Annotated in this window: 78 protein-coding genes; 41 read left to right on the top strand and 37 right to left on the bottom strand. The window is 67.7% G+C overall.

Annotation, left to right across the window (positions count from 1 at the left end; translation table 11 throughout):
- Window positions 1-501 precede the first annotated feature (501 nt).
- The 6 genes from ACFV88_RS28770 to ACFV88_RS28745 all read right to left on the bottom strand — a co-directional run bounded on the left by ACFV88_RS28770 (window position 502) and on the right by ACFV88_RS28745 (window position 6,697).
- The gene (locus ACFV88_RS28770) at window positions 502-753 is read right to left on the bottom strand and encodes a hypothetical protein (protein ID WP_385494872.1); all 252 of its coding nucleotides are present in this window, start codon (window positions 751-753) and stop codon (window positions 502-504) included.
- A gap of 732 nt (window positions 754-1,485) precedes the next feature.
- Complete coding sequence (locus tag ACFV88_RS28765; RefSeq protein ID WP_385494871.1) at window positions 1,486-2,571, bottom strand: DUF932 domain-containing protein; 1,086 nt, start codon at window positions 2,569-2,571, stop codon at window positions 1,486-1,488.
- A 465-nt stretch (window positions 2,572-3,036) separates the two neighbouring features.
- The gene (locus tag ACFV88_RS28760; RefSeq protein WP_385494869.1) at window positions 3,037-3,663 is read right to left on the bottom strand and encodes a hypothetical protein; all 627 of its coding nucleotides are present in this window, start codon (window positions 3,661-3,663) and stop codon (window positions 3,037-3,039) included.
- A gap of 979 nt (window positions 3,664-4,642) precedes the next feature.
- Window positions 4,643-4,867 (bottom strand): hypothetical protein, encoded by a 225-nt coding sequence (locus tag ACFV88_RS28755; protein ID WP_385494868.1) that lies wholly within the window; start codon window positions 4,865-4,867, stop codon window positions 4,643-4,645.
- Between the two features lie 78 nt (window positions 4,868-4,945).
- Entirely contained in the window at window positions 4,946-5,626 is a 681-nt protein-coding gene (locus ACFV88_RS28750) for a hypothetical protein (protein ID WP_385494867.1), read from the bottom strand.
- A gap of 21 nt (window positions 5,627-5,647) precedes the next feature.
- A complete protein-coding gene (locus tag ACFV88_RS28745) occupies window positions 5,648-6,697 on the bottom strand; it encodes a M23 family metallopeptidase (protein ID WP_385494866.1) in 1,050 nt (349 codons plus the stop codon).
- Between the two features lie 340 nt (window positions 6,698-7,037).
- Here ACFV88_RS28745 and ACFV88_RS28740 point away from each other — a divergent pair, with 340 nt between their 5' ends.
- The 8 genes from ACFV88_RS28740 to ACFV88_RS28705 all read left to right on the top strand — a co-directional run bounded on the left by ACFV88_RS28740 (window position 7,038) and on the right by ACFV88_RS28705 (window position 15,381).
- Window positions 7,038-7,358 (top strand): hypothetical protein, encoded by a 321-nt coding sequence (locus tag ACFV88_RS28740; RefSeq protein WP_385494865.1) that lies wholly within the window; start codon window positions 7,038-7,040, stop codon window positions 7,356-7,358.
- Window positions 7,358-8,161: a hypothetical protein gene (locus tag ACFV88_RS28735; RefSeq protein WP_385494864.1), complete on the top strand. Its 804-nt coding sequence runs from the start codon at window positions 7,358-7,360 to the stop codon at window positions 8,159-8,161. Before ACFV88_RS28740 ends, ACFV88_RS28735 begins: the two co-directional genes overlap by 1 nt.
- An 88-nt stretch (window positions 8,162-8,249) precedes the next feature.
- Entirely contained in the window at window positions 8,250-8,582 is a 333-nt protein-coding gene (locus tag ACFV88_RS28730) for a hypothetical protein (protein ID WP_385494862.1), read from the top strand.
- A 4-nt stretch (window positions 8,583-8,586) separates the two neighbouring features.
- Entirely contained in the window at window positions 8,587-10,008 is a 1,422-nt protein-coding gene (locus tag ACFV88_RS28725; RefSeq protein WP_385494861.1) for a hypothetical protein, read from the top strand.
- Between the two features lie 33 nt (window positions 10,009-10,041).
- Complete coding sequence (locus ACFV88_RS28720; protein ID WP_365696970.1) at window positions 10,042-11,541, top strand: SCO6880 family protein; 1,500 nt, start codon at window positions 10,042-10,044, stop codon at window positions 11,539-11,541.
- Between the two features lie 3 nt (window positions 11,542-11,544).
- Window positions 11,545-12,906 carry an ATP/GTP-binding protein gene (locus tag ACFV88_RS28715; RefSeq protein ID WP_385494860.1) on the top strand — a complete coding sequence of 454 codons (1,362 nt, stop codon included), beginning with the start codon at window positions 11,545-11,547 and terminating at the stop codon, window positions 12,904-12,906.
- A complete protein-coding gene (locus tag ACFV88_RS28710; protein ID WP_385494859.1) occupies window positions 12,903-14,771 on the top strand; it encodes a type IV secretory system conjugative DNA transfer family protein in 1,869 nt (622 codons plus the stop codon). The genes ACFV88_RS28715 and ACFV88_RS28710 overlap by 4 nt, the downstream gene beginning before the upstream one ends.
- The gene (locus ACFV88_RS28705; protein WP_385494858.1) at window positions 14,764-15,381 is read left to right on the top strand and encodes a hypothetical protein; all 618 of its coding nucleotides are present in this window, start codon (window positions 14,764-14,766) and stop codon (window positions 15,379-15,381) included. The genes ACFV88_RS28710 and ACFV88_RS28705 overlap by 8 nt, the downstream gene beginning before the upstream one ends.
- 75 nt (window positions 15,382-15,456) lie before the next feature.
- Here ACFV88_RS28705 and ACFV88_RS28700 read toward each other — a convergent pair whose 3' ends face one another.
- From ACFV88_RS28700 to ACFV88_RS28685, 4 genes are all read right to left on the bottom strand, one after another.
- Window positions 15,457-15,672 (bottom strand): hypothetical protein, encoded by a 216-nt coding sequence (locus tag ACFV88_RS28700; protein WP_385494857.1) that lies wholly within the window; start codon window positions 15,670-15,672, stop codon window positions 15,457-15,459.
- Between the two features lie 43 nt (window positions 15,673-15,715).
- Window positions 15,716-47,845, bottom strand: a complete 32,130-nt coding sequence (locus ACFV88_RS28695; RefSeq protein ID WP_385494856.1) for a hypothetical protein — start codon at window positions 47,843-47,845, stop codon at window positions 15,716-15,718.
- 24 nt (window positions 47,846-47,869) lie between these two features.
- Window positions 47,870-48,367, bottom strand: a complete 498-nt coding sequence (locus tag ACFV88_RS28690) for a hypothetical protein (protein WP_385494855.1) — start codon at window positions 48,365-48,367, stop codon at window positions 47,870-47,872.
- A gap of 150 nt (window positions 48,368-48,517) precedes the next feature.
- Window positions 48,518-49,792, bottom strand: a complete 1,275-nt coding sequence (locus ACFV88_RS28685) for an MFS transporter (RefSeq protein WP_385494854.1) — start codon at window positions 49,790-49,792, stop codon at window positions 48,518-48,520.
- Window positions 49,793-50,678: 886 nt separating this feature from the next.
- On the opposite strand from ACFV88_RS28685, the gene ACFV88_RS28680 reads away from it, so the two are divergent.
- Both ACFV88_RS28680 and ACFV88_RS28675 read left to right on the top strand, forming a co-directional pair.
- Complete coding sequence (locus ACFV88_RS28680; RefSeq protein ID WP_385494853.1) at window positions 50,679-51,467, top strand: helix-turn-helix domain-containing protein; 789 nt, start codon at window positions 50,679-50,681, stop codon at window positions 51,465-51,467.
- Window positions 51,468-51,517: 50 nt separating this feature from the next.
- A complete protein-coding gene (locus ACFV88_RS28675; RefSeq protein ID WP_385494851.1) occupies window positions 51,518-51,760 on the top strand; it encodes a hypothetical protein in 243 nt (80 codons plus the stop codon).
- Between the two features lie 58 nt (window positions 51,761-51,818).
- Here ACFV88_RS28675 and ACFV88_RS28670 read toward each other — a convergent pair whose 3' ends face one another.
- Window positions 51,819-52,736, bottom strand: coding sequence for a helix-turn-helix domain-containing protein (locus ACFV88_RS28670; RefSeq protein ID WP_385494850.1), 918 nt, complete (start codon window positions 52,734-52,736; stop codon window positions 51,819-51,821).
- A 709-nt stretch (window positions 52,737-53,445) separates the two neighbouring features.
- Here ACFV88_RS28670 and ACFV88_RS28665 point away from each other — a divergent pair.
- The 4 genes from ACFV88_RS28665 to ACFV88_RS28650 all read left to right on the top strand — a co-directional run bounded on the left by ACFV88_RS28665 (window position 53,446) and on the right by ACFV88_RS28650 (window position 57,447).
- On the top strand, window positions 53,446-54,213 hold the full coding sequence (locus tag ACFV88_RS28665; protein ID WP_385494849.1) for a hypothetical protein: 768 nt from the start codon (window positions 53,446-53,448) through the stop codon (window positions 54,211-54,213).
- A 187-nt stretch (window positions 54,214-54,400) separates the two neighbouring features.
- Window positions 54,401-54,940 carry a toxin gene (locus ACFV88_RS28660; protein WP_385494848.1) on the top strand — a complete coding sequence of 180 codons (540 nt, stop codon included), beginning with the start codon at window positions 54,401-54,403 and terminating at the stop codon, window positions 54,938-54,940.
- The gene (locus ACFV88_RS28655; protein ID WP_385494847.1) at window positions 54,941-56,269 is read left to right on the top strand and encodes an MAB_1171c family putative transporter; all 1,329 of its coding nucleotides are present in this window, start codon (window positions 54,941-54,943) and stop codon (window positions 56,267-56,269) included. It abuts the gene before it with no gap.
- The gene (locus tag ACFV88_RS28650; RefSeq protein ID WP_385494846.1) at window positions 56,266-57,447 is read left to right on the top strand and encodes a cytochrome P450; all 1,182 of its coding nucleotides are present in this window, start codon (window positions 56,266-56,268) and stop codon (window positions 57,445-57,447) included. Before ACFV88_RS28655 ends, ACFV88_RS28650 begins: the two co-directional genes overlap by 4 nt.
- Before the next feature lie 624 nt (window positions 57,448-58,071).
- On the opposite strand, the gene ACFV88_RS28645 is transcribed toward ACFV88_RS28650, so the two are convergent.
- Together ACFV88_RS28645 and ACFV88_RS28640 are read right to left on the bottom strand one after the other, a co-directional pair.
- The gene (locus ACFV88_RS28645; protein WP_385494845.1) at window positions 58,072-58,284 is read right to left on the bottom strand and encodes a helix-turn-helix domain-containing protein; all 213 of its coding nucleotides are present in this window, start codon (window positions 58,282-58,284) and stop codon (window positions 58,072-58,074) included.
- A 166-nt stretch (window positions 58,285-58,450) separates the two neighbouring features.
- Window positions 58,451-59,539 (bottom strand): hypothetical protein, encoded by a 1,089-nt coding sequence (locus ACFV88_RS28640; RefSeq protein WP_385494843.1) that lies wholly within the window; start codon window positions 59,537-59,539, stop codon window positions 58,451-58,453.
- 1,160 nt (window positions 59,540-60,699) lie between these two features.
- Between ACFV88_RS28640 and ACFV88_RS28635 the strand changes: the two genes are divergently transcribed.
- The 6 genes from ACFV88_RS28635 (at window position 60,700) to istA (ending at window position 71,981) form a co-directional block, all read left to right on the top strand.
- On the top strand, window positions 60,700-61,479 hold the full coding sequence (locus ACFV88_RS28635) for a hypothetical protein (RefSeq protein ID WP_385494842.1): 780 nt from the start codon (window positions 60,700-60,702) through the stop codon (window positions 61,477-61,479).
- Window positions 61,480-63,152: 1,673 nt separating this feature from the next.
- Window positions 63,153-63,992 carry a DciA family protein gene (locus ACFV88_RS28630; RefSeq protein ID WP_385494841.1) on the top strand — a complete coding sequence of 280 codons (840 nt, stop codon included), beginning with the start codon at window positions 63,153-63,155 and terminating at the stop codon, window positions 63,990-63,992.
- Window positions 63,993-65,693: 1,701 nt separating this feature from the next.
- A complete protein-coding gene (locus tag ACFV88_RS28625; protein WP_385494840.1) occupies window positions 65,694-67,025 on the top strand; it encodes a transposase in 1,332 nt (443 codons plus the stop codon).
- 115 nt (window positions 67,026-67,140) lie between these two features.
- A complete protein-coding gene (locus ACFV88_RS28620; RefSeq protein WP_385494839.1) occupies window positions 67,141-68,724 on the top strand; it encodes a ParB/RepB/Spo0J family partition protein in 1,584 nt (527 codons plus the stop codon).
- 98 nt (window positions 68,725-68,822) lie between these two features.
- Window positions 68,823-69,755, top strand: a complete 933-nt coding sequence (locus ACFV88_RS28615; protein WP_385494838.1) for a ParA family protein — start codon at window positions 68,823-68,825, stop codon at window positions 69,753-69,755.
- A 717-nt stretch (window positions 69,756-70,472) separates the two neighbouring features.
- Window positions 70,473-71,981 carry an IS21 family transposase gene (istA, locus tag ACFV88_RS28610; protein WP_385494837.1) on the top strand — a complete coding sequence of 503 codons (1,509 nt, stop codon included), beginning with the start codon at window positions 70,473-70,475 and terminating at the stop codon, window positions 71,979-71,981.
- 6 nt (window positions 71,982-71,987) lie between these two features.
- Here the strand turns inward: istA and ACFV88_RS28605 are convergent, their stop codons facing one another.
- Window positions 71,988-72,278, bottom strand: coding sequence for a hypothetical protein (locus ACFV88_RS28605; RefSeq protein WP_385494835.1), 291 nt, complete (start codon window positions 72,276-72,278; stop codon window positions 71,988-71,990).
- A gap of 97 nt (window positions 72,279-72,375) precedes the next feature.
- Between ACFV88_RS28605 and istB the strand changes: the two genes are divergently transcribed.
- Window positions 72,376-73,101, top strand: coding sequence for an IS21-like element helper ATPase IstB (gene istB, locus ACFV88_RS28600; RefSeq protein WP_385494887.1), 726 nt, complete (start codon window positions 72,376-72,378; stop codon window positions 73,099-73,101).
- Between the two features lie 89 nt (window positions 73,102-73,190).
- Here istB and ACFV88_RS28595 read toward each other — a convergent pair whose 3' ends face one another.
- Window positions 73,191-74,054 carry a DUF2637 domain-containing protein gene (locus tag ACFV88_RS28595; protein WP_385494834.1) on the bottom strand — a complete coding sequence of 288 codons (864 nt, stop codon included), beginning with the start codon at window positions 74,052-74,054 and terminating at the stop codon, window positions 73,191-73,193.
- Between the two features lie 467 nt (window positions 74,055-74,521).
- On the opposite strand from ACFV88_RS28595, the gene ACFV88_RS28590 reads away from it, so the two are divergent.
- The 5 genes from ACFV88_RS28590 to ACFV88_RS28570 all read left to right on the top strand — a co-directional run bounded on the left by ACFV88_RS28590 (window position 74,522) and on the right by ACFV88_RS28570 (window position 79,535).
- Window positions 74,522-74,998, top strand: coding sequence for a hypothetical protein (locus ACFV88_RS28590; RefSeq protein ID WP_385494833.1), 477 nt, complete (start codon window positions 74,522-74,524; stop codon window positions 74,996-74,998).
- Between the two features lie 244 nt (window positions 74,999-75,242).
- Window positions 75,243-76,322 (top strand): bifunctional DNA primase/polymerase, encoded by a 1,080-nt coding sequence (locus ACFV88_RS28585; protein WP_385494832.1) that lies wholly within the window; start codon window positions 75,243-75,245, stop codon window positions 76,320-76,322.
- Between the two features lie 149 nt (window positions 76,323-76,471).
- Window positions 76,472-77,854: a phage/plasmid primase, P4 family gene (locus ACFV88_RS28580; RefSeq protein WP_385494831.1), complete on the top strand. Its 1,383-nt coding sequence runs from the start codon at window positions 76,472-76,474 to the stop codon at window positions 77,852-77,854.
- Window positions 77,855-78,175: 321 nt separating this feature from the next.
- On the top strand, window positions 78,176-78,640 hold the full coding sequence (locus ACFV88_RS28575; RefSeq protein WP_385494830.1) for a DUF6009 family protein: 465 nt from the start codon (window positions 78,176-78,178) through the stop codon (window positions 78,638-78,640).
- Window positions 78,641-79,094: 454 nt separating this feature from the next.
- Entirely contained in the window at window positions 79,095-79,535 is a 441-nt protein-coding gene (locus ACFV88_RS28570; protein WP_385494829.1) for a hypothetical protein, read from the top strand.
- A gap of 190 nt (window positions 79,536-79,725) precedes the next feature.
- Here ACFV88_RS28570 and ACFV88_RS28565 read toward each other — a convergent pair whose 3' ends face one another.
- The 5 genes from ACFV88_RS28565 to ACFV88_RS28545 form a co-directional block, all read right to left on the bottom strand.
- Window positions 79,726-80,991 (bottom strand): GNAT family N-acetyltransferase, encoded by a 1,266-nt coding sequence (locus tag ACFV88_RS28565; RefSeq protein WP_385494828.1) that lies wholly within the window; start codon window positions 80,989-80,991, stop codon window positions 79,726-79,728.
- Window positions 80,992-81,011: 20 nt separating this feature from the next.
- Complete coding sequence (locus tag ACFV88_RS28560; protein ID WP_385494826.1) at window positions 81,012-81,422, bottom strand: hypothetical protein; 411 nt, start codon at window positions 81,420-81,422, stop codon at window positions 81,012-81,014.
- Window positions 81,423-81,946: 524 nt separating this feature from the next.
- On the bottom strand, window positions 81,947-82,936 hold the full coding sequence (locus tag ACFV88_RS28555; RefSeq protein WP_385494825.1) for an AMP-binding protein: 990 nt from the start codon (window positions 82,934-82,936) through the stop codon (window positions 81,947-81,949).
- Entirely contained in the window at window positions 82,888-83,487 is a 600-nt protein-coding gene (locus ACFV88_RS28550) for a hypothetical protein (RefSeq protein ID WP_385494824.1), read from the bottom strand. Before ACFV88_RS28550 ends, ACFV88_RS28555 begins: the two co-directional genes overlap by 49 nt.
- A gap of 188 nt (window positions 83,488-83,675) precedes the next feature.
- Complete coding sequence (locus ACFV88_RS28545) at window positions 83,676-84,242, bottom strand: hypothetical protein (protein ID WP_385494822.1); 567 nt, start codon at window positions 84,240-84,242, stop codon at window positions 83,676-83,678.
- A 56-nt stretch (window positions 84,243-84,298) separates the two neighbouring features.
- Between ACFV88_RS28545 and ACFV88_RS28540 the strand changes: the two genes are divergently transcribed.
- The 3 genes from ACFV88_RS28540 (at window position 84,299) to ACFV88_RS28530 (ending at window position 87,065) form a co-directional block, all read left to right on the top strand.
- Window positions 84,299-84,634 carry a hypothetical protein gene (locus ACFV88_RS28540; RefSeq protein WP_385494821.1) on the top strand — a complete coding sequence of 112 codons (336 nt, stop codon included), beginning with the start codon at window positions 84,299-84,301 and terminating at the stop codon, window positions 84,632-84,634.
- A 521-nt stretch (window positions 84,635-85,155) separates the two neighbouring features.
- Window positions 85,156-85,638 carry a hypothetical protein gene (locus ACFV88_RS28535; protein ID WP_385494820.1) on the top strand — a complete coding sequence of 161 codons (483 nt, stop codon included), beginning with the start codon at window positions 85,156-85,158 and terminating at the stop codon, window positions 85,636-85,638.
- Between the two features lie 314 nt (window positions 85,639-85,952).
- On the top strand, window positions 85,953-87,065 hold the full coding sequence (locus tag ACFV88_RS28530) for an NUDIX domain-containing protein (protein ID WP_385494819.1): 1,113 nt from the start codon (window positions 85,953-85,955) through the stop codon (window positions 87,063-87,065).
- A gap of 39 nt (window positions 87,066-87,104) precedes the next feature.
- Here ACFV88_RS28530 and ACFV88_RS28525 read toward each other — a convergent pair whose 3' ends face one another.
- The 5 genes from ACFV88_RS28525 to ACFV88_RS28505 all read right to left on the bottom strand — a co-directional run bounded on the left by ACFV88_RS28525 (window position 87,105) and on the right by ACFV88_RS28505 (window position 91,505).
- A complete protein-coding gene (locus ACFV88_RS28525; protein ID WP_385494818.1) occupies window positions 87,105-87,686 on the bottom strand; it encodes a L,D-transpeptidase in 582 nt (193 codons plus the stop codon).
- Window positions 87,687-87,835: 149 nt separating this feature from the next.
- Entirely contained in the window at window positions 87,836-88,186 is a 351-nt protein-coding gene (locus ACFV88_RS28520; RefSeq protein ID WP_385494817.1) for a hypothetical protein, read from the bottom strand.
- 276 nt (window positions 88,187-88,462) lie between these two features.
- On the bottom strand, window positions 88,463-89,419 hold the full coding sequence (locus ACFV88_RS28515; protein WP_385494815.1) for a peptidoglycan-binding protein: 957 nt from the start codon (window positions 89,417-89,419) through the stop codon (window positions 88,463-88,465).
- 559 nt (window positions 89,420-89,978) lie between these two features.
- Complete coding sequence (locus ACFV88_RS28510) at window positions 89,979-90,938, bottom strand: hypothetical protein (RefSeq protein WP_385494814.1); 960 nt, start codon at window positions 90,936-90,938, stop codon at window positions 89,979-89,981.
- Between the two features lie 27 nt (window positions 90,939-90,965).
- A complete protein-coding gene (locus ACFV88_RS28505) occupies window positions 90,966-91,505 on the bottom strand; it encodes a hypothetical protein (RefSeq protein WP_385494813.1) in 540 nt (179 codons plus the stop codon).
- 210 nt (window positions 91,506-91,715) lie between these two features.
- Between ACFV88_RS28505 and ACFV88_RS28500 the strand changes: the two genes are divergently transcribed.
- The 3 genes from ACFV88_RS28500 (at window position 91,716) to ACFV88_RS28490 (ending at window position 93,593) form a co-directional block, all read left to right on the top strand.
- Window positions 91,716-92,123 (top strand): formylglycine-generating enzyme family protein, encoded by a 408-nt coding sequence (locus ACFV88_RS28500; RefSeq protein WP_385494812.1) that lies wholly within the window; start codon window positions 91,716-91,718, stop codon window positions 92,121-92,123.
- Window positions 92,116-92,586: a hypothetical protein gene (locus tag ACFV88_RS28495; protein WP_385494811.1), complete on the top strand. Its 471-nt coding sequence runs from the start codon at window positions 92,116-92,118 to the stop codon at window positions 92,584-92,586. The genes ACFV88_RS28500 and ACFV88_RS28495 overlap by 8 nt, the downstream gene beginning before the upstream one ends.
- 281 nt (window positions 92,587-92,867) lie before the next feature.
- Complete coding sequence (locus ACFV88_RS28490) at window positions 92,868-93,593, top strand: hypothetical protein (RefSeq protein ID WP_385494810.1); 726 nt, start codon at window positions 92,868-92,870, stop codon at window positions 93,591-93,593.
- A gap of 363 nt (window positions 93,594-93,956) precedes the next feature.
- On the opposite strand, the gene ACFV88_RS28485 is transcribed toward ACFV88_RS28490, so the two are convergent.
- Window positions 93,957-94,142, bottom strand: a complete 186-nt coding sequence (locus ACFV88_RS28485; protein ID WP_385494808.1) for a hypothetical protein — start codon at window positions 94,140-94,142, stop codon at window positions 93,957-93,959.
- Window positions 94,143-94,192: 50 nt separating this feature from the next.
- On the opposite strand from ACFV88_RS28485, the gene ACFV88_RS28480 reads away from it, so the two are divergent.
- The 3 genes from ACFV88_RS28480 (at window position 94,193) to ACFV88_RS28470 (ending at window position 96,202) form a co-directional block, all read left to right on the top strand.
- Window positions 94,193-94,516 carry a hypothetical protein gene (locus ACFV88_RS28480; RefSeq protein WP_385494807.1) on the top strand — a complete coding sequence of 108 codons (324 nt, stop codon included), beginning with the start codon at window positions 94,193-94,195 and terminating at the stop codon, window positions 94,514-94,516.
- A gap of 106 nt (window positions 94,517-94,622) precedes the next feature.
- Entirely contained in the window at window positions 94,623-95,540 is a 918-nt protein-coding gene (locus ACFV88_RS28475) for a hypothetical protein (protein ID WP_385494806.1), read from the top strand.
- A gap of 104 nt (window positions 95,541-95,644) precedes the next feature.
- Complete coding sequence (locus ACFV88_RS28470; protein WP_385494805.1) at window positions 95,645-96,202, top strand: LysR family transcriptional regulator; 558 nt, start codon at window positions 95,645-95,647, stop codon at window positions 96,200-96,202.
- Between the two features lie 13 nt (window positions 96,203-96,215).
- On the opposite strand, the gene ACFV88_RS28465 is transcribed toward ACFV88_RS28470, so the two are convergent.
- Entirely contained in the window at window positions 96,216-96,815 is a 600-nt protein-coding gene (locus ACFV88_RS28465) for a TetR/AcrR family transcriptional regulator (protein ID WP_385494804.1), read from the bottom strand.
- A 61-nt stretch (window positions 96,816-96,876) separates the two neighbouring features.
- Here ACFV88_RS28465 and ACFV88_RS28460 point away from each other — a divergent pair, with 61 nt between their 5' ends.
- The 3 genes from ACFV88_RS28460 (at window position 96,877) to ACFV88_RS28450 (ending at window position 99,937) form a co-directional block, all read left to right on the top strand.
- Window positions 96,877-97,707, top strand: a complete 831-nt coding sequence (locus ACFV88_RS28460; protein WP_385494802.1) for a class I SAM-dependent methyltransferase — start codon at window positions 96,877-96,879, stop codon at window positions 97,705-97,707.
- Between the two features lie 1,020 nt (window positions 97,708-98,727).
- Complete coding sequence (locus ACFV88_RS28455; RefSeq protein ID WP_385494801.1) at window positions 98,728-99,207, top strand: DUF6166 domain-containing protein; 480 nt, start codon at window positions 98,728-98,730, stop codon at window positions 99,205-99,207.
- Window position 99,208: 1 nt separating this feature from the next.
- Complete coding sequence (locus ACFV88_RS28450; RefSeq protein ID WP_385494800.1) at window positions 99,209-99,937, top strand: GNAT family N-acetyltransferase; 729 nt, start codon at window positions 99,209-99,211, stop codon at window positions 99,935-99,937.
- Between the two features lie 316 nt (window positions 99,938-100,253).
- On the opposite strand, the gene ACFV88_RS28445 is transcribed toward ACFV88_RS28450, so the two are convergent.
- Window positions 100,254-100,706: an HAD-IA family hydrolase gene (locus ACFV88_RS28445; RefSeq protein ID WP_385494799.1), complete on the bottom strand. Its 453-nt coding sequence runs from the start codon at window positions 100,704-100,706 to the stop codon at window positions 100,254-100,256.
- 453 nt (window positions 100,707-101,159) lie between these two features.
- On the bottom strand, window positions 101,160-102,260 hold the full coding sequence (locus ACFV88_RS28440) for a phosphotransferase enzyme family protein (protein ID WP_385494798.1): 1,101 nt from the start codon (window positions 102,258-102,260) through the stop codon (window positions 101,160-101,162).
- A 497-nt stretch (window positions 102,261-102,757) separates the two neighbouring features.
- Here ACFV88_RS28440 and ACFV88_RS28435 point away from each other — a divergent pair, with 497 nt between their 5' ends.
- Entirely contained in the window at window positions 102,758-103,147 is a 390-nt protein-coding gene (locus tag ACFV88_RS28435) for a hypothetical protein (protein ID WP_385494886.1), read from the top strand.
- Between the two features lie 75 nt (window positions 103,148-103,222).
- Here the strand turns inward: ACFV88_RS28435 and ACFV88_RS28430 are convergent, their stop codons facing one another.
- From ACFV88_RS28430 to ACFV88_RS28400, 7 genes are all read right to left on the bottom strand, one after another.
- A complete protein-coding gene (locus ACFV88_RS28430; protein WP_385494797.1) occupies window positions 103,223-104,224 on the bottom strand; it encodes an alpha/beta fold hydrolase in 1,002 nt (333 codons plus the stop codon).
- Window positions 104,221-105,234, bottom strand: a complete 1,014-nt coding sequence (locus tag ACFV88_RS28425) for a beta-ketoacyl synthase N-terminal-like domain-containing protein (RefSeq protein ID WP_385494796.1) — start codon at window positions 105,232-105,234, stop codon at window positions 104,221-104,223. Before ACFV88_RS28425 ends, ACFV88_RS28430 begins: the two co-directional genes overlap by 4 nt.
- Window positions 105,231-106,367: a beta-ketoacyl synthase N-terminal-like domain-containing protein gene (locus tag ACFV88_RS28420; protein ID WP_385494794.1), complete on the bottom strand. Its 1,137-nt coding sequence runs from the start codon at window positions 106,365-106,367 to the stop codon at window positions 105,231-105,233. Before ACFV88_RS28420 ends, ACFV88_RS28425 begins: the two co-directional genes overlap by 4 nt.
- Window positions 106,364-108,151 carry an AMP-binding protein gene (locus tag ACFV88_RS28415; RefSeq protein WP_385494793.1) on the bottom strand — a complete coding sequence of 596 codons (1,788 nt, stop codon included), beginning with the start codon at window positions 108,149-108,151 and terminating at the stop codon, window positions 106,364-106,366. Before ACFV88_RS28415 ends, ACFV88_RS28420 begins: the two co-directional genes overlap by 4 nt.
- 168 nt (window positions 108,152-108,319) lie before the next feature.
- Window positions 108,320-109,099 carry a nucleoside 2-deoxyribosyltransferase gene (locus ACFV88_RS28410; protein WP_385494792.1) on the bottom strand — a complete coding sequence of 260 codons (780 nt, stop codon included), beginning with the start codon at window positions 109,097-109,099 and terminating at the stop codon, window positions 108,320-108,322.
- 87 nt (window positions 109,100-109,186) lie between these two features.
- Entirely contained in the window at window positions 109,187-109,903 is a 717-nt protein-coding gene (locus ACFV88_RS28405) for a uracil-DNA glycosylase family protein (protein WP_385494791.1), read from the bottom strand.
- A 127-nt stretch (window positions 109,904-110,030) separates the two neighbouring features.
- Window positions 110,031-111,278 carry a methyltransferase domain-containing protein gene (locus ACFV88_RS28400; protein WP_385494790.1) on the bottom strand — a complete coding sequence of 416 codons (1,248 nt, stop codon included), beginning with the start codon at window positions 111,276-111,278 and terminating at the stop codon, window positions 110,031-110,033.
- A gap of 374 nt (window positions 111,279-111,652) precedes the next feature.
- On the opposite strand from ACFV88_RS28400, the gene ACFV88_RS28395 reads away from it, so the two are divergent.
- Complete coding sequence (locus ACFV88_RS28395; protein ID WP_385494789.1) at window positions 111,653-112,957, top strand: XRE family transcriptional regulator; 1,305 nt, start codon at window positions 111,653-111,655, stop codon at window positions 112,955-112,957.
- 270 nt (window positions 112,958-113,227) lie between these two features.
- A complete protein-coding gene (locus ACFV88_RS28390) occupies window positions 113,228-114,598 on the top strand; it encodes a sporulation protein (RefSeq protein ID WP_385494788.1) in 1,371 nt (456 codons plus the stop codon).
- Window positions 114,599-114,737: 139 nt separating this feature from the next.
- Here the strand turns inward: ACFV88_RS28390 and ACFV88_RS28385 are convergent, their stop codons facing one another.
- Complete coding sequence (locus tag ACFV88_RS28385; protein ID WP_385494786.1) at window positions 114,738-115,079, bottom strand: DEAD/DEAH box helicase family protein; 342 nt, start codon at window positions 115,077-115,079, stop codon at window positions 114,738-114,740.
- Between the last annotated feature and the right edge of the window lie 264 nt (window positions 115,080-115,343).

The raw sequence follows: 115,343 nt of genomic DNA, 5'->3' as shown, positions 1-115,343 counted from the left end.
GTTCCTTTCACTGGGGTGAAGTCGTGGGCAGGAAGACCGAGGGGTGCGCACGGGCTAGGGCGAACACCCCACTATTATCTACAAACTATGAACTTGAGTCCCTACATTCAATGACTTGCTGCTGCCTCCGTAGGAAGGAAGCCCAGCAACTCGGTTCCCGATCTGGGCCGGGAGTCTGCCGACACCAAACGTGCGGGCCAAGCGACCTGATGCGTTGACCGAACGGGCGCTGGGGCCGGGATGCGGAAGGTGGCGGACACGGGCGAGACACTGCACCACGGGTCGCTCTTCGGGGGGTCACGGACCCGTCTCACGGGCCGGCGGACGCCGGACGGCCCGCCCGCCGGTCGAACCGACCCTGCCTGTTCCCGCGGGGCGGAATCCGGGGCAGCCAGCGGGCAGCTGCGTCAGCGACGCACGCACTGCAACTGGAGCCAGGTGCAGCCCCATTGGCGCATGGGCGGGTCCGTTCAGTTCTTCAGCGCAGGCACTCGGCCGTCGCTAGGGGGCGTACTCCACCTCGGCGGGCTGTACGGGCTCTCCCCGACTGCCCTCCCAGGCCAAGGAGAACCCGTAGGTGTGTTCCAGGAACGCGCGGTCGTCGGAGGACGCGCAGAGGTCGCCGTACTGGTCATAGACCGACCATCCATGGATCGTACGTACCAGCGCGAGGCCTTCGGCGTTGCCTGGCGCCCAGTAGCGGATCTCGGCCCCCAGTTCGTCATGATGCTGCTGGCACAGCCGAAGGCCCAACGCCTTCGGTTGGCCGCAGAACTCCGCCTAGTCTTGCCCGTGCTTGCGAGGATCTCGGGCTCGCACATCCAGTCCTGGATCGAACAGTTACGGACAGGGTTTGTAGGTGTCCGTTGTCCGGCCCGAGCCTGGATCTGAAGAACTTTCTACTGGTTCCGATCCGTTCTGAATCGGCTCAGGTGCGTGACCCCGGTGGCACTCTCAAGTTCCCCTGCCAGGCGGGCGTTTTCCGTGGTCAGCCAGCGGATGTAGTCCTCATAGAGATGAAGGTGACGAGTGAGTTCGCCCTTCTCTCGACGGAGGTGGGCGATCGTGTTTCGGTCGCTGGTGGTGTCCCTGGGCGGCCGTGGCTGGCGAGTGCGTCGCTCGGCGTCCCGGGCCAGGAAATCCTGGACGGCGGTGTCGAAGTCCCGGTAGAGAGTCTGTCGCCGGACGGCGCGGCTGCCTCCGAACTCATCGCGGGCCAGCCACGACGGCTCGTGGGTCCCCAAGTAGGTGTTCCGGTCTGTCTCTTCGTACTCGATTCACTCCCGCCACTTCGGATCTGCGACCGGGTCCGCCTGAGCGACGGTCCGAGGACGATGGGGTGCTGCGCTGGGGACGGTAGGCATCACGGCTGACTCCATGGTTGTGCGGTGGGTCCCCCGGCGCGCCGCCGTTCGGATGACACTGGGGGTGAGTGAGGGGCGGGGCCCCGCCGGTGCGGGGCCCCGCTCGCAGGGGTGCTGCGGCTCAGCGCGCCGCGAGGGCGAGGGCGTCGAGGGCCTTGGCTTCCAGGGTGTGCGCTGCGTCTGCGTCCTTGACCGTCTGCGCGACGGAAGTGAAGGCCTGCATGACCCCGCCGGCCGTGGTCTGGCCGCCCTTGATGAAGTGGCGCAGGATTGCGTCCGCGGTCTCGTCCGGAATGTTGAGCTGCTTGGTCACTTCCTTGACGGTGCTGCCCGGGTCGTTGAGCTCGGTCGCGGCCTGCTCCGTCACGCTCTCGATGATCCGCTCCACGTAGTCGTGGGAGAGGAAGTGGGCGACAGCGTCGGCGGTCTTCGAGGTGATGAGTTCGAGTTCCTTGGTCTGTGTTGCCACCGACCAGTCGATCGTGCCCTCCTCCATGCGGGCGCCGACGTGGACGGCCTGCATGGTGTCCTTCTCGATCGTCATGCCGTTACGGCAGACACGGAACACTGCCCGGGGAACGATCCTCACGGCTCCGCAGCCGACCTCGGAGTTGGTGATGACCAGTCCGGCGTGTACTTCGGGAAGTTCCGACCCGGTCTGCCCGGAGAACGGGGACCGATAGTCCTTGAGCAGCTCGCGTGCGGCGACTACCACCTGGGGAGCCTCGATGCGGACATACATCCTGCGGTCGCTCAGGTCGCAACTGGTGACCTCAGCCGGGTGTCCGGCCTGGTGAACACCGTTGAGCGCGGCTATGAGGACGTCGAGGTTGTCCATCACCTTGTACTTGTCGCTCATCAGGGCACGCGCCACACCGGTGCCCCGGCTGCGGTCCTGGAGGGTCCGGACCATGAACTTGCGCTTCGGCTCGCTGGCAAGCCAGCCGTTGATGTTCGCGTCGTACAGGCCGATCTGCTCGCGCCGGGTCTTCTTGAGGTAGCCGACCGGGATTCCCAGTTTGGCTCCCGCCTGCTCGTCGAGGACCTCCGTGGGGAGCAGGAGTGCCTCCGCGCGGCCCACGCCGTTCGCAGTGATAGCCGTCGGGTCCCCCGCGATCCGGAGCATTCCTCCCACCATGCGCAGGTTGGCGGCGGAGGTGATGATGTCCACCTTCGAGCCCCGCTGAGCACGCAGGAGGGACACCATGTCGTCAAGGGTGGCGTTTCTCGCCCCGGTGATGCCTTCGACTGTGGGTGCTACGCGGGCAACGGTACCAACCGCCGCGCTGCTCTGCGGCTCCGAAGAGAAGAACGTGTTGAGGTCGAGTTCCATATCCTGTGCCTCCGTCTCGGTGTGCCCGGACTTCCCGGCCACACCTGCAAACTATGCAATTAACGCACTACATTCAATGAAAGTGGGGCTCGAAGACATCTAGAGGGCGGGTGGCGACCTGGGAACGGCTCCGGTTTACGTGTAGGTCGCTCTGCTCAGAATGCAGCGCGAGCCGCGGAGTCCGGCCGCGCGGCCTGGCGGCCCCTTCTCGTCCGCTGCGCAGTTCTCATGTCAGGCGCAGAGTTCGGGGACAAGCACAGGGCCGGCGAGGCTTCCTCGCGCTCTGTGGTGCGGGCCGTCATGGCGGCCCGCACCATACGCGCGGAATCGGCGGGTTCGTCACAGACGGGGCACTTGGGGCACTTGGGGGCTTCCACACATCGCAGCGTGGTGGTCCTCGACCATGCCGAGAAGGTGCAGGAGCGTGTCGCCGTGCTCCACGTCGCACAGCCGCTGGCCGCAGCCGACGTGGAGTAGCTCGAGCTCGTACTTTGCCGGATCGTCGGACACCTGAATGGGGTAGTCGTCCCAGCAGACAGCTGCGGCGGGCGCGGATGGGCGGGCTACCGAAGCGCTGGCGGCTCTCGCCGCGGCGGCACTCGCCCAGCCTTGTGTGGCGGCCTGATCGTCCGTGGCACTGGCTGCTTCGTGGGGGGCGAAGGTCTCCAGTACCTGGCAGTCCTCGTCCGGGGCTTCCGTCGTCAGGCAGTCACAGCCGACCGATGCGTGGCGAAGCAGATGCATATAGCTCATGCCGTGGAAGTGCCCTGCCCCGTTTAGTGTCGCCAGCTCGCGGCGCACATCGGGCAGGAGGGCGCGAGCGGCTTCCGGGGTTCCGAGCTGGTCGCAGAACTCCCAGCCGATGGCGATCCCCTCGCGCTCGACGTACAGCGCATAGGGTCCGGTGGAGTCGGGTGCAGGTTCGTTGACGACCCCAGGGTCCGACTGGCTCACTACAGAGTTCACGGGGTACTCCGGTTACTAGGAGGGTGAAGGCTTGTCGCGCTCACGGCAAGCACCCGCAATCTATGTAGTTGGTTAATTTGCATTCAATGTCTTGCTGGCGCTACTTGTGAGGGTGAACCCGGGATCCATCGAACACGGCCCTCTGCGCGACTGAAGGCTCGGCAGGTTTCGGTCAAGGTGCGTCGTCGCGAGCGGATCGGAGACCGTTCATAACCGTTGGCCGGTCGTCGGGGATGGCCTTTGACGGTTGGATGTGGACGCGCGAGTAGCTCGCGCGTCGCTCACCGTCGGCGGGAGCGGCCTGGCCGCCCGGCTGCAACACCCCCGTCTACGGAGGCCTGCCGACAGGGCGGACCCCTGGTGGGGCGCCAACCCGCGCGTCAGTTCTTGTACTACTGCGGGGGCTTGATGGTGCTGTCCCAGGCGGGATCCGCCAGCACTACGTGGCGGGCGGAGTCCCAAGCCGGGTCTCCTAGGGCTGCCTGGTTGACGGCGCCGGCCGAAAGCGCGCCGATTGCAGCGATGCCGGCGGCGATCGAGAGGCTCAGTGCTGCCGTAGCGACTGCGGCTCTCCTCCCGATCGCCCGATAGTGCGTGGGGCATCGTCCCGAGGGACGCTTCGCAAGGCGGTAGGCACGGCCGATCGCTGTTGCTCTGGACAATGAAGCCTCCATCAGTGGGAACGGGCCGGGTGGGCCGGGTACCCAGTCTGCACTCCTGGAATAGTGCGCGCGAGGAGCGCAGCCAGAATGGGAACACTTGTCCCGCACGGTGCTGCAGGTAGTACCTGCCGTCCCGTCGGGCGGGACGGCCAGTTCGCGAGGGTGGTGGCACCTCAGTCAAAGCGACGGGCCAGCAACCACCCCTGCACTAGGTGCTCGAGGTGCCGCAATCGATTCTGTCGCGGCCTGGAGGGGTTGCTGGCCCGTCGGATCATCACAGTAACGCGAGCCGGCCATGGTCCGCCATGGGCGCATGCTCAACTACTGGCTGCAGAGCCATTTCGGCGTCGGTGCCGCCAGGTTCTTGCGATGAAGGCACCAGCTGCTGTGTAGCTAAGCAGCGAGTACCAGCCGTCCGGCGCTACGATGCGCCAGCTCCAGCCGCTGCCTATGTAGGTCATGCCGAGGGTGATGGTCACGGCGAAGTAGAGCAGGCCGACCACCATCACGAGGTCGGCGAAGGTGAGTCTGTGTCGCTTCACGGCTTCACTCCTCCTCCTGCTCGTGGGCCGGACATGGTGTGCCAGCCGCGAAAGTCAATAGATCATACGGGACTTGGATTAGCCCTCGCCCTTTGGTATTGCGGTCAGAGCGGCGTGATGTCGGAGCAGGCCCATGCGGGCCATTCCCTCAGCCAGTGCGCTCTGGCTCTGAACTGCGCTTTCGGGCCGTTGGCGGCGCCATGACGCGACGGCGTTGTCGGCGCATAGGAGGGTGAGGCAGGGGTTCCTCTGATCGTTGCGGGTCTCAGCGAGCCAGAGCCAGGTCTCCGCGGCGGCTTCGAAGTTTCCGGTGAGCCACGCAAGGTTCGCCCAGTCCTCGGCTGCGTGGAGGGTGACCGCATGTTCGGCGCCGTACTGCATGGTCAGGTCGATGACGAGGCTCTGGGCATGATCGGCTGCCGCTGTGGGTCCGCCGTGGGCGGTGAGCTGCCGGGTAGCCATCAGTCGTGCTTCGAGCTCGGGCGGGAGTCCGGCAGGCAGCGGGCGGTCCGGTGGCACCTGGTCCGGGATCGTGACAGGCAGGTGCAGGGTCTCCGGTGAACCTTCCTGTTCGACGTGGGCTCGCAAGACGAGCTCGGGCCGGGCGCCGGCTCTGAGGTGGGCGAGGGCGGTCTCCGTGGGGGTACGTCCCACGGGGACGGGGATGGCGCTGCCATCGACAGTGACGGTGTCCAGACCGATGGCCAGGTGAGTGGAGATGCTGCGCGGCCTGGGCGTGCCGGGGGCTTGCGGGGTCATGGCGCTCCTCTTGGACGTGGGTCAGATGGTGATGCCGCGTTGGCGCATGTACTTCACCGGGTCGATGTCGCTGCCATACGCGGGCCCGGTGCGGGCCTCGAAGTGGAGGTGCGGGCCTGTCACGTTGCCCGTTGCACCGGTGAGGCCGATGAGTTGACCGGTCGTGACCTTCTGGTTTGCCTTGACGTCGACCCGGGAGAGGTGGGCGTACTGGGTGTAGGTCCCGTCCGACATCTTCAGGACGATGTTGTTTCCGTAGCGGCCTCCCCAACCTGCTTCTACGACCGTGGCGTTTCCGACGGCGTGGAGCTCTGTGCCAGTGGCGACGGGGAAGTCGACGCCGGTATGTGTGCCCGAGGACCACATTGAGCCGCCGGCGCTGTAGTTGTGAGACGACTTGATGCCAACCGGGGCCTGCCATGCGCCGGTTTCCTTCCCGGCGTTCGCGGTGTCGGCGGGCTGCTCACAGTCAATGACGTCCGCGCCCCAGACCTGGGCGACGAGCTTGCCGGCACTGGTCTCCCATTTTGCGTACGCGTCGGGGAATCCCGAGCGCTGCACCCCTTGGGCGACGTGGGCCAGGTCCTTGGTGTCCCAATTGGGGATCTTCACCAGCCCGTCGTAGAACTTGTTCGACGCGTGGATCGGGTCGGTTACCTGTGCCACGGTGCCCCATCTCTGGCTGGGTCGCTGCTGGAAGAGACCCTGGCTGTCGCGGTCTCCGTGATGCAGGTTGTGCAGGGTTGCCTCCTGCATGGCAGTTGCCACCGCGATGACGGCGGCCCTGGGCTTGAGATTCCTCGTTCGGGCGACGTTGGTGATGATGGCTGCGTTCTTCGTCTGCTCCTCGTTCCAGGAGGGCTGGGTCTGGGCCCCGCGGGGGCTGAGCGGGACCTGAGGGCGCTGGGTTGTTCCCCCTTCAGCTGTGGATGCCTTGACGATGCACTGGCTGGCCCCGGTCATCGTCATGTCGTTGTCTGAACCGCCAGCCCCGGCCAGCAGCAGCACGAGTGCGAGCACCGCGATGGCTGGACTGAGCAGGACTATTCCGATCAGCGGTGCTTTCCGCATTTACCCCTCCGAGCGGCCCGCTGGACGGGCCGCTCGAAGAGCGGGTTTCCCGTGGTGCGGGCAGCGGCAGTGCATCGTGCCCGCCAGGCGGAAAGGAGGGCGATGCGTGCTGAATTGGCCTCTAGCGTCGTGCGCCGTCAGCTAGTCACGGAGGTGTCCGAAGAATCCAAGGCGGGACTTTACTTCACTGACCGAGTGAATGGTCAAGCCCTTCCCGTGTCACGGGAATTGGGTGAAGACCGTTTATCGGCCGTGTATTTCTTCCTGCCTTTCGGACCGAGTGGCAATAGTGCGGCGCTCGCCTTGTGATTCTGGGCGCCGAGTCAGCAGGGAGGCAGACATGGTCGGGGCCATACAGGACGCCAGCACTTTGGCGGCAGGCGTGGGCGATCTCGTGAACGGGCTGAGCCCGGACTGGGGTCCGTTTGGTGCGGTGGGAAAGAAGGCACAGACGATCATTCAGGTTCTGATGGCGGCCGTCGTGCTGATTCTCTTCGGCATGGCGATTTGGGGCGCTTGGCAGATCCGCGTCGGGAACTCCCAGCAGAACACGATGGACGTGAAGCAGGGGAAGACGATGGTGATTAGCGCCTTGACGGGCCTGTTCCTCATCGCATCCATGTCGACGCTCTTCGGAATCGTCTTCGGCATGGGGGTCTGATGCGCAAGAAATCCAATGGCGCCGCATCCGGTACTCGGATGCTGGTTCCCGAGCCCGAAAGGGGGGGGCCAGAGAGGCGCCGGCCTCCGGTGCGTGTATTATTCATCGGAGTTTTCGTCGCGGCGGTCCTGTTCGTGGCGCTGGTGGTCTCGCTGACTGGCCAGTCCGGTGGCTCCTCCCAGGACGGCAAGCAGGACACCTCCACCGCCTCCCAGCCGCCGGCGAACCCAGGTGGGAGCGGTGGCAAGACGAAGGCGACCCAGAAGGCTGATGGTGTGCCGGTCGGCTATCCGCAGTCCAAGGAAGGAGTGGCGGCTGCGGCCGCCAACTTCGAGATCGCGCGGTCAAGTCGCTCCTACATCACGGACAAGCCTTACCGCGACAAGCTGATCGGGCAGATCATGGCGCCCGAATCGGTAGCCAGCCAGATCACTCGCGATGACCAGGCGACTGCACAGCTCATCGCAGGGTTCGGCCTTCAGGACCCCAAGGCATCTGGGCTGCTGCTTCGTTCGGCGTGCCTGGGAACGCGGATCTCTAGCTTCTCGGACCAGGTGGCGTCCGTCGATGTCTGGATGACCTCAGTGGCTGGGGTCCCCACGGAGAAGGCCAAGCTGCCGGTGTCCGCGCGCTGGACGACCTACACCTACAACCTCCAGTGGCGTGACGGTGACTGGAAGGTCACCTCCATCGCGTCCGCCGACGGTCCCACTCCGCTCCAGTCCGACGGCTCCTCGCCGTCCTCGATGGAGACATTCCGCACAGCTGAGGAGGAGTTCAATGCTCCGCCGTACGTCGGCTAGCACCGCGCGCCACCTGGCGGCGCTCCTCCTCACGCTGATGGTGGTGGTAGGAGCTGGGTCACCTGCGCTCGCTGCCCCCGTCGCAGCCGTGCCTGCGGCTGCGCCTGCTGCGGCGCCCGCGATCGGCGGCATCGACCTCCCCTGCGTCTTGCCCTCGGGCATGTGCAAGGACATCAAGGAGACCGGCAAGGGGGTCATCGACAAGACGATCGGCGGGGCCAAGTGGATCTGTGACAAGGCCAAGAAGGTCTGCGAGGTGGCCGGGGATGCAGCCAAGGGCGTGAAGGACGGGGTCGACGGCGCCATCGACACGGTGAGCGACACGATCGACTTCGCCACGGATCCGCTGGGCTACCTCGCCAAGAAGTCCTCGCCGTCCGTCGGCAAGCTGGTCGAGGCCATCGCTACGGACGGGATGTGATCCCGTGCTCGAGATCGACTGGAGCAACCCAGGCTTCATCAAGCTGTACTGCATGGTCTTCGCCCTGGCGACGATCTTCACCTGCATCGCCTGGCTGCTCGCCATCGTGAAGCGCGTCGCCCGCGGGGTGAACCCCGGGGCTGCCATCGGAGAGTCCATCGGCAACCTGCTGCTGTCGGTGATCGTGACGGCCTTCGCCCCCGCGATCGTCGCGACCGTTGTGGACCTGGTCGACGAGATGGCGATCAGCATGTTCAAGCCGTTCCTCGCCGACATGGCTCTGACCGGCGCCTTCATCGTGGTGCTGCTCGGAGCGCTCTCGACCCCCGGGTGGGGGCTGCCCATCGCCTTGGCCCTGATCGGGTTCTTTCTGACCGTAGGGCTGGGCCTGTTCCTCATGCTCGTAGCCCGCAACGCGCTGATCCTGATCGGTGTCGTCTTCGGCCCGGTCGTGTTCGCCGGCCTTGTCGACAGGGATCTGTGGGGCCACACGAAGAAGTACATAGGCATCCTGACCGGCATCATCATCTCGAAGTGGGTCATGATGGTGGTTTTGGCCATGATCCCGGCCTTGTTCGGCGGCATGTTCCGCAACCCGCCGGAGGGCTTCGGCAAGGTCCTCAGCACCCTGCTGATCATCCTGGCGCTGTTCATCATCGCTGGCTACGCACCCTGGCAGGTCTCGAAGTTCCTCCCGATGTTCGGTGATGAGATCCAGAACCTGGCTCAGCACCGCGACATGGCGATGCAGAAGGGTAAGGAGGCCTGGTCCAAGGCTCGCGGCAGCAACAGCGACGACGAGATGCAGGACAAGGGCTCTTCGGGTGGCAGCGATGGCCCTGGTACGGGCGACGGCGGCGAAGCCGAGGCCGGCGCCGGGACCGAAGCAGCCGCCGCGGCCGGTCCCGCGGGGCTTGCCGTCAAGGGCGCAGAAGAGGTCAAGGAGAAGGCCGACGACGCCAAGGAGGCGGTCAAGGGCGCGGTCGATAAGGGCTTCGACAGCGCCAACATGGGCAACGAAGACGCTGGATCCATGGGTGACGGCGGTGGCATGTCAGGGGGCGCCGAATCAGAGGGCGGGTCCGAGGGCGGTCCGGAGGGCGGTCCCGAGCAGCCCGGCGGCGCCGGTGGCATGGGCGGAACCCCCGAGCCCGGTGGTGGGGGCGGAACCCCCGAGCCCGGTGGTGGGGGCGGAGGAGGCGGAGGCGGAGGCGGGGGCGGAGGAGGCGGAGGCGGAGGCGGGGGCGGAGGAGGCGGAGGCGGAGGCGGGGGCGGAGGAGGCGGAGGCGGAGGCGGGGCGCCAGGCCCCGGCGACGCACCGCAGGCTCCACCACCGCAGACAGCTGACCTGTCGGGCGGCGGGGGGGCTCCTCCGCCGGCGCCCACCGATGAATGGCCCGACAGCAACCCCTCGTCCCCCGCCTGACTCAGGCTCATCTGAACTGGAGGTGAGCTTGCGGTGGCACGCTCATTTACATTCCCGAGGCCCCGCCCACGCGGATTCCTCGGCCGAAAGTTCGAGGCCGACGAGCAGTTGGTACTCGGCGCAGGAGCAATCCTGACCGTCATTTGCCTGGCAGCACTGCCAGGCTTCCCTCTGAAGATCGTCGGCGTCCTCAGCGTCGCCCTGTTCACTGCGTGGGCGGTGCTCATTCCGTTCCGGGGACGTACGTACCTTCGGTGGTTTGAGATCCAGCGCTCGTATCGGCGGGGGCTACGCAACGGCTCGCTGCTGTATCGGTCCACGGCGCCCCTCGCAGGGCGGTGGGGCGATGGCCGCCCCGCAGCTGTCACAGCGCCGGCCGGTGTTCCCCCGCGTATGGAGTGGTTCGAAGCCAGGACCGGTTTCGGCACCGTGGCCATCCTCCTGCAGCCCAGTGAAGCGATGTTCACCGCGGTGGTCGAGGTCGAGGGGATGAAGCACTTCGGCGGCCTTGACGCCGAGGATAAGGAGAGCCTGATCAGTGCCTGGGAGTTCCTGCTCCGCAGTACCGCCGAGTCCGGTGGACGCATCCAGCGGGTGCAGTGGCTCTCCAAGATCATCCCCACGGATCCCAACGCCCACATCCGCGATGCGGCTGCGCGGCATGATCCCGGCGCCGCCAGTTGGCTGGACGCATCCTACGAGCAGCTGCTGAAGCGGGTGGCCATCTCCGCAGAGGACCGCCGGCTGTTTCTCGCCCTGGGCATCCCCTACAGCCGCGAGCTCGTCGAGGAGGCCAGCCGGTACAGCACTCTGGCAGAGGGTTACGGCATCGTCCTTGGCAAGGAAATCGAGACGTTTATCCGCAACTTGGGACGTGCTCAGCTGCGTTGGGTGCGCAGCCTGGATGAGGCGGCGCTGTCTTCCCTGTTCCACCACAGCTATGCGCCCGGGCACTGGCTCGACGACAACCGCGGCATGGACCGGTCCACGGCCTGGCCTGCCGAGGTGGACGCACGGGACGACTCTCTCATAGCCGCCCGAGGCTTCGAGGCGGACGAACCGTGGTTCAGCGCGACGGCCTGGGTGAAGCAGTGGCCGACGATGCCGGTCGGGGTCAACTTCCTGGCACCGCTCTTGCTCTACGTCCAGGACATGATCTACACCGTCGGCGTCACCATGGAGCTCATCCCTGGAGAACGGGCACTGGCCGATGCGCTCTCGGATGTGACCTCTGAGATTGGCCAGGCCGACGACACGCCGGGCAAGTTGCAGGACCCACGTGAGCGGCGGGAGATCCGCGCCGCGGCAGGGACCGTGGAGGAGATCGCCGCCGGCGCCTCGGGGGTGCGGCTGACGGGTTGGGTCACGGTGACCAGCTCCGACAAGGACGCGCTGATCCGGCAGAAGAACGACATCCGGGCTGCGGCCGCCAAGTGTCAGCTGACGCTCGAGTGGTGCGACAAAGAGCAGTGGCGCGCGTTCGCGAACACGCTGCCCCTGGTCGGCGGCATTCTTCCTGAAGGGCGGCGGTGACCCATGCTGCGCATGATCCTGCCTCAGTCCGCCACCCGGCGGCGTGCGGTGCGCACCACGACGATGCAGGCCTGTGGTCTGTATCCCGCAGTGGGTGCACCCAGCTTGGACCCCAGGGGCGTTATCATCGGCCGGGAGATCTACAGCGGGCGCGCGTGGATCTACGACCCGTTCGTGTTGTATGACCCGACGGCCCGCGAACGTCTGGCCAGTGGGCATGTGCTGGTTCTCGGTAAGTCCGGGCATGGGAAGTCGGCACTGGAGAAGACGTACGTTCTGCGGCAACTGCGCTTTCGAAACAGGTCGTTCTGCATTCTCGATGCGCAGGGTGAGGACGGCCGCGGAGAGTGGGACCAGATCGCCCGCAGCTTGGGCATCACCCCAATCCGTCTGGTCTACGGCGGTTCCGAACAGGGCGTTCGGCTCAACCCGCTGGATCCCCGGATCCCGGCCCGTCACCAGTTCCGCGTGCTGTCCTCGATGGTCGAGATTCTCGCGGGCGCCCTTTCGTCGGAGACCGACTTCGCATTGTCCCAGGCTCACTCGGTGGCTTTGCGGGTCGCGGCCGCCGAGGACCGGGTGCCGGTGCTGTCCGACGTGCACAACGCGCTGACGCATCCTGTAGCGGCCAAGCTCGGCCAGCGCGAGATCAGCGCGGAGGACTTGGTCGTATGGGGCCAGCCGGCCTCACTCGCTTTGGACAAGCTCTGCGCTCCGAATCGGGAGCTGGCTGGTCTCTTCAATGGCCCCACCAGCGAGGGCATAGACCTCGATGCTCGGCTGATCGTCTTCGATCTGGCACAGCTGCCTCGCGAAGGTGTCGCGATGCCGCTCCTGATGGCGGTGATCGGGCCGTGGCTCCGGTTCGGCTGGCTGAAGGAAGGCGATGACGTCAAAAGGACGTTGATCGTCGAAGAAGCCTGGCACATCCTCTCGCACCGCGCAGTGGCGCGGCTGTTCGAGGAGTTCATGCGGTACGGCCGCCGGTTGGGGCTGAGCTTCTGGTCGATCTTGCATCACCTCGGCGACCTGCTGATCGCCGATGCCCCTGAAGCGGCGGCCATCCTCAAACTCAGCGCGACGAGGGTCATCTACCACCTCGACCAGCATGAAGCGGAGCTGACGGCCGACTACCTGCAGCTACCCAAGTGGGCAGTGGCAGCCATCACGGACCCCGCCAATTTGTGCGCGCCCGGCAGAGCCGTGTGGCAGGTGGGCAAGCGGGTGCTGCTGGTGGAACACATCCGGTCGCAGACGGAGATCCAGCTGACAAACACCGACAGCAGGATGGCGGAAAAGCGCACTACGCCCACCGGGAACTTCACCGCTCCCATCGTGCCTCTGCGCAAGGGGGGCTCCGCGTGAACGGCAAGGTTGTCACACCTCACAGCGGGATACGACTCCACCTGTTCCGTGACGGCTGGTGGTTGTTCGCGATTGCCGCAGTGGTCGCCGGGTCGTTCCTGATGTGGGTGGCTGCAGGTGTCTCCGGCCTGCTGAACCACGGCAAACTCGCCTCCGTTTCCTGGTCGCAAGCGGGCCAGGCTCTGGTCAGGCTGTCGGCCGACCCCTTGAACCCTGGGAACGCCTTCCCGCCCGGGGCCGGGGTCGGTCATGCACTGATCTTTTATCCCGTGCTGCTTGCCACCGCCTTTGGAACCGCAGTCGTCGGACGCAAGGTCTGGCGCAGGTGGTCGGCGTGGAACTCCGAGGGCACTGACGGCTTGGCTACCAGGCGGGAGCTGGAGGCCGCTCTTGGCGAGAGCTACGCGTTGTCCAGGCTTCCCGCCCTGCGTCCCAGTCTGGCCAAGCTGGCGAAGGCGGCGGGGCCCTCAACCGCGGCATGGTCCCTCCTACCAGCCAGGCTTCGCAAAGAGGATCAGAAGCTGTCCGTGGCCAGGCCGAGCGTCAAGACAGTCGCCGTGCACATCGGAGTCTCCGACCCAACGGGGGTCCCGCTCTGGGTACCTATCGAGGAAACGATCCTCCTGATTGCGCCTCCCCGGGAGGGTAAGACGAGCCAGATTATCATGCCGGGCATTCTCGATTTCGAGGGCACGGTACTGGCTACCAGTTCGAAGGTTGACATCCTCTACGCCACGGCAAAGCTGCGGGAACGGCACGGGCCGGTTCAGGTTTTGGATCCGACCGCCCTTTCGGGATGGCCCCACCAGTTGCGCTGGTCGCTCGTCGACGGCTGCGAGGATTTCACCACGGCGCGAAAGCGTGCCGAAACACTCACATCCACCACGAAATCCGAGGAGGGCACAAAGAACGGCGGGTATTTCGCGATGAATGCGCAGATCTTGATTACCTGCTGGCTTCACGCGGCCGCTCTGGAAGGCCTTGGCGCGATGAATCTGCTGCGCTGGGCCACTGCGCCCAGTATTCGCGAGCCCGTGGACATCCTCGCCAGGCACGGCCGGTCGGACCTCGCCCGCGCCCTGGCGGCGCAGCACGCCGCCGCGCCTGAGGAGCGGAGCGCCTCGTGGCGAACTGCGGAGCAGAGCTTCACTGCGCTGTATGACCCGCTGGTAGCACAGATCTTTGCAGCGGACCCGAAGGATCCGACGCTGTTCAGCATCGAGCACTGGCTACGCACCGGCGGAACACTGTTCTTGATCGGCGAGGAGGACGAGGGAAGCAGCCTCGCCCCGATCATGGCAGCGTTCACCAGGTCCATCCTGGACACCGCCAAGAAGGTTGCCGCGAAAATGCCGAACGGGCGGCTCGATCCGCCGCTCGGATTCTTCGGCGATGAGTTGGCCAACGTCGCACCACTTCCCCAGATTCCGTCGCTCATGAGCGTCAGCGGGTCTCAAAATATATTCGTTGTCGCCGTGCTCCAGAATCTTGCTCAAGCTCAGGAAAGGTGGGGTGAGATCGGTGTTCGTAAAATGTTCGCGGCGGCCACCGTGAAGGTGATTCTTGGCGGTGTCAGCGACGAACAGGAATTGAAGACCTACAGCGCCCTGGCTGGGGAGTTCGAAGAAGACACAGAATCGATATCGGACAGTGGAGACAGTATGTCGGTATCTGTGTCGACCCGCCGCCGGGCGGTGCTGGAGCCGGCCGACATCCGAATGATTCCCGAACGGCACGGTCTGGTGGTGCACCGCAGGACCAAGGTCACCAGGGTCAAGTTCGAGCGGATCCACGAGAGCTCTCGCGCTGCGGAGATCAAGGCCGCGGCGGACGCAGCCCTGCGGGAGGCGCAAAACAGTGGCTGACGGTGAGGAGTTCGGCCTGGAGGAGCCGGAGGAGGACCCGTTCCAGCCGCTACTCGACGCGCTGGATGCGTTCAACGGCGAACAGAGAATCATCACCAATCGGCTCACCGAGATCGAGCAGCAGCTCAGCACGCTTCCCCAGCCGACTGCCGCCGGAACCGCCGGCGGTGGTCCGGCGGCAGTCGGAGCATCTGGCGAGGGCGAGCGGGCGCCAGGTGCTGCAATCGACTGGCGCACTGTGCCCGAGGACCAGTACCAGGAGCTGTGGGACAAGTTCGTTGACTGGGTTCTGTGGCTGGCCGACGAGTTCGAGCTGTCCACCGACCAGCTCCCCCGCCAGTGCTGGTACCTGCACGGCGCCGCTCGCCAGGAGCTCACGGCGCTGTGGACGGGATGGGAGTCCGCCTACAACCCGACGGGACAGGACGCCGCAGCCGGGCCCTACCTGTGGCACGACGGCCTGGCCCGGGTACTCGAGCGTCTTCCCCGGATGTACCTGGGTGAGTGCGCGAACGGCTATCACCAGCCACGCACGCGTGTGCCGTTCACCGGCAGCGCCGAATACCGCGACGCGGTGCGGGGACAGGTGAGTCCGCCCCAGGGCAGTTGAGCATCGGCCCGTTGTGGGGGTGGGCCCGGCTTACCACTTCGTCTGGTAGCCGGGCCCTCCCCTACAACGGGCCTCTCAGCGTGTTCGGGCCGCCCTGGTCGGCGCTTGCAACTCGGCATAGTAGTGCTGCGGCGGCACGGGCTCGGGGGGCGCCTGGGTGGCGCGGGCGGCCCGCTGCGCGGCCTCCAACTGTCGCAGCCGCATCTGGGTGTCGGTGACGACGTGGATATGACGTCGAGCACGCTCCCGTCGCCTGATATCTGCGCTGTCGGCTTCCGCCTCGTGGTCCATCGGCGCGCTCCTCTCCTTCCTAGGGACTGTGACCGGTCGTCTGTCAGCCGCGGCCGGCGCCCGCTGCCCTTGCGAGCGGTTGCTGAGGCTGTTGCGCTGCCTGATCCTGGGGGCGGATCGGTGTGACGGCAGGGCTCGCGCCTTGCACAGCAGGCTCTTGGGGGCGCTCGGTCTTCAGGGCTTTGACACGTTCGCCGCTGTCCTTGAGGAGACCCGCCACACGGTCGTGGTTGGACAGCCGCGGACGCCGGTCCGCATCAGGTGCGCTCACGTGCTGCTCCGGAGCGGCTTGCGGTGCTTCGGGCCCTGATGCCGGATGGGCCCCGGTGGGCGGGGGCGCAGTTGCGGGCGGTTCGGCCGAGGGCGGCTCCGGGGCCGGTGCTGCGGCAGCCGCGGCGTCAACGGTGCTGGCCTCTGCCGGAGCGGTTGCCGTGGCCTGAGAGGTCGGCCCCTCCTGTACGGAGGTGTCCGGCAGACTCGCTCGGTAGGTGACGAGCTCGGACTCGGCGCGCAACAAAGCGTGTTGCAGTTCGTCTGGATCGGTGATGAGCATCGCTCGGCGGGAGGTGCCCTCAGCACGTGTGGCCGACGTCTCGGAGACAATGCCCAGCCGCTCCATGACCACCAGTGCGTGCTGCGCGCGTCCGAAGGTCTCTGCGTCGTCAGCCAGTACCAGCGGCGAGGGCTCTTGCGTGGCGAGGGCTCGCTGCGCGAACTCGTGGATGTCCGTGACGGTCAGCCGCGTTGCGGTGGCCGAGTCCGGTGTGCGGTCTCCGTTGATGGTGTGGTGAATGCGTTCGGCCCATGCCTCGAGCAGCGGGCGCCGCGGGTTGCGTTCGGAGAGGCTGTCCGCAAGCTCGAGGACAGCGGTGCGAATGCGCGTCCATTCTCCAAGGCGGGCCGGCCCATCCACGTCCTTGAGCAGGAAGCCGAGCCGTTCGGACGGGTCGAGGGCGGCGTCGAGACCATTGCTCTCACCGCTCTCCGCCGTGTAGCCGAGCCTGGCATAGAGCGCCTGTGCGTGGATCCCGGCTCGGAGTTTGGGCGACTCAGGGTCGTCGGGGTTGAGTTCGCCCAGCTCCTTCCAGGCCGCGCGCGCCTGCTGTATGGCCGTCTCATAGACGGGGTTGTGCTTCTTGCCTGTGTAGTGGCCAGGTGCCCGGCTTTCTCCTTCGCTGATCCTGCCGCGCAGGAGGTCGACGGTCTCGCTTGCCCAGTGATGGACTCCCTCCCACAGGGCGGTGCTGAGCCGCCATCCCTTGTCTTCGGACACCTTGGCCAGGTAGCCGGACAGGGATGCGATGATCTCTGCGCTGCGGATCTTCAGTGTCCGTCCGAGACCGTTGAGCCTCTTGTCGCCCTGGAAGCGTTCCAGCGCAGCATCAAGGCGGGTCCAGCGGCGGGTGAGGTCTGCAGTCGCCTGGGCCGCCGGCGAGCGGCGCACGCTCGGGAACGAGGTTCGCAGGGCCTCCCAGGTGAGGGATTCGGGCCAGCTGGGGAGCGGGATGCGGCGTTGGTTTGGCGGGGCGAGCGCTTCCAGGGCTGATACGAGCTTGTCCATCTCGCGGGTGACGGTCAGGTAGTGCGTCAGCGCGGTGCCGGGCTCGAGGATTCCGGCCGCTTGGTCGGCGGTGTCGGTTGCCGCGCGGGTGAGCGCTCGCAGGGTGTCGGGGACAGGATGGTTGCTGATGCCGTCTCGGCCCAACTCTTCGGAGAGAGCGGTGGTGTTGATGCTGATCGCACGTGCGACCGTTGAGGTGAGTGCGGCCTGACGACGCTGACGGTTGGTCTCGCTGCTGCTGGTATCGGTCCGGATGACCGTGAGTGCGGCGTTGGCAGCGGCAACGAGCAGATGGATCTGTCGGTAGCGCTGGTCTTCGCGGAGCGCGGGACGGTCGCCGACAGCCCGGTCCTCCAGGGCCGTGAGGGTCTGGAACTCCTGCATGAGCGCTTGGATGTCGAGCGGGGCCTGGAGTGTGACCTGCTCCCCTGCGGCGGCAAGGGTGGCGTCCGCCTCCTGGGCGTTGGTCACAAGCCGCTGGCGGATCGGTGTACGCGCGGCCTCCTCCCATGCTGCGGAGGTCGTCTCGGTGGACTCGGCGGCCTGAATGACCGGTTCCAGGTCGGTGGCCAGCTGCTCCGCGGGCAGGGGCACTGCGGGCTCAGCGGTGTCGGTCGCTGCCATGATCGGGAGTTCCTCCTGAGAGTGTGTCGCGTGCTGGGCGCGTTGGCGCTCCTCCATAACCTGGTGGATGGCTTCGGATGCCCGCCGGAAGGCCGAGTCGGGGCTCTCGTGGGGGTTACGTTCGGCGAAGGCCGCGTAGGTGGTGTGCTCGGCTCCCATCTGCAGGGTTTCCTGGAGATGTAGTGCCAGCTTGATCACGGTTGATTCCGGCAGCCGTGCGGCGCCGAGCATCACGCCGATCTCATGGGCGGCGTCGACGGGAGGCAGCAGGCTCTTCTCGTCCTGCAGCTTCTTGAGCGTCTCGGAGGCCCGGAGTTCGACGATCTGCGCGAGGGCTTCGTCTAGGGGGACCAGCGTTTCCGTGAGTGCCCGGTGGAGGGCTGCGTCGCCTTGGGTCAGTCGGAGTTCGTCGGGGTCTTTCGCGCCGCTGATGAAGACGGCGTGGATCGCGCCTTCCCACTCGGCGGCCAGGGCGGCTTGGCGCAGCAGGGCGTCCTGGCCGCCGCGGTCGTTGTCGAGGACGAACACCAGGGGCTGTGGGCCATCGTGCAGGGCCGCGAGTTCGGCGATGTGGTTGGTAGTCAGGGCGGTGCCGCAGGGGGCGATGGACACGCCGGGTCGCTCTGCGTCCGTGTGCCCCACGGCGTCCAAGGCGGCGGTGTTCGCGTTGGCGTCGAACGGCCCCTCGCTTAGGTAGATCGGGCCGCCGCGTGCTGCGGCGGTGTGCCAACCATCCGGCCCGTAGAGCTGCTCGCCCTTCTTGAAGACGACGGTGTTCTTGGAGCGGTACTTGCCGTAGTCCTCGATCGCCTTGGGGTCGAGGGCTCGGCCGATGAAGGAGACGACGCGGCCCTGCGCATCGCGGATGGGGAGGACCACGCTGTCGATGAACTGGTCGACCTCCTTTCCCTTCTCCGTGATGTTCAGCAGGCCGGCGGCGATCAGTTCGTCCTTGGTGAATCCCTGGTTGCGCAGTTCGTTGGTGATCGCGCGCCACTTCCGGGTGTGCGGTCCCGCGGGTGCGTATCCCAGGTTCCAGCGCCGAGCTTCGCTCGGGTCGTTGATTCCGCGCTTCGCAGCTAGGTGCCCTTGGGCGGCCTCTGCCTCCGGGGTGGTCAGGGCCTGTTCAAAGAGGGGGAGGGCGGCGTCGAGGGCGGCGTAGATCCGTTCCGTGGCGACCGGCTGCTGCTCGCGTTCGGCGCCATCGGCCACGGCCGCCGGCGCGGCTGTGCGTCGCGAAGCTGGGCTCTCTACGGTGGAGGATCCGCCTTGAGTACGGACGGCCGGTGCGGCGGCATCGGGTCGGGGCCCGGCCGGTGCCTGGGCTGCGGCCCGGGGCTGGGGCGCCGCGTGGGGTGCTGCCGTCGAAGTGACCTCGGGCGCGGGCGTACCGGCCTGTGTCTGCGCGCCTATGTCTGCGTCGACTCGGTTGAGTTGGCTCTGCAGCCACACCCGCAGCTGGACCACTCTAAGTGGGCCGTGGGTGTCGATCGGAACTTCACCAAGCCCGTGCTCCTCAGCCTGGGCGGTCATCTGTTCCAGCGTGACTCGGTCGACGGCCTGGCTTGCGTCGTCGCTCAGCTGCTGGGCGGCGGCGCGGGCGGCCTGGTTGGGGCCAACGGGTGTTTGCGGGACGAGCTTAGGTCCGGGTGGTGTCGTCTGGCCGGTGGCCTTCAGCCGGGCAGCGATGGCCGTCATCAGCTGAGGGTAGGGCGATTCTCCACGCGGGGGGCGCTGGCCGGGGTTGAACGGCGTCATCTCGGTGGGTGCCACCGTCAGGACGGGCTCCTGGTGGTCTTCGAGGCTGAAGACGATGCCGGCGGGTGTTGCCTCCCAGAAGAGTGGCAACTGGCGCTTCCCGATGTGCCCGTAAAGAGCGCGTGCGGCTGGGGCGCCACCATGGTGGAGGGCGTTACGCACATCGGCCGAGAGTCGATCCGAGGCTAGGTCCTGGAAGGCGTAGGAGTCGCCGTTGACGGTGAGTACGACTATTTCGCCGGCGGCGGGCCGGGGGGTGCTGGCGGTTTGGGGCTGCGCCGCCCTTGCGGGCTGAGCAGCCGGAGGGGGTACAGCCATGGGCTTCTCCATCGGCTCGGTGGTGGGCTGGGCAGGTTCTGGCGCAGCCGTGAGCGACTCCGGGTCCTCAGTGGCCGCGGTTGCCTTCAGTGTCGGTTCCTGGTCAGCGGATGGTTGGGGGGCAGGGGCGAGTTGGGTCTGGGGGGCCGTCGCGTCGTCGGTCGGCTGCTGAAGCGCGGTGAGAACCTTGCGCAGCGTGTTGGGGTCCGGTAGCTGTGCGACCAACTCGCGTCGACGGTTGCGTTGTTCCGGCGTTCCAGTCGCGGTCCTTGCGTCCCTCACTGTGAAGGCCGTTGTGTAGTTCGCGACGGCACGCCCCTCGGGTGTGACGGCGATCGATCCGTCCCAGCCGGTGATGTAGTCGAGGTGGCTGCATACCTGGTCGGGGTCGAGACCGAGCATCTCGGCTTCGTCAGCTGCGCGGGAGCGATGCCCCGCCACGATCTCGGCGATCTGGCTGATGGTGGGGGGTTCTTGGTTGGAGTCCAGCAGGGTCGTGAGGTCCGCGTGGACCGCACGTTGGACCTCGCCAACGAGGCGGTGTTCGTCCGTGTTAGTGATTCGGTCGAGCACCGATCGGGCGTTCTCCTCGAACTGAGCGAGGGGGAAGGCCTCCTTCCATGCCTCCTGCCCGGTGACTTGGTCTGCGTCACTGGAGAGGTAGGCGGCAGCGAGGGACGTGAGATCCCGGCGTTCTGTCCGCGTGTAGCGGCGCTGGGCGGCGGCGAGGGAGGGCCAGAAGGTGGCGTCCGTGGTGCTTCCGGGCGCGTGGGGCGGCGTGTGGAGAACGGACAGGTTCAAGGCTGCCCGGGCCTTGTTGTGCTGTTCCATCCAGCCCACCCGCTGAAGCATCCAGGCAAGCCGATCATGGGCGGAGCGGTAAGCGGCGTGAACCGGTGCGTTGAGGCGGCGAGTGTTCATCAGTCGACCGTCGTTGAGACTGCCGTCCCATCCCGCAGCGTGGGCCAGCACCGCTGTGACCGCACCCACGTCGATGCCGCGGCGTTTCGCTTCGGCTTCGGCCTGCTCGACCACATGGATGAGTGCGCTGTGACTGCGTTGATAGGCCTGTGCCGTCGGGACGTCGCGCCCGGATCCGTTCTCGAAACTCAGGATGCCGGGCGCGGTCATGGCCGTCTCGAACTGCTCGCGTGCCTCGTCGGCGCAGACGGTGAGCTGCTCACGGAGGGCCTGGCCCGCTTGGGCGGCCAGTGCGCGCACAGCAGAGTGGCGTGTGCGGCTGAGGGCGCTGGTGAGTGCGGCATCGAACTCGGCGAAGGGGTTGAGTTGTAGGAACAGGGCCCGGGCATCGCTTCGAACCTTCGGGCTCGAGATATGGCGTGTGGCTTCGGCCCTCGGATCCGTGTACGGGTCGTTGTCCCTCGGCAGGGCTGCACCGCGATCAAGCCACGCCTGTCGCCTCCTTCCGCTCAGACGACCGCCGTGGGGCCAGCCCTCGATATGGAATACTCCCGGCGCTTCGCCTTCGGGTTCTGTGGCCGATGATGGCGCGGAGCTGGCGGTGGACGAGGACGGCGGGGGCGGTGTCGGGGATGTGTCCTGATCGGCCCGGAGTCCTTCCGCCGGTTCAACGTCCTGGTCCACGGCTTGGGTGGGCTCTACCGGCGGTACGGCGCTGATCTCAACCGATGTAGTGCCGTGGTCCCCGGAAGCCACAGCCTTTTCTGGCGCGTCGCCAGATTCTGTCGCGGAGCGTCCGCCGTCTGCAGCCCAGGTGTCGATGCCCCCGGGGTCCGACATGACGTCGGCGAGCACCGCTGGTGCGGGGGTGGGGCCCACTGCCGGTTTTCCATCCGAGCCTTGAACTGCGCTCATTCCGAACAGCGTCTCAGAGTCGGGACCATGAGTAGGCGGCGTATGGCGGCGACGCGGCTGGGACGGCCTGGCTGTGCTGGGGGCGGGCGGTACAGTCGTTCCGTCCTGCTCGCGTGGCGACGGCGACGCTGAGGGGCTTTGGGTGCGGGTGGCTTCGGCGGGCACGTCGGCGAGGTCCTCTGCGATACTCGGCCGGCGCGTTGGCCTGGAGACCGCCTCGACCGCGAACAGCGCCCCCTCGACCGCGGGCTCAGCTACAGGCTGCTCGTCCTGGGCCCGGACAGGTTGTGGCCCGGGCGCGGCCACGGGTTCATCCTGTGGCGTCTCCGGCCTCTCGGTGTCTTTCGCCGTCTTGGCGGCAGCACGTTCGGCGGCCCGCCGCTCCAGGCTCGCGACGTCCGCATCAAGGCGCTGGGCCTGAACGTCGAGGGCTGTGCACAGGTCGAGGACGTCTTCGCCGATGCCGGACTGTGTCCGGACGGACAACGGTAGTTCGGCGTTAATCTGCTGGACCAAGGACAAGGCAGCGCGGAGCGCTGCAGCTCGTTCGCGGCAACCGTCGGCTCCGGTACCCGCACTCATCAGTGGGGCGAGCACCACTTCAACCGCGTCCATAGCCACGCTGAGTCCGGGCACCCTGTCCGGGCGCCGCACAGCCTCTTCCTTGAGCCGGGCAAGCAGGGAGTTGGGGCCGGCGATGTGGTTCATGTCGACCTGCAGGGCGCTGAGATAAGGGTGCGGCCCGAGCAGCGGTCGCAGGTCTTCAGGACGCCGGCGCTCGCGGGGAACTACCGCCAGTTCCTCCCCGGCCTCGGGGAGGTAGGGGTACTCGTCCTCGCCGAAACGAAGACCGATGTGGAGTTTGGGGTTCGTGACGTGGAAGATGCCCGTAACGGCATGACCGGCGCGGCTTCGGACAACGAGGTCACCGACACGAAGCTGATCCGCTGTGCGTCGCTCAGGCCGCAGGTCGTCGCGGTACTGGCTCGGGTTGACGAGCACAGTGGCAGGGAGCCGCGTGACACGGATGTACGGCTCGTCAGCGGCCAGAACCACCCCTGTCTCGGTGTCCGTCAGGGTTACCTGGGCCAGGCCGGCAGAGCCCCCGTGGCCCTCATATGAAGGCGACACCAGCCCTTGGATCCTGACTATCTCGGGGGGTTTGGCGAGGTTCCGCGTGCTGGCTGGCCATTCGAGGTCCCCGCTGCCCACGGAGAAGGTCACGTGCTCCCCGGGCTGCATCTGCTGCGGCGTGATCTCGTGAGGTTCTGGCGTGTCCGGGCGTGCTCCGGCTTCCTGGGCATACTTCTGGCCGGGTTCGGGTGCGTCATCGTCAAGTTGCACGAACTGGCCAAGGCCGTCCAGGTCGCTCAGGGTGAATGTGATGCTGTCGCTGGTCTGGACGAGGGGCCGACCGTCGCTGTCGAAGCGTCGCAGTCCGAGAGTGCTGTCGTCGGTGCGGGCGAGAGGACGTCCGCTGCCATCCCACAGACGGACCCCGTCGAGGCGGATCTCGCCGCTGTCCGCAGAAACCGAAGTGACGGTCGCCCAGGCGGTGATGAGGTGCGTGCCCCCGAACGTTCCGGAGAGGAGCGCTCGCCCGTACAGGGTGCTCGCCGGGGTTTGCAGCTGGATGCGCTGGCCTGTCTTGAGTTCGAACGGCAGGACCCGGGTGCCCAGATGCAGCCCGTCGTCGCTCACCGCGGCCCGCTGTGGCTCCCCCGTCGCCAGGGGCACCCGCTCATCGGATCCGACTGTTCGTACACCCGCGGTGGTCAACAACGTGACCTGGGCGTCGGTGCGGTCCTTGATGGAAAGTACTCGCTCCGGCAATGTGGAGTCGGCTTCATGCCGGAGTTCAGTTCCCTCCTGGATCTCTCGGCCCCAGATCCGTCCAGTGCCGGCGTGGTTGTCCGTCCGCTCCCGTTCGAGGTTGTAGCGCCGTTCGGCGCTGCGGTGCTGGTCTCCGAACTGAGCGGCATGTTCGGCGTCGATGCGCAAGAAGGCGAGCTTCCAGGTTTCCCCGCGGTCAGTGCCGCGCTCGTCCGGGCGGACATCGGGGGCTGCCCAGTTGAGGGGTTGGCCGTCGGCGTCACGCAGGGTGGTGACGAGTGCGGCCCAGCCCTCGGCAGCCTTGCGGGTGGGGTGGGTAGTGCGCGCCTGGTGATTGGGGTCGCTGGCCGGGATGAGGCTGACGTCGCTGCGGGCTGTCAGAACGAGCCATCCGAGCGTTGCCGAGATCAGCGCGAACTGCCCGTCCGCCGAGAGGTGCACAGTCTCGGGGTTCTGGGTGGCGATGTTCCGGAGCGCGTTTCGGTGGGCCTCGGGCAGTGCCGGGTCGAGGCCTCGAGCCCAGTACGCCAGCAGATCGCTGCGGCGCCGGAAGGGCCCGGTGCGCTGGTCGGGGTCAGTGGGACGCTGTTCCTCGAGCGCTGCGTCGTCTGCGGCGGCTCGCTGGACTTGAAGGCGGATCCCGGCCTTGTTGAGGATCTCGTCGAAGGCGTAGCCGGGGGCGTTCTGGGTGTAGCGCAGTTCGTCGCTGGTGGTGAACTGTGCCCAGTTGATGGGGCTGCCGTCGGCGGTGGTGGCCTGCTCCAGGAGGTCGGCGAATTCGGTGGCGTCGCGCTTGGTGTCATCGCCGTCGCCAGAGGAGATGAGTGTGCCGCTGGGAACGTGGACGGTGTACCACTTGCCCTTGCGGTACAGGGGCTTGCTCTTCGCGGTGGACTTGGCGACGAGGAACGACCCGTCCGTGGTGACGTGAGCGCGTTCCAAGTCGAGGTGGGACAGGAATGGCGGCTGCAGGGTGTCGAGCTGGTCTATAGCGTCCTTGCGGGTCTCGGCGATCTCCTGGGGCGTTGGCGCGGCAGGAGGCGCTTCTGCCGCAGGCTGCGGGGTGGGGAAGCGAGCTGGCTCTTCAGCCAACGGTGCGGCCTCGGAGGCGATGGGCGCTTGGGGATCAACAGCGTTGACGTCCGGTGTGCCGTTGAGTGCGGTCAGGGCTACGGGCGCGTGCTCGGGGGCGTTCTTGAGGAGCCAGTTCGCGTGTGAACCGTCGGCGTCGAGGCCCGGTGTGAGGGAGCGGATGACGGCCACGGCCGTCGGCCAGTTCCGGCCGTCTGCGTCGCGGAATCCCCTCAGGCGCTCGGTGAGCCCCGGCTGGTCGAAGTCGAGCGGCTTCCCCTCGTGGTCCCTAAGAGCTTCAAGCGCGGTGGCCAGAGTCTCCGCCTCCCGAAGGGTGCGGACGGGGAAGACGCCGGCGATAATCTGAAGCCGATGGGGCGACTGAAGAACCCAGTTGGAAACGATCCGTGGTGCACTGTCGCCGGAGTCCCAGAGTTTCGCGCGATTCTGCTTGAGTGAGGTCTCAAGGTCGGCACGGGTTCGGGTCTTCGTGTCGCCTCGGCGCAAGGCGATCCGCTTGCCGGGAGAAAGACGTACCGGGGCGAGGTCGATGGCCCTGCCCTTCTCGTCCTTCGCCTCCTTGCCGGCGGCGCGGCGGCAGTACTCGACGATCCGCTGCTCGGCTGTAGTTCGGGCGTCGGGCAGGCTGCGCAGGTAGGTCCGGAAGGCCACGCTGTTGGCGAAGCGCGGTGCGGTCGGTTTGGCCTGGGAGCTCTTCGCGGCGGGGTGATGGTCGCGGAAGTAGGCGGCCATCGCTCCGTGCGGGCTTTGATAGGTGCGCTTTTCTGCGCTCCCGTCCCTGTGGTGGACGCGGTACCCGTTGTTGTCCTGGACGATGTGCGCGACGCTGGCATCGTCTTGGCCGAGCAGCGCGATGCGGCCGTGTGCGTCGCGGGCGCCGAGGTGGAGATGGTTGCGCGCGCGCTCAAGCGTCATCGTGCCGACGTTGGCGAGGTCTTGAGAGAGGGTGCTGCGCTGAGCGCGCTCAGCATCGAGTCGGGTACGGAGTTCCTGGATGGTGATGACGCACCGCGTCACCATCTCCTCGGGATCGATCTCGGTTAGGGCATGAGGGTAGGCGGCGTCGAGCCACGTCGTGAGTTGGGCAATCGCTCGGTGGAGGTCGACGTCGCTGAGCGCCTCAGGGGGACCGAACGAGGGTGCTGCGGGCAGCTCGGTCTGGAGTTCGTCGTCGGTGGGCTCCCTCAGTTCGTCGATAGCGTCGGCGACGGTGGTGAGTGCGACTTGGTGGTCCTGGTGGTCCTTGCCGCGAACGGCCAGGATCTCGTGGAAGCCGTGCAGGTCCGGGCCAGTGTGGAGAGTGAAGGCGTTGACCGTCGTGACGGTCTTCCACTGGTCCCCGATCAGTACTTCGAAGGAAGGTTCAAAGGAGGACGGAGCCCAGGCCATGCTCCGCTGCGCGTAGGGAAGGGAGCGGAGCACGTCGCGCTGCATGGATGTCAGGTCGGGCCAGTCCTGCGATGCGTTTGGCCGTGCTACGGCGTCGGGCGAGGTAATGAGGGGACTGCGCAGCAGGGTCTGGGTGCGGCCGTTGCGTCGCTGTGCGGGTTCGGCGACCGTGCCGGTGATTGTGACTTCCTGCCCCGGCTGCAGGTCCGTGGGGGTGTATGGGGTGGCGTCGAGGCGCACTGCGAGGACAGTGGTGTCGTGCGCGCGGACGGTGATCCAGTGGAAGTCACCTTGGGCCGAGGTCTTCTTGTGGTTGCCGAGGACGTGTCCACTGCGGGTGACGGACTCTCCGAGAAGGAAGTGTGCGTGGTCGTCGTCGGCCGTGGGTGCCGGTGCGGCTTGTTCGGGTTCGGGGGTCTCTTGCGCATGCTGGTCGGAGACGTCGTCGGTGGCTGCGGCGGGGCTGGGCGTTGTCGGCTGCTCCTCGGCGGGAGTGGGGATTGCGGTGAAGGTGCGGTGGGCTTCGAGCAGTGCTTCGTGGAAGGTCAGGCCGCTGCTTGTCTTGAACGTGGTGAGTTGCGCGGCGAGAGCGGGACTGTCCCAGTCGAGGGCACGGCCGGTGTGATCGGTGAGGTGGCGCTCCAAGTGCTGTGCCAGGGCGTACGCCTGGTCGCGGTCAGGCATCGGGGGCAGGCCGAGGTCGAGCGCGGAGGAGGCTGGCAGGATGTGCCAGGTTGAGTTGTATCCGCGGGCGTCGCCGATGACCAGGCCGCCTGCCGTGAGCTCAAAGGTGTCGTTGGGGGTGATCCAGCTGCGCGGCCAGGCCTCGACGATGGCGCGGAGGCTGCGTCGTTGGCCGGCCGCTTCGCTCGCGGGGTACCACGACTTCTCCTGAACGGTGACGACCGACTTGATCAGCTCTTGGTGCGCGCTGAGCCGTTGGTCGATGCCGGGCGAGGTCCAGTCGAGGGGCTGCTGGCCGACGGCGAGGTCCTCCAGCGCCTGGGCCAGATTCCGCGCCCGGTCCGGGTGATGCGTGCTCGCTGTAGTGACGGTGAGGCTGCTCCCGGAGTGCATGATCACGTAGAAGTTGCGGGATTCATGCGGGGCAACGACGAGGTGACCGCGCGCAGTGAGCTGGCTGGTGTCGTCCAGGTCGTCAGCCGCCCTGCGAGCGTTGTCCGTGTGGAGGGGGGTATCGACGGCGTCGGGGGTGTTCCTCCAGTGCGCGCGGATCTCGTCGATGCTGGTGAACCGGCGTTCTGTGGGCAGTTCTTTGGGGGTGCGAGAGGTGGCTTCGAGGCGCTCGCGCAGACTGCGGCACCGGTGTGCGACGGCCCGCAGCACTTCCTGGTCGGCCGGCTCTTCGTAGGAGTGTTCCAGCGCTACTTCGACCTGTACCGCGTGGTCGGTGGCTTCCTGCAGGGTCTCATTGAGAAGGCGCAGGGGGCGGCTGTTGTCCAACAGCCAGAAGACGTGGTGGAGACGCTTTTCCAGATCCTCGCGAGCATAGCGCAGGCTGAAGTCGCGGTCAACCGTCGCGCTCGGGGTCTGCTTCCAGGTGTCGATACTCTGCCGGAGTTCGCGGACGGCTTGCCGGAAGGACTCGCTGTCTAGCGTCGGGAAGTCCGTGAGCGTGTCGAGGCTGTGGCGGATGGACCGGGCCAGTGCCTGCTCTTCGGACGCCGTGGGCATCTTGAAGAGGCGGACGTCATCGTGATCGACGGTCACTCGCCATTCGCCCGGTGACAGCTGGCGGACGGGCTTGCCGTAGTAGTGCGTCTCCCGGGAGAGGTGCAGAACGGCCTCGGGCCCGGTCAAGATCTTGTTGCCGTGCTTGAGCTTGCGGTCGGGCAACAGGTCTGCGGCAGGCACCCGGGGTGCTGGGGCATCGCTGGAGAGAAACGCGGTGTATGCGAGTGCGCGACGCGTCTGTCCGCACTGGTCAAGGTGGCGTCGAATCTCAGTGACGAGGTCCTCACGCCTGTTCGCGACCTCTTGCGGACGACCGTAGTTGTCGTGGTCGAGCGTCGCGATGTGCCCGAGGAGCCCTTCGTAGATCTCCTCGTCGGTCAGATGGCGCCCGGGCTGGCCATTGCTCTCATGGGTCTGCTGCTGCTTCTGCAGTACCTGGACGATGGTCGCTTTGACAGCCTCGACGGCAGCCTGCTCCTGCAGGTAGTGCACCTTGCGCGTGTAGGGGGAATCTCCCTCCATGTAAGTGATCCAGGAGTGCAGCTTCTTGAGGACTTGGTCCTCGCTGATGCGGTGTGCTTCGCGCGAGGCGAACGGGCCTTCCTGTACGCGGCGTTCTTCGGCTCTGAAGTTCTCACGCCCGGTTTGGCCGTCCTCTATGTTGGAGGTCACGTTGCGGCCGAGAGCCTTCAGACCGTGGACGGCCTGGAGGGCGCGACTGCGCCTGGTCTCCCATTTCCAGCCTGTCGGTGTCTCCCATCCTCGGCCACCGCTGCGCCGGATCTTTCGGAAGCCGGCCTGGCGCAGGACCTCCTCAGCTCGGCTGTCGCCGGGGGCGACGCCACGAACCAGGCTCTGGAGAGGGTGCCCTCCGTGGATCACCGAGATGCTGACTGCGTTGAGGGCGTCCTCGTCCGTGGCGGCGTCGGCCTCAGTATCACCCGCCTGCTGCGGTTCGGCCGGCCTGTCATCCTCCCCGGGCGGGGCAGCAGCTGGTGCTTGGCCTTCAGGCAAGGGAGTGGCCGGCTGCGCGGGTTCCGCGGGCTGCTCCGTTGTGCGGAGTTCCACCGCCCGGCCAAGAGCCCGCAGGCCAGTCAATGCCTGCTCAGCAAGTGCCTGACGCGTGTCGGGTTCGGTGCGTGCGTCGGTGTCCCAGTTGACGCCGCTGGAGCCGGTGATCGGGCGGAAGGAGGCGGCGCGGAGAACTTCGGCTGCAGCGCGGTCGAAGCGTGCCAGTCCCTGCACGCGTGAACGCGACCCAGGTGTTCCGTCGTGGACGACGACGATCTGTGCTCCGTTGGTAACGGTGTCCGGGGTGGTGGGCCAGTTCTCCTCTTCGCGTGTCCACTGCTCGCGAGGGGAACCGTGTTCCCACTCTTCCAGTGTGTCGAAGAGCTGCTCGTCGCTCATGCCTGCCAGGGGAGACGGTAGCGCCCAGTGGGAGGCGACTTCGGTGAGAAGGCCCGCCAGTTGGTCGGTGCGCTGGTGCAGCAGCAGGGACTGCAGGTGGTGGGTGGCGCCGAGGAGCGGCTTCAGGCCTGCGGGCAGGTAGACGTCGATGGAGTCGAGAGTCTCGCCGACCTGGTCAGAGAGGGTGCGAGTCGCCCGCAGCATGAGGGGGTAGTCGGAGGTGGATATCGCGCGGTTGACATCATCGAGGAGCGCAGGCAGGGCTGCCGCCAGAGGCTGTAGGCGGTCGTGCTGCGGGTAGGTGGTGTCGGTCGCGGCGACGAGTGCCGCTGCCAGGTCCACGACCCGGATCATCAGCACGACGGCGTCCGATGTTGCCTGCTTGGCGTTGTTCGCGTCCGTGTGCTCGTCGACGGAGAACGGGGGGCCCGTCATGGTGTCGAACAACGCCTGGTCGACAGTGACCTGAACGGTGCGTTGTCCGAGAGTCCACTGCACCTCGGCCTCTTCGCCGTGGGTTCGTGCGCGCTCCGGGGTGTGGTTGGCCCAGGTGTCGCCGTGGACGGCGGCGGCGGCCTCCACGCGGGCTTGCAGCCGGCCGTCCGGCATGGTGGTGAGTGCGCTGATGCGGCCGCGGAGGTGGTATGCCTGTCCGTACTCCAGCTCGGGCAGTGACCGTTCTCGGGTGTAGCCGACCGTGGTGTCGATCTGGATCCAGTGGCCTGGCCGCAGAAGAGTGGACTCGATGCGGCGGCCGATGACGCGCCCGTTGGTGTCAGTGACGTCGGTGGGCTGGGCTGTCGGGCGGGCATCGTTGCGTGGGAGGGAGACGGTGTCCCCGTTCTCGAGGGTGAGTTCGACTTCGCCGCTGGGCAGGGCCGTGACGGAGGCGACGAGCGCGTCGTGTGCCGGGTGCCCGGGACGGTCCGGTATCTGGACCCAGGTGTTCGCGGGTATTTCGTCGGGCCAGAGGTGTCCGTGCGGTGCCTCTCCGCGGGAGGCGCCCAGGTCCTCATAGGGGCGGTAGGTCCGGGCTGCAAGGGAGAAGGGTTCGCGTCCACGGCTGCGTTCGAATTCGACCCTGAGGCGTGCCAGTGCCAGGTCGAGTGACTCTGCGCGATCGCTGCGCCAGTTGGCGAAGGCCGGGGTGAAGTCGGTTGCGGCCCAGGGAAGTGGCGTGCCGTCCGCCCCCGTTACGTCGGCAAGGTGCGCGGCGAAGGCCTCAGCTTCTGTCTTGCTGGTGAAACTGAGGCTGTCCTGAGTTTGGTTGAAGGGCATGCCGGCGCCGGACGGTGCGAGGCGCCAGTTGCGGGGGGTCCCGAATCGGATCAGCCCGCCGGGCATGACTTCCAAGGTCGTGTCGGTGGCCCGGTGCTTCCATGCCAGCTTCAGCGGGCCGTTGCTTGTCTGCTGGGCGCGCTGCCGGTAGTAGACGCGCAGCTCTTCCAGCTGTTGGGGGGCCTGGTCCGGGATGCCTGGTGTGCCGGAGGGCTGAGGCTGTTCTGGGTTTGGGGCGTCGGGGGTCCGCGGGCTCGGGGAATCGGGCATCGGTGCTGCGACCTCCTTCTGGCGCGCGGCGGCGTGCCGCCAGATGACGGGGGCGCGCATGGTGAGCTCGTCCAGGGCGACGAAGTCACCCGCGACGTCGTAGCTGTTGCGGTCGGCCAAGGCGAACGCTTGAGCGGTTCGGGCGGTGGCGATGGTGCTACTGGCCTTGAGCAAGGGCGCGGACTGGCGGAAGTTGCCCAGTCGCACGCCATGGCAGTCGCATGAGAGGTAGTGGCGGATTCGGCGGTCTTCGTCGGCCGCGAGGTAGAGCCACCGCGTCTCGCCACTGCAGCCGTCACGGTGGTACGGGGGCGTGGTGTCCTCGGGCTCTTCCTCGTTCTCGGAGTCAGCATCCGGGCTCGTCGACTCGGCCGGTGCTCCAGGTACACCCTCAGTGACGGGGAGCTCGGCTTGTCCAGGCACGGGGCTGACAGGCAGCAACGAGGGTGCGGTGGTGCGTCGCTGCAGGCCGTATGCGCTGGGCTCCATCTCGCGCCAGTCCTGTCCTCCCCCACCCTCCCGCGCGACGGCCGGCGGGGTCTTCTCTTCGAGCGGCTCTGGTGTCGAGGAGGTGGTCTCCGACACGTCGGCTGTCGTGTTCCGGCTCTCGGCGGGTGCGTCGGCGACGGCGTTGGCCTGTGTGTCGTCCTGTGCTGGCGTGACCGGGCTGGGGGTCTCGGGGAAGAGTTGGCGCCAGGCAGACGAGGCTGCTGTGGCTACGAGGTCCTGCGCGAAGGACGCTACGGATGCCACCAGTTCACCTGCAGCCGGGTTGTCGCCGACAGCGGTGGTGCCCAGGGCACGGAGTTGTCGGGCCGCCTCCAGGACCGTACGGAAGAACGCGGCGGGGCGGACCCGGGACGCGGTGCGGAAGAGGTGGGCCGCCTCGGTGACGGCTGCGGCTGCTTCCGGGTGGTCGTGCGCCCAGGCTGCCCAGTCGCCGTGAGCGAGGAGGTCCCAGATGCGGTCGACGATCGAGTGCCGGGCGTCGTCCATGGCACGGGTACTCGTCCAGGTGGTCCCTGCCCCGAATTCTTCACCCCCTTCGGTCGCGAAGACATGGTTCGTGAAGGTCTGCGGGGCGGCGAACAGGCCTTCCGGTTCATCCGGCTCCGGGCGGTATCGGCGCCATGCGGTCGCGAGTTGGGGCGCGCTTGGCGGCGGGACGTCCTCCAGGGCCGTGAAGATGTTCTGTTCGGCCGCTCGCAAGCGTGTCCGGGCCGCCACTGGCCCCTTCATGAGCTCGTCCGCAGTAACCTCACGGAACTCTGCTTGTGCCTCGGCCAGTTCGCGACGGAGGGCTTCGGTGATGCCCGGCTGAATCCAGGCGGAGATGTCCTCCCATGGAAGGGTGAGTGCAGGCCCTTGGCGGTCCTCGGTTCGCAGCGCGAGGCCCTCCGGGGCTGCGTCGATTCCCTGAGGCGCGCGGGTCGCCAGGGAAGCCGGAAAGCTCGGGTCCCCGCGGTACAAGTGGATGCCGCGCGCCGCGTCGTAAAGGCGCCCGTTGATCCACAGCCGGTGAGCCTGTGGGTTCTCGAGCGCAGTGAGGTAGTCGGCAAGGAGGGAACTGTGAGTGGCGCTGCCGAACCAGCGCCGGAGCATGAAGCGGATTTCCTCCGGGGCCAGCAGGTCGGCTGTAGCGGTGACCGTCGCCATCGGCGAGGCTTCGGTCAGCCCGAGGAGGGAGGGCGCCTCCATGTGTGTGCCGGTGGTGACCAGGCTCTCTCGGGCGGTGGCGAGGACGCCGCGGAGAGAAGACACTCTGCTGCGGAAGTCATCGTCGGTTGCGGACAGTGATCCGATCAGCGTGTCTGCCTTGTCCACGGCATCGCTTAGGGCGCTGCTCACGGTCTCCGGGTGCAGCGGTCTGCGGATCGCAACCAGCGCTCTCTGCTTGAGAGCTTCCAAGGCCGGCACGCGATTCACCGGCATGATCGGGGCGCCGCCGACCGCGTCGACGGCTCCGCGGACGCGTTGGCGCAGTGCGGTGAGCGTCAGTTCTGCAGGGGTGAAGGCCCAAGCCCCTGTCGCTGAGCGGAGGATGCCGTGCTTGATGTTCCTGTGGTGGACGGACTCCTGTATCGGCTGTCCGTCCCGCTCTCCGTGGAGAGTGATGGTGCCGGTCTCGTCTCGTTCCAGACGGATGAAAGTGAACGCGCTGTCGGCGAGCTCTGCATCAAGGGTGTAGCGCAGGGTGCCCGGGGTGCGGCGCAGTCCAGGTCGGCGCACAAGGTCGCCAGGTTCCAGGTCTCTCAGGAAGCTGGTCCGCCAGCCCTCTGGTGCCGCGTCCTGCCGCGCCTCAAGGTCGTCGAAGGCCCATTGGCATGCCTGGTCGGCGCTGCCTGCCACCGCCGTGGTGTGGCCGTCGGCGGTGAGGTAGATGAAGGCGTTGGGCTTCATCTGGATGATCGCACCAAGCGGTCGGCCTGCTTCGTCGGTGAGGAGTTCGCCTCCCCGCTGCTCTAGGGCTGTCGGCATCTCGAGCAGGGTGACGACGGCCTGCCGTTCGCTCTCTTGCCGCAGCGCGGTTGCCCGGCGCCGTTCAAGTTCTGTAGAGAGCGTTTCGCGGCGGCTGCGGATCGCTGTCTCGTGCTCGGGGCTGCGAATCGGTGAGGTAAGGCTGGCCAGTTCTTCGGCGATTTCGGTGTCGGTCCGGTGTTGGACGGGCGCGAGGAGCGGGCGCGCGTGTTCGGTTCCGGAGGCCGGATCCGTCCAGCGGGTGATGACGCCCGAGCGCCGTTGGGCGTAAACGGAGGTGACCACGCGGCGCACGCCGTCGGCGGTGGTGAGGTTGAGGCCGTCGATCGCTGTGAAGCGACGCCAGAAGGCGTCACCGCGCAGGCAGACTTCGTCACCGGGATCGAAGTCGGCAACGGACCACCTGTCCTCGGCGACGCGAAGGTGAGTCTGTCCCTGCCACTCGAGGTCTTGTGCGGTGAGCTCCTGACGGTCCGGAACCGGCGTCGTCCTGTGGTCCGCGGCGTTGGCGTGGACCTCGATGACGCGACCCTTTTCTGCGAGGGTCCGGGCCAGGATGTTGACGGCACGCTCGCGTGCGCCGATGCCTCCGGCCCGAGGCTCTGTTGTGCCGGACCTGCTCTTGTTGACAAACCCTGCGGTCGTCAGCGCGGCCCTGGCCTGAGGGTCGGACGTGGTGAGTCCGTGAAGGCGAGTGGTCTGCTGGTTGTGCTCAATCCAGAGCGGTTCGCGGCCGTTCTGGCTCGGGCTGGATTGGAGGTCCTGCCAATGTCGGGCGACACGGCGTGCTGCGGCTTCCGGTGTTGGCCCGTTCAGGGTGGCATTGCCCATGTGGACCGCCCAGGAGCGGCGGCCGGCGCTCCCGGTAGCGATGACGCTGCTCTGGAATCCGACGGTGAGTGTCTCGTGCCTCCAGGAGTAGTCGGCTCCTGGGCTGTCGTTGCTCGAAACGTGGGTCGTCCACCAGAAGCCAGGCATCCCCTCAATGGCTACGGCTCCTGCGGGAGTGTTCTGGGCAGCGTCGGCGGTCGCGGGAACAGAAGGCCCGGTGGACGCCTGCTGATCGCCTGGAGTGGTCGCCTGCTCCGGTGTCGCGGCGTCGGAAAGGAGGTGTCGTCCTCGGCTGGCCAGGAGCGCCGAGAGTCTTTCAGCGGTCGCAAGGCGCTCCTCGTCCGTGCCCGGGATTTCCCAGTACAGGAAGGGTCCCTTGCGGCCTCGGCTCCGGCGTTTTGTGCTGGACGCGGGTCCGTAGACCGCTCTGGCATGGCCGGCGACCTCGATTGCGCTGCGTCCCTCGAGATCGTCCTGGCTGGTCCCGTGCACGCGGGTGTGGCCGGGAGTGTGCTCGAGGCGCAGGGTGTCCGTGGCAGGCGGCTGGGCTGGCCGGGTCAGGTGATGGTGGACGGTGGCGATGTGGTGTGCAGCCGCCCCGTCGGACCACTTCTGAGTGAGTTGGTCGTCTCCGAGATAGCAGCGGAATCGAGTTTTGTCGCGGGCCGTGATGTAACGCTCGGCGTGCCCGATGGGCTCGCCTTCGTGGTGCACGACGACGGTGTCGTCGCTGAGGTGCCATCGGTAGCCGGGTAGATCGTCGATAGTGGCGGCGTCAGCAGGCGGGGCGGGCAAGTTCGGGGTCTCGTCCCACCGCGGAAGGGTCTCGGTGCCGCCGCCGGGTGTGGCGGGTCTGGCCGCACATACGGGGGCGAAGGTTGTCGTGCGCGGCCCGCTGGGGGTGGGTGCAAGGTGCTCGGGCTGCTCGCCTCTGGATTCTGCACCCCGAGGCGCCGGGTCGGCGGGCGGGTCGGGCTCAGGGGCCGCGACGGAGGATTCTGCCGACGTGCTGGCGCGCCCCGAGGACGCGGATTTCGTGCGGTCGGGATTCTGGCTGGGACTCGGGGTGCTGCTGGGAGGAGTGAGGGCGGCGGTCAGTTCCGTCGCTGGCTGCGGCAACGCAGCGGACGAGCGACGCGGGCGTTCCTGCGGTACCTCGGCGTCGGTGACGGTCGCGGCTTGGGCGGTGCTGGGAGTAAGGCGCACGGGGCGGTGGCTCTGGCCGGTAGCCATTTGGTGGTAGCTGCCGACGTGGTGCTCCAGGGCGTCCAGGCCGGTTGTATCGGCGCCCTCGGGAAGGCTGTCCCGCAGGTCGGCGCAGATCTGTGCGAGGCGCACCATCGGGTAGAAGTACTGCTGTCGCGCGAGTGGCAGCGTGAGGTCGTCCGAGTCTGCCAGGCCGTCGCCGCTCCAGGAGGCCAGGAAGTTCTCGGCGCGCAGGCGCGCAGGGTGGGTAAATGGCAGGCGCTGGAGCAGCAGGCCGAGGCCCTCGTCGGCGATGAGTGCGGGAATCTGGGCCCGCAGGGCTGCCGCATCGACAGTACCCCCCGGAGCCTCGGCGAGTGTGCTCTTGTGAAGCTCGCTGAGCAAGGTGTCCAGGGGCGGGGCATCACCGGCGGGGTCGCGGGTGGTGGCCAGGGTCCGCAGAGCGTGGTGACGGGCGAGGTGCGCGAGCGCGGCGGCTTCGTCCGCAAGGCCTGCATGGTGAAGGGCGAGTCGCTCGGCCGCGTCATGCAGGTGGGACAGGGCGCCGATGAGCCCAGCGGGCCTGAGGAGGATGTCGCGGGAGTGGGCGTAAGCGGCAGTCACCTCTACGAAGAGGTTCATGTGGACAGCGTGGTCGAGGACGCTGGGCCGCGTGGCTGCACGGTGGAGCCGGTTCCATCCAGGGTTCAACCCGGTCAGGGCTGTGCCGAGTTCGCGTGCCTGCCGGTAGGGCGCGATGCCATCGAGTGGAGACTTCGTCAGAGTCGACCCGCCGATCGGGAACGACCTCTCACTGGCTGCCAGCCGCTTCTGCTGCTGCACCGCGAGGCTTTCGAGGATCTTGAGGTCGGCCCAGAGCTGGCGATTGGCCGAGCGGACGTTCTTAGACAGCTCGGCGTGGAGTCTCTGCGTGGCTCGAAGTGCTGTGGACAGTGCCTGGGTGTCTTCGGGCCTCTTGCTTGAGGCGTAGGGCTTGAAGTCAGCCCACTTCTTCGAGAAGTCTCGATATTCCCACTCGCGGCTCCTTGGATCGCGCGCGCGAAGCACACTGCGGGCCGCTCCCTGCAGGAACTCGATCGCCGCTTGGTGCTCGGCGTAGCTGCGGTACGGCTCGTTGGAGGCGTTCAGAGTGTGGTGGATGCTGGCCCGCAGCGCGGCAACCGGGGCTGGGAGTATGTCACCGATCCGCGCGGCGAGAAGGGTGGCCGGCACGAGCGGGCTGGGCATTTGGATCGAGCTGGCAAGCCATGTGTCGAGGGTTTCGTCCCAGGTGTCGCTGTCGCGGGCGCTGTGCAGGTTGGGCTGGGCCAGAGCACTCTTCTGGATCGAGGCGAGCATCTCCCGTGAGGGGGAGGCCCCGACCGTTTCATCGCGGACGGCCCGGATCAGATGGGCGGTGTAGGTCTGCGCGACGCCGGCGAGGGCCGCCGCCGCCGTCTGGATGTCGTGGTGCGGTTGGCTTGCCTCGGAGGTGTAGTGGTGTGCGATTCGGTTCGCCGTGGCAGCCAGAGAGGCCAGCCGGTTGAGGTGCTCTGGCGTGGAGCGGGGCTGAGTGAGGGACCAGGTCACCAAGTCGAGGTCGAGCCGCAGGTCGGCATCAGCGCCCGGGTGTGCCAGAGCCTGACGGCAGGCGTGCAGGGCCGTCGAAAGGTCCTCCTCCGACACCGCGGCCCGATCGTGGGCGGCCTGTGAGGTGATGGTCGCGAGCTCGATGTTCAGGTTGAGATCGGCACCGTGGGAGGCCGCCAGCCGCTGAACATGACGGCTGAGGTGGAGGTGGAGGACGTCTATGCCCTGGAGTAGCTCGCCGTGGCGGGTGTCCTGTCCTTCCTGGTTGTTCAGCCAGCGCCTCATGGCTTCGACTCGGTCGAGCAACTGGGTGTATTGGACGTGTAGGGCACCATCGGGGTCGGTGGCGTGCCACGGCGCGGTGCGGGCCGTCTGAAAGCCCTTCTTGAACCTGTTCCACGTGGTCGACCGTTCGCCGACGATGCCCTTCGCCTGCTGATTCCACCTGCTTGCCAGGGCGTCGAGATGAGCGCGAGCATCAGCGAGAGCTTGGTGGCTGGTGTAGGCGAGGAGATCTGGTGCTGTGTGAGGCAGAGGCTGATCGAGCAGGGTGAGGAGCTCCTGCTCGCCGAGCGCGATGAACTCGCGTCGGTAGCGGGGGTGAGCGAGCCACTCGGTTCGTAGGTCCGGCTGCATGTACGGGTGGCCAAGCCGGGCTTGCCGGCCAAGCCAGGTGGCGAACGGGCCGGCTCCGCCCTGCGTGACGTGACTGCGCACTTCAGGTTCGGAAGCGGCGAGTCGAACCAGGGACTGAACGTTGGCGGCTCGTGCAACGCCTTTCGCGTTGCCGTGCCGCAGCCATTTCCCCGGGTCGATCTCGATGTCCGGGTTCGGTTCGGCGTAGTCGGGACGGAAGTCGATCGGGCCGCGATCACCTTCCAGCGCGCGTGCAAACAGCACTTCGAGTGTGCCGTTCTCCAGCCACCTGGAGCGGTTGTCGAGACTGTTCAGGCGCCCCTCGAAGCCTGAGAGCAGTGCCTCGTGCGCGAAGCGGAAGACTGAGGAGGGCGCGAGAACCCGGCCGGCTCCGCGTGCTCCTTCGGCATGGAAGGCACGTATGGCCGTCCGGCCGGTCGCGCCGGACGTCACGAAGGTCGGGGGTGTTGGCTCGGAGGGGGCGTCGCGCGGCATGCCGGGGAACGCAACCGCGGGGTGCAGTGTTGAGGGAAGCTGCTCGACGAGGTGGCGCTCAGGGAGGAAGAGCTCGGCGGGTCCCTCTTCGGTGTCGAGGTGGATGAGGGTGCCCCGCTGTTCGGCACTCCCCCGCAGGCGCACGTGGTAGGCCGCCCTGCGCAGGGTTCCCGTCGCTGTCAGCGACTCGTCCCCGTCCGGAACGGTGCCGGTGGCTGTCACAACGGCGCCAGTCTCGGCCTGCCAGGGGTACAGGCGGACTCCGCCGAGTGGCCCCGTGGCGAGCGGTGAGGGAGGGATGACCTCATCGGGGTCGAGCAGGTGCTCCGCGATGGCCGAGTTGTGGTGTGGCGAACGGAGGCTCTGCAGCAGCTTCTCTCGCAGGATCCGGGCTCGTGCTGCGGCATCAGCGAAGGTGTCGCTGTTCGGGTGGGTCTCGCCGCGCTCGTAGGCGGTGGAGAGGAGCTGCAAATCGGCTGCGATCCGGAGGAAGTCCTCACGCACGCTGCCGCTTTGGCACTGCCCGTCCTGGAGCAGCTTCATAGCGGTTCGGGCCCGCTTGTAGATGGCGGCAGCACGTGGCTCTCCCGCAGGGCGGCCGGTATCGATGCCGCTCGGTGGTTTGGGCCACGTCTCGTTGTAGTAGTACGTCCGTGCCAGGTCCCGTGCGTTGGCGGGCACGTCGGGTTGGGTTCGGAAGAACTCGGGCAGAGGAAGCCGTGGGGCGTCGGGGCCCTCTGGGAATGCGCCCTGGGCGAAGGTTCCGCTGCGTCCGTCGTCGGCATGCCAGGTCGCTAGCTCGACGATGATGCGGTGTGCAAGCTGCGGTGGCAGGTCGTCGCCGGGATCGAACTCGTACAGGTCGTCGGCGTGGACACTCGTGAACGCTGCGCCGCGGACGGTGATCCGTTGTTCCGTCAGGTCCGCGTTCTCTGCGCCCAGGGCGTCTGCGAGGCCGCGCGTGACGAGGAGAGGGAAGGACACCTTCGGGTACCTGCCGGGGCCGTCGTGGTAAAAGGCCCGGCGGGCCAGATCCAGGACGTAGCCGTCCGCCTGGTCCTTTTCGCGTAGAACTTGTTCACGGCCCTTGGCCTGGAGCCGTTCGTCGGCGGCGCGCCGGTGGTGGCCGCGGGGATCACAGGCAGGGGTGCTGGCGATGGCATGCTCGACGGCGTCTTCGAGGCTCCGGTGGTCATGTGAACGCCACTGGCGCGAGAGGGGGCCGGCCAACGGAGCGTCCCAGGGGAAGGGATGGCCGTCTCGGTCGATAATCTGCTGGACCGCGCGGGCAGCCTGCCGGGCTTGGTCTTGGGTCGCGAAGCCTTCGGCGTGCTGTCCTGGCAGTGGTGTGAGAGTACCGGGGAAGCAGAGGTGCCAGCGGTCGGCATCCCGGACGAGCGCCAGGCGGTCGTGTAGTACGAGTTCGCCGTCCGTTAGCACGTGCTCGAGATGGGCCCGACGGACGTCGGTGAGTTTGCCGTGATCTCGAGGGTCTGCCAGTTCCAGCGAGCCGGACCGGATGTGCGCGGCGAGGGCACCCGCGTCGGCGAAGCGAGGAGTCTGCAGATCAGGCGGAGCGGCTGCTGTGGCGTAGTGGGGTAGTTGGGCGAAGTGGGTGAGGGCGGCTTCGCCGGTGAGGCGTGTCAGGTGGATGGGGTAGCCGTCGATTTTGGCATGCAGGATGAGGGATCCGTCGGCTTCCTCCATGACGAGGGCTCCGCCTGCGACCAGTGCTTTCAGTCGGTGGGTTGCTTCGCTGCCGCTGAGGATCTCGTTGCTGCTGAGTTGGTAGGCGGTCCACGGGTCGAAACGGAGGTTGCGTGCCCGCTCGGCGGAGCGAGCGAACCGGCCTGGCCGAGCCTGCCGTTCCTCGCTGCGTCGCAGTCCTCGTTCGGGTTCCTGGAGTACTGGATCCCAACTGCCCGGTACAGCGGCGAGGATCGTGAGGTATCGGTGCAGGTGGTGGAGTGTGGTGACGGCCTTTTCGGTGGTGCCGGTGAATTCGTCCGCCCACTCGCTTTGATCTGTGCATCCCTTGAGGGTTTCCGCCGCGTGCAGGACGCCTTCAGCTTGCAGGGCAAGGCTTGACGGCGTGGCGCTGGCCCAGTCAGCGTGCAGCAGAGTCGTGTCGGCTCCTCGCAGGGTGGCCCATTCCAGCGGGTAGCTCCGCCTGAAGGCGGACTTCCACGCCGCCTCCGTCTTGGGTGTGTGGGCCTTGCGGAAGTCTGCGGTGATCTCGCCCCGTAGAGGGGTCACGAAGTTGTCGAGGGCGCGGGTCCGGCTGGACCGCAGCTCGCTGCGCCGTTGCTCTCGCGGGTCCTCGCCAAGGGCGGCGTCCCATACCTGGCGGAAGAAGGCGGCGAGTTCAGGGCCGGGTGTGCCAGTGGCGAGTGAGTGCAGGGCGTGTTCACGGAGCACCGTGGAGTCGTCGCTTGCAGAACGGAGCCGGCCGCCTACGAGCCAGTCGAGCACACCCGAGGTGACCAGGGCGGTGGAGATATCGTCGGGGTCGGTGGAGGGCATTGCCTCACGGACCGCGGCCAGGAAAAAGACGTCCCGTAGAGCCTCCTGGGATGCGCGCTCGTACAGGGCGGTGAGGACTTCGGACTGCGGGTCTTCGGTCGGGGCGGCGGCGGAGAGCGTTTGCACCGAGGGCGTGGGAGCGGAGGTATCCACGGTCGGGTCTTGCCCGGCCCGGATCAGGGCCTGGTAGGTGTGGACTCGGAATGCCTGGCGGAACTCCCTCTCGATGCGGGGGCCGCTCGTGAGGACCTTACGCAGGCCGTCGGAGGCGCTTTCCATGTGCGTGGTGAGCCACTGATTGATCGTTTCCTTGTCGCCGAACCCTCCGTACTCGCCACTGCGGAGCATGGTCCGCAGGAGGTCTGCGACCTCCTCAAGGTGAGGTTCGACGAGAGCCGGGAAGCGTTCATTCAGCGGGGTGGCGACGATGGTGTGGGTGCCGGTGATGCGGATGCCGCCATCGGGCTCGTTGCGCACCACGATGCGCTGCGGGCTGTTCTCGGCTGCCCGCCTCGTCATGGCCAGCAGCTTGTTGAGGTCGGATCCGAGCAGGTCGGCGACGCCGCCACCTGCCTTGGTGTGCTCGTACCAGGTGTCCCTATTGGCGGGGTAGGGCGAGAGGTTCTCGGCCATCTCGTGGTGACGAGCCCAGATGCCTTGCTCGATGCCGGCGGGGCGGGGTCCCGTGGAGGCCGCCAGCATCCAGCCGTAGTCGGTGAGGAGCTCCGCGGCCCGGGCGCGGTCACGGCCGTCGGTGGCATCGGCCAGTTGTTTGATGCGGTAGTAGGCGCGGCGCAGGAGTTCGCTGGTGCCGCCCTGCTCAACGTCGGTGGTGGCGAGCTGGTCGAGCGCTTGGTGCAGAGAGCGGAACTCGGCGCTGAGCCGCAGCGTGCTGGTGTGTTCGACATCCCACTGGCTGACGAGCTCGTGGAGGATGCGGCCGGCTTCGCGGGGCCGCATGCTGGCGCGAGCACGATGGAAGGCCTGCTGCGTGATGAGTTCGACGGCTGCCGCCATGGTGGTGGTTCCGTCGGTTCGCAGGGCGGTGAGGGATTCGAAGGCGTCAGGGTGGACGGCGAGCCAGGCGGCAGCCTCGCGGCGGACGTCTGCGTGGCTGGCGAGGTGGGCGGCACGGCGCAGGTTGGGGTCGTCGGCCATGCGGTGTGCGACGACGTGGGTGGCCTGCCGGGCTCCCTGGAGTTGCTCTACCTTGGCCTGCGCTAGCTCCCCGTCGAGCCGGGACCACGCGTGTGACGTTGGGGTCAGGGCGCGCACGCGAAGGTTGTCGATGTCCTGGCGCCGGACGCGGCCGCCGCTCTCTTTGATGGCGAGGAGTGCGTAGTGCAGCTCCGCGCCGGTGAGCACGTGGGTTTCGGTGGCGCTCGTGAGGAGGTAGCCACAGTGGATCTTGTCGGTGTCGCCGTCCCAAGGGTTGCCGCGCATCGGTTCGGGCAGACCGGCGTAGGGGGTGGGGCGGCTGTCGTTCCAGCGCTGGTGCAGACCGGCATCGCTCATCAGTCGGCCGAGACGTTCCAGATGCGTCTGCGCCTCGTCGAGAATGTGCTGGGTGAGTTCCGCAGTGTCGGGGTCTTCGCTGGCGGCGGTGCGGGCGAGGCGGGCCAGCTCCTGAAAGTGGGTGGCGCGAGCGGTGACCTGCTCGATGGTCGGACCGTGGTCCCGGAGGTCGTAGCGCTCGGTGGTGAGTGCGGTGAGCGTGCGGGTCCAGGCACGCAGTGCCTGGTCCGCCGCAGGGCCGGGATGTTGGGCTGCGAGCTTCCACTGGGCATAGCGGATGAGGACCGCGTCTTCGCCGAGGTAGGTGTCGGCGAGGCTGTCGTAGGGCAGCGCGCTCGCGGGCACGTCCGGCTGCGGGGTGAGGGTGGTGCAGGAGCCGTGGGAGCCGGTGACGGTCCAGCCGCCGTCGGCGCCGCGCTCGGCGCTGAGCAAGGCACCACGCATGGTCGCGGCCTGTTGCGCCCACTGCGGTGAGTACTGCGCGAAGTTCTGGACGTCCCTGCCGACGGCGGCGCTGGCCTCGTCGTAGCCCCGGTCGAGGAGGGCCGAAATCTCTCGGCCGGTACTCTGGCCGACGTGCTGGCCAGCGCGGGTGAGTTTGTAGACGAGGTTGGGGCCGAGCTCAGTCAGACTGGGCGGCTTGGGCAGGTCGGGGACGGTGATGGCGTCATCGCTGGGGATACCGAGCTCGTCCTCATCAACAGGCTGGTAGGGCTCCCCTACGCGTTGGCCGCCGCTGCCACGGCGGATGCTCCCCCGGCTGGTCGAGGTCTCCTGCTCCTCATCGTCAGCCAGCAGGGAGGCGACCAGGGCCTGCATCTCCTGGTCGGTCGCATCCTTGGTGTCCCGGGGGTCGTCGTCGCGGTCCGGGGTGTTCGCGGCGGCCTCGGCTGCGATCAGCTCGTGCAGGTGGGCCTGCTCGGAGCGGGCTGAGGTGAGGGCCTCCGCCTGGTCGAAGGAAAGATCTACCAGTCGGTGGGCGCGCTCGACGCTGGCCTGGCGCCCGGCAAGTTCGTCTCGCGCAGCCTGGAGTGCGCCATCAAGCCTTCCGAGCATTTTGGCCAGTCGTCCGGCCCAGGCTCCCGCTGCTGCAGGATGGTCCGTCGTGCCGAGGGTCACGGTGACCTCTTCGCCGGAGACGCCCTCGACAGTGAAGACCGCGGTGCCAGCCTCCGGATAGACGCTCACGGTGAGCGGCACGCCGTCGATGGATGCGATGCTTCGGCCCGCGGGTACGTCCGTTCCGAGCAAGAGATCGCGCAGCTGTGTCGCGGTCGCGGGTGTCTCGTTGGTGCTGAGTCGCAGACCGCGCAAGGTGGTGTCGTCTCGACGCCGGAGCAGGTCGCTTATGTGCTCCACGCTGCGCTGGGCGTCGGCGATGGAGCTGTCGGCGTTGGCAATGATGCTGCGTTGGTGCTCGCGGGTCCGCCGCCACCGCGATTCGGCTGCCTCCAGACGGCGCACCTTCTGGTCGATGCGGTGCTTGTCGAGGAGCATCTGCTTGCCAGCGGCCATGGCCTTGAGCTCGGCGATGTCGAAGGTGCTCTTGTTGAGATCGAGCTCCATTTCATCGAGCTTGCTCAGGTCGATGTGACCGGTCTTGTACTGGGCGATGAAGCGGGCTTTGCGCTCGCAGTGCTGCAGGCGCAGTGCCATCGCCGACATGTCCTTGACGTACTGGTGGATCTGAACGACGCGGTGCCCGTTGCCCGGCCTCCAGACTCGCCACTGCTCTTGTTCGATCTCGTCCGGGCGCCACCCGAAGGTGACCTGGTGTGCGGCGATGGCGCGGTCGGGCGCGTCGACGGCCACGCCGGCGGTGCCGCTGGAGCCGATCAGTACACGGATCTCGCCGGTGCGGAACTTCTCGAGGAGTTCTTCCTTCTTGGCCGCGCTGTCGCCGGCGTCCTGTATGTAGGCGATCTTCGCCGCCGGTATGCCTCCGGCGATGAGGCGATCGCGCATGTAGTCGTAGGCGGTCCACTTTCCCTTGCGCCGGTTGTCGGTGTTGCTGACGCCGAGGCTGCAGAAGATGAACTGACCGGCTCCGGGGGTCGGGTGGAGTGGTGAGTTCGGGTCGTTGTTGTCAGTGCGGTATCGACGGTCCTTGTAGGAATGGTCGATGCGCAGGACGTTTTCGACGACAGCGTCCAGCACGGTGGGGCCGTCGGCTTCCTCTCCGACCAGCTTCGGGTGGATGGCGTGCATCACCGCGTCGCTGATGATGCTAGGCATGATGTCGCCCTCGTCGGGCTCGCCTGCCTCGAAGCGTTCGATGCGCCCGAGCCAGTTGGTGCCCATCCATTCGGATTCGCCCTCGGTGCGCGGGATAACATGGATCTGTGGCTTGCCGCCGGCTATGACGGGGCGCCCCTCGATCTTCACGTCATGCTGGGTCCGAACGTCGGCCATGACGTGGTGCAGGCGCACGTACGTGTTGAGGTTTGCTTCGCGGAATGCGCCGGGGCGTTCCTTGAAGCGGATCTCGCCGCTGGGTGCGATCTCGGGGTCCAGGGTGGTTTCGATGAACACGCCGCGGAAGCTGTCGAGGTCGTTGATCGCGGCCTGGGGCAGGAGGTCGGGCTTGAAGAGATCGAAGAGCCGGTAGAACTGGGCCATGTTGTTGCGGGCGGGAGTCCCGGATGCGCCAATGATGACGGCGGTGTCGGGGTGGGCCCGCCGCACGGACCAGGCTTTCATGTCGAGGTCGTAGGCGCGGGCGGCCGGCGCGAGGCCGAGCTCGCGCAGACGGGTGGGGTAGGCGATGCCGAGGAAGTTCTGGACTTCATCGATGAAGAGCCCGTCGATGCCGAGGCGTTCGAAGGGCAAGCCCACGTCCCGGTGGATGGCCGCGTTCTTGCGGAGTTTCTCCACGAGCTTGGTAAGCATGGTGCGCAGGCGCTTGACTGTGCGGGCGCTGGAGCGTTCGTCGGTGATGTCGCCCATGCCGGCCAGGGCGAGGTCGTCCCCGAGGACCTCGGCAACGAGAGGGTCGCGCAGGTCTTCCAGAAGCTCCTGTTCGAGGACGTCGCGCTCCGGGCTGCGGCCGCGGCTCTGCAGTTCGACGAAGGCCCTTAGCCGTGCGGAGACCGCTTCCAGGTAGAGCTGCTGGGACTCGGCCGAGATGGGGATCCGTTCGAACACGGTGTACGGGACGATGACCGCGTCGAAGCTGCCGTTGGCGATCTTGCCGATGAACGCCTGGCGGCGGGCCCGAGTCTCGGCAGCGCCTCCCTGGCTGTTGAAGTCCTCCTGGGAACAGACCAGGATCTTGGCGTCCTTGTATGCCCAGCGGGCCGCCTTTTCCCACTGGCCCAGAGCGTTGTTGGGCACAACGATCATGGGTTTGCGTGACAGCCCGAGCTGCTTGCGCTTCATGACGGTCATGAGGATCGACAGCGTTTTGCCGAAGCCGCCGTCGTGTTCCATCAAGAAGGACTCGACCATTCCCCGGGCGACTGCATCTTTCTGGTAGTCGCGGGGAGTGACCTCAGGGTTGAGGCCGGGGAAGGTCAGGTGGGCGCCGCTTGGTCGGTAGGTGACGTGCGAGCGGTAGTACCAGTTGTAGAGGCGGACAAGCTCTTCGCCCCGTGTGGGTTCTTCCCACATGTAGTCGGCGAACAGGCGGTTGATTTCGTCTGCTCGTGCTTGGACGTCCTCCGTCGCTGAGGCGCTGAGGGTCTTCCCGTTCCCGGTCTTGGCAGGGTTCTCCTCTTCCTCCTGCGTGGGCGGCACAAGGAGGCTCGCACGTCGCAGCATCCGCTCGACGATGGCGAGGGCGTCCCACCGTGCCGTGCCGTAGGTGTCACGGTTGGTGCTGAGCTTGCGGGCATCGGCGGATGCCTCGATCCGCCAGTCCCCACCGACCGCCCGGCTGACGTTGATCTCCTGGTGCCCGATGAGCGTGCGCAGGAAGCCTTCGACCCATTCGGCCCGCAGCATGGGGTCGCCAAGTTCGACGTCGATGTCGCCGGCCTCGGCGTCCGCAGGGAGGACCGTGTTGAGAGCGTCGATGTTCGCTCGGAAGCGGTTGTCACCCGCTTCCCGGTTCGCGCTCTCGGCAATGTGGAGCTTGCCGCGGACGTGGCCGGAAAGATAGCGGTCAGCGGGGATGAGGTCCCCGGTCTTAGGGTCGTCGAAAGTGAGGGCCCCGAGCTGGGCCCGGGCCTGATCGGGGGGAAGGTCGAGGAGCGCGGCGATGTAGGACAGGTCGGCGACGCCGCGTTGGTTCAAGCTGATGGCGAGGGCCTCAGCGGGCGTGCTCGCGCGCGTGGGGGTCTCGCTGCGCTGGTCGTCGCGCTCGAAGATGCTGCTCTTGCTGGCGCCTCCCGTCTTGCGGTCGTAGACCTCCAGCGCCATGACGGCCGGTCCGAGCGGGTCGAAACGGAAGTGCCATCGGGCGCTGCGCGGCTTCATGGCGCGGTTGAGGGGACCGTGGGTTGCGGCGTAGTGGTCATAGGCAGTGTTGAGTTGGGCCCGGGCTTCCCCTACGGCATCGGGCTGCGCATCGTCGGCGGCCTGGAGGTCGACGAGGGTTCGGTACTGGTCGCGCAGGGCGAGGAGGTCGTTGAGTTCGGCGCGCTCATCCGCATTGTGTTCGAAGGGGAGGAGTTGGCCGCCGCGAAGTGTCAGGTAGGCGTCGCTCTCCTGGATGATCGCGCCTTCGTGCGCACTGAGGTCGCTGCCGAACCGCTCGATGGCCTGCTGAATCCGCTGGGCTTCAGCATCGACGGCGGCCCGCTGGGCCGGGTCGGTGGGCCGGTGGGTCAACTGCGTCGCCTTGGCGTGCTCGATGATGCGCTGGGCAGCCTGGGTGACCTTCCGTGGCGTGTGGGCCAGATCGTCGGGGATGACGCTGAGTTCGGGGCCGTGCTGACCCGAGACCATGCTGTGTGTGCCTAGGACCTGTTCCGGATGCTGCACGAAGTAGCTGCTGATCCGGGCGCTGCCGCCCTCCAGACCCACGATCTGTGTCGGGACGGGATCCCAGCCGGAGGGCTCCTCGCCAGGTTCGCGAACGCGGAGGAAGACGACGTCGCCGACGGCCTGGGTGCCAGCACTGCCGGCGAAGGCCCCGGCAGGCAGGCGGATGGCGCCGAGGAAGTCGGCGTGCTGTGCCACTTCGCGGCGGGCCTCGCTCTTGAAGCTGTCGAGAGTCCACCGCGAGGTGATGACTGCGATGGTGCCGCCGGGGCGGACATGCGCAAGGAGCCACAACAGGGCATGGTTGTGGATCGACAGACCGAGGGGATTGTGGGTTGGGTCGGTCAGGGCGTAGTCGCCGAAGGGCAAGTTGCCGAGGGCGCCGTCGGCGTAGTCGCGGGGAAGCCGCACATCCACAAAGGAAGAGCAGTGGACGGTGGCTTCGGGGTTCAGACGCTGCGCGATGCGGGCGCTGGCCGGCTCAAGTTCGATACCGATCATGCCAGGAGCGAGAAAAGTGCCGGCGCCGCAGCCAAGCTCGAGCAGCCGGGCACCGGCTGGCACGTAGAGCTCGCTGACTGCGGCGCGGACTGCGTTGGCAATCGCCGGGTCAGTGAAGTGCGCGTTCGGGGTGGAGGCGGCCGCGGCGTCGTACTCGGCTGCACTGAGTAGTTCTCGCAGTTCGGTGCGAACGGCTCGGTGCTCGGGCTTGGCTTCGTTGAACACCTCGGAGACACCGGTCGCGCCCCAGGATGTGTAGCCCGCAAGGACCTGGCGCTGTTCTCCCGTCAGCGGCTCGTCGTCGGGGAGCTGGGCGAGGAGACGCAGTGCGTCCAGGTTTCGCGCGATGCGCAGTTGCGCCGGGACAGCCTGCTGGAGAGGGCGGTCGAGGGTGCCCCGGGGTTGGCCGACAGGGGTGGAGTTGGTGGGCACGCTTCGCTCCTTTCCAGGGAATCGTCAGAGGGCGCGGCCGAAGGCGCGGAGTTCGTCCAGGGAGGTCCCGAGCGCGGCGAGGAGTTCCGGCATGAGCTGGAGCGCTTGGAGGAGCTCGGTGTCGCTGGTCTCGCCGAGTGTGCGGGCGCCGTCGAGGAGGGCGTGGATGGTTGCCTGCTGCTGGGCGAGGCGGGTATCGAATGAGGTCAGCCGTGCCTGATGTGCGGCGGGTTCGGTGTGGGGCTGAGCCGTGTCGGCTTCGGGCGGCAGTTGGACCAGGGCCTGCATCACGGTGTGTTCGGCTTCCCGCCGCAGGAGTTGGAGCAGACCTGCTCGCTTGGTGTGGTCGGTGATGTCAGGGGTGACGTGGATCTCGGTGAGGGTGTCCCAGACGGTGGCGACGCGGTCCTGTACGTCATCGCCGAGTTGCTGGTAGAACGCGTCGGGGGCTGTGAGGGTGGCGTGTGCGCGCGGGAGCCATCGGCGCCAGTAGGCCTGGGCTTCAGATGCGTAGTTGGTCACGGCTGTGGCTCCTCCGGGCGGGGTGGTGATGTGAGAGTGGCAGGGTTCGTCATCTGTTTCCCGGGCGCTGCCCGTGGGGCGGGAAGAGCGCTTCTTTTTCTTCTGAGCGGGTCGCCAGGCGGGAAGCGACTGCGCGGGTGACGAGGCGGGTCACACAGGTTCGGCGGCGCGGGCCCGTTCTGAGTCCTGTACAAGTGCCGGGACAGGGGCCGAGAGCTTCTTCGGGTCTGTCTGTCCGGCTTGGGCAGGATGCTGCTGCCAATGCCGGCCCAGTTGCCGGGCACCGAGCACAATGGCCAGACCCATGGTGATGCCGCTGACCGCGAGGACGGCGGGGAGCGCAGACAGCGGGACGACGGCAACGACCAGCCCGGCCAGTGGGTAGGGGATCAGGCCTATGACCCAGAGCACGCTGACGGTGGCGCCCAGAGCGTGAGCCGGGATGACCAGCGTTCGCATGGTGCGCAGGACGACGTTGGCTGCGCACTCCCCCGCCACGATGGCCGTCGCTGCGAGCGCGAAGGCGGCGAAGGTCCCGACGGTGCCTGCCATGGCGGAGGCTGCGGCGAGCAGGATGCCACTGGTGATGAGCAGCGGTGCCATTCCCCAGCGGTCGATGCTCCGGCGGGTGACCGAGGTGGCCAGGAGGGTCACTACCGCTGCCGCGGTCCACATGGCTCCCAGGTCGGTCTCGGCCTTTTGGTACTGGTGAAGGGCGATCCCTGGCGCGACCGCGAGAAGCAGGGCTACCAGGACTTGAACGGCGCCCATGACCACGGCGATCCAGGCGATGACGGGGGTGTGCAACATGCGCCATCCCACGGCCATGGACTTCAGCGGACTCTTCGGGGGCTCTCCGCCATTGCACTGGGGGCGTCCGGTAGTGAGCCGGGGCGCTCCCCCCGCGGTGGCCAGGGAGAGGAGGGCGACTACCCCGAGAGCGGCGACTGGATGCTGGGCGACAAGGGCAGCGGCGCACAGGGGGCCGATGAGCAGGGCCGCCTGGTCGATCTGCATCTGGCGAGCCTGGACGCGGTGGACGTTGTGGCCTGACTGCACCTGGGCGCCGATGACCTCACAGGAGAGGAAGGAGAACTCGGCGAGGACTCCTCCTACTGCCCCAAAGATGATCACGGTCCACCACTGCTGCGGGTAAAGCAGGATGAGTCCCATAGCGGCCAGGGTGAGAACGGCCCGGAGCAGTGAGGCGAAGAGGAGGATGATCCTTCCACCGATGCGGTCGACCAGGGCGCCAGCTATGGGAAGGATCGCGATGCGCGGCAGCCACTCGGCGATGAATGCGACGCCGGAGTGACTGACACTGCCGGTGATGGCGAGAACGATCAGAGGCAGTGCGTATTGGGCTATGGCAGTGCCGAGCGCGTCCGTGGCGCGGAGCAGGTTTGTTCGGTGGAGTTCGCGCATGGTGTGAGGCGTACGGCCGGGACGGGCGCACGCTCGTCCCTTTCTGTGGACGGGAACGGCTGCAGCCGAGGTGGGTGGGTCGGCAATCCGGGTCAGCCGGTCTCGCGCTCGCGGGCCTCTTGCAGTCCCTGACGTACGGGCCCGGCGGTTGTAGTGGTCGGGGGCGGTGGGGAGCTCTCGGCGGCCGCCTTGGTGGCGGCCGCGCGCTTGAGAGCGGGGGTATCTCCGAAAGCTGAGGTGTGGGACCATCGGCCGGCGCTCATACAGGTTTGCCTCCTGAGTTCAGCCGCCCCCGGTGGGGCTGGGCGGACTCACCGTCTTCAGTGCCTGAGCTGCAGGCAACCGTGTGCGCTGCATTTCGTTCTGGCTTCCCGCCTGGCGAGCAGCGACCTTCTCTGTTTCTCGCCGGGCGGGACGGTGCGCGGGCGAGGAGAGGCTGCACACGCCTCGGCACGTAGTGGGGCGCACGCAGTGGGGTGGTTGAGTGAGATGGCCGACGCCGAGAGTTAATGAGGTCCCAGAGCGGGAAGAGTGGGAGACGTATCCCGTCCACCGGGCCCGTGCAATGCGTGAAGGAGTGCTTGGCTGCTCCTCGCATCCCTTCTGACGGGAAGCTGGAGTGAGGTTGACCGCCTGGCGGTAACTTCTGCGGCGAATCTTGGAGGCGGGTCAGCGCACGTTCGTCGCGCTCCGTATCCGTGCCGGACCCCCGACTGCCAGTTGACGTGCGTACTCCTTCAACTGGTGCCGTGATGGACCGTGTTATCTGGACCGGGCGGCTACTGTACGTGTCCGGAAGTCTGACCTCCGGTGCCCATTTCTCCTAGATCCGCGGTCGATATGCGACAACGATGGAGGGCATACAGCGAGCTGCTCGCATATGCCGGTGGCCGCTTTCTCGGGGAGGCTGACAGTGAAGGAAGCGGTCGATCGTGCGACGGGTGCCTCGGCGCACGCCAAGGTGTTCCGAGTCCTGACGGCTCTGGAGGAGTTGGGTCCCGGAGCACACGAGTTGCGCCGGATCACGTCTAAGTCCGGCCTTCCCCGGTCCACAGTTCAGCGCATTCTCGCCTGCGGAGTTGAGGAAGGGCAGATCGAGCTCCGGGGCCAGGGCCTGTACAGCATCACTCCGCACAGTGGGGCGCTCCGCGGGCTCCGGCTGCCGCAGGTTGCCTCTCAGGGAGCCGATCCCGATCTGACCCAGCTGCAACGTCAAACTGCGCAGGTCGTGACGCTGTTCGTCACGGTTCCACTGGCACGCCGCCTGTGGGTAGACACGGTGTACGGCCGGCGCTACGACTTCGTAGAGGCCCTCACGTCCGAGGACAGCGCAGCGCTCGAGCTGTCCCCCCTGTCAGCGGACGCCGCCGGGCTGGTGATCAGTGCGCACAGCGAAAACGAGACCGTCAGCAGCCGGTTCCGCGAAATCCAGGAACTGGGGACGTGCTTCACCCGGTCCCCGCTGCCAGGCTGGTCGATGATCGCCGCACCGGTGTATGGGCGGGCAGGCCATGTCGAAGGGGCGCTGGCCCTGCTCGGCCAGCACCCGCGAATGTTCTCCGAGAAGACCCGCTTCTCCTACGAGGTACTGCGTACGGCCGCTCGAGTCAGCCGACGTTCTGAGAACGCGTTGCGACCCGTTCGCTCGTCTTCTCAGCTCGCGCCGGTCGCCTGAGGAACTGGGTCCCGAGGTGCGACGCGTGGGCCTCAACCGAAGGACTTGATGTGGACTTCTCCCTGGACGCCTCGGCACTGGATGCCATCGTGCGCGCTAACCGCGTCGTGGCGCCGGATCCGGAGCTGCGCTATCACGGTGGACCACTGGATGGCCAGGTCAATACGTGGCCGGCGGAGGCCGTACCTGCGCACATCCAGGTCCACCGAGGCAACGGGCAGATCGAGGGCTACGTCCTCGCTGGCGGAGCTGATGACCCAGACCTGTACTACCGGTGGGTCCCCTCCGACTGAGCAGATAGAACGGCTCGCAAGAGTTCCCGGGCGCTCCCAGCCGAAGCGTCCGCTCTAGTCACCAACCATGGTGGGAGTGTTGGCGCGCTGCCGTCGGCCCATAGGGCTCGTCCGCGGCCGCAGCACCGCGCGCGATGACCGACATGGTGACGGCTCGGAATCCGTGGTCGCGAGCATGCGAGGGGATCGCCGTCGTGAGCAGGACGGAGGCGTAGCCCTCTGCGCCTACGAGGATCTCCCGGACGACCCCGTCCTCGTCGTCGGGATACTCCGTCGGCTGCGCGAGCAGGCCGGGGACCCTGTGCAGATATGCGTCCTCGAGAGCCGGGTGACGCGCGATCTCCTCGCGGATGCGCCGGAGCTGAGGGTTTGCCTGATTGTTCTGGAAGGCCAGGGCAAACTGCGAGAGAGACGGGAGCATCCAGGATTCTCGCCAGTCGCCCAGCATGTGCGGAGCGTCCGGGTGGAAGAGTGTCCACCTCAGCGTGTTCACTGTCGGGTGGTTGAGCGCGTGCGGTGAGACGGCCTCGAAGGTCCGTAAGTAGGCGTCGTTCGCGGCCACTACATTCCAGGCGCCGTCGGTGAGGCAGGCCGGGTCGCTCTGCCGGTGGATGTGGACGTTGGCCCAGCGTTCGGTAAGTTCCAGAAGGCGTGCATTGCCCGAGAGTGCGCCCGGCAGAGGGACCAGATGCCCGGTCAGGCGGTAGAGCTGACGACGGCCGACCTCATCGAGGTGGAGAGCTCGGGCGAGATCTTCCAGGCGCGTTCGCGGAATCGCCTGGCGAGCACTCTCCCAGACCCTGTACTGGCGGTCACTCATGCCCAGTTCGAGCGCGGTCTCCTCCTGGCCCATGCCGCGCGCGTCACGGGCGTTCACCAGGAATGCAGTCAGGCCCGGAGCCAGCGGCAGGTCCTGGTGTCCCTCCCGGCGGTCATCGGAGCCGCGGGGTGTGCACCGACTGGTGGCGGAACGCATCACGGGAACGCGTACTGCCGATGCCGCACGCGGAGATTGACCTTTGGCGAGAACCGAACTCGAAGACATTCTTGCTTCCCCCTGTACTGGTGCCGCTTTACGGCAGCGTGGCGACTTGGGGCACCGTGTGCGTCAGGCGCCGGTGTTGGCAGCTGCTCCATCCACATGGCCGTTCGTGGGCCGTTGCGCACCGGGGTCCTCAGGGCAACCGTGCGTCGGTCGGAGATCCCTAGGTCTCCGACGGGCGTGGACGGCCGCTGGACCGTGTCGGCACTCGCTCCTGGGCCGGTTCCCTTTGTCCTCGGGCCACAGTGCTGCGGCCGCAACTGCAAGGCGGACGAAGGCACAACGGTCACGCTCGCCGGCGGGTTCCGGGGCTGCTGCCGCGGCCACCATGCTCCGGCCCTCCCGTGCAGTTCCAGAGCGACCTTGAGCCTGCGGGCTCGGCCGGTCGCTCCAGCCGCTTTGGGAGCTGCGTACCACCTGTATCGCGTCCTTCGGTCCTCGCTGGGCTAGAGGCGCCTCCCGCCCGTGCGGGGGCGCCGCATCAAGTCCATTGGATGGGGCGAGTTTGACCCTATGCGGACCCAGCCCGACCTTGTCAAGTAGGTTAGACCCCGGAAGGCATTGATGATCCAATGTCAAACCAAGTAGATTCGCGTGGGACACAACGGCTGCTGTCCCTGGCTAGGAGTAGTGATTCAACGAGATGGGTGAAGCACCCACCAGCCGCGGGACGATCGCTGAGCGGCTCACTTGGCTGATCGAGACTCGGCACCCTCACGGCACTGGCCCTTCGAGCTACGACGAGATCTCCCGGCGTAGCAGACAGTTGGCGGCAGACGGCAAGGGGGTCAGTCATCAGACCGTCCTGAACATTGCCTCCGGCTCCGTGACCAACCCCGGCATCAACACGGTGAAGGCCCTGGCCTTGGTCTTCAAGGTGCGGCAGAGCTATCTCCTGGGGGAGACCGACGAGCCGACAGCGGAAGCGCTCGACCAGCCCGGCCTCAAGGCTTCAGGAGCCGATACTGACCCCCCCGAACGACCTTCCGAGGTATCGGTGTCGGCGGAGCACGTAGCTCGGCACCTCGATCGCCTTTTCACATCGGTCGTCCCCAAGGGCAGGGGGCCTTACAGCGAGGAAGAGGTGGCCGCCGCCCTGACGAAGGAAGGCTGCCCCGTCACGTCGTCCGAGATCGAAGCGCTTCGGAGCGGCCAGGGCACGGCCACTCCTTCGCGCGACCTCCTTGCGGCCCTCGCGAAGTTCTTCATGATGCCCGAGGCCTACTTCGAGGATGCGAACGTCAGCAGGGTGTCCGAGGAGGACTTGAAGGTCCTCGACGCACTCAGGCACTTCGGGGCTCGCGAGATCGCGATGCGTAACCTGGCGAACCTGCCCGAGGAAGCGTGCCAGGCGCTCGTTCCTATGATCGAGCACCTCCAGCATCAGGCCGGACGACGGCAACGGATGTAGCGCGATGGTGAGCTGGGCCGCTCTCAAGCTGCCTGCTCATTTTCAGCCATTAAGGCTCGTATAGGCTCCTGCCCCGCGCTCCCGACGCGCTGACGGCATGGGCCGCCGCAGCCCGAAGACAACGGGGACGCCGCTTATGGAGTTTGTTCGCTGGCAGTGGCCGGCTACGCATCCGGGGGGAGCGGGGATGGACGACAAGGCACTTCTGCGTTACTGCGGTGAGGTGGTCGAACAAGTCGAGATCCCTGCGCCGTACGACGCAAACGCGATGTGCGACGCGCTCGAGCGGATCCGGCAACGCGAGATCTCTCTGGTGCCGATGGCCATGCCTGCTCGGCCTGGCACTCCGTGCGGCCTTTGGATCGCCACTGACGACATCGACTACATCCTGTACCAGAAGAACACCAGCAAGGCCCACCGTGCCCACATCGTCCGGCACGAAGGCGGCCACATGCTCCTCGGCCACACCTCGACCCCCGCTCACCAGGACGAGGTCGCCCAGCTCCTAATGCCCAACCTCAACCCAGCCCTCGTACGCACCGTCCTGGGGCGCACGATCTACACGAGCGAGGAGGAGAGGGCAGCAGAGATGGTGGCCTCGCTCTTGCCCATCCACGCCCGCAAGGTCGCCGATCAGTCAACCCGCCAGCGAAGCCTCTCCCCTGCCGAGGCCAACCTGGTGAGCCATCTGGAGCGCTCTCTGGAGCGCAACGTCGGAAGGATGTAAGTGCTCCACAACATCGTCTACGGCATCTTGGCAGTCGTCACGTGGAGCGCCTTCTTCTACAAGGCCAAGGATCTACGCAAAGGCTGGCGCAACCCTGAGCTGCTGCTCCTTTGCTTGGCCATCGCCACCTTCGCCACCCCCTTCGTCCTGGCGGCGCCGTGGCTCTACGTCCGGCTCGACACCTGGTTCGGCTACCCGAACCTCATGACCCTCCCGGTCTACCTGTCCGTAGCGACCTGCCTTACCTCGTTCGTGGCCCTGCTCGTCAGCTGGTCCTCAGCTCAGTCAAAGGTGCGCCTGCGTCACCGACTCCTAGTCGGCTATGCCGTGCTCTCAGTCATCGCGATGATCGTTCTGTTCCTGCAGGGCGATGTCAGCGACGCTGAGCACCCCGTCGACTTCGACGCCTACTATGCCCGCACGCCGTACATCGCCGAGTTCCTACTCGTGTACGCACTTCTCTTCGCTGTCAGCATGTCGGGCCTGCTGCGCCTGTGCTGGCAATACGCCAAGGCCGTTGACAAGCCCTGGCTCCGCCGCGGTCTGCGCGTCGTCGCGGTGGGAGCGGGGTTCGGCCTCGGCTACGCCGTGCCGAAGATGATCTCCATGCTGTGGGACTCACGCATTTCCGACGCGCTCAACAGCTACATGGCCCCCATGTCCGCCAGCGTCGCAGCAGGGCTGTTCGCTGTCGGATTCACGATGCCTGCCTGGGGCGTCGCCCTGGACCGAGCACGCCAGTTCCTGGCCGACGCCAAGGCCTACCGCACCCTCCACCCGCTCTGGAGCGCTGTCGCAGAAGCGTTTCCGCACTCGGTGCTCATCAAACCGCCGGCCCCGCGGACGACGCACTGGAGCCTGCGCAGGCTGCCGCACCTCTTTGGTCGCCTGGTCATCGAAGTCCGCGACGGGCGCTTGGCCCTGCGCCCCCACGCCGATCCCGAGGTCGAGCACACCTCCCACGACCTCAAGCTGCTGGTAAGCCGCCAGATCACCGAGATCCGGGACGGACAACTGCTCCTGCTCCCCTACTACCAGCCGCAGGTCGCAGCTGAGGCCCGCGCCCAGGCCCAGGCGGCAGGGCTCAGCACCGAGGACGAGCAGGCTGTCGTGGAGGCGGCTCAGATCGCTGCCTCTCTGCACGACCTGGCCTCCGGTCGAACAACTCCAGAGGTAGCCTCCGAATCACCGCACGACCCGGCCGACGGGGACATCGAAGCTGAGCAGGCCTGGCTCATGCGGGTTGCATCGGCATATCTCTCCTCCCCCATCGTCAAGGAGTTCCGGTCAGGCTCCGATGGTCGCTCGACTGATCCGGTCGCGGCATGAACACTGCCGGCCTGTTCAGTGACAGCCTGCTGTCACGCCCGCATGAAGGCTTCCGAATGCTGCGCAGGGCACGGGCGGTGCACCAGGGGTTGACCCCAGACGGTGAGCCGGTGTGGGTAATCACCCGTTACGCGGAGGCCCGTGACGCGCTGGCGGATCAGCGGCTGTCGCTGAACAAGGCCAACGCTCTTACGCACGGCACATATCAGTCTTCCATGCCGCCGGAGCTCGACGCCCACCTGCTCAACATGGATGCCCCCGACCACACACGGCTCCGTCGCCTGGTCTCGAAGGCCTTCACGCCACGTCGGATCGAGAGTCTGCGTCCGCGAGTTCAACGGCACGTGGACGAGCTCCTCGACGCCTGCCAGGGGCCGGAGTTCGACCTCATGTCCGCGTTGGCCGAGCCGCTTCCCATGAAGGTGATCTGCGACCTCCTCGGCATCCCGGTCAAGGACAGACGAGACTTTCGAGCCTGGACAAGTTCCCTCATGTCTCCACGCCCTGGAGCAGCTACTGTGTCGCGGACAGCCATGCAGGAGATGCACCGCTTCCTACTCGACATCCTGGCGCACAAGCGGCTCCACCCCACCGACGATCTACTGTCTGACCTGCTCGCCTCCCACCACGAGCACGACCGGCTCACAGAAGCCGAACTCGTATCACTGAGCTTCCTGCTCCTGTTCGCCGGCTACGACAACGCCGTCCACCTGATCGGCAACGCAATTCTCGGACTGCTGTCGCAGCGCGAACACTGGAAGGCTCTGGGTCTCGGAGAACTGGCCCCCCGCCTTGTCATAGAGGAGACCCTGCGCTGGAATCCCCCTTTCCCGCTGGCAGTCAGGCGATTCGCCCTGGAGGACCTCACGATCGGCGGCGTCTCGATACCTGCCGGAGGGCGGGTCTGGGTGGCCCTGATCTCCGCGAACCGGGATGAAGCACAGTTCGACTCACCGGACGACTTCAACCCGCAGCGGAATCCGGCCCACCTCAGCTTCGGCCACGGGGCCCACTACTGCCTCGGCGCTCCCCTCGCACGCCTTGAAGCGGAGATAGCCATCACCACGCTCGCGCGACACTGCCCCGGCCTGACACTCGCAGAACAACCCGACGAGCTCCGCTGGTGGTCGTCGTGCCACAAGCGAGGTCTGCAGCAGCTTCCAGTGACTCAGCAGTAGCCAAGCACGGCTCGTTGGGTACCCGTCCGGATACGCTCGGCCGGACTTCCCCATCGAGGAGAGGCCGCCGTACGGGGAGGCGTCCGCCTGTGGTCGTGCCAGCACGGCGTCGGCCAGGCGCCCGGCGCTCTCACTGATCTCCGGTGCGGTCATGGCGTCTCGATCGAGGAGGGGACACACGGGTCGGCGCCTACCGTCGCGGGTAGCCGACCCGCTCAGCCCGCTCAGCCCGGGTCGGGCTCCTTCCATCCGGCGGACCCTGCCGTGGATGCGCTCCAACCCGCCGTGTCCCAAGCCCTGTCCGTGCGGATAGTGCTGGCCCAGGTCGCCGTCGGGGGCTCGGAGGAGTTCGTCCACGCTGAGGATCTGGCTCGACCACAGGGCCCTGGACGCCTGGTGCCCCTGCTTGCCGCGGCCGAGGAGGTCCGCCATTCAGGGCGTCGGCGCCGAGGTAGGCACAACCAATCACAGGCCTCCGCCGGCAGCTCGGCCGTCGCCTCCCGAAGGAGGCTCCGGTACTCCTCAGGGAGCGCGGAGATCAGGCGGTAGGCCGCGATGTCCTTCGCCTGGAAGAAGTTCGTCGCCCACCGGGCCATATCCCCACCGTACGCCCGGGCTCCGGTGTCAGGTCCCCGTGCGGCGCGCAGCACCACCCCGAGAACGGAAGGCGGCGCCGGCGTCCTCGAGCAGTCGGTGCACCCCGCCGTAGGAGCGCCCCGTCTCCTCCGCCAGAGCCCGGATGCTCGCACCGGAGTCGTACTTCTTCTTCAGGTCCTGAGCGAGCTTGTCACGGTCCGGGCCTGGTGTGAGCCGGCGGATCGGAGTCTTGTTCGACATGAGCGGATGCCTCCCTGAAGGGCGACGGATGTTGCCATGATCGCGTGACGTGGGGGATGGCGGCCACCCATTCGGTAAACGCTCCAAGCCGACGACTGGACGACGACCTGGGCTGGCCAGGCGGACGGAGCGAAATGCGGGACATGCGCCGGACCCGCTATGGCGCCTATTGCAGTTCCCGACTCGTCCTGGGGTCTCCCTGCCCTTGGGCGATCTCGGGCCCGGCCCGCTGGCCCATCGTCATCCTGGTAGCACGCAGAGCGTTCTCTACGATGGACGCGACACCGGCGTCGGCGGGCGGGGCGCTGAGCGGCGGAGGCTGGTACGTGACGGCGATCATCCGGGAGCGGCTGGACGGTGGGAGGGGGTTGCTCCGGTCACGGTTGGCTCGGCGCTTCCACTGCGCAGCCGTGGCGCGGTGGATGCCCAGTTTGGCGGACAGCTCGAAGACCGGGGCGTCCAGAGCCGCGTTCATCAGTGCCGCGGCCCTCGCGGCCTTGATGTGAATGCCGTACGAGTTGAGCTGTGCGGTTAGCAAGCTGGCGGGCCGGTGCTCTGTGGGATTGCGCGAGTGAGGGAAGAGCCAGGCGGCGCCCGAGGCGTGGCGACAAGCGTCCTGGAGCCGCTGGTGGGACAAGTCTGCGATCAGACGCGCCAGCGGTGGAGGCAAGAGTACGGGGGCCTCGCCCAGGAGCAGATAGCTGTCCTCGTCCCGGTGGCGCACCGAGTCGCTGCGGAGCGCGACGACTCGGCTGGCCTGCTGCCCGTAGAAGAGGACGATGGCGCCTGCCGTTCGGACTTCCATGGGGAGCGCCTCGTCACGAAGGCATCGCAGCAGGGTTCCCCAGTCGGCGCTGGCTCGCATAGCGACCGGGGCGGGCTTGAGACGGTGCGGGACGAGTACGGACGGGGCGCGGTGGTTGTCCGCCGCCCAAACCATGAAGTCCCGTACGTTGTGGCGGGTGCTGGAGCCTTCGGCAAGCCACTGGTCCATGTGGGCCTGGGTGATCTGGTCAAGGGCGAGGCCCTGTTCCTGTGTCCAGGTCAGCAGTTGGGCCGCCGCGGACATCCGTGCGACAGCCCAGCCCACGACGTGCTCCGTGGGCGGTCGGTGCCGTGCCCGCAGCCGGGGCAGCACCGACCCGTATCCGGATGCGCGGAGGTGGCCAGCGAAGTTGGGGTGCTTGGCGATCACGCGGGCCAAGCGGTGCTCGTACTCCTCGCCAAGAGACCTCATGCCGTCGGCCTCGGACACCTTCACCTTTCGCGCGGAAGGATCGGCGCGCGGGGCCAGGATCCATCGGCCTCAACGGCTTCACCCAGCCCGCGGTCGACCTCGCCGCGCACCACGATCTGATCCTCTTGGGCCGCCCCGAACTAAAGAAATGGGCCGACGACGTCCTGGGCATTCCGAGCACGACCCAGCGACCTCGCATCGGCCCCATCCCGCACGTCGATCCTCACCGGGCGTGGCTGCTTGTCGAAGATCGAGCTTCCCCCGGGCGGTCTGCTGGAGGAGGCCCTCCTCTGGGTGCGCGATGGGTTCTATCGCCAGCACTCGGTCGCGGGTGCGCGGAGCGCACGCCTGTCGTGTGGAGCGACGGGGATGCGCGGAAGGAACGGTCCACGTCCACCATTGGTTGTCCGCGACCCTCTCGCTGTGAATCGGTCGAACATCGCACCGTCCGCCCAGGGCCGCTGTCCAGCCGCTTCTGGCGGTCACTTTGGGAAGGCCTGCGAAGACTGCCTTCGCGCATCCGTTGATGGTTGATAGACATGCCGTGCCCTTGACTGGAGGTGAGGCGCGCAGTCCGGGCACTGACCTTGCGCCTCACCACCTGACGGCTGCTGACCGGCTCTTGGTGAGAACCAGGAGCTGGCTGGCCCCCTGAGCCTTTCTCAGTCGTGACGATCTTTCTACCGTCCGCTTCCGGAACTTCCGGAAGCTGCTGTAGGGGGAGTACCTCGCATTGAGCCGCATATCAGGCTTTACGCCTTCGACCGGGAGGGACCTCAGGAGCCGGACGGCGAGATTTCAGTGGGCTAGACCTCTGAGGACTGCACCTGATGTGCCCTTCATGGCAGCGACTATCCCTCGCCACCTACTCCTGACCTGCGAGGTCCTCCACGTTGACTCTTTGCTCGACGCTGGGGTTCGTGACGACGAGTCGACAATAGATCGAGAGAGTCTCAACTTGGTACACAGGCACCCTTGACCGCCATTCATGCAGGTCAGGGCTAGTACGGTGGCCATATTATGGCGATATGACGCGAATATGATTCTGCCACCGGAAGTTGAACTTCCTGGTCAGGCACCGTTGCCCTCAGGTACTGATCAGTACTCAGGCTGTTACGAGGTATGACGGGCACAACCTCCGCACCGCCACAGGATCTAGCGTCAGGGAGTTGCATTCGATGTCCGTCGGCCAGTTGGGTACCTCTTCACAGAGCGCCGTCGAGCGGACCTATGGGGTTCTGCGTGCCTTGATCCGGCTCGGGCACGGCCCGCACCAGCCACGGGACATCGTGGAAGTGTGTGGCCTGCCGCGCCGGCTCGTGTACCGGCGCCTGCAGCAGCTCATTGAGGCTCGCCTCGTGCGCCGCTTCCCCGGTCTGTACGGTCACTATGAACTGGTGCCGCTCGCTCTGCAGATCCACCGCGGCCAGAGCCTTATCGCATCGGTCGCCAGCACTTCGGAAGTGCAGGGCGTCTTGGAGTCACTGCACGCAGAGACCGGTGAAGTGGCGGCCTTCCACGCCTTCTTGTCGCTTGGCGCAACGCGCGTCTGCACGAACATCGTGGGCGAGTCCCTCGCCCTTCGCCGCTCTGTCCTACGGGATCCGCACGGGGCATCCGTGCTGCGGGAGGCACCGCTCGATGCAGATGCGCCTGGCCGCGTCATCCTCGCCTACATGGCTGAGCCGGATGCTGACCAGCCCGAGCTCTGGATGATCAGGCAGACCAGCCTTGCGCGGTCTGCTGCGCCGCTTCAAGGCTGGAACTGGGTCTCTGCAGCGATCCCGCCGCGGTCTGGAACAACGCCCGAGGCGGTCAGTCCCATCGCCGGCGCGGTCAGCCTACTGGTACCCGCGAACAGCCCGCGGAATGTGTCCTACGGTCCCCTTCTGCGCGAAGCTACCCAACGGCTCACTCCGGCAGCTCCCCAGAGCCACCTTGAGCTGGTGTGCGCGTGAAGTTTCAGATGGCACGTGATCTCGTCATTCTGGGTGGCCCCATCGAGCCTACTCACGAGGAGGTCAGCCTGGCCGAAGCTCACCAGCGCCGCTCGGGGGTGCCCTTGAATCCAGGTATCGAGACGTCCCCGCCTTGCGCGGGGTTCACGGGACTCTCTTCGATGTGCCCGGTGGGAGGTGGCGGCTGATGTAAGCGCCGTGAGGCGACGAGTGTTTGCGAGACACTCGCCTCGCCGGCCTGCACCCTCACTTCGGTGTTGCGAGCACCTCTTGTGAGATCACAGGCCTCGTGACATCGCCCGGTTTGCAGACCGCGCGAGTCCTGACATCCGGGCGCGAACCGGCCTGCCAGGCGAACTTCACCTCAATTGCAGTACATGCCCAGCGAGGGCTTTGTGCTGCCCTGATCCCGATTCGAATCAGGTGCTCATCACTATGCAGCAGAGTGCTGCCGCTTGTCACCCTCTCCCTGCCCAACTTCAGGAAATCCGGCAAGTGACTGGGACACCAGGTGTCCCAGTTGGCCACGGGGACCTTGACCGCTGCATCGCAGAACCCGATCAGTGGCTCAAGCAGTCCCCCTGCCGGGATGCGCGCTCGCCCTACGCATGGATGCAGGCGGTTCTTTGGGCCCGGGCCTCAGGTCTCCACCCGCGCCTTAACGACCTCACCCTGCAACTCGCCGCAGTGCTTGCCGAGCTCACGCCTTGCCGGCCCGGTGTCGAGTACCTGATGCGCCGACTCGGCCGCTCGCGCCGCTGCGTCCAGTACCACCTCAACTGCCTCCGGGAGACCGGCCTGCTGGTCTATGTGGTCAAGGGGACCCGTCGACGAGGCGCGTCTCCTCTGGCCTCAGAGTTCTGCCGGGCCATCCCTCCCGCCTTCGATCGCTCGGTCGGAGTTGTCACGAGCGGAGCGGGGTTCGAGCGACGGGTTACCGGTTGCTCGGACACGGGACGCAAACTCCTGGGCAAGTTGGGTTCGAGAGCGAAGCGTTGGCTCCGCCGTCGTCGGCGGCCGTGCACCCCAATGGGAGGTACTACTGGTAGATCTTCTTCTGCAGGACTTACTAGTACCCCTCTGAAGGGAACCGACCCCGCAATATCCCAGAACTCTCCGAAGCGCCAAGGCTCTCCCGTGCACCGGCGCTTCCGCCTGGCCGCTCAACTCATCGCGCGGGTCCCGTGGCTACATCGGACCTCCCTCCCCCGCATTGCCTGGGTTGTTGGTGAGGTAGCTGATGCCGGCTGGACGACGGACGAGGTCGTGGCTTGGCTCAACCTCCAGACCGCACCCGAGCGTGTCGCGCGCCCTTCGGGCTTCCTTGCCCGTCGTCTGCAGGGGTCCACCGTCATCTGGCCGACTGAGGACGGTCGCCGCCGCGCCGTCGAGGCTGACCGCGACTCTGTACGGTCCCGGCGCAATCGCCAGGCTGACTACGGGTACCTCAGCGCCAGGCAGCATCGCCCGATCGCGCTTGTGTCCCTCCTGGCCAACGGCATTCGCCACGGCCGCGCCAAGCTCGCCCAGGAGCAGGCTCATCGCGGGCTCGATGTACTTGACCCAGATGTCGCTAGGCCACTGAACCTGGACTTGCCGGTGCCCGACGGGGACTGGGAGACGACTGCTTGGGCGTTCGAGGCGGCGCTGGCCACGAGCGGAGCAAGGGTGTCATGACAGCCTCAGCTACTCCCCCACCTGGTGCGAGCAACGACGTGGCGACGGCGCTCCGTGCAGATGCAGGAGAAGCACGAGATCCCGAACACACCAGCAGCCAACCCGACCTGGCCCGAATCACATTGCGCCAATGGGCTGCCGCTGCTCGGACCGCTCCGCCAGTTGCTACTCGGAGACGTACGCCGCGCTCATCCCGAGGTGACGGCGGCCGTGAGCCGGTAGGCCTGGGCGCCGCAGTGGGCGCACTGGCGACAAGCCACGGCTGGCTGGACGGTCTTGCCGAGGAGAAGGTCCGGGGTCTCTGGGCAGAGCTGTTTCCTTCGCTTCAGGAACACGCTGTTGCTGCGGGCTTTGACACACAGCGGCGTCTCCTAGTCCTGCGTCCCACAACTAGGGCGGCCGCCGCGCATATTCGGCTTCATGAGCGGCAGTTGCTGACGGCCCTTTCAGAAGCCGCGGGTGCTCAGGTGCGCGGGCTGCAGGTGCTGCTCCCGGACGCTCGCGATGCATCCGCGGCAGGGCCCTCCCCACAGGTACACGTTCATGAGGAGCTGAGCGGCCACACATCGGTGCCCGTGCCGACGAAACGGCCAGGCTCCGACGAGTACCTGCGGACCCGCGAAGTGCTGCAAACTCTGCGCCTGCCGTCTGTGGACGACGATGAGGGATCTGATCTGTTTGCCATGACTCGCAACTCACTCCGGGCCACGGAGCTGCCGGAGCCTCCGCAGCCGAGTTCAGAGGAGGTGCGCCGGCGACAGGCGGACCGGACACACCGACTCGCTCTGGCGCGCGCACGTGCTGAGCGACGAGAGAGGCCAGAGGCTGGGGTGTGATTCAGCTTCACGGAGCGGTCCTTCGTCTGTATCCGCCAATCGGGCCGCGGACGGTCCTTAGTGCCACAGCGGATTCGGGTGAGCGAGCCGGCTCTTGGGCCTCCTCTTCGGCGGCTCGGTCGATCTCCTCGACGGCGAACCGGAGGTGACTGATGATGCTGGCCTCACAGGTTGGGCTTACAGGTTCCTCGATCAGGTCCGCCAGATCGTCTAGCCATTCGACAGCCTCGTCATCAGTGGTCAGTGCGGCGCGGTGCAGGAGGAGTTCAGCGGCAGCGTGCCGGACTCGCTCATGGTGCAGCTCAATCCAGCCGCTGCGGCTTTGTTCCTCTTCGGCCTCGCCTCTCTCGTGTGCTCGAAGTACGTGTGGTGCGCGCAGGGCTGAGGGCCCGAGTTCAACAGCTACCCGAAGTCGCTGCATCCGCTGCACCGTCCCTTGCTTCGTAGTGATGCCAAGCGGATCCCCCAGTTGCCGCCACGTGGCGCCAGCTGCGTTCCCGTCCTGGAGCGCAGCCAGTTCCTCGCGATCAAGGCGGAGGCGGAGTTGTTGAGCGGCGCGCGCCTCTCCGATGGTGCTGCTCGGTGCGGACTGCACGTGGCCTGAGTATCGTCAGGTGGCGCCCAGTCCCCCTATCAATGTTCGGGAAATCGACTGGCGTGAACACGGCTCGAACTCGGCATCCCAGCGATACGCTCGATTCGAGCGAGGAGATCAAGGGGGAACCATGAGACTGCACGCCACCCGCGCGGCACCGCCAAGACATCGAGTGCGACCGGAGAAACGATCCCGACCGATGCGGAAGTGCTCGCCTGGTGCGTCGACCAGTACCAACCCAGGTATCGCGTTGTCGTCCCGGATCTTCCCGCGAGCGGACTGATCAAGGTCGACACTGCCTTGTACCACGACATCGCGAGGGCTGCGGACCGGGACGACGGACGCTGATCGCCGAGGCGTGGGCTCTCCCAAGGAGGCCGTCTCGTCTGCTGTGACTCGTCCTCGGCCTGTACGGACAGCAGGAGCCACGCCGTCTTAAAGGCCCTTCGGGTTCCCTCGAACCAGTTTCGTTGACGAAACTCCATCCACATGATGCGCGGTCCGGCCAGCCGATTGATCGGCGCATTACCGCCAACGGCCGGCGCTCGAGCCTCTTCCATCAGGCGCTAGCAGGACTGATCTAGGCCGTGCCCGCGGGTGGGTCGATGTGGCTGGCTTAGAGCTGCTGGAGGGGAGCCTAAGCCTCGCGGTCTTCCAAGACGACGTTGGCTCCACGGGAGAGGCAGGCAGTGCCCTCCCTGCCGTCACGCGATCACGCCTGGTTGCGGATATCGAGAGGGGGGCTCTTCTTGTGGCTTGCCCCCTACCGGGAGGCGTTTCGTTGACGAAACCTCGAATGCTCCGGGGTGTCCTTCGGCCGTTCTTCAGACTTGATCTTCGGCCGTCGGAGCTGCGGCTCTGAGCCTCGCACTCTGCGCGCCAAGGCGCCTCCCCCGCAGGTTTCGCTGACGAAACCCAGTCCCCGCAGAGCAGGGAGCTCGCCTCTTCTACCGGAGCCTCCGTGCTCTTTTAAGCGCGACCTCCCAGCATCCCTTCTGGCAGCGGGAGGCCGTGGTTTCGTTGGCGAAACTCGACAAATCGAGCTGCGTGTTCGCCGCTTCTTCTGCGACGACGCCGCATGCAGGAAGCAGACGTTCGCTGAGCAGGTGGACGGTCTGACGGTCCGGTACGGCCGGCGCACCCCGGCCGCGCAGCGGCTGCTGGAGCGCGTCGCGCTGGCACTGGGCGGCCAGGCCGGCGGACGGCAGACCACGCACATGGCCGTCCCGACGAGCGGGTCGACGTTGCTGCGGGCGGTCCACCGTCTCGTCGTCCCCTCGCCGCCGATGGTGGAGGTGCTGGGCGTGGACGAGTTTTCGCTGCGGCGCGGCCGGGTCTTCGGGACGATCCTGGTCGACATGGCCTCGCGCCGGCCCGTCGATGTGCTGCCGGACCACACCGCGGACAACTTCGCTGCCTGGTTGCGGGAGCACCCTGGGGTCCGGATGGTCTGCCGCGACCGTGGCGGCGCGTTCGCAGAGGCCGCCGAACGTGCACTGCCCGGTGTTCCCCAGGTCGCGGATCGCTGGCATTTGCTCGGCAACCTTGCCACCGCGGTGGTGAAGGCCGTCCGGCGGCACCGTGCCTGCCTGGCCCCGCCGAAGCCCGAACGCACCATCCCTGAACCCGAAGCCTCTCCTGATTCCGACAGCGAGGAGAACCCGGCTCACCAGCGGATACGCGCCCGCTGGACCGAGATCCACACCGCCTACGAACGAGGTGCGACGATCACCGCGATCAGCGAGCAGACCGGGCTGGACCGCAAGACCGTCCGCCGCTATGCACACGCCGACACCGCAGACGAACTGATCACCGTCCGACCACGCCGGGGCAGCACCCTGACGCCCCACATGCCCTACCTCGCCGCGCGATGGGCCGAGGGCTGCAACAACGCTCAGACGCTCCGCGACGAGATCGCCGCCCGTGGCTACACCGGCGGCCGCAAGACCGTCCGCCGATTCCTGAACAGCCTTACCGAGAAGGAACTCTCACCCATGAAACCGTCCCGTCACCACCCATCCGCGAGGTGGTCCGGTGGATCGTCGGCCGAGCCGAGCGCCAGAGCGAAGCCGCCCGCCAGCAGCTCAAGGAACTGTGCGAGCGCTGCGACCACCTCGCCGAGATCAACCGGCTCGCCCGCAGCTTCGCCACTCTTCTCCGGCAGCGCCACGGCCACAGACTTCCCGGATGGCTCACCCGGGCTAACGCATCCGACATCAAGGCGCCCTGGGCCTGCGCAAAGACCTCGACGCGGTCACCGCCGGCCTGACACTCCACTGGATCTCAGGACCAGTCGAAGGCCACGTGAACCGGACCAAGATGCTCAAACGCCAGACCTACGGCCGCGCGAGTTTCGCACTCCTGCGACGGCGAATACTCCTCTCCGACTGACCACCTTCACGGAAATCGCCGAAGACCCAGAGCTAAATGGCCTTTGACGGTTTCTCCCTCTATGCCCAGGTTTAGTGAGTCGCGTGGGGTAGTTTGCCGCAGAGGTCGTGATCAACACGCTATGGTTCTGGCGATCCGCATCACGTCGAGCTTGGAGCCCGCATGCCACGCGACAGGAAGAACAAAACCTCCACGGCGCCCCCGGCCCCGCCGTCGGCGCCACCGTCGCCGACAGCGCCGGCTGCTGGCACTCCTTCCATGGCTCCTCGCGGGCAGTTCAACCGCCGACAGGAGGGTCAGCGTTTTCTCACGCCGTTGCAATCGATCGCACCGAGTCCTCGTAACCTCCGTGAGGAGTGGGAGTACGAGACCGACGAGTTTGAAGAGTTCAAGAACAACGTCGAAAACACCGAGCTGATCCAGGATCCTGCGGTTTGCTCAGTTGATGCCTTCACTGCGAAGTACCCCGAGCACTCGGATGTCTTCGGCCCGGCGGTCGAGTGGGTTCTCCTCGCTGGTGAACGTCGCTACCGCGCGCTCCTCGGGAGGAAGTCCCCCACCGACAGCGTCCCGGTCGTGCTGCGCGACACGCTCCTCAGCAAGGGAGACTTTGTCCTCCTCTCCGAGAACAACTTCCGCAAGGGGTGGGACCCCATCCAGGAGGCCCTCTTGCTGGAACGAATCCGGCGGGAAGAAGGTCTCTCGTACGACGAGATCTTGGAGAAGCTCGGAGGAGAACAGAGTGCCATCAAACGGCGCTCCGATATCTCGAAGCGCATGAAGCTCCTCGAGCTTCAGGACGGTCCTCTGCGACGCGCGATCCGCGAGGGCAGAGTAGGTCTGGAGCCGGCGTACACGTTGGTCAGCCGGCTCAAGGAGCCCGAGCTGATCGAGCAGGGCTGGACCACGATGCAGACGGACGGGGTCACAGCGAAGGCCGTATGCGACACCTTGTTGGGCAAGACCCACACGCCAGTGCAGAAGACCACGACCGCCGACTCGGGCACCACCGCTCCGGCCGTGGGTACGGAGGCTGCCGAAGGGAGCTCGGTCTCGGACGCGTCCGTGCAGGATGCGACTGCTGCTCCGGCGCTCGCTGCCAACGCGCAGACCGTGGTTGTGCCAGAGGGCTCTGAGCACCAAGCGACGGGTGACGAAGAATCAGCAGCATCGCCCTCTCCTGTTGACCACTCCGACTCCGAGGATGGTTTCGCCGACGAAACTGCCGCAGCCCGTGAGGTCAAGGTGCCGACTCAGCAGAGCTCCGACACTGAGGTCTCCCCCTCTAAGACTCCTCCCACATCAGGAGGTACGGGAGCGTCCACGGATGGTTCTCACGCGGCTAACGAGCAAGACGTCAACGCCCGGCTCCAGTCCTGCACGAAGGTATTGTCCTCTGTCACCTGGCCGGCGTCCGATGTCGCGGTGCGGAGGATCGCTGTGCATACCCTGCGGGGGACGTCTCGTCAGGCATTCGATCTCGCGCTGCAGATCGCGGAGCGGGTCGGGCTGACGGACGCCGATCAGTTCAGGTATGTTGCAGCTCTTGAAGCGGCAGACGACGGCAGCGTCCTCACGATGGCGTATGCGGTCGCGCTCGCAACCGATGAGCTGCACCTGCGCAGCGTCGGGAATCACCTTGACGCCCGTGCCGCCGACTACCTGAAGCACCTTCACGACGGTGCTGGTTACGACATCACGGGATATCAGTCAGCCCTCGAGGCAATTTCGTCAGCGAAACTCTGAGCTCTGGAGCCTCCGTGACTCAACCGTCCCGCGCCAAGATCGCCCTGCCCCCTCAGCTTCCCCTCACACGACGCCTCTACCCGGAGGGTCCACTGGTCGTGGACTACGCCAACGAGGGAGGCGGAACAAGGAAGACCACCGGCATCGTCAACACCGCGGTCAGTCTCGGCAGCCTCGGTCTCAAGGTGGGCATCGCCGACTGCGACCAGACGATGGCTGCGTCTACATACCTCGGCTATGGCGTCACCAACAGGAAGTACTACCCTCAGCGCACCGAGCTGACCTACTCGCGCCTCGCTCAGACTCCCAATATCTACGGCGTTCTCATGGGAGAGTGCGGCCTCAAGGAAGCCATGGTTCCCGCGCGCACTCGAACTGTGCCCGTCACACGAGGGGAGCAGGGCGAGTTCCTGGACGATGAGCGATGGGACACCAATGAGTGCTTCGAGGCCATCCCGAACGTCAGCTTGATCCTGGGGTCTCGGGACATGGCGATCGCGTCCGAGGACATTCGCAACGCCGGTCGTCCGGGCTCACGCTCAAAGGCAGGGCTCCACTGGCTACGGAAGTCCATCGAGGCACTGCCGGCCGGCACGCTTGATGTCCTTCTCATCGACAGTCGAGGAACTTTCGACACGTTGGAGCTCACTGAGCTCGGGGCTTCTGACTACGTCGTCGGCTGCGTCAAGCCGGACACCAAGGACGACGACACCCTGCACGGGCTCAAGTCACTCATCAGCACCGCCCAGGAGCAGTTCGAGTTCTCGGGCGGAGCCGCCGACCTCCGCTACATCCTCTTCAACGGCTACGTGAAGAACCGCGGCAAGTTCTACATGGAGATGTACGACGAGCTCAAGGCCTTCTATGGCGACATGCTCCTCCCGTACGTCTCTGAGAACGTGCAGGTCGCCGAGAGCGTCAAGGCACAGGAGCCCGTCCTCTACTGGATGGAAGGGCAGGATCCGCTGATCATGGATCAGTTCAACGCGATCGGCCGGGTCATCGAACGGGATCTGCGCCTCGCCGTGTAAGGGTTTCGTCGACGAAACTCTCCTGAGGCCGGTGGGCCTGCCCCAAGTCAACTTGGGGCAGGCCCACCGGCCGTTTCTTCGCAGCAGCGGCCGCGGATGCCTGTCCGGCCAACCAGGCCTCCAGGTGCCGCCCCGCGAAGTAGCTGGACAGCAAGTTCAAGGGCTGTCAGCCGGTGATAGGGAACAGGGCTCTGACCAGTGCATTCACAAACGCACTATGTGCTCGGGCCTGCTTTTCCCAGCTTGGGACCTTACGAGATGCGTTGGAAGCCGGGGGTGCGACTCGACTCCTGTGAGGGGACGCCTGCAGTCTCGCTCTCATAGCGGGATATCCACTCAGTGCGGTATCTGCGCAAGCTCGAGGCTTCGTCTCCGGCTTGGACTGGGGCCGGTCGGAGAGGACCGCGTCGGTTTCACGGGAGCGGAGCACCGAGGCCGAATCCGCTCGGTCAGAACCTCGCGCCGTGGTGAAGGCTTCACGTGCGGGTGCAGGCTGTGCGGGCTGATCGGTGTCGGCGGCCGTGGCAGAGTCCAGGTGTGCGGCCAGGTGAGTCCTGGCTGATGGCCACCAGAAATCCAGGTGGATGGCCGTTGGGCCTGTGGTGTTCCTGATCGCTTCCGTAGACGAAGGAGACCCCTTCATCCGGTTTGCTGGTGTTTGCGAAGCATCAGCGAATCGGTCGAAGAGGTCCTGTGACGAAGTCTGACAGAGAGATCATGGAGATATTCGAGGCGTACGACCTGACCGAGACGGTCTGGTCGGCGGCCGCCCTGACGGGACACGACCCGAAGACGGTCAAGCGGTATGTCGAGGCCCGCGACAGCGGGCGGAATCCGTTCGAGCGCGAGCCGCGGCCGAAGATGATCGACGCGTTCCTGGAGAAGGTCGAGGAGTGGGTCGAGCAGTCGAAGGCGACGATCCGCGCCGACGTGGTCCACGAGAAGCTGGTGAAGATGGGCTTCCGGGGCAGCGCGCGCTCGACCCGGCGGGCGGTGAACGCGGCGAAGACCGCGTGGAAGGCCGGCAAACGGCGGACCTACCGTCCGTGGATCCCCGAGCCCGGGCGGTGGCTGCAGTTCGACTGGGGCGAGGGCCCGAAGATCGGCGGGCGGCGGACCTGGCTGTTCTGCGCGTGGCTGTCCTGGTCTCGGTTCCGGGTGGTGATCCCGGTCTGGGACTGCACCCTGGGCACCCTGGTGGCCTGCCTGGACACCGTGCTGTGGCGGATCGGCGGGGCTCCGACCTACGTGCTGACCGACAACGCGAAGACGGTCACCGTCGAGCACATCGCCGGGATTCCGGTCCGGCACCCGCAGATGGTCGCCGCGGGCCGGCACTATGGCTGCCAGGTCGTCGGCTGCGTTCCCTACGACCCCGAGTCCAAGGGCGGCGCGGAGGCCACGGTCCGCATCGCGAAGGCCGACCTGGTCCCCACCGAGGCGAACCTGCTGCCCGCCTACGACACCTTCGCCGAGCTCGCCGACGCCTGCCTGATCTGGTGCGACACGGTGAACACGCGTCGACACCGGGCGACCGGGCAAATCCCGGCCGACCGGCTCGACATCGAACGCACCACTCTGCACGTCCTGCCCATCGAACCGCTGGCGCTCGCGCTGGGCGAGGAGCGGGTGGTCGGCTCGGACCGCACCGTCAGCTTCAACTCCGTGCGCTACTCGACCCCGCCCGGCTACACCGGCGCCAGGGTCTGGTGCCAGGTCGTCGGCAACGAACTGTCGATCACGGCCCGCACCAAGTCCGGTGACCTGTCGGAGATCTGGCGTCACCAGTTGTCCACACCCGGCGTTCCGCAGATCATTGACGCCCACTACCCCGACCACCCCGACGGCCGTTCGGTTCACCAGCCCCGCCTGCGACCGCGCTCGGAGGCGGAGGTCGCATTCGTGGGCATCGGCCCCGGGGCCGGGCGCTGGCTGAAGGAGGCCGGACCCGCCGGGGCATCCCGTATCCGCGCCAAGATGGCCCACGCCGTCGAGCTCGCCGCGGTTTTGGGCAGCGACCGGGTCGACCAGGCCCTCGGGCTCGCGGCTACGGCTGGGCGCTTCGCCGAGGACGACCTCGTCTCCATCCTGGAGCACATCGCGGCCAGCAAGCCCGCCGGCCAGGTCGTCCGCGCGGACGAGGCCCACTCCGTCCAGAACGGCACCATCGCCTGGCAGGCCCTGGGCCAACAGCCCGCGGCGGCAAGGAAGCCGAGGGACCACTGATCGCGATCAGTCCCCGACGAACCACAGATACAGGTGCTGCCCTCGCTCGACGACCTGGCACAGCTCCCGGGCCTGTCCGACCCAGTCACCCACGCAAGCGGCCGGAAGCCGGTCGAGTTCGGCCAGCAGCAGCGGCACCTGCCGCTGGTTGAAGACCGCGTCCCCATACGGAATCAGCGCCCAGAGCATCGGGAACCGCACCGAGTCCAGGCCCGCGAAGGCATCGGTCCACTCCACCCCGGCCCGGGCCCTGGCCACGACGTCCCCGTTGTCCCCGCACACCTGCAGATTGATCACCCGCCGAGCCTATCGGCGCCCACCGCGACCCACGAAGGAATTTGCCACCGTGACGTTTCCCCAGGCCCCGGCCCTGCCCGAGGAGCTCGACAAGCTGATGCGCCGGATGCGCCTGCCCTACATGCGCAAGGCCGCACCCGACGTCCTGGCCACCGCCCGGGCCCAGCGGTGGGACCCCGCCGAGGTCCTGCGGCTGCTGATCGCCGAGGAGGTCACCGGCCGCGACGCTGCCACCCGCCGCCTTCGCCGGCACTCGGCGAACTTTCCCACTGGCAAGACCCTGGCCTCCTGGCGGGTCGAGGACTCCACCATCCCCGAACCCACCCAGAACTCCCTGGTCACCCTGGAGTGGATCGGCCGCGCGGAGAACCTGGTGATCGCTGGCCCGTCGGGGACCGGGAAGTCGCACTTCACCGAGGGTCTGGCGCAGGCCGCGATCGAGAAGGACCTGCGGGTCGCCTGGTTCACACTGGAGACCCTCGCCGCCGCGATCGGCAAGTCGAAGGTCGACGGCTCGACTGCCCGCACGGTCGCCCGGATCTGCCGGGCCGACCTGATCGTGATCGACGACATCGGCCTGCTTCCGGTCGGCGAGGACGCCGCCGAGGCGTTCTACCGGATCATCGATGCCGCATACGAACGTCGATCGATCGCGGTGACCAGCAACATCCACCCCTCAGGGTTCGACACGATCATGCCCAAGACCCTCGCAGGGGCCAGCACCGACCGCCTCATGCACCACGCTCACCTCGTCACCACCACCGGCGACTCCCACCGCCTCGCCGAGGCCCTCGCCGGCAAGGGAGTGGTCCCCTTGAACTGATCCCAACCCCCCAGGAACACCACTGGCCACAGGCATGGATTTCTGATGGCCACCAGCCCGGACACCCGACGGCCGCCCACCTGGGCATCTCAATGGCCGTTGACAATCAGCAGGCGGGAGCGAGGGCAGAGCTTCTTCTGTCGGTTCGGTGTTCGCTGCCTGCCCAACAACCTCCGCGTCCGAAAGGTGCACAGTGCCGATGGGGCCATCTCGGGCACGTGGCTCGTTGGCTCCAGAATGGGACTCTCGGGCTGAGGCACCGACGGAGCCGCACCAGCCGTCGCGACGCGCGTCCCACTGGATGGCAGTGGGACGCCGAAGGTTGCCAAGCGCAGAGGCAGGAGTTCCTCAGCTGACGCCTTGGACCGCCACCAGATGCCAGGCCGCTGTTTGAGTCTGGCGATGTAGAGAAGCCGGTCTTGCTCCGCCTGAAGCGCTTCCTGGTACGAGCGCCTATTCCACAGCTGCATGCTGCGCCATAGCTTCAAGGTCGGGACGGGGGAGAGGAGCCAACGGGCCAAGCGGACGCTCTCGATGCTCCGCTCCTCAGTGAGGTCAGCAAGCCTACCGACGGCATGGCGGGCCGCTTCCACGGTGACAGCGAAGATCACCGGCAGGGCCGCATACATGGCGGTACCGAGCGGATCCGGCCAGAGGACTGCTGCGTTGAAGGCGATGGTTGCGCCGATCGTAAGCCAGGCCGTGTGGCGCGGCAGTGGGAAGGGACAACGAAGCCAGGTGAGAAGAACGTCGAGCGAGAGGACGACCAGGGTGCCGAAGTCGATCCCGATCGGGAAGACAGCTGAGAACGTACCGAAGCCCTTGGACGCCGCGAGGTTGCGCACCGCAACGTAGGACCCAGCGAAAGCGATGCCGGCGACAAACAGCGCACCCACGATGACGACCGCGATCAGCAGTCGCTGGAGGGGAGTGGGTGTTATCTGCCGGTGCACAGGTCGTTGTCCCCTTGCGGTGAGGTCGGCCCGGGCCGATTGCAGCTAAAGGGGTGCTCCAATGTCGGGTTCTCGGGCCTCCGTGACGTACGGCAGCGGTGATCGTTGCCAGAATTCTAGGCGCGGCCCGGGCCGGACTGAGGGAAGTGGCCGAGGGTCACCCAACGCTGAAGACTGAGGCAGGTGAGACATGTGGTCTTACCTGAGCCTGCCCCCCCGCAGCTGCGGGGGGGGGGATAGCTTGCGTGACCTGCGGCAATAGCTGCTTGGAACTGAAAATCTGCTCATCTACGGCGTGTCGGGTGGGGTGTGTTTGACCACGGTGCCGGGACTGGAGTTAAGTGATGTCGCACCTCCGGTGGTGGAGCCTCTTCCACCCGAGGTCAGAGCTGGGGCTATCCGAGGCTCTGAGGCCCCCCAGAAGCTCCTTCTGGGGGCTGGATCGGTACGAGCACCAGGGACAGTTGATGATCGATGTGGCGGCGCTACGGCAGCCACGGTCGCAGCACTGGATCGCCGCGCAGTCCGGCGTCAGTCGGCAGACCCTTCGAAACCTTTCCCGGATTGCCTTGTTGCCACCGGCGCGCCAGCTGACTGGCGCAGACCTCGTGGTGGCCCGCTGCGCCCACGCCCTCGGCGCCACGCGCTCCACCAACCGGAAGGAGCAGACCGGAGAATGGACCGCGGCGGCCCAGGAGCGGGACCGAAAAGTGATCGAGACCGTGCGGCACCTGTTGGGCCCTGCCGAGTTCGACGCAAGGACCACCGTCGTCGTGTACCCGCATAGGTACGAAGTGACTACAGCGCCCCTCGAAGCGGTATCCGAATGGCTTCATGCAGGAGGGACGACCGAGCATCTAGTGCTGCTTCCGCTGGGGAAGTGGGCCTTGGCGGTTCCAGGTGGCGCAGACGAAGCCGCTAACGAGGGGGTGCTCGTGGCATAAAAAAGGCACCCTCAGCTGCGGGAAACAGTGAGGGTGCCTACGCAGGCTGGGCCTCCGCTTGGTGCCATGAGGTTACCAGCCAGAGTTCGGACTGACCGGTTCGCCAGGTCGACTGTCCGTTCTTCTCTCTATCGTCGAACATTCAAGAGCTGGTGATCATGACGGCAACCCTTCTCATCCAAAGGGCTTACAGGCCGGGCCCGAGGCCCGTCCGGTTCGTGGGCACGGAAGGGCCTTCACTTCCATGACGGCCTCCAAGTCGATCGAAGTCGCACGATGGTGCGCGCGCCAGGGATGGCCAGTTCATCCACTGCAACCCAACGGCAAGATTCCGATGCCAGGATGCTCCCGCTGTCGTAGCGCGCACCCCAATCACGTGCCGCACGCAGTGGGGGAGTGCGGCTGCCTGGGGGAAGGTCTGTGGTGCCACGGCTTTCACGCGGCGACGCGCGAACCCACTCTGATCGACCGGTGGTGGGGCGCCAACCCCGCGATGGGCGTCGGAATCTCCACTGGGCCCGCGGGGCTCCTGGTGATCGACCTCGACTGTCACGCAGACACCCCGCCTACGAACCCCTGCGACGTGCTGCCCGCTTTCTCCGTACCCGAGAACCTACTCCAGACCGTGAGGAATGGTCTTGATTCCTTCCGCGTCTTGAGTCACGTGCTCAACGGAGAGGACTTCACCGGAGGCGAGCGCACACTCGCCGTGCGTACGCCGAGCGGCGGGATGCATCTGTACTTCCGCGCGCCGCGGCAGACGTCATGGCGGTGTTCCACCGGCGGCAATCGCAATGGGGTAGCGCTGGGCTGGCAGATGGACGTGCGCGCCCACGGCGGGTACATCATCGCGCCCGGAACTCGGGTCGAGACCGGAAGTTATGAGCCTGTGGGGGGCTGCCGGCGCCCGGCTCTATTGCCTGGATGGCTGGCAGGGGCACTTGAGAGGACGGGGCACCTCCTCACCACAAGACCACCGGCTCAGAGGCGCCCTCAGGTACCCAACCGGGCTCGGATGGCCACGACTTCGCCCAGGACGACTTCGGCGTGGGCGGCGAAGGTTACGTCAACAGCCTTGAGCGACGTGGCAGACTGCGCATCACTCCGTGAGGGCAGTGGGTGGCATGCCAAGGTGAATCGAGCCGCCTACACCCTCGGTGGGCTGGTGGCTGCGGGGTTTATCACCAGCTCGAACGACGCCGAGAGGGCCCTCCTGGAGGCCGCCCTCCACGCCCGTCCAGAGCGCAAACGGCAGGCACTTAGCATCATCCAATCCGGACTGGTCGCGGGACAGCGCCAGCCCCTCACTCCGAAAGACCGCTGATGAGCACCACGAGCAGTTCTGTGCCGACGAGTCGGGCTCCGGAGCCCTACAGCGCCACAGCTTCGGCTCAGGCCTTGATCGGAGCCGATCACGCGGCCGAGTCCGCTCCTGTGGAGGTTCTCCTGCCGTCCTCGTTGACCGATTGGGGCATGGCCAACCTCTTCTTGACGGTGTTCGGTGACGACTACCGGTTTGTGCCGGAGCATGGCTGGTACAAGTGGGCCGGCCATCGATGGCAGCTGGACGGGAAGTCGAAAGCTATTCAGAACTCGGTTTTTCAGCTGGCTGAGCGCATGCCCTTTCCGGATCCTCGGGAGAACTCGTCGGTCCGGTTCCCGGATAGGGAGCTGGAAAGACACAAGAAGAAGTCACTCAGCATCGCTGGGGCTCGAGCGCTGATCGCGACCGCAGAGAGCCTGCCGGACCTGATGCTGGAGTCTGACGAACTCGATGCCGATCCGTATGCCCTGTGCACGCCTGCAGGCATCGCCAATCTAAGGACAGGCGGGTTTCTCGAGCCCAGTCGGGATCAGGCGCATACCCGCTCCACCACAGTGGGGCCTCGCCGGATGCCGACGCCGATCTGGGACAAGTTCTTGATCGATACCTTCGGCGATGATCCCGAGGGTCGGCAGATGATTGCCTACCTCCAGCGACTGTGTGGATACAGCATCTCCGGCGACGTCGATGCGCAGATCATGCCCTTCTTGTTCGGTGAGGGGCAGAACGGGAAGTCAGTACTGGTTGCCGTCCTGCTGGCGATCTTGGGGGACTACGCAGACACGGCCCCGCCGAACTTCTTGATGGCTCCGCTCTACCCGGACCATCCCACGGAGATGGCAGACCTGCAGGGGCGCAGGTTGGTGTTCTGCAGTGAGATCGACCCGGGGGCGAAGTTCGACGAGGCGAAGCTGAAGCTCCTCACGGGCGGCGATCAGATCAAGGCACGGAGGATGAGGCAGAACTTCTTTACGTTCAGCCCGACCCACAAGCTCTGGTTGATCGGAAACCACCGACCGACTGTGGAGACCGGCGGGTACTCGTTCTGGCGCAGGATGAGGATCATCCTGTTCGCTCGGACGGTCCGGGACCAGGACGTGGTGGAGAACCTCGCGGCCAAAATGATCTCGAAAGAGGGGCCAGGCATCCTCCAGTGGCTCGTGGACGGTGCTGTCAGTTACTTCGACGGTGAGGACCGCAAGCTCGCCGGCCCTGATTCTGTTCGGCTGGCGACACAGGACTACGAGGAGAGCGAGGACAGCGTGGGGCAGTTCGTGCGGGAGTGCTGTGTGGTGGGCCCCCACAGCACCTACCGCGCCGAGCAAGCACAACTGCGGCGGGCCTACGAGGTCTGGTGTTCCACCGCGGGCATGCGACCGGTCCCGGTTCGCGAGTTCGGCAATGCCATCAGGCGACAGGCCAAGATGAAGAGTGCGAAGGACATGGTCAAAAGCAACGGCCGGCGGCACTACGTGGGTATTGGTCTTGTAGAGGACACCCACACCGAGACCGAGACGGCAGGGGCACAGTGATGAGCCAGGGACAGAAGTTCTGCTTCGCTTCCCAACAGAGAAGTGCCTGGTCAGAGGCGCTATGGCCGCCAGATCAGGGACACACAGGGACACACTTCTCCTATATTTCTTCTTCCTTGAACGACTTCTTGTTCTCCCGACAAGCTAGAGAATCTGTCCCTAAGAGTCCCTGTGAGTCCCTCAATGCCTGCTGATATGCCGTCTGACCTGGTGTTTTCTGAGCAGGGACAGAGTCTCGCGTCCAGGGGCACAGAACGTCCCTCGCGGGTGCCTGTTCCCAAGCCCCGCCATCACGCCGTGACCGAGGAAGGGGTCTCGTCGATGTCCGCCACCCTGGCGCAAAGGATCACCGATGAGGTGGAGATCGTCTGGGTTGAGGGGGAGGGGGTTGTCATGGAGAGGTATGACTACGTTCGCCAGGACTTGGTCAAGACCCCCAAGAAGCGCGGGGTTCCCCGAATCACCTGGGATGCCCGCATTGTCGGTTACGCGAACTTGAGCTCAGACGCGGAACCCCCTTCGAGGTTGGGGTCTGGTCGGTGGGAACGGCGGGTCTTCTACGTCACGCCGAGAGACCGCAGTGAGAGCGAGGCTGATGGCGAGCGGGTGCTGTTCCAGGAATCGACGCCGACCGAGGCAGTAGACCCGCGGACCGTCAAACCGAAGGTCGTCGGGACATTGACGGATCGAGCGCGAGGAAAGTCCGGATCTGGTGAAGAACTGCCTGCCCGAGAGGCTCTGGCAGGGGAAAACTCATCGCCTGAAGATAAGGGGATGCTCTTCTGACCGGGGTGGGGCCCGACAACGTCGTTCTGGTTACTCGAAACTCTGTCCCTTTGTGTCCCTACCAGTACGTGACGGAGCGGCAGTAGGGCCCTGAACTGGGACTTCCTGGGGTCTTGTGGGCAGGGACACTGTCCCTGCCCACCTCGTGTCGAGTCCCTGAATCGACTGCCGGGTAGTCTGCGCAGAGGTCTCCCGATGAGCAGCAGCCTCAGTCCGTGCAGACTGTCTCGGTTGTGATGACCTGGAGGACCGAAACGCGACCAGCGGTGGTACCTGATCCCGGACGCCCCCCCGCTGGGAGAGCCTCCTGGGCTGGCTGGTTCACTGGGCACTGCCAGAGTATGCGCCCGCAGCGCTGCGACGTGCCCGGTCGCCGTTCTTCATCGACCCCGATCTGCAGACCCTCCGTGAGCAGAGAGCCCGCGACGCGCTCGATGATCTGGAGGCGCAGTACGTGGCCGAGAAACCCCGCCTGGAGGATGAACTGCGGCAGGCCAAGGAGCTGGCGGAGACTGTGCGGTACGGGCTGCTGTACGGCAGCGGCACCGACCTCGTCGATGCGGTCGCGCGGGCGCTGACCGCGGCGGGAATGCACATCGTTGACCTGGACGAGGAGTTCGGCGGGACGAAGTTAGCAGACCTGCTCGTCAGCGCCTTTGGCGTGGCCTCGCGCCTGGTCGAGGTCAAGGGCGCCTCCGGTCCAGTGCAGGAGCATCTCGTCGGGCATCTCCAGCGGCATCTGGAGACCTGGCCGCAGCTGCGGCCCGACGAGCCGGTCTCCGACGGCGTACTGATCGTCAACCATCAGCACAAGCTGCACCCGTCGGAGAGGTCGGCGACGGTATCCGCGCGGCCCGAGTTCGTCGCCTCGCTCGACTCACTGCCGGTGTGGTAATCAGCACGGTGGAGCTGTTCAACTGGTGGCGTGCCGCGGACTGGACAGCGATCCGCACGGCCGTACTGGGCGACGCGACCGCGACCGCCCAGTCGGCGACGCCAGTGAACCCGCCACAACCGCCATCCGCTAAGCGGCGCCGGTGGTGGAGCGGCGGATGGCACCAGTAGAACTAGCGGTAGCAGACGGGTCAGCGCACGTGGGGGCCCGACCCGCGGCCACTGGTCCGCAGGTGTTCCAAGGTCTGCTGGTGCTGTGCCGACTGGGGGGTTGAGAGGGCCTGGGTTCCTTCTGTCGGAGGCGATGGTAGGGCGGTGCGCTCGGCGACGTCCTGGATAAGCCTGTCGGCAAAGGCACGGATCTGCTCTCCCTGAGCTGCAAGTGGATCAGGCTGGGGAACTGGCATGGGTGCGTCGTGGCGAAGTTCTCCGAGTTCGTCGTAGCGTGCCTGGTACGCGGGGGTGGCGTCGAGAGGTCCTAGAGGCGGAAGCGACGCGGGCACGGGTGTGTGGAACTTGGCGTCGTGTCGGATCCAGGAGCGAGTGGGTGCGCGCCAGGACAGACCACTCAGCTGCACAGGGATGTCGCTCTCTGCCGTGTAGTGGACGTGGTTGCCAGCTGCGATGTAGGTCGGTTCCTTGTCGCCGTCGAGGGGCAGGGCGTGGAAGGCGACATGGGTGGAGGGTCGGGGAGACCTGTAGAGCTGGAAGGCCTCGGCGTGGGCGGCGTCGGCCAGAGCAGCGTCGAGGGTGGTGTTCCAGAAGCCGGTGAAGTCCTCGACCGTCCCTGCGCGCGGCAGGTTTCCGTGCCCGATGTGCTGCAGCAGGGCGTCGGCCCGGGCCTCGATGGCACGGGTGCCGTCATGAATGAAGCGGTGTAGCCCGGGCGGCAGATAGAGCAGCAGGCTGCCGTACAACGACTGGACGCTGGGGTCGGCGTAGTTGGCGGTGGCCTCTCGGAAGTGCTGCGCATATTGCTGGGCTTCGGTTTCGGTGCGTTCGCCGTAGCGGTACTCGGCATCCCGGTGCCCGTGTACACCGGTGGTGCGGTTGCGTGCGGCGTTGTCGGCCTTGTCGGCCATGACGTGCCGGGCATCGAAGTACCTGGCCCACTCCCGAGGCGGGCGATTGTGGATGTTGCGCTCGGGAGCCGGCTCGCTGTAGCGGTCCCACCACACGATGCCGTCGGGTTCCCGACGGGTGCCGTGGTCGATCCAGGCGGTGGGGTAGGCGGCGTAGAGAGCATCCATGAGGACGGAGGCCAGGCCCTGACCGCGGTGGGCCAGTGACACCTCGAGCAGGAGGACGGACAAGGCCTGGCCGTCAGGGTGGACGAAGAAGTCCAGGTGCCCCGCCATGGCCCCTCCCACCATGGCGATCAGACGCTGCCCTGACCAGGAGTTGCCGAGGTCGTACTTGTAACTGGTCCTCCACAGGGACAGCCCTGTTTCTGACAATCGAGCCTGAGCCGACCCCGTCACGGGCCCCCGCTCTCGTCCTTGGCCGTCCCCGCGGGAAGAGGCAGGACGGAGATCACCCGGCTGCGCGCTGCATGCACGCCCGGCAGGTTCCGCAACGACGTGGTGGTCGTGATCTCGAGTTGCTCCACGCTTCCGGAAGGCAGACCAGGCCAGACGCCGGTGTCGACGTCGAGGACCGCCTGCACAGTGACCGCGGCAGTGCGGGTGGGAACCGAGGATTCCAGGTCAGCCGAGCGGACTTGGACCAGGGCCGTGACCATGCCACGCGGATCAGGCTGGGATCGGCTGTCGAAGATGATCTCCCCGATACTGCTGCCGATCAAGGCGACAATGCGGCTGATCTGGTCGGGAGTACCAGACAGCTCGATTCGCGTGGATGACTGGCTGGATGCGGAGGAGGCACTCATGAAAGGGTCCTTCATCGTGTGGGCTGGAGACGAGGATTGAGAAGCAACAGTGTCCCAACGGACCGACCTCCCGGGGGAGCAGGGCGTTCCAGCCCTGCCCAGGCTGGTACGGGAGGGGACCCCTCTGATGGACGGAGCTAGTGCGGCGGGCCCCCGTGACGCGCAGAGGTCGTCAGGCGGGCGGACTCCGCGGGCATCGCCCATTGGGCGGGCAGTGGGATGGGTATGTGCGACTTGCGGAGGTCGCGGCGGACCTAGCGATCGGTGGCCTCAGCAGCCCTCGTAATGTCCCCGGTCCTGTCCGGGCGCCAAGCGGATCAGAGTTATTGCTGCGAGTCACAACCCTCCGCGCGTTCATTCCAACTTGACTCTCGGCCGTCGCCGTTCGCCGCCTGAACGGCCTTACCTCTCAAGAGGTGAGGCCGTTTCTGTGTGTCAGTGAGTGGATCAGGACCGGTGCCCGCAGGTTCGCTGGGGACCGTGTGCGCCGCGCCCCCGGCGGGATTGCTGGGAGGCACCGGTGGTCACGACCGCGCCGGCACGGCCGTAGAGGGGGCCGTCAGGGTCTTCGGGGACGGATGTGGCGGGCGAGCAGGCGCAGACGGGCGTCGAAGGTGGCCGGGTTCGGCCGCGAGGAGGTCCCCCTCCAGGTGGTGGACCCTGTCGGGCGGCCAGTGGGCGGTGCCCGGTGCGGAGACGAGGGCGACGGTGTGGGGCAGCCGGTGTCCGGTGGCGCAGGCGTGATCGATGCCGGGGCGGGTGGTCAGGAACGCTTCGAAGGGTTCGGGGCTGATCAGGCGGCCGTGGGCGGTCTTGAACGCGGCGGACAGCCGGCCCGCGAGCACGACCTGGCCGTCCCGCGTTTCGGTGACGCGGTCGCCGGTGTGCCACCAGCCGCCGGTGGTGACCGGGTGGGTACGTGGCCAGCGGGTGACGTACCTGGGGGAGAGGTGCGGGCTGCGGATCAGTAGCTCGCCGCCGTCGCCGACGCGATGGGCGGCTGTGACCGGGGTGCCGAGGTGCGGGGCCGTGGTGTCGGCTTGGTGGTAGGCGGGCACGGTAGCCCCGTACGCCCCGGCGACCCGCAGTCCGGCCGCCGTCAGGGTGCGGGCGGCGGCGGGGTCGAGGGCGGCTGCGCCGTTGACCGCGAGGGCGATCCCGCTCACCGCTGTCCGTAACTGCGTACCGCCCGCCTGCTCTTCGGCGGTCAGGGCGTGGGCGAGGCGGGTGAGGGTGTGGGGGACGCCGAGGAGGACGTCGGGCCGGCGCCGGACGATCGCGCCGGTGAGATCGTCGGGGCCGGTGGTGTGGACGGTGGTGCCGTACAGGCACATCAGGCAGTGGCCCATGATGCGCTGGGCGATGTGGGAGGCCGGCAAAGACGCCACGGTCCGCTCCGGCCGGCACGCCGCGCGGGGCCAGTGACGGGTCCAGGCGGTGATGCCGTCGGTGAGCGCCCGGTCGGTCACCACCACCCCGCGGGGCGTGCCAGTGGTGCCGGAGGTGAACACCACGGCGGCCGCCCTACTGCTGCGGGCGTCCGCCCAGCGGTCTGCGCCATGTGGCAGCAGGCGGCCCGCAACCGGGCCCGCTCCTCCTGTCCGACCGGGCCGTTCAGCGCGGCGGACAGGCAGGCGTCGGCCTGCGCGTACGCGTCCTGGGCGCCGCCGAGCCGGTTGGGCGGGCCGGCCGCGTGCCGGGGCCGCACGGCAGGGGCGTGGCGGGCGAAGGCGTCCAGGGCGCGCTGCCCGGTGGCCTCGGCGACGGTCGCGATCGTCGCGGCCATCAGCCCGTACAGCGGGAACCGGTACAGCGGTCCGTCGACGAGCGCGGGCCCGGTGAGCAGGATCCTGTGCCCGGCGGGCACCGTGGTGTCGCAGCTGACGGAGCAGGAGGCGCTGCCGCGCAGCCCCAGCGCGCCCCAGTCCTCGTGGACTGTCACCTCATGACGGGGGAGCAGGAACCAGACCGGGCTCGAGCTGTCCGGGGTGCGGGCGGCGAGCGCGAGGAGCGACGCGTGCTCCGCGCCGGTCACCAGCGGCCACCGGCCTGACAAACGCAGCACGCCCGAGCTCTCGTGGATTGTCCCGGCAGGCATGGACGATTCGGCGATCACCGGCCACACTCCGCTGTCGGCGCGGAGGACGGTCCAGGCGGTGGGCTCGTCTAGGCGGGACAGGCACGCCCCGGCCGGGGCGTGCCGCGGCGGCCCGTCCGGCGGACGGGTCCGCGTACGCCACCTCCCTCACCGCATCACAGGATGTGCGGGACCGCCGACTGCGATCCGCCGTACGCGGCAGGCAGCGCGAGCGCGGGAACATTGCTGTCGGACAGGTGCTGCCACACGTCCGGGTGAAGGGTGCCTTGTTGTTCGCCATGTTCGCGGTGCTCGCGGACTGCCGCGCACAGCGCCGCGACGTCCACGCGCCCAGTGGGGGAGAGGAGAGGGGTCATTGGCCACGGTCCCATCGCTCGAAGAAGGACAAGGGAATGGAGAGAAGTCGGGTCAGGGCGTGGGGGGGTGTGGAGGTCGCGTACGGGGCTGGTGAGGGCGGTGATCCGGGCGATCCCGGCCGGTCCGCCGCCGAGATGCCCGTCGACGACCACTCCGACCGGGCCCGCCGCCGCCCGCGCCGCGGCGAGCGCGTCCAGGACCGGACCCGGCGCAGGGCTGCCGCCCAGCCCGGGGCCGATCAGCCACACCACCCGCCCTCGTGCCCCCGACCGGGCCCGCCCCGCCAGCAACCGCTCGGTGACCTCCACCAGCAGACGGACATCCCCTTCGGCCAGTTCCGGGCCCGACACGGTCAGCAGGTGCATCTCCAGAGCGGCCGCGCCAGCCGCCGGGCCCGCCGGGGCGAGGACCCGGACACCGTGTGCCCCGGCCCGCAGAGCCCCAGCCCCGCCGCGTACGGCGGCGCGCCGTAGGCCGAGGATCCGCCGACCGGACGACACCCGCTGGGCCCCCGGCGGCCCGCCGCCTGGTCGCCGCCCGGGACGCCGTCCTCGCCAACGCCGCCGGAGCTCTCGCCGCCCGCACCCCCGACACCGACCCCCGCGACGCGTTCGCCAACGGCCTGGAATCCGCCCGCGACGCCATCGACACCGGAACCGCAGCCAAGCCGCTGGACCGGTGGATGAAGCTTGCGCAGCCTCTCGCCAGCCACCCAGCCCGAACACCCCGTCACCGCGCCGACCCGTCGTTCAACTGAGGCCCCTGCCAAACCCACCCGCGCACCGATGCCCATCGGTCGTCGAATCCGCTGCGCGTAATCCCGCATGAAACGGGCGAAGTCCTGCCCCCGCCCCCCCGACCCGCTCCGGCAACCGGGTCGCCCCCGAACTGGTGTCGATCGAACCCCAGAAATTGCGAAATCCGCCCAATATTAATGAACCAGACAGAATCTCGTTGAGGCAATGGGGCCCCTGTTCGATGAGGTAGGGGCATCCCACTCGGTTGCATTGCCTCGCAAGAGGCAGAGGTACACCTGGGGGAACTGTCGCAGCTGTCGTCCTCGGCCTTGCGGCGGCTGGGCGCGGTGGCTCCTTCCTGGGCCGCAGGCGTTGGTGGACGTGCGCGTCCCGGCACTGGTAGGACAGCAGATAGAGATCCTTCGGAGCGGGTACGGGGCAGTAGGAAAGGGCAGTCATGCGGAGTGTCGCGGATGAAGGAGGCAGCCAGGCCAGCGCAACCACAGGCCGTGACCCCGTGGGCGCTCTCGCCTCCGCCCGATTGTTGTCTCCCGCAGAGAAGGCGCTCCTGGACTGGCTGGGAGCACACCTCGCGCTGCTCGACCTGCTGGATCACCACGGCGTTGCCGAATGGGAGCACCGGTCGGTGTACGAGCTTGTGGCCAGGCAGGGGCGCTGGTTCACCCCCGCCGCCCTTCCGGCACAGATCCAGCCCCTGCCAGAGAGGCAGTGCTTCGCCAACGCGGCGGCAACCGAGAGGGAGCACCCGCACCTGCACCTGGCCTACACCGAGGGCTTCGCCTTGGCGGCCGACTGCCCCGTACCCACGGCACACGCCTGGTGCACGGACGCATCTGGCCACGTGGTCGATCCGACCTGGTCGGAACTCGGAGGCAGCGCATACCTGGGAATCGTCCTACCCTCAACCCTGCGGCCGCGCCCACCCCATCACAGGGGCGTCCTGGAAGCACACGACTCCTTGTTCCCACTGCTGCGCGACGGGCTGGACACCGAATCCCGCTGACCTCAGCCGCCTGGAGTACTAGCGCACCACGCGGGCATGCTCTCCCCCGCTGCCGCCTGGATCGCCCACGACCACGGCAACCGCCCCCTCCCTCCAGCAGTTCTGTGACGACGCCCGCCTGGGCCGAGCCCGTCCGCGCCACCGACGCCCACCTGCACCGGCACTACCCTGACCACCCTCTGGTCAGGGACTTCACCGACGAAGTCCGCGCCATCGTCGTCTGAGGGTCGCCGCCCGCTGTGCCCACCGCACCGCATGCCCGCAACGGAAGCCCCAGGGGGTTGACCGCTGCCGGATCCGGGGAATGAAGGGCCATGGCTCCAACAGAAGAACGGGCCGACGAGAATGCGTCCGCTCGGATTTCGCACGCGCAGTACGGGGCATCGCGTACGGACGCGGCGTTGTGGGCGGGTGTCTCCGTTCTGATCACGGACACCTCCGGCCGGATCCTTGTGCAGTCCGTCGACTACCGGGACGTCAAGCTCCTGCCCGGCGGGGCCGTCGACCCCGGCGAGCCGCCTTCCCGCGCGGCCGAGCGGGAGCTCCGGGAGGAACTCGGGATCGGCCAGCCGGTGACCCGGGGGCTCGCCGTCGACTGGGTGCCGTCCACCACCCCCGGCTTCCACCCGGACACCCGGTTCCCCGGCGAGATCCTCCACGTCTACGACGGCGGTACCTGGAACGCCGGCCGCATCGCGGCGATCCGTGTCCCCGACCGCGAGATCACCGCCGTCCACTGGATGGAACCCGCCGATCTGAAAAGCCACATGGAACCGGGCGATGCACGCCGGGCCCTGTCCGCCCTTCGCGCCCGGATCGACGGAACGGGCACCGCCCTGCTGGAAGACGGCACGCCGACCGTGCCCGGTGTCCTGGACCGGCTGGAAGTCCTCCGTACCGTCCGTAAGCCCCAGCGCTGGCCATGGAGAGACGGACCGGTGCCACCCGGGCTGCCCCTGACGCAGTGCTGGGGCTGGCTCTTCGCCCCGGACGGCCGCGCACTCGTCCTCATCGGCCGCGACACCGGATCCGCCTGCCTGCCCGGCGGAACCCTGGAGCCCAGCGACGACGGCGACCCGGCAGCGGCGCTCCGCAGGGAAGCCCTTGAGGAGGCCCAGGTGGAGACCGGCGAGCTGATCTTCCTCGGCCACATCTACGACGACGGTGTCCCGACCGCAGGTCCCCGGGCCCGGACTCGGATGGCGGGACGGATCACGTCCTTCGGCCCCGAGCGCCGCGACCCTGTCTCCGGTCATGCCTACGCCCGTCTCTTGGCCACACCCGAGCAGATCCGGGAGCTCTTCGACTGGGGCCCGGAAGGCGACCGTCAGCTCGACGCCGTTCACCGCGCCCGTGAACGGCTCCAACTGCCCACGGCAGCCCGGCAACCTGTCACGGAGCTACCGCCGGAGGGCGGCCGACTGTAGCCGGCTCCCCGCAGAGGAAGGGAGGGCATCGGTATGGGATCAGGACACCACGCTCAGGTGGGTCGGCCAGCCGTAGCCCTTCCGGTCGAAGAGCCGGAACATCTTCTTGATGTCTTCAGGGTGCAGCTTCACGCACCCCCAGGACTTGTAGTCGCCGTCGCCGTCCCAGCGGCGGTTCGTCCCCCTGGGGCCCTGGGTTCCGTCGCGGTTCATCTCGGAGTGGATGAACATCTCCTTGCGCGTCGTGGTACCCGCCGAGCAGGGCATGTCCTGGAGGTAGATGGCATAGCCCTTGATCAACTGCCCGTTGTAGGTCCGGTCCTTGAGCCTGATCTTCCACTTGCCGTTCGGGAGCCAACCGCGTTCGCGCGTGCAGTCGTTGGTGCTCCCCAGCCCCGAACCGGCCCGGTATTCGGCCCACAGCGCTGAGCCTTTGTAGACCCGCAGCCGTGAGTCGGAGGGGTTCTGCGGGTTCTTGTCGAAGACCAGGCGGGTGGCCCCGGACGCCTGCTGCGGCGCCGCGGCGGGGCTCTGGGCGGCGGCGGCCGGCGCCAGGGCGAGAGTGGCCGCGACGAGCCCGGCGATGACGGCACCGCGCGGGTGACGACTGGTGGTGTTCATGGGACTTCCTCATTTCTCGCGCGGCCCGGAGCTCCCGGGTTGCGCGTGTGTCCATCGGTGGTCGTGTATGCGGAATCCGCGGCAGGGGGCGTCCCGTGCCGGTGCAGCGCCCGGGGCGGGCTGCGGGTCGGCCCGCCCCGGGAGCGCGGTCAGGCGATGGCGAGACGCGCCTGGGCCGACTTCGTTCCCTTGAACTTGTAGGAGAAGTTCGTGCGGACGCCGGAGCCGCACGCGTCCGGGTCCTCGTAGCGGCCGTTGCCCGCATTGATGCGGACCTTGGCGCACTTGCCGTCCATGCCGGTGTCGTGGACCCAGCCGGAGACCGTGACGTTGTTGCCCGAGCAGCTCAGGGACCAGTGGGCGGAGGCGCCGTCGATCACGGGAGACGCGGAGGAAGGGCAGGTGGCGGCGTGCGCCGGACCGGCGCTGCCGGCGGTGAGTCCGGAGGCGAGGACGACGGCCGACAGGACGGAGACGATGGTCGTACGGGCGCGGGACATGATGGCCCCTTTCGGGCAGGGTGCTGATGGAGGATCGCAGGCCGGGACAGAAGTCCGGACCGGTGCCCGCCGACGGGCGGGAGGTCCGGGAGTGCCGGTCGCTGACATCAGAATGCCCAGGTGAAGGGGTGGATGAAGAGGTTTGCGGCTCCTTGCCCAGGCACATGGATGCACCCTGCATGGCGGGGCTCTGGCCTGTGGCTATGCCCTGATGCACAAGGGGTCCCCGTCCGTTGGCATACCCGGCGGACCGTCCCGTGCGACACGGCGTTCCCTCTACGCGGGTGCGGAGGGCAGTGGACTGCCGCTTTGCTGATAGGCCGGTGCCCTGACCGGAGGGCGCTGATTCCTCAGGAGAGCGAGCCAGGTGTCCACGCCCACCAGGCCGGTGACGGGCAGGCGCTGGGAGCGCTGGAAGTGCTTCACGTCCTCGACCGTCGCCGCGGTGAACCGCCCCGACACCGGTGTACCCCCCTGACCGGTGTTGTGCAGGAGCTCCTGTGCAGCCCGGACCTCGAACGGTTTGGACCCTGGCCCGACCACTTTCACCAGCTCCGGCCAGGTCTGATCGCCCACTTTGCCGTCAGGCGGGAGATCCCGGCTGCGCTGGAAGTCCATGACCGCCTCCTGGGTGCCCCGCCCGAAGAAACCGTCGACCCGCACGTCGTAGCCGTGCGCGTTCAGCAGATGCTGCAGGGCCCGGCCCGCGGTGAACTGATCCTGCCCACCGATCCGCATCAGCGGCCACTGGGACGACGCCCCGGTCGCCGAAGCGGCGGGCCCCGCACCGCCGCTGACCACGGTGGTGCGGTCCCGGTCCGTGAGCTGTCCCTGGAGAGCCATTCCGGCAGCGAAGGACACCACCACCGCCATCACCACCAAGACGGGACGTAACCGCAGCCAACGGGACCTGCCGCTCGCACGGCGGTTGCCGAGAGGATCCGCCGAATCGGCGCACTGCACTGGGCTGGTGCCGTTGACGGCCTGATGACGGGTGTTCTCCCGCAGCGCGCCCCGGCACAGCTCCCGCGCCCGATCGAGCTCGCCCCCCGGCGCGCGCAACTGCGTGTGCAGCGTTTCCACCACCCGCACAGGTGCGACTGCGGGATGGTTCGGGTTCAAGTAGCGCGACAGCGTCGTCTGATCGACGCCCAACCGGGCAGCCAGCGCCTGCTGTGTCGGACGGACACGACCGGGCGGCTCCCCTGCGGCCTCCCACCAGCGGCGCAGCATCCGTGCGAGCTGTACCCCCGCACTCCGCTCGCGTTCTCCATCGCCAGGATCTTGGCCCATGCGCGTACCTCCCTGTCGCCAATCGGAAACTCCAGACCCCGCAAGCCCCCCGCATACGTGGCATAACAGCAGGTCAAGACGGCGCATAAACGCGGCCGTTGATGCACGGGCCTCGGAGGCGCCGATCGTAGTGATCCTGACCGCCCGCTTCCGCGCAACGTGTCGGCGGTCGCCCCGGTGCCTGGCCCCGCCCCGGAATCCCGTGACCTGCCGCCGCGCTCGTGCTCCGGCCCAGGGTGAGGCGATACGGGGCCGGGGCCTGGGCGTCACAGTTCACCCGGACGAGTGCAGCATGCGGCGATGCAGAAGAGGATGCCCGCGGTCTCCGAGACCGGACGAGGCCAGAAGGTGACCAAGGGACCGGGCCCGGCATCACCTGTAGCGCCCGCAACAGGCATCAACTCGGTTCGCCATAAGGACGGTTGAGGACGCTTATTCTGTGCGACACTCGTCCTATGGAGCGAGAGAGGATCTCACCCACGTCCCGGACGTGGCTGCCTCAGCTTCTTGCTGCCTGCTCGGGACTGACCCTGGTTGCGTTGAACGGGTGGGTCGCCTCGGCTTCCGCAGCTGTTCCGATGCTCACGCGTGGATTCCCCTCGCCGAATCGCCCCGAATCTATCTGCCGAGTGGGCAGACCTGGTCTTCTGGCCCTCAGACCGTGATGGCGTCCCTCCCCGCCTTCACTTGGTGGAGCGGGCCTTCGTGCGTGGGAGCGCCTTGAGGAGCAGGGGCCCCTCCACCTCTTCATGGGTGTGAGGACAGGATGGCCATGGCCTTCCGAAGCAACAGCAGCCGACCGACGCAGGACGCGCCGCCGTCTGGGGGCAGTTACGCCGCTGAGGCTCCAACGACACACAACGGCGGACAGGCGTCCCAGACCGACCGATCGGCAACGAATCAGAAGGTTGCAGGAAACGCCGCCCGTGAAGGGATTGGGGGCGTAGCCAAGGGCATCGGCGTCGGGATGGGCATGTGGGTATGGAGCCAAGCCAAGCGCTGGTTCGGTATCGACGAGGGATAGGACCGGGTCAAGGGCGGGCGGCCGATTCAGTCGGCCGCCCGAGCCCGCCGCCCCGGGTGTGCGGTCAGCCGAGCCGGGGGGGGGCCTGATGATCCCTGGCCCCCACCGGGCGCGCGCCCGGTCCGCGACCGTCTCCAGCACCCGGGCGTTCTCTGCCGCCCGGTCGAACGTCATCTGTACTGCAGCCCGCCCGGCCGGGCGCAGGTCCGCCGCACGCAGATGGACACCACGGACCCGGGCGCGCTGCAGACCGAGGGCGTCGTAGAGCGCGGACGCGGCGTGGGCCAGCGTGGGGGCGTGCGCGGTCGGCTCTCCGAGGCCACGGCCGCGGGAGGTCGCGCTCCCGTCGGCGTGCCAGACGGTCAGCTCCACCCGTCCGGCGGCCTGCCCGTCGGCACGCAGCTGCCAGGCGACCTGCTCGACGAGAGCGCGCACGGCCCGCCGGTGACAAAAGGGTTCAACTCATCCCGGGGAAAGTCCCAGCGGGCGGAGCGGGAGCGGGGGGCAGCCACCGGGCGAGACCGGCCGGTCATCGCGGCCTCGGGCCCGGTCGTGGATCAGCCGACCCTGAGCCGCGCCGAGGATCCGCTGCAGGGTGCCGAGCGGCACGTCGGCGACTGCGCCGATGGTGTGGAGCCCGTACCGGGACAGCGCCCGGGCAGTGGCCGGACCCGCACCGTGCAGATCCTGGACAGCGCGAGGTCGGAGGAATGAGGCCTCCTCGGCAGGTGAGGAGAGGTCGACGATCCGCCCCGGCGAAGCGGCGGCGCACGCCATGGCTGCCACCGCCCGGTTGCCCGCCGACCCGATAGAGGAGGCGGTCCCGCACAGGGCGAGCGCGCGGAGCTGGATGATCTGGGCCAGCCGATACGGGCCCGTGTCGAAGAACCGCAGAGCGCCCGTCACGTCCACGTCGGCTTCGGCGGGCGGCATGGCCTGCACCTGCGGAGTGACCTTGAGCAGGAGCCCAGTGAGCTGTTCGAACAGCTCCTCCGTTTCCACCGGGCCGTGGAAACGGACACGGAGAACGCTCTGCCGGTCAGCCACCGCCACCCACCGCGTACACGCCCCCCACTTCAGCGCGGGCGACCGCGCGCAGCCGCACCCGATCCGCGGTCGCCGTGTCGGCGGGGTGGCTCGCCCAGTAGGGATGCCAGTGGAGTTGGACGGACAACCGAAGCAGGGCACGGCGGCGAACTTGGCGTACGCGGCGTGCCAGGCGGCCTGGAGACGACCCTGCTGGAGGCCGCCCAGCTGTCCGCGGTGCTCGGCGGGCGGCTGCCGAACTCGGCGGAGTGGGAGTGGATGGCCTCCCGGGGCGGATATCGCCGCTTCCCCTGGGGCGATGCCGAACCCGCACCGGGGACCGCGAACCTCCGCAGCTTCGGTCCCGGCCGGGCCACCGCGGTCACCACGCACCCGGCCGGCCGCACCCCCGAAGGGCTGTGGGACGTGGGCGGCAACGTGTGGGAGTGGACGACCGCTCCGTGGCGCCGCGACCGCATCGCCCTGCTGCGCGGCGGCTCCTACCACTCCCTGGTCCAGTACGCCTCCTGCGCCCACGCCAACGACGTCCCCGGACACCTCGCCTCGCCACCACACCCTCCCCAGCGTGCCTGACCCCGCCTTCACCCTCCTCGACGTCCCCTTCCAGATCGGCACCGGCCAACTGCGGCCCACAACCCTGCTGCGAACCCGCGCCCACCGCCTCGACCTCACCCGGGCCGCACTGATCATCACCCCTTCCAAAGACCTCTCCCTGCCAGGACTGCGCGCCGCCGTCCTCGTCACCCGCAGCCCCGCCCTGACCCGGCACCTCGGCGGCGACCGGTTTGAACGGATGGCACTCACCACCAGCCCGCTCGCCGAGGCCGTCATGATCTTCTACATCTCCCTCCTGAACGTTCTGGAAGCCCCGCGCGCCCGCACGGACGAACTCGTCCACGCGCTCCACACCCGGATGCGCCGGGCCGGCCTTCCCCCGCCGCCCGGCCCGGACGCCTACGAACGAATCCGCCACCACCTCAACGCCCTTCGCGCCCGCATCCGCCGCAACACCCGAACCATCGCAGCACCCGGCTAACCCCTACGGTGGCCCGGAGGAACCCGGCCACCCCGCGGCTATTCGGGTTTCGCCGAACTGGCCACTCCACGCGCCGACTTCCTCGCCTGGGTCGCCCGCTGCGCGAGCCAGGGCCTGGTCCTCAACCCCACCGTCGTCCATGGCGGCACCACCACCGCATGGAACACCCTTCACCCGGGGCAGCAGCTGCTACCGATCGTGTCCGGCCGTAGAGCACCACATCCATCTCTATACGGTAAGGCACCTTGCGGTATTTCTGTAAGGCGCCTTACCCTATGGAGATGGGAGAGAAGAACCTGGCGGAGACCGCCGCCTCAGTGACGGTTCCCTTGAACGTCCCACCCCGGTACAGGGAGTTGGTAGAGGAGTCGGGGCCGCCGGTGGGTGTGGAGGAAGCACGGGTCCGCTGGGGTCAGCTGGTGGCCGCGGCCGAGGCCGGGGCGGTCACCCTGATCACTGCCGACACGGCCGCCCGCCGCGGGTACCCGACCTGGGCCGCCATCGCGCCCCTGGATCGTGTGGCCGACCCCGGCCGGTACCCGATGTGGCCGCTCCAATCCGCCCGCTCCAAGTTCATGGGGGTGATTGAAGCCGCGACACAGCTCACCGGCGGGCAACCGCAGATCCTCACCCGACACCGCCGTCCGGTCGTCGCCGTCGTCGCCGCGATTACCCTGGTCAACCAGCCGCCCGCCGGGGAACGGATCGACCCCGACACCCTGCTCCGGGAGGGCGGAAGCATCACCCTCGAGTACGACCACGGCCACCCCGGCTCCACGGGCCCCGACGGCGATGTGGACCACGAGCCCGCCCCACCCGCGTACATTGCCGTCGCCAAGACTCCGGAGGGGCAGGAGATCGGCCAGGGAGTGGGCGACAGCATTCCCGACGCCCTGCTGAGGCTCTGGCGCCCGCCCTCCCACCTGTACTCGAAGGAACCACCGTTCCCGAACGTCGGCTGGAGTGCCCCAGCCGACGAGCCCTGGGAATCCACCCCCCGGTTCTGACCCCTCGCCAGTGACCACCACCTCCAAGAAGCTCACCGACTACGATCGCGCCAATTCGAGCGGGCCCTGCGCTGGGCCCGCCCCCTGGCCGCTGAGGCTGATGACGCACTCCCGGCACACGAAACCGGACAGTATGCACCGATAGTTCAAGCCCTCCCGGGGATAGCTAAACTGAGCAGCTTCCTCGCGCCGGGCGACGGCTGCCGCTGCACTCAGCTTCGGGCGAACGCTGGGCGCTGGGCCGGATTCTGCCGGAAAGCGGTTCTGAGCGTTCTGGCCGCAGGGCAGGATCCGTCTCTACCGATGCTCTCACCGGGTCCCAGGGGTTGTCCGGGCCAAGCGCACGACGAACAATGACGGTTTTCAGCGAACCGCGTCATCAGCCTTCATCGGATCTGATTGAATCGGCGTCGTCGTCGCGCCGTGGCACGTCCGGGTTGGGTTGATCTGCAGCGTGCGGTGCATGCCGTCATTGTTTCGAATCACGGCAGGAATGGCTGCGATAACGCCGGGGCGCTGATTGGCCAGTACCGGGGCGGGAGCGGTCATGACACTCCACGGCGCCCCATCGGTGCGGGACGCGCAGCAGGGGCCCTTGGGTGAGCGAGATCGATCCGTACGACGTGCTGGAGCGGCAGATGATCAAGGTGAAGAACCGGTTGAGTATAAAGCTCGGCGGCGCGTCGGTGCCGGTGGTCAAGGACGACGGTGTTTGCCGGCATTTGTCGTTTCGGTTCCTGAAGGCGTCACGGCAGCGGTACGAGGTTGTCAACGAGGGGCTCGGCCCCGTCAACTGGGCAGGAAAGCTGATGTACGGGCCCGGTAGTGCGGTCCGGGAGTACGACGCCGACCGGACTCTGGCCTGCGTCCGACGGGCGGCGGGCGATGCGGTCGAGGACGCCGTCCTGGTGTCGGTCGGCTGAGATGGCGACGACGCATTTGCGGGCCTGCGACGTTCCCGAGGTTCGCCAGGACCTGCTTCGGTGGGCCACCGACAACGCCTCACGCGCCCAACGCGGGTTGGACCCGGTGCAGGTCAACGGCTTCACCGATCCTTTCCTGATGCAGTCGGCTGTACGAGGTGCGGAACAGTTCTTCGTCAACGACCGCATGACGTGGCTGGCGCGTACGACGGGCGAAGAGTTGCCGGTGTGTGCGTTCGACGCGGCCGACCTGCCTGACCCGATCGGTTTCCTGCTGTGGTCTGACGACCCGAGCGCACACAGCAAGACCCTTGGCCGGCCGCGGGCCGTGCTGTGGTGTCGGGCCGGGCTTGCGCTGCGCGTCCTGGTCTTGGACGACGCGGGGCCGTACCGGCGGACCCTGGAGGAGTTCGGCAGCCGGGCCGATCCAACCTGGGCCAGTCAGGTTCGTGACACGCTCGCCGGTGACCTTGCCATCGGCTTCGGTGCGACGATCCCGCTGAACACCGAGACCGAGTGGGACGAGGTGAAGCGCACCTGGGCCGTCGACACGTACGGTCGTCCGGCGAAGGACCGGTACAGCGTTGGCGCCGAGCGGCTCAACGACCGCACCGAGGACCAGCTCCGAATCATCCGTACTCTGCTGGGCACCCTTCTACTGATCCGTCAGCCCGCTGACTCACGCCGTGCGCTGTGGCAGGCCGAACAGGTACGGCCGGACGCCGCTGGCCGCAAACGTCTACGCCGCGGCGGTGCCGCGCGCCCCGACGCCCCAGTTCGCTACATCACGCTCCGCCAGTCCATCCGGCCCGCCTCCGACGACGACCAAGGTGCCCGCGACACCGCTGGCCGCATCTATCGGCACCAGTGGTTCGTACGGCCGCACCGCCGCACCTACCCTGACCGGGACGACCCGACGGGCTACTCCCGCAAGTGGGTCGGCCCCTACCTCGTCACTCCCGAAGGATGTGAGGACGCCCCAATCCTGGGCAGAGAACGTGTCGTCAACGTCCTACGCCGCTGACGACACGCACCACGGGCCCCGGTTCAGGCTGGGGGTGGTGGGCCGGCTACCAGCAAGTGGCGATCGTCCAAGTTCAGATCCAGGTCGCGTCGACGCTTGAGCCGGTGGGAAAGTGTAGGCCGGTTGGTCTTCTTCTCGAAGGCTGTCAGCTCCTCCCTGTCCACACCACACCACGCCCCGAACCGCTCAGCCTTCGCATCACCCGCGAGGAACTCGAACAGGCCTACCTGCACCAACGCCTCAGCATCCCCGACATCGCCGACCAGTTCGGTCTCGACAGGCACCGCCTCAACCTCCTGGCCAAGAAGTGGGGCATCGAGATCCGCCCGAGCAGCGCCACCAGCAACCCGTTCGCGCTCCTGCCGGACGCGCCGGCCCTGTCCGAGTCGATGGCGGCCATCAGCAACGTCCGCAACTGCGTCGAACACCTCAGGCACCTGGTCCGACTGCCCGGCCAACGGAACCTCTGCGCGGCCGCCAGAAGCCTCGGAACGCTGCCGACGACGCTCACGCACCAACTGAATGCCCTGGAGAAGGCCGCAGGCGTGCAGCTGATCGAACGGACCAGCCCCCTCACGGCCACTCCTGCGGGCACCGCTCTCATCAACGAAGCAGAGCACCTGCTCAGCCTCCTGGACGCGGTGGAATCCTCGGTCACCTGAGTGGCGGCCCGGCCTACGGCTGGGGTGGTCGCAAGGCGCCGGCGATGACGGTGGTCACCATCTTGCGGACGGCGGCGATTTGCGGCGGGGCGCTTGTCCGGTCGGCGAACAGCAGGTGCCCGGCCCCGACGAGGGTGGGGGCGAGTGTGTCGATGTCGGCGTCACCGGCCAGGCGCCCCGACTCCCGCTCGGCAGTGAGATAGGCGGCGATCATGGCGGTGCCTTGCATGGCCAGCGGGATGCCGGTCAGACCGGCCTCGCGCAGCCGGGCGCGGAGGCCGTCGCGGAAGGTGATGAGCGCGACGATTGCCACCGTGACCGGCCCGAACAGGTCCTGCAGGGCGTCAGCGAGGTTGTCCACCACGCTCCCGGTGCCGGCGGCGGCACGCAGAGTCGTGGTTCGGTCCTCGATGCCGCGGACGCGATCGAGGACCAGTTCCGCCAGGAAAGCGTCGAAGTCGGTGAAGTGCCGGTGCAGCACACCCTTGGCGCAGTTCGCCTCCTCCGTGACCGCCCGGCTGGTCAACGCGTCGGGCCCGTCCCGGAGCAGGACGCGCTCGGCGGCCTCGAACAACTGGCCGCGCACGTTGTGGATGTGCACCCCTGACGGCATTTTCTCCCTTTCCGCACCGCCCCGCCTTAACAAGTGGGCAACCGCCCATTAGTGTGGGCGCATGCCCACTTTATCGCAGGGACAGCCGGACACGTCCGGGCCCGAGCCCCACCGCCACCGGCAGACGGCCGAGTCGTTCGGCGTCGATGCCGAACGCTACGACCGCGCCCGACCGCCGTATCCCCAGGCCCTGGTGGATCGGATCGTCGCGGCAAGCCCGGGTCGGCACGTCCTCGACGTCGGAGCCGGGACCGGTATCGAGGCCCGGCAATTCGAGGCGGCCGGCTGCACGGTGCTCGGTGTCGAGCCCGACGAGCGGATAGCCGCCTTTGCGCGACGCAGCGGTGTCGAGGTCGAGGTCGCCAGGTTCGAGGACTGGCAGCCGGCCGGGCGGCAGTTCGACGCGGTCATCGCCGGCACCGCCTGGCACTGGGTGGACCCCGCCGTCGGCGCGGCCAAGGCGGCCCAGGTGCTCCGGCCCGGCGGCCGACTCGCTCCCTTCCACCACGTCCCCCAGCTCCCGGCCGAGGTGATCGACGCCCTCGCCGAAGCACTCCGACGGGTCGCCCCCGATTCCCCGTTCAACCCCGGCCTGCTGAGAGGATCAGCCGTGGACGCATACCAGCCACTGTTCGCGAAAATCGCCGACGGGATCCGGCAGACCGGCACCTTCAGCGAGCCGGAACAGTGGCGCTTCACCTGGGAGCGCACCTACTCCCGAGAGGAGTGGCTCGACCAGCTCCCCACCTTCGGCGGCCTCACCCAACTCCCCGCAGACAAAATGGCCGAGGTCCTGGACAGCGCCGGGACCGCGATCGACAAGCTCGGCGGCCACGCCACCACGCCCTACACATCCGTCGCGATCACCTCGACCCGCTCCAACACGGCCTGACCGCCGCAAACGTCGGGCGTCGCCGGTCACGAGCAGACTCATGCGCTCGGCGACGCCCTCAAGGAGGCGGGGCAGGTCCTCCGGCTCCTTGCACCAGACCTCAGTCCAACGGTCCGTCCCGGCGGGCCACACGATTGCTAAAGATCAGCCACCGGCCCGCTGCTAACACAACATGGAATCCGAAGTCTCAGCAGGACTCACTGCTAACGGAGCGGCTCAACCTACACCCTTGTAGGTTCCGAAACTCGACGGGCAATGACCACACCCGATGCGCACTCAGTGCGCACATCCGTGCCGCCCCCACGTGGGAGCTCGCGGGGGCGGCACGGATGTGCGGGCGCAGCCGACTGGACGAGGGCGCGGAACCTGCACTCCTCGCATCCATCCCTTCTCCGAGACAGGATCCCTGTGCTGTGCCCCCGCTGTCTTCTCCGTACCCCCTGTCGGTCCTCGGGGTGTTGGCGCACCTGGGCAGCGAGTCGCTGCTCGCCGGCGGCGTTCTCGGCACCCGATGCCCGGGCGCCGCTGGATGAGGTGATCGGCTGACTGATGGCCGAGATTCGGCGTTCCCGCGGCGCATCCGCGGCCGCTGCGGCGTCACCCTGCCGTTGGAGACGGTTCACCGCAGCCTGCGCCCACGCGGCGGCAGCCTCAGCGGCGCCGACCGAGACCTTGCGGAAAATCTCGTTGACGGCGTCAGCCCGATCCGGGGTGGACGTGCTCGCCTTCGTGTCCTCTGGGTCCGTGGCGGCGTCGGCTGGCTCGTTCGGCACGGCTTCGGCGAAGGCTCGCTGCAACGCATCAAGGTCGATTCCGAGGGGAGCGACCAGGTCCTGGGCCGTGCCACCCGGCGGTACGAGTTGGGGGCCCAGACTGGTAGGCCCCGGTGATCGGGTGAGCGCCAACGTCTCCTCGAACGGTTCACGCAGCAGCACTGACCGAGCGCGCCCTGTCGGTATGGGCCGGTGTCCGGCAGGGTGGACGCGTCCGTCAAGACGATCAACGGGAGGGAACGCAACGATGGCGTATGAGGACCGGACCTACCACGGCATCCATGGTGTTGGCGGTGATGAGAACGAGAACGAGTGGCGGCCCGCCCGGCTCCTGGTCGAGAAGCCCGAGGACGGCCCCACCCAGCGCCAGAACGTCACCGTGCTGCGCGAGCTCAAGGCGAAGGACGAGGACGAACTGGGCGGCTACGGCTGGGGCTACAACGGCGGCGGCACCAGCCGCACCGCCGCCGCGGTCCTGGCCGACGCCCTCGACCTCGGCACCCCGGAGAAGGCCGGGCTGTCCATGAGCGAGTGGCCGCAGGATGACACCCTGGTGGCGCTGCGCGAGGACTTCTGCATCGACTTCCTCTCGCAGTTCTGCGACGAATGGCGTCTCGGCCGTGCCGCCGTCCTGCGCTGGGCCCGCGGCTGGTACCTCCAGCGCGGCGTCACCGACCTGCCCGAGGCCTTGCACAGCCTGCCGCCACTCGTGGACATCGAGGTTTGACGTGGGACGGACCACAGCGAAGAAGACGAAGGCCAGGCGCACCGTCCCGCTGTCCGCCGACCGGATCCGCGCCGGCTGGCCCGGGCCCGCAGGCACCCTTATCCGCCGCGCACGGGCCCAAGACACCGAGGCCGCTGACACGATGCTGCAAGCCGCCGGAGTACGGCTCATCCCGGCCCTGCGCTCCGCGATCGAGGACGGCACGGAGGGCGCCGCCCTGCTCGACGGTCTGGACGGCACCCGCAAGACTTTCCAGAAGAGCTTCGCGCACCACACGGCCGGGCACACCGGAGCCGAGTCGATGAGCGGCACCAGCCTCACCCTGGTCGCCGCCGACCCGCAGAACCAGCCGGTCGGCGTCCTGTCCATCACCGCCCCGGCCACCGTCATCGGCAACGCGATGGACGCCGGATACCCCAGAGATAAGGCCCTGGCCCTAAGCGTGTTCATCGCCAAGATCCACGGCCTGGCCGTCGCCGAGGAGGCCCGGGGCCAGGGAATCGCCGGCGTGCTGATGAAGCGGGCCTGGCAGGTCTACCACCAGCTCGACTACTTCCTGCTGTACGGCTCGTACGAGACCCACCGTGACCTGGGCGCCTTCTACACCCAGTGCGGCTACACCGTCCTCGCCCCCGGCGAGGCCGTCTCCCTCGACCGCATCGCCTTGCCCTTCAGCGTCGGCGTAGAAGACACCGAGTGCCTCTTCACGCGCTGGCGCCCCCGCCGCTGACCCAGTAGCGCAGTACAGCGGAGGACCCCGGCGCCGCGATCACTGGAGCCCTCCGCTCGTAACAGCCCCCTGAGCTGGGGCGTGGGGGCGGCAAGCCACCGCGCACGGCCTGTCCATGATCGGCGGCGGCCACTCTCGACGAGCCCCCCTGCATTCGCATGCATGTTCGATAAGTGTTCTACTGAGGTCATGCCGTCGCACGGATTCCCCCGCGATCTCGTCCGTCTCCAGGCCGCCTGGGCTCGCCGACGGTGAAAGACGGCCCTGCCCGGGCACCCCACCCACCCCCCTGACCGGTTCTGGGGCGGTGGTCCGGTCACGACGTCCCACCGCCCACCACCTCCCGGTCGATGTCGGGGACGTGGGGGAGGAGCTGGCGGAGCCGAGCGAGCGTGACAGAGGGGGAGGCGGCGTGGACCGTGGTCATGCCCAGCGCCCGGGCGGGCGCCAGGTTCTCCTCGTTGTCGTCGACGAACACACACTCCACCGGCGGGAGGCCGAGCAGGCACAGGGTGAGCTCGTAGATCGCCGGCTCCGGCTTGCGCATCCCGTGCTGCTCGGACAGGACAACCAGATCGTGGCACTCCTCCAGCCGCCACGGACCGTACGGGTTGTGCGGGGTCAGGCCCATGGAGTTCGACAACACCGCCGTGCGCACCCCGGCCGCCCGGATCGCCGCCGCCGCACCGATCACCCGCTGCTCCGGGCGCAGGGTCGTCAGCGCTCGGCCCATCAGATTGGTGCCGTCGATCTTGAGCCGGGCGCCCATCTCCGCGTTCCACCGCTCCTGGGTGATCTCGCCCCGCTCCAGGCGCGCGTACAGCTCCCGCCCGGCCGGGTCGACCGCGACCGCCTGCCGGTACGCGTCCTCCGGAAGCCCGGTCTCGGTCGCCTGGGGCGCTGTCGCCCTGTTCGGTGATGGCGGCGAGGCGGGGGCGGGAGGGGTTGAGGTGGATGCGGGTGAGGTGGTGGGTCATGTGTCATCGTCCAGGGCGTCGTAGAAGTCCGGCCTGCTGCCGGGGCCATGGTGGGCGGGCCGGGGTGGGGGGAGGGTCCGGGCGCCGGTTGCGGGGTGGTGCGATCACTTCGGCGACACCATCGTGGAGAGCGTGCCCGGCATCGAGCCGGTGTGGATGCAGCGGCCCACAGAAGGTCCGGACATGCGAGTTCGCTGTCCGGGTTGCGGCTTGCGTGAGTTATGCCGCGGCCGTGGGGGCATGATTCAGCGAAGAGTGTCGCGCAGGGCCTCCTCCATGGTTGGGAGTCGGTCCAGCAGGATCAGGGCCGCCTCATGTCGTACCCGCCCGTAGGCTTCCATCGCGGCGTCGACGATGTGCGGCCGTTCCACTGGTACCGACAGCGGAAAGGCCGAGCAGAGCATGGCTGCACAGCCGACACGCAGCGAGGACACGAGATCGTCCGCAGACGCACTCGGGTTGGCGTCCCGGTAGGCCAGGGTGAGATCGGTGTATCCGGTGAGCCAGCTCTCCGCACTGTTGTCCAGCACGCTCTTGGGGTCGCAGCCGAGACGTGCGATCTCCCAGGCGAGGTACCCGGATGCGGGCGGTCGGAAGTCAACGATCGCGGCAACCTCGTTGTCCTTGAACAGGACGTTGGGTCCGGCCATGTCGCCGTGCAGGACCTGGACGGTCAGCCGAGGAAGCGATGCGAGGGCGCGTTCGATGTCCCCCAGGATGGTCTGCCGCTCATGCGCCGCCTGGAGAGCCCACGTCTCGAACTTCCCGAGTCTGGACTTGTGCTGGTACGCATGGATCAGGCGCTCGAAGCGGTGCCGCGAGGCAGCCATGTCACATACCGTGGCGCCGGGTTCCCGCGTGGGTACCGCGGCGGGGTGAGAGGAGAGCCGGCGGTGGAGGCGGCCCATCGCCGTGCCGACAGCTGCCCACCGTGCACCCGCCAGGCCGCCTTCGGCGCTCGCGGTGTGCGGCACGTACGACCACAGGGACATCGGCAGCGGGCCGTGGGCCTCGATGAGTTCGTGCTCGCGTGTGCGGGTTGCCCGCGCGGTCGCGACGCCTCCGTCGGCGCAGTACTCGGACAGTTCGACCGACGTCCGCTCCAGATGCAGGTGTTCCCGGGTGCGGTAGACCTTGGCGAAGTGCCGTCGGCCCGTCTGGTCCACGACGGCGTAGTTGTCCGTCGCGGTGCCTTCCGGGATGCGCGTGATGTCTGCCGGGTGCAGTCCGTACGCGAGCACCAGTGTGGCGGCGACGGCCGTGATCTGCTCCTCCTCCGCGGTGTGGCCGGGTGTGGAAGTCGCGGAGACATGCTTGGGGGCGGATTGGTGAGATGGGGTGGACATGGTCTCCTCGTCGAAGCGAACGGAGTCAGCGGACGGATGACGTGGGGGTGCCAGGTGGTCGGGGCGATCCGGTGGCGGGTGCGGACCGCGGCCGCCAGGTCGCCGACGGACGATGCCGCGTCAGCGCGGCCATTTGGTGGAGCATCACTCGTTCGGGGCGTCGCAGTGCCCAGGCCCCGACCCGGCATCGCCACCGGCTGCCGGCATGCGCCCGGCCGATCAGAGCGACACTGCGGCCCCTGCCGCGTGAACCGGCTGATCGAGGTGATGAACGCGCCAACCGCCATCGGCTCTTCAGGGCGAGGGCGAGGGCGACCAGCCCGGCATCGCACCGGCGAGGCGTAGCGCCGACCGGCGGCGCTACGGCGCCGGGCAGGGGTGCTCGTCGCATAAAGTGCTGGCGCGGGGTGTTCGTGTCGATCACCGTACGGTGATCGTGGATGCCTTCGTTCTCGTCTGCGCAGACAACCCTCGGGCCGCACCACCAGGAGGAACCAGTGTCGTCCCCGCATGTGATCACCCCGGAGGAGCAGCTCGCCGAGGCGAAGAAGCGGATGGATTTCCCGGAAATTGTTGTGATTTGCGGCTCCACTCGTTTCATGGCCGAGATGGCTGAGGCTGATGTGCGGGAGACCATGGCCGGACGGATTGTGGTCAAGCCGGGTTGCGACCTAAAGTCGTCGCACGAGCTCTGGTCCGATCCTGTCGAGGCTGAGGCGCTGAAGGTTCGGCTCGACGCCTTGCACCGGTCGAAGATCCTGCTCGCCGACACGGTGCTCGTGGTCGGCGATTACATCGGAGACAGCACCCGGGCCGAGATCGCGCACGCCCGGTCGTTGGGCAGGCCGGTGCGGTTCACGCACCCCGAAGTCGATCCCGACGCCTGAGCGCCCGCTCCCGCGCCTGTCCGGGCGCCTCTTGGACTTGATCATCCAGCGGGTGACGTGGTGGTGGAGGCGCGCTCATGCCGCGGCGGCGCGCATCGCGGCCGTGATGGCGGCAGCGAGTGGTTGTTGGTGGTTCATCAGGTAGAAGTGGTCGCCCTCGTAGCTTTCGAGTCCGCGGAAGTGCGTGGTGAACACCTGCCAGAAGAGTAGATACTCCTCGCTGGTCAGCTTGTCGTGGCGGCCCCCGAACACGGAGAGCGGAACGGGCAGCGGCTCGGGGCCGTGGGGCGGCGTCCAGCTTTCCAGGAGTGTGAAGTCGTTGCGGAACACCGGGGCGAACTGGCGCCAGACGGTGTCGTTGTCGAGGAGCTGCGGTGTGCTGCCACCGACGTTCCGCAGCCAGCTGCGCAGCTCGTCGTCGGACATCAGGTGAGGGCGCCCCTCGGTGCCGGCCTCTGACCGCAGGGCGCCGTAGGCGGACACCCCCAGCCAGGCCGGGAGCGGGTCCTGGTCGTGGTGGAGTCGGAGGGTGAGCTGGTAGGCGATGGCGGCGCCCATGCTGTGGCCGAAGAACCCGAAGGGCCGGTCGAGCAGCGGTTCGATCGCGGTGTGGAAGTAGTCGACCAGCCGGTCGCAGTCGTCGATCAGCGGCAGCGCATGCAGCTGCCCTCGGCCCGGCGCTTCCAGGAGGCAGAGTTCCCAGTCCTTCGGGAAGTGCTCTGCCCAGCCTCGGTAGAGCAGGTGAGAGCCGCCGGCATGGTGGAACAGGAACAGGCGCACCGCCGGATCGCTCAGCGGCCTCGGGCGGATGACCGGCCCGGCCGCTGTCTCGCCGACGAGCTTGGAGAGGAGAAGGGCGTGCAGCTGGGAGAGGTTCCGGGCCCCGCTGACGACCACCGTGTTCTCCGGGACGCCGTACGAGGTCTCCACGCGGGTGGAGATCTCGAGCATCAGCAGCGAGTCGATGTCGAGTTCCTCGGTGAAGTGTGCCTGGTCGGTGACCTCTTCGGGTTCGATCTCCAGGACGCCGGCTATCAGGGCGCGGAGTTCCTCGATGCTCACGGTCGCAGTGGTCATGGGTGTTCCCCCGGCTCCTGGGTGGATGAACGAGTGGTCGGCCACGGGGTGAGCAGCAGAGCGGCTGCCGCGTCGTGGCGAGGGCCGCCAGCCGTGGCGAGCACGTTCCCGGTGGCGCCGGTCTCGAAGTGGGCGGCCGCGGCGGCGCACTGCAGGACGCCCAGTGCCCCGGACAGCGGGCCCAGCTGGGCGTCCAGGTCGATCCGGCGCGTGTCTGCGAGCAGCCGGCCCGCTCCGGCACTCGCCTCGTCCCCGAGCCACAGTCCGACGGTTGTCGTCTCCGTCATACCGGCGCAGGAGAGTGCCTCGGCGAGGTCCTGGGCCCGTGCGTGCCCGGCGATCGTGGCGCGCGGCCGCGCGCCACGGGCAGCGGCTGCGTCCGCTGGTTCGAGGACGACGGCGACCGCTGTGTCGGTGGACTGCTCGCCGAGCAGCTTCGTCGTCGCGTCGCCTGCCGGTTCGACGCCGACGACGACGGCTGCTTCGGCGCGCCCGGCCAGCATGAGGTTCCGGGCCCAGGCGAGGGCGTCCAGCCCGCTTGTGACACCGTTGCAGACGGTGAGGTTGGGGCCGCGCAGTCCGTAGCGGATGGCCACCCAGCCGGCGACGACGTTGCTCGACGTCTGGGGCAGGCCGAGCGGGCTCAAGCCCCTGACACCTTCTGCGGCGATGGTGTCGGCGGCCTCGCAGACGCTGTCTGCGTTGCCCAGGTTGGTGCTGACCACGACGGCGGTCGCATCGGCCGCGCCCGTGAACGCCGCGGTGGCGTCGGTCAGGCCCGCGTCGCCAAGGGCGGACTCGACGGCTCGCAGGGCGAGCCGGGACGCACGGTCCTTGTGGCGCAGCTCGCGTCCGCTCAGTCCGGTGGCCGGATCGAAACCGCCCTCGCCGGGCAGCGGCCCGAGGAGGTCGCCGTACGTCGCGACACCCGGGAGCGCCAATCCGATGCCCGTGACGACGACCGCCCTCGAGCTCGGGTCGCTCGTTCGTGCGGTGCTCGTTCCGCTCATGGGGATGCGTCCACGATTGCGACGGCGTTGATCCCTCCGAAGCCGAAGGCATCGATCTGCGCGATGGCCAGGTCACCGGATACGGGGGCGCCCTGGACCAGGCCCAGTTGCGTGGCCTCGGGGATCGGATCGGTGAGGCCCAGGACCGGGGGGACCGTCCCTTCCTTCATGGCGAGGACCGCCATCTGGAGGCTGAGGAGTCCCGAACCACCCAGGGTGTGGCCGGTCATCGCCTTGATGGCGGTCATCCGCGGCCCGGGCCGTACGCCGTGGAAGATGCGGTTCAGGACGCTCGCCTCGGTCACGTCGTTGAGGGGGGTGCCGCTGCCGTGCAGCATCACCAGGTCGATGTCCTGCGCCCGGACCCCCGCCCTGCGGTAGGCGTCCTTCACGGCGCGGGTGATGCCGTCGGGGTCGGGCGCGGTGGCGTGGTGGGCGTCGCAGTTCATGGACACGCCGCGCACCCGGGCGTGTACAGGTCCTCGTTCGGTGCCGGTGCGCTGGACGACGACGGCCGTTGCGCCCTCGCCCATCAGCATGCCCTTGTGCGTGGTGTCGAAGGGGCGGAGCGCGTCGGGGATGTCGTTCTGTACTCGGTCGAGTGTGCCGAAGCCGCTCTCGGTGGCGGCGTCGGTGCCCGCGACGACGACCGTGTCGGCCATGCCGAGGTCGATCATGTCGGTGGCCAGGCCGAGCGCGTACAGCGTGGCGGAGCAGGCGTTGGCGAAGGTGTACGTGGTGGACGCCCCGAAGGCATCCTTCAGGGCGGTGCCGAAGTGCAGCTCTTCGAGCGTGACGTCCGTGTTCTCGCGCCACCACAGTTCGAGGCTGCGCTGCTCGCGCATGGTGGTCCCGACCAGCACGGGTATCTGCGACAGGTCCTCGCCCAGGCCCGCGTCGGCGGCTGCCTGGCGGACGACGGTGGTGAGCCAGCGGGTGGCGCGCCGGGGGATGTCGCCTCCGCCCGCGGGCCGGTCGTCGATCTCGTAGGCGAATCTCGCCCGGTACTTGCCGGGGTCGAACGCTCTCAAGGGTGCGCGGCTCTCCTGGCCCGCGCACAGTGCGGCGAAGATCTCTTTGGGGCTGGCGCCGATGTTGGCGACGGCGGCCATGCCCGTGATGTCCCAGGTCACGGTCGGCCAGCCGCCTTCCGCAGGGCGAAGGCGGCCAGCTTCCCGGTCGACGTCGTCGGGAGTTCGGCGAGGAACTCCAGGCGGGCGGGCCGCTTGTGGGCGGCGAGAGCGCCGCGGATCGCGGCGATCACCGCGCGCCGCACCACGGCTTCGTCGCATCCCGGCCGGGCCACCAGGTATGCTACGGCCTGCTCCAGGCCGTCGGCGTCGCGGCCGCCGACCACCGCGCAGTCCTGAACCCCCTCAGCGCTGCGGATGACGTTCTCGATCTCGCCCGGCGCGACCTTGTAGCCGCCCAGGTTGAGCAGGTCATCGACGCGGCAGAGATGGGTGAACGTGCCGTCCGGCGCACGGCGCACCACGTCGCCGGTGTAGGCGCCGCCGTCGGCGAAGGTGACCGCATCGGCCTCCGGGCGGCCGATGTATCCGAGGGCGACGGTCGGGCCGGAGATGTGCAGCCGGCCCTCCAGGCCGTCGGCGACGGGCGTGCCGTCCGCGGCGCGGACGGTCGCGGTGATCCCGGGGACCGGGACGCCGAAGGTGCCCGGACGCCCGCCCTCCGGCGGTGTGCCGACGACGATGTGGAGGACCTCGGTGGCGCCGAGGCCGTTGAGCAGCCCGGCCTGGAAGGCGGTGCGTATCCGTTCGCTGAGCGGAGCGGGCAGATTCTCGCCCGCCGCCACGCACAGCCGCACAGAGCCGCAGGCGTCCGCCGCCGTTCCGGGTGCGTTCAGCAGTGCGGCGTACAGCCGCGGGACGGAGAACAGCACGGTGGGCCGGTGTCGCTGTATCGCGGCGGCGAGCGCGTGGACGTCGACCGGGCCGCTGATGAGCGCGACGCGGGAGCCGGCCGCCAGCGGGCACAGGGCGGAGGCGCCGAAGCCGTAGCCGAAGCTCATCCGGGCGCTGGAGAGCACGGTGTCCTCGGGAGTCAGCGCCAGGACGGTGCCGATGCCGTCGGCCATGGCCGTGATCGCTCCCGCCGAGTGCCGCACCCCCTTGGGCATGCCGGTGCTTCCGGAGGTGTACTGCACGAGGGCCTCACGCCCCGTGCCCCAGGTGGCCGGGGGCCCGGCGTCCTGCGGGCGCCGTGCGGGGCCGGGCTCGGCCGTCGCCAGAGCGGCGCGGACGTTCGCGCCGGAGAACCGGGTGGTGGTGGGGAACAGCTCCTCCAGGGCGCGCTGCCGTTTGGGGGCCGCGTCGAGGTGCGCCATCGCGGCGGCGCAGTCCGCGCCGATGTAGCGGACTTCGTCGTCCGTGAGTACCGGGCTGATCAGCACGGGGACGCAGCCGTGCCACCACAGGCCGAGGACGGCGACCACGGTCGCCACGGAGTCGTCGGCGACCAGGAGGCCGCGGACGCCCTCCGGCACTCCCGCAGCCCTGAGGGCGCCCGCGTACCCGCGTGCCGCCTCCAGAAGGCCCGCGTAGGTGACCTCCCCGGCCGTGGGGTCGAGGTAAGCGGCCCCATCGCCCCGGCCGGCGCGGACATGACCCGCCACCAGGCGGTCGATCAGGTCGACCGCGCAGTAGTTCGCCGCCCGCTCACCGAGCACGCAGACCGCGGCGTCCAGGCTGGTGAGGGCAGAGCCTTCCTCGGCGGACAGGGCTCCGAACTCACGCTCGACCGCGGCCGCGACCGCGGCCTTCTCCAGGGAGCTCATGCCGAGGTCCTCGTAGAACAGGGCGCCAGGATCGACGTCTTCCTCTGCCACTTCCAGGACAGACGCCACGATCTCTCGCAGCTTGTCGCGCACTGTGTCGAAGGGTTCTAAGTCGCGCACCGGCGGAAGTCCTTTCCGGATCGTCGTGTCCGAGCGGGAGATCAGGTGATAACGAGAGCGCGGAGGGAGCGGAGACCTGCTCCCGGGGCTGCCCCGGCTGGACCATCGCGTGGTTTTGGCCGGGCAAGAAGGACCGGGGCGGAATGCCGCAGCGCTCAACGGGAGCGCTCAGACTCCCAGGCCGACCTCGCAGGGGAAGAAGACGGAGACGCCCCGGGGCTCCTCCGTGAAGATGACCCTCTTGGACAGTGCGGCCATGAAGCCGAGCTCGAAGATCGTTCCTTTCCCGACGAGCCCGCCGGGGTTGCACACGATGACGGCATCGGCTTCCCGGAACGCGTCCATGTGTACGCACTTGTGCCGCCACGTATCGCGTTCGTTCTTCAGAAGATCCTGATAGTCGAAAAGAATGAAGTCGGTGCCCACGGTCTCCGGCTTGATCCTGGTGCTCAGCGGGCTGAGCACATCGGCGCCACTCCCGCGCAGCCGGGCGACGGTGTCCTCGATGTACTCCAGGGACTGCTGGAAACTGCCGCAGACCACAGCCTTCCGGAACTCCCGCCGGATCACGCCTTCCACCATTTCGTCCGATCCGCACGCGGACATACCCGTTTCCAGGTAGAACCGCTGCAGCTCAGGCCCGACTATGTTGAAGTAGAGGCCGGTGTCGACGTAGACGCTGTTGACCAGAGCGGCCGCGTCCGACTGCGAGAGCTGCTGGAACGCCCCGGTGGCGTACAACCGTGTTCCCCTGTTGTCGACGACATCGTGGAACTTTTTGAGGCCGGAGCAGAACTCGCCGACTCGTTCGGCCAGCAGATCGGGGGCGAGAGTTCCCCCGAACGCGAGCCGCTCCCTCTTGAGCAGTTCCAGCTCACCGCTCCGGGAGTGGAAGACGCTCACGCGTTCCGAGTCGAAGTGGACCAGTACCCTGTCTTCGGCCGCCAATTTGTTGCTCTCCTTCTTCCCGTTCCAACGCGTTGGGGTTTTACAGCCTCAGCTGAAAAGTGGACGAGCGTTCCAAAGGCAAGCCTGCTACTCATCGTGTCCACGGAAGGCGCTGAGGTACTTCAGGGCGTACTCTTCCTTCCTGTCCCCGTTGTATTGGGTGATGAACCGCGGGTGCTCCAAGGGCACGATGTTCTCGAAGAAGCGCTGGCCCTCGTTCACCTTCGTGAGGAACCTGAAGTTCTCGCCGCTGCCGATGCAGTAGCACACCGAAGTGTCGGTACCGAACGCCAACTGGCGCTCCAGCGTGTCCACAAGGAAGGAGTGCAGGAGCTCCAGCAGCTTCTTGTTCTCGTAGTAGTTGCAGTTGACCTCTTTCCCCCTGGGTTTCGTTCTCACCAGGCCGAGGGGGCACACGAAACTCATGACGAAGTCGGCGTAGAACGTGTCGCGGCCCCCGTAGCGCCTGATGACGTCGTGCAGAAACCCGGCGGAGGGCCGGCTGACCGCATAGCCGTCGACGTCGACTCCCGTTTCGCTTTCGAGGAGCTTGGCGTCTTCGAACGGAACCCCGGTCACAGCTGTGCCGCGCCGGGCGGGCGAGCTCCCCAGGACCAGGCGCCGCGGCTTGCCATCGTCGTAGTACTTGCCGTAGAACGCCGTCGTCACCTCCCGGACGCGTTCCTTCTGGGGGCCGCTGAACGGATTGATGACCTCGAACCCGGGAGGCACTTCAAGCACAGTTCCCGCGAGTTCCTCGTTGAACCGCAGGATCCGCTGGGCAACGGTCACTGGCCCGTTCATGGCAGAAGTCCTTCCTTCATGCTTGTCACTCTGAACACTCCAGTCGCACCCGGCCGTTTGGGATCCAGTCGCCCCACAGATCTGACGGAAGTCGCGGACGCGGCCGCCGGAGGACCGGTGGAAAATGTTAGGCGGTGACAGCTGACAGGTAAATCTCGGTACTTGTCGGGAACATGCGAATGTCCTTGAATCCGGCACGATCGAGTTCCACGCCAACCAGGCTCGCTGTGTCCATACCGCGATAGATGTCGACGAAGTCCGTGCCGGGGATAATCAATCCTGGCACAACGCAGCCCCGCTGAGTGTACAGAAATCCGTTGGCCACGGAGACGATGATCACCGCACCCGGCTTCAGTACCCTGTGCGCCTCCGAGGCGGCTGCGGGCGTGTCGAAGAACGATGAGTTGTACGTCCTCAAGGAGACATACAGATCGTAACCGTTCTCCGGTAGGGCCGACAGGTCTTCGGCGCTGGAGGTGACGGTTCTCGACGAGGGGATGCGCCCGCGTATGTTCGCGAGACCACGCTCCGCGATGTCGACGAAGGTGATCTGCGGGCAATCTGAGAAAAGAGCCGCTGCTTCGTAACCCCCTCCGACGCCGACGTTGAGGATGGTGGCGGCAGACAGAGGCATTGCGGACGACCTCTTGTGAACCGACACGAAGTCGTCAGTCCATTTCGAGTTGGCGGCACGGGCATCGAACGTGTATTCGTAGGCGCCGTACTTCGCGTCAAACGCCTCGGACAATGCTTCGTCAACGACGCGATCGGCCTCTTTGGGCTCGATTCCGTACATTCGGCAGAGTAGCGAAGCGAGTGCGGCCCTCCCTCTGTTCGCATGGACATCACTCCTGGAAAGCGCGAATCCCTTCGACGTCAACCTGGAAGAAACTGTCTCACTGATGCGATGCGTCGAGTAGTGAGGGTTGCACTCGATGTTCTGCTCACTTGCTGCGTAGGCGCCTTGGTTCTGAGCGAGGATCTCACGCTGCAGATCGTCGGGGAAGCGGTGCACAGGCCCTCGTCCGATGACGGGATCGTCGTCGAGGTACTTCGTCAACGCGGGGTCCGGCAGGCCCACATAGACCCTGTCGATGCGCACCGCCTTCGAGAGTTCGCCGAGCTCGAACGTGCGGTCCGCTGACAGGGTGTTGACCGTCAGATATGCGCTGTGCGCGCTGCGTGTTCCGAGCTCTTGCACCTTGCTCCGCAGAATGCGATACCAGGATGCGCCTCGCACTTCTCCCTCGAAAGCGGAGCAAATCAGCTCGTCACGTTCAGAGACGAGCGCAACACCGACCCGCCGGCCTGGCGGCGACGCCCTTTGCGCGACGCCGATGGCGTATTTCATCCAGTAGGCACTGTTCAGGCTCATGCGGCCCTGTGCCCCTCGGCGTGGGCGAGGTCGCGGTACTCCACCGACGCCGAGGCGATGTCCGCCGGCCAGGTCCGCGCGCCAGATCCCGTACGCGTCATCACACCACCGTCCAATGCCGTTGAGGGACAGCCGCCGCAGCCCGCCTGAGCGTGGGAACCCCCCGGCCGGGCCGCACCGGCGTGGGCCGATCGCTCTCCCGGGCCTGCGGAGCGACGGCGTGGGAGTACGCGCGGCGGACCGGGTGCAGCGGGGGAGATGCCAATCGTCGGAGCAACCATGGGGTTTCGTCCAGGAGTTGGAGGGGGTCCCGGCAGGGGTCCCGTTCCCGGGACCCCTGCGTGCGAGCCTCCCCGGGTGATTGGATGGAGGGTGTGACCGAGCTCACCGGACATCGTCTGACCCTCGCCCGCCAAGCCCAGGGGATGACCCGCGCCGACCTGGCCCGGGCGATCCGCGCCACGGCCCTGCGCCGCGGTCTGCGCTCGGGCGCGGACCGGCACCGGATCCGCAAGTGGGAGGTCAACGGCGTAGTCCCCGACGCACACTCCCAGAGCTACCTGGCCGAGGTGCTCGGGATTCCCCAGGAGGGCGTGGACGCCCGGCCGTGGCCCCACTGGCTGCCCTGCGGGGTGATCCCCCTGACTCCCTTCAGCACCGTTCCCGCGATCCGAGAGGCCCTGACCGTGGACCGACGTGCCCTCCTCCTCGCCGTTCCCGGTGCCGCCCTCACCGCCCTCGCGGCCGACTGGGCCCACGCCGACACCCACCCCCTCGCCCCCGCCTCCGCCGGCCGGCCCGTCGGCGGCGAACTCGTCGACTTCCTCGAAGACACCGCGAGCCGTCTCACCACCCTCGTCGCCGAACAGCGCCAGCACGCCGCGGCGCCCCTGCTCGACGCGCACCTGGCCACCGTCAGCGACCTCATCGCCCACGGCCGCTACACCCGCCCCCTTGGGCTGCGCCTGCACACCCTCGCCGCCGGCCTCTGCCAGAGCGCTGGATGGCACCGCTTCGACCTCGGCCGCCACCAGGACGCCACCGCCTACTGGACCGCCGGACTCCACAGCGCGCACGCCGCGGGCGACCGCGACCTCGGCGCCGCCGCCCTCGGCGACCTCGCCTACGGCGCCGCCTGGCGCGGCGACCACACCACCGCCGCCGCGATCCTCCACCACGCCCTCACCCGGGCCGACCACCCCGCCGCCCGCGCCCTGCTCCACCTGCGCCGGGCCAGGGCGCTCGCCGCTCAAGGAGAGAAGAAGGAAACCATGCGCCACCTTGCCGCGGCCGAGCAGCAGTTTGGCGCCGCCGCAACCCGCCAGCGGCCCGCGTTCTGCACATGGCTCTCCGACGCCGACCTCGCCGTTGACAGCGGCCAGGCCCTCGGGGACCTCGGCGACCCCGGGGCGCACCGGCTGATCCGGGAAGGACAGGACCTGCTGCCCGCCGCCCGCGCGAAGACCCGCGGCGTCTTCCTCGCCTACCAGGCGGCATCCCACCTCGACCGGCGCGAGCCCGAACGCGCGGCCGTTGCCGCCCGGGAAGCCCTCACCCTCGCCCAGGCCATCGGAGCCCCCCGCTGCGTCCAGCTCGTCCAAGACCTCACCCCCCGCTTCACGACCTACGCCACCGGCGAGGGCGTGCTCGAACTCCTCACCCTCGCCCGGGCCGCCTGAACGACGGCCCTCACGGATGACTCCGCCCCCACACGGCACCCCGCCCGCCTCCCGTAACCGGACACCCGCCATGCCCTGCCTCCTTTCTCCCGCACCCGCAGCTCATCGGGCCACCGGCCCGCCACCGACCAGACAACCCCCCGCCCGCATACCCGGGGAGGCACACAAGGGGGCACACGTTTCTGACTCCCGAACAGCTGCCACCCCGGAGCCCGGGGCGGCAGGCGCGCGGCCCGTCTCCCATGGCGCCGCGACGAGCGAGGGACCACGGTGAGCGGCACCCCCCGGTCCCGCAAGCGCCCCAACACCCCGCTCGCCCGGCTCCTCGACACCGCCGCGATCAGCCGTAAAGCCCTGGCCACGCGGGTCAACCACCTCAGCGCCCTCGCCGGGACCCCCACCGCCTACACCCACAGCTCGGTCGCGAACTGGCTGGGCGGTATGTCCCCGCGCCCGCCCGCCCCCACGCTGATAGCGGCCGTCCTCACCGCACACCTCGGCCGCCCCGTACACCTGGACGAGATCGGCATGGGCGCGCCGAACGCCGCCCGGCCCGATCTGGGACTTGAATTCCCCCGGGACCCCGACGACGCCCTCGCCTACGTCACGCACTACTGGAGCTCCGTGGAACGCCGCCGCCTTCTCGCCGCACCGTTCGCCATCAGCGCCTACACCAGCCCCACCGTCCGGTGGATCACCACCCCCGCCGACCACTCTCCCCAGCGAAGCGGCGAGGGCCGACGTGTCGGCCGCGCGGACGTGGAACACCTGTGGGCCGAGGCCGATCGGGCCCGCAGCGCGGACGCCCGCTACGGCGGCGGCAGCGTCACCGCCGTCCTCGACTGCCTGAAGCGCGCGATGCCGCTGCTCCACGGCACCTACACCGCCGAAGTCGGCCGGGACTTGTTCGCGGCCACCGCCGAACTGGCGCGCGTCGCGGGCTGGGCCGCCGTGGACATGGGCGAACACGCGACCGGACAGCGCCACCTGATCCAGGCCCTGCGCCTCGCCCGCGCCGGCGGCGACGTCGACACCGGCGCGTACGTCCTGTCCACCATGGCCCTCCAGAGCTTCCTGCGCGGGCACCTCACCGAAGCCATCGACATGGCCGACGCCGCCCACGAACGCGCCCGCAACGGCGCCCCCAGAGTCCGGGCCTTCGCCCTGATGGCCTCCGCCCACGCGCACGGCCGCGCCGGAAACGCCCGAGAGGCCTCCACCGCCATCGCCACCGCAGAGAACCTGATCGACCGGATCCACCCGCACACCCGCGACCCGGCCTGGCTCGGCTACCTGAACACCGAACGGATCGCCTCCGACGCCAGCGAGATCTTCCGCGACCTCGGCCAGCCCAAAGTGGCGCTCCGCTGGAGCAACCGAGCCGCCCCGATGCCCGCGGACATCCGGACCCGCTCCGTCGGACTGCGCACCGCAGTCGAGGCCACGGCTCACGCGCAGCTCCGCGACCTCGACCAGGGGCTGGCCACCGCCGACCGCGCGCTGGACATCCTCTCCGGCGTCCGCTCGACCCGCGCCCGGGACTACCTCCGCGATGTCGCCGACGCGCTGCGCCCCTGGAGCAGGGAACCCCGGGTGGCCGACTTCCTCCACCGGGCCGCCGCCGTCCTCACCCAGAAGTGACCACCTCTCCCTGGACGGAGCACGAACGCGAAGTCCTGCCGGTGCGGTGACCGTCACGAGCTGTCGCCTCCCTCCACCGGTTCGGCCCACGCCCAGGGGTGCAGACCGAACCGCCTCGAACCGGTCAGACCGTCAGTCCTCAGGCGACACCACCGCAAAGGGCGGACCTGCGATGGGTGCGGACAACGGCGCGCCACTCCCGGAGCGTCTGCGTGATCAGTTCCAGGAACGGCACCACCACCAGCACCCTGGCCTGCTGCGAACGGCCGGTCAGGGTATCGACGCTGGCGGCGGCGATCCGGGTCTTGCCCGTACCGCACGCCAGAACGGCGGTGGCACGTTCGGCGCTGGTGAACGCGGTGCGGAGCGCATCCACGGCTTCTTGCTGATACGGCCACAAAGCGGCGCGAAGTGTCCTGGGCAAAACAGTCCTTACCGGGAGATCGGGGATGGAGGGAAGGAGGCGCCGGGACCGGTCCACGGGGCTGCCCGGGAGGAAGCCGGTCCCAGGGGTGACGGCTCACCCCGCGAGGGGGGACGCAAGGCCTGTGAACCGGGCGTTGGAGCAGCGCGGGGAAAGACAGGTGCGGTGGGCGTGGGGAGCGGGCCCGGCGCCGGGGCCGCCGGTCATGCCGGCCTCGGGCGCTGGTGGGTGAGTGCGGTGGTGGTGCCGAGGAGGAGGGTGGCGAGGGCGAGGGCGAGGGCGGTGCGGGAGTCGGCGGGGTGCAGGACCCAGGCCCAGCGT

Origin of the sequence: Streptomyces sp. NPDC059816, from assembly GCF_042732055.1 — a bacterium.
Lineage (GTDB): Bacteria > Actinomycetota > Actinomycetes > Streptomycetales > Streptomycetaceae > Streptomyces.
The sequence above is the reverse complement of the archived record's forward strand: the minus strand, read 5'-3'. Positions and strand labels throughout refer to the sequence as shown.

What these genes read in the sequence shown, in the direction of transcription:
- ACFV88_RS28700 (WP_385494857.1), bottom strand. Translation starts at nt 15,672, where the DNA reads ATGGACCACGAGGCGGAAGCCGACAGCGCAGATATCAGGCGACGGGAG.
- ACFV88_RS28445 (WP_385494799.1), bottom strand. Translation starts at nt 100,706, where the DNA reads ATGGGCGCCCGGCTCAAGATCGACGGCACCAATCTGATGGGCCGAGCG.
- ACFV88_RS28670 (WP_385494850.1), bottom strand. Translation starts at nt 52,736, where the DNA reads ATGCGTTCCGCCACCAGTCGGTGCACACCCCGCGGCTCCGATGACCGC.
- ACFV88_RS28440 (WP_385494798.1), bottom strand. Translation starts at nt 102,260, where the DNA reads ATGTCCACCCCATCTCACCAATCCGCCCCCAAGCATGTCTCCGCGACT.
- ACFV88_RS28545 (WP_385494822.1), bottom strand. Translation starts at nt 84,242, where the DNA reads ATGCACCTGCTGACCGTGTCGGGCCCGGAACTGGCCGAAGGGGATGTC.
- ACFV88_RS28560 (WP_385494826.1), bottom strand. Translation starts at nt 81,422, where the DNA reads ATGAGTGCCTCCTCCGCATCCAGCCAGTCATCCACGCGAATCGAGCTG.
- ACFV88_RS28715 (WP_385494860.1), top strand. Translation starts at nt 11,545, where the DNA reads ATGCTGCGCATGATCCTGCCTCAGTCCGCCACCCGGCGGCGTGCGGTG.
- ACFV88_RS28490 (WP_385494810.1), top strand. Translation starts at nt 92,868, where the DNA reads ATGGGAGAGAAGAACCTGGCGGAGACCGCCGCCTCAGTGACGGTTCCC.
- ACFV88_RS28465 (WP_385494804.1), bottom strand. Translation starts at nt 96,815, where the DNA reads ATGCCGTCAGGGGTGCACATCCACAACGTGCGCGGCCAGTTGTTCGAG.
- ACFV88_RS28460 (WP_385494802.1), top strand. Translation starts at nt 96,877, where the DNA reads ATGCCCACTTTATCGCAGGGACAGCCGGACACGTCCGGGCCCGAGCCC.
- ACFV88_RS28530 (WP_385494819.1), top strand. Translation starts at nt 85,953, where the DNA reads ATGGCTCCAACAGAAGAACGGGCCGACGAGAATGCGTCCGCTCGGATT.
- istA (WP_385494837.1), top strand. Translation starts at nt 70,473, where the DNA reads ATGGAGATATTCGAGGCGTACGACCTGACCGAGACGGTCTGGTCGGCG.
- ACFV88_RS28575 (WP_385494830.1), top strand. Translation starts at nt 78,176, where the DNA reads ATGTCCGCCACCCTGGCGCAAAGGATCACCGATGAGGTGGAGATCGTC.
- ACFV88_RS28455 (WP_385494801.1), top strand. Translation starts at nt 98,728, where the DNA reads ATGGCGTATGAGGACCGGACCTACCACGGCATCCATGGTGTTGGCGGT.
- ACFV88_RS28620 (WP_385494839.1), top strand. Translation starts at nt 67,141, where the DNA reads ATGCCACGCGACAGGAAGAACAAAACCTCCACGGCGCCCCCGGCCCCG.
- ACFV88_RS28765 (WP_385494871.1), bottom strand. Translation starts at nt 2,571, where the DNA reads ATGGTGTCCCTCCTGCGTGCTCAGCGGGGCTCGAAGGTGGACATCATC.
- ACFV88_RS28630 (WP_385494841.1), top strand. Translation starts at nt 63,153, where the DNA reads ATGACAGCCTCAGCTACTCCCCCACCTGGTGCGAGCAACGACGTGGCG.
- ACFV88_RS28750 (WP_385494867.1), bottom strand. Translation starts at nt 5,626, where the DNA reads ATGACCCCGCAAGCCCCCGGCACGCCCAGGCCGCGCAGCATCTCCACT.
- istB (WP_385494887.1), top strand. Translation starts at nt 72,376, where the DNA reads ATGCGCCGGATGCGCCTGCCCTACATGCGCAAGGCCGCACCCGACGTC.
- ACFV88_RS28740 (WP_385494865.1), top strand. Translation starts at nt 7,038, where the DNA reads ATGGTCGGGGCCATACAGGACGCCAGCACTTTGGCGGCAGGCGTGGGC.
- ACFV88_RS28660 (WP_385494848.1), top strand. Translation starts at nt 54,401, where the DNA reads ATGGACGACAAGGCACTTCTGCGTTACTGCGGTGAGGTGGTCGAACAA.
- ACFV88_RS28485 (WP_385494808.1), bottom strand. Translation starts at nt 94,142, where the DNA reads ATGACCGCTCCCGCCCCGGTACTGGCCAATCAGCGCCCCGGCGTTATC.
- ACFV88_RS28515 (WP_385494815.1), bottom strand. Translation starts at nt 89,419, where the DNA reads ATGCTGCGCCGCTGGTGGGAGGCCGCAGGGGAGCCGCCCGGTCGTGTC.
- ACFV88_RS28645 (WP_385494845.1), bottom strand. Translation starts at nt 58,284, where the DNA reads ATGTCGAACAAGACTCCGATCCGCCGGCTCACACCAGGCCCGGACCGT.
- ACFV88_RS28525 (WP_385494818.1), bottom strand. Translation starts at nt 87,686, where the DNA reads ATGAACACCACCAGTCGTCACCCGCGCGGTGCCGTCATCGCCGGGCTC.
- ACFV88_RS28650 (WP_385494846.1), top strand. Translation starts at nt 56,266, where the DNA reads ATGAACACTGCCGGCCTGTTCAGTGACAGCCTGCTGTCACGCCCGCAT.
- ACFV88_RS28635 (WP_385494842.1), top strand. Translation starts at nt 60,700, where the DNA reads ATGTCCGTCGGCCAGTTGGGTACCTCTTCACAGAGCGCCGTCGAGCGG.
- ACFV88_RS28685 (WP_385494854.1), bottom strand. Translation starts at nt 49,792, where the DNA reads ATGCGCGAACTCCACCGAACAAACCTGCTCCGCGCCACGGACGCGCTC.
- ACFV88_RS28580 (WP_385494831.1), top strand. Translation starts at nt 76,472, where the DNA reads ATGGCCAACCTCTTCTTGACGGTGTTCGGTGACGACTACCGGTTTGTG.
- ACFV88_RS28665 (WP_385494849.1), top strand. Translation starts at nt 53,446, where the DNA reads ATGGGTGAAGCACCCACCAGCCGCGGGACGATCGCTGAGCGGCTCACT.
- ACFV88_RS28520 (WP_385494817.1), bottom strand. Translation starts at nt 88,186, where the DNA reads ATGTCCCGCGCCCGTACGACCATCGTCTCCGTCCTGTCGGCCGTCGTC.
- ACFV88_RS28745 (WP_385494866.1), bottom strand. Translation starts at nt 6,697, where the DNA reads ATGCGGAAAGCACCGCTGATCGGAATAGTCCTGCTCAGTCCAGCCATC.
- ACFV88_RS28430 (WP_385494797.1), bottom strand. Translation starts at nt 104,224, where the DNA reads ATGACCACTGCGACCGTGAGCATCGAGGAACTCCGCGCCCTGATAGCC.
- ACFV88_RS28405 (WP_385494791.1), bottom strand. Translation starts at nt 109,903, where the DNA reads ATGAACGGGCCAGTGACCGTTGCCCAGCGGATCCTGCGGTTCAACGAG.
- ACFV88_RS28400 (WP_385494790.1), bottom strand. Translation starts at nt 111,278, where the DNA reads ATGAGCCTGAACAGTGCCTACTGGATGAAATACGCCATCGGCGTCGCG.
- ACFV88_RS28425 (WP_385494796.1), bottom strand. Translation starts at nt 105,234, where the DNA reads ATGAGCGGAACGAGCACCGCACGAACGAGCGACCCGAGCTCGAGGGCG.
- ACFV88_RS28585 (WP_385494832.1), top strand. Translation starts at nt 75,243, where the DNA reads ATGACGGCCTCCAAGTCGATCGAAGTCGCACGATGGTGCGCGCGCCAG.
- ACFV88_RS28590 (WP_385494833.1), top strand. Translation starts at nt 74,522, where the DNA reads ATGATCGATGTGGCGGCGCTACGGCAGCCACGGTCGCAGCACTGGATC.
- ACFV88_RS28735 (WP_385494864.1), top strand. Translation starts at nt 7,358, where the DNA reads ATGCGCAAGAAATCCAATGGCGCCGCATCCGGTACTCGGATGCTGGTT.